Genomic DNA, 115343 nt, shown 5'->3' on the forward strand with positions numbered 1-115343 from the left:
GGCAATCCGCAGGGCGGAACGCCGTTCATGGAATGCGCGCAGACCGTCGGCATCGATTTGCCGCTCAAGGCGCTGATCTGGGAGGACGACAGCGCGCAGGTCTGGCTGGGTTACAACGACCCCCTCTTCCTTGCCCAACGCCATGGCGTCGGACAGTGCCCGGTCGCCGAAAAGCTGCGCCAGGCATTGGCTGGTCTGGCGGAAGCCGCTCTGGCGCCATAGCGAAGGGAGCGGGGTAGTGAGCCCGTGCCGACCCGCCAACTTCCTTACCATTCTCGATGGCCAGCGCGATCAGCGCGAAACGCCGGGGGTGCGTCGTTGCCTGCGTGTTGACGGTCGTTTCGCGCGCCTCTGATCGCGCACGCTGTAAGGAAATACCGCTTGCTCTCGACCAAGGCAGGACGATCAACCGGAGTAAAACCAAATGCATGCCACCCTGCCCCTTCTCGCGATCAGCACTTTTCCGGCCTTGAGCCGGCGCTCGGTCGAAACCCTGCAGGTCAACCTTGGCTATCGCTGCAATCAGAGCTGCATCCATTGCCACGTCAATGCCGGCCCGCAGCGCAAGGAGGAAATGACCGCCGAAACGGTCGACGCGCTGCTTGCCTTCATCGCCGCCAGCCCGGAAGTCAAGGCGCTCGACCTGACCGGCGGCGCCCCTGAATTGAACAGGCATTTCCGCCGCCTAGTGGTGGCCGGGCGGCAACGCGGTCTGCGCGTCATCGACCGCTGCAATCTGACCATTCTCGAAGAACCGGGTCACGAGGGCCTCGCCGAGTTCCTCGCCATGCACGGCGTCGAGGTCGTCGCCTCGCTGCCCTGCTATCTCGAAGAGAACGTCGACCGGCAACGCGGCAAGGGGACCTTCGACGGCAGCATCCGCGGCCTGCAGCGCCTCAATGCGCTGGGCTACGCGGCAGCCGACAGCGGCCTGATCCTGAATCTGGTCTTCAACCCGCAAGGGCCGACGCTGCCGCCGCCGCAGGAGGCGCTCGCCGCCGCGTACCGCGACCATCTCGGGCGCGAGTTCGGCATCGTTTTCAACGAACTGTACACACTCAGCAACATGCCGATCCAGCGCTTCGGGTCGATGCTGATCTCCAAGGGTCAGTTCAACAGCTACATGCAGCTGCTACGCGGCGCCCATCGCGACGAGAACGTCGAACACGTGATGTGCCGCAACCTCCTGTCGATCGACTGGCAGGGCTACCTCTACGATTGCGACTTCAACCAGCAACTCGGCCTCCCGCTCGGTGTCCCCTCCGGCGCGCTCGGCCAGCCGCGGCTGCACATCAGCGAGGTCAGCGCAACGGCGCTCGAAGGCCGAGCGATCCGCGTCGCCGAGCACTGCTATGGCTGCACGGCGGGACAGGGATCGAGTTGTGGCGGTGCGCTCGGCGACGAAGTCGCCGCGGCGCCGACCTGCAACGGCTGATCGCTTGCTGAGAGTCGCGTCGGAAATGCGCCGCCACTCCAGCCCGCGCACGTCATTGCGAGGAGGCTTAGCCGACGTGGCAATCCAGAGGTTCTGTTTTCCGCCTGGCTGATGTGGCGGACGGGTGGTCAGACAATGGAACTGGATTGCCGCGTCGGCTGCGCCTCCTCGCAATGACGGTGGCTGGGGATGGTTGCACGGTCTTGGTGACGTGGGCAGCGGTGTGGAGCCGGTCAAATCCCGCCACCCACCGGTTTCACGCTGCTCTCAGGGTTGCTGAAGGCCTCATCAGGAATGCAGCACCACTCTGGATCGGAAAGCCCATGAATATTCGACGACTGCTGCTGATTGCTGCACTGGCTGGCCTGCTGGTCGCCTATTTCGCCCTCGACCTCGGGCGCTTCCTGAGCATCGAGCACTTCAAGAGCCAGCAGGAGGCGATCGAGGCCTGGCGAAACGCGCAGCCGGTCAAGGCGGGCTTGCTGTTCTTTGTCGCGTACGTCGCCGTGACCGGCCTGTCGCTACCCGGTGCGGCGGTCATGACGCTAGCCGGCGGCGCCATTTTCGGCCTGTTCTGGGGCCTGCTGCTGGTTTCCTTTGCCTCGTCTCTGGGCGCCACCCTGGCCTTCCTGGCGTCGCGCTTCCTCCTGCGCGACTGGGTGCAGAAGCGCTTTTCCGACCGCATGCGGGCAATCAACGCCGGCATCGACAAGGAAGGCGGTTTCTATCTCTTCACCCTGCGCCTGGTGCCGCTCTTCCCTTTCTTCGTCATCAACCTGGTGATGGGGCTGACGCCGCTCAGGATGCGCACCTTCTACTGGGTCAGCCAGCTCGGCATGCTCGCCGGAACGCTGGTTTACGTGAACGCCGGAACGCAACTGGCCAGGATCGACTCGCTGGCCGGGATTCTCTCGCCGGCGCTGGTCGCTTCCTTCGTTCTGCTCGGGTTCTTCCCGCTGATCGCCAAGAAGATCGTCGACGCCCTCGCCGCGCGCAAGGTCTATGCGGGGTGGAAGAAGCCCGCACGCTTCAACCGCAACCTGATCGTCATCGGTGCCGGTTCCGCGGGACTGGTCACCGCCTACATCGCCGCGGCGGTCAAGGCGAAGGTGACGCTGATCGAGAAACACAAACTCGGTGGCGACTGCCTGAACACCGGCTGCGTGCCTTCGAAAGCCATCATCCGCTCGGCCAGGCTGCTCTCGCACATGCAACGCTCGCAGGAATTCGGCATCCGCGAAGCGAAGGCCGAATTCGATTTCGCCGAGGTGATGGAGCGCGTGCAGCGGGTCATCAGGACCGTCGAACCGCACGACTCGGCCGAGCGCTACTCCGAACTCGGCGTCGAGGTGATCGCCGGCAGCGCGAAGATCGTCTCGCCGTGGGAGGTCGAGTTGGTGCGCAACAGCGGCGAACACGAGCGGCTGACGACGCGCAGCATCGTCATCGCCACCGGCGGCCGCCCCTTCGTACCGTCGCTTCCCGGTCTCGAAGAAGTCGGCTACTACACCTCCGACACCATTTGGGAGCTGCGCCAACTGCCGCGCCGCCTGCTCGTCCTCGGCGGCGGCCCGATCGGTTGCGAACTGACGCAGGCCTTCTCCCGTTTCGGCGCGCAGGTGACGCAGGTTCAGCAGGGGCCACGGATCATGGTCCGCGAAGACCCCGAAGTCTCGGAAATGGTCACCCAGCGCTTCCGCGATGAAGGCATCGCCGTGCTGCTCAACCACCAGGCGAAAGCCTTTGTCGTCGAAGACGGCGAGAAAATACTGCTCACCGAGCACCAGGGCGAGGAAGTGCGTATTCCCTTCGACGCCCTGCTGGTCGCGGTCGGCCGGGCAGCCAACCTGAGCGGCTACGGCCTCGAAGAACTGGGCATTGCCGCGGATCGGACGATCGAGACCAACGACTTCCTGCAAACGAAATACCCGAACATCTACGCTGCCGGCGACGTCGCCGGGCCCTTCCAGTTCACCCACACGGCCGCCCATCAGGCCTGGTACGCGGCCGTCAATGCGCTCTTCGATCCCTTCAGGAAGTTTCGTGCCGATTACTCGGTGATCCCCTGGGCGACCTTTGTCGAGCCCGAGGTCGCGCGCGTCGGGCTCAACGAGACCGACGCCAGGGAACGCAACATCCCCTACGAAGTGACGCTCTACGGCATCGACGACCTCGACCGGGCGATCGCCGACGGCGAAGCGCACGGCTTCATCAAGGTGCTCACCGTCCCCGGCAAGGACCGGATTCTCGGCGTCACCATCGTCGGCGAGCACGGCGGCGACCTGATCGCCGAGTATGTCCTGGCCATGCGCCACGGCATCGGGCTGAACAAGATTCTCGGCACCATTCACATTTACCCGACACTCGCCGAAGCCAACAAGTACGTCGCCGGCAACTGGAAGAAAGCGCACGCACCGCAGAAGCTGCTCGCATGGGTCGCGCGCTTCCACGCCTGGCGTCGCGGCTAGCCAGCCGCGCCGTTCGTCCGCGCCTGCGCTTTGCCGATTGAACTGCTGATCGAGGAGTAATGACGATGCAAATTGCGATGCTGGGATTGGGCCGCATGGGCGCCAACATGGCGCGGCGACTGCTGCAGGGTGGACACGACTGCGTGGTCTACGACCCCAAGCCGGAAACCGTGGCGCAACTCGAACGGGAAGGAGCGACGGGCGTCGCCAGCCTGGTCGAGCTCGCGGAAAAGCTGACGCCGCCGCGCGTGGCATGGATCATGGTCCCGGCGGGCGAGATCACCGACGCGACGGTGATGGAACTGGCCCACCATTTCGCCGCTGGCGACGTCATCGTCGATGGTGGAAACAGCCATTTCAAGGACGACGTGCGCCGCGCGCGACTGCTCGCCGAACGGGGCATCATTTATCTCGACGCCGGCACCAGTGGCGGCGTCTGGGGCCTGGAACGAGGCTATTGCCTGATGGTGGGCGGCGACGCGGCGGCGGCGAAACGGCTCGAACCGGTTTTCCGGACGCTGGCGCCAGGTCCTTCCGGCATCCCGCCGTCGCCGGGGAGAACGCCCGGCAGCACTGCCGAGCAGGGCTATCTGCATTGCGGCCCGGCCGGTGCCGGACACTTCGTCAAGATGGTGCATAACGGCATCGAGTACGGCCTGATGCAGGCCTACGCCGAGGGTTTCGACGTTCTCAGGAACGCCGACAGCGACGCCCTGCCGAGCGATCAACGCTACGATTTCGACCTCGCCGAGATCGCCGAGCTGTGGCGGCGCGGCAGTGTGGTGACGTCCTGGTTGCTCGACCTTGCCGCGGCGGCGCTCGCCAGGCAGCCGGAGCTGTCCGGCTACAGCGGCTTCGTGCAGGACTCCGGCGAGGGGCGGTGGACCGTTCAGGCGGCGATCGACGAGGCGGTGCCCGCCGAAGTGCTCACCGCTGCGCTCTACGCCCGCTTCCGCTCGCGCCAGGAACATACCTTTGCCGAGAAGATGCTCTCGGCGATGCGCGAGGGCTTCGGCGGCCACGTCGAGCCGACACGCAGGTAGCTTCTCGTGCGCAACAACGCCGAACCGAGCTGAACGCCGTGCAGCGGCGCCGCTGGCACGAATTCGACGGCCGCAGCGACCTCGAGCAGGCCGCCGCCAGCGCCATCGTCACCAGCGCGCAGCGAGCCATTGCCGAGCGTGGCGCCTTTCACATTGTTCTTGCCGGGGGCACGACGCCGCGCAATGTTTACCGCGCACTGCGCACGGCCACGACAGACTGGTCGGCGTGGCATATCTATTTCGGCGACGAGCGCTGCCTGCCGCCTGCCGATCCGCAGCGCAACAGCGCGATGGCGAGCAGCGCATGGCTCGATCAGGTGGCCATCCCAGGCCGGCAAATCCACCCGATTCCAGCCCAGTTGGGGCCCGAAAAGGCAGCGCACCGCTACGCGCAGGAAGTCGCCCGGATGAACGGCGGAAGTGACTTCGATCTGGTACTCCTGGGCCTCGGCGAAGACGGTCATACCGCCAGCCTGTTTCCCGGACAGGCCTGGGAAAGCGCGATAACGCTGCCGCCCGTGATCGCCGTTCTGGACGCTCCCAAGCCACCACCGCAACGCGTCTCGCTGAGCCCCGAACGGCTGAGCAAGGCGAGGCAGGTGATCTTCTTGGTCAATGGCACAGGGAAGCACGAAGCACTGCGCGACTGGCGCAACGGCGAGCCTATTCCGGCAAGTCGGATCACGCCCGACGGCGGTGTCGATATCTTCGTCAATCCCTCGCCCAACTCCTGAAGCACCCGTTTCAGGACGCTTTCGACAGGAGAAAACGATGTCTACGATGTTACCCGCTTCGCCCATTCCGCCTCCGGGCGACTTGACCACTTCCCGCGCAGCGCCGGCGACGCCGCTGCCCGCGGCCGAACCGTGCACGGTAATCATTTTTGGTGCCACCGGCGACCTGACGCGGCGCAAGCTGATCCCGGCGCTTTTCCGGCTGGCTTGCGAGGGCTGCATGACCGAGCACTTCCAGGTCCTGGGAATCGGTCGCCAGCGCATGGCCGACGACCGCTTCGCCGAGCATCTGCGGGCGGGTGTCGCCGAATCGCCCGAGACGACCGAGGCGACCAAGAGCGCCGCTGGCAATTGGCCCACCTTCGCGGCGCGGCTGCATTATCTTCAAGGCGACTTCGCCGACCCCGGAACTCACCAGCGACTGGCAGCCTACCTCGATGCACAGCCCTCGCCCGCCGCCGCCAACCGTCTGTTCTATCTGGCCACCGCGCCCAGCGCCGCCCCGCTCATCATTCGCCAACTTGCCAGCGCGGAACTGAACCGGGCGCAGCGGGGCTGGGTGCGCATCGTCATCGAGAAACCTTTTGGCCGTGACCTGGCGTCGGCACGCGCTCTCAACGCCACGCTCGCCGAGGCCTTCGACGAAGAACAGGTCTATCGCATCGACCACTATCTGGGCAAGGAGACGGTGCAGAACATCCTCTTCTTCCGCTTTGCCAACGCGCTTTTCGAGCCGGTGTGGAACCGTCACCATGTCCGATACGTCGAGATAACGGCCGCCGAAGCGCTCGGTGTCGGACATCGCGCGGGCTACTACGAAGAATCGGGAGCGCTGCGCGACATGGTCGCCAACCACCTGCTGCAGCTCCTGGCATTAACCGCCATGGAAGCGCCCGCCTCGCTCGACGCCGACATCGTCCGCGACAAGAAGATCGAGGTTTGGCGTAGCATCCGCCCGATGACGCCCGACGAGGTCGGCAGACATACGGTGCGTGCGCGGTATGCCTCGGGGACCATCGATGGCCTGCCGGTCCCCGGCTACCTTGACGAAAACGGCGTTGCCCGCGATTCGCGGAGCGAGACCTACGCGGCGCTGGAACTGGCCATTGATAACTGGCGCTGGGCCGGTGTGCCCTTCTATCTGCGTACCGGAAAACGGCTCGCGCGTCCGCTCACCGAAATCACCGTTCACTTTCAGCAGCCGCCGGTTGGCCTTTTTCCCAACGCGGCGGCGGTCGACGCCAACAACATCGCCCTGCGCATCCAGCCCGACGAGGGGATCAGCCTCGCCTTCGGCGCCAAGCAACCGGGAATGGGGAAAGAAGCGACGCCGGTGAGCATGGACTTCTGCTACCACTCGGCTTTCGCCGGCCAGCCGCCCTCCGCCTACGCCGTCTTGCTGCTCGACGCGATGCACGGCGACCCGACGCTGTTTACCCGTCGCGACGGCGTCGAAGCGCAATGGCGGCTGATCGGCCCGATCGAAGACGCCTGGGCCGCGCAGCAGGACGAACCCCTGCCCGCCTACGCCGCCGGCAGCGATGGCCCCGCTGCAGCCGACGCCCTGTTGCGTCGCAACGGCCATCGCTGGCGCTCGATCGCCGACAACGTCGGCAGGTGTCACATCTGAGACGCGCGATTGACGACCCCTGTCGGCGCCGTGGATACTGCACGGAACAGCGAAGGAAACACCGAAGTCGCTGCCTCTCAGCCCTGCCCGGAGAATACCCCCCTTGACACCGAACACGCCCCCCTCCTTCCGCACCCTGACCGGCGTCTATGAGCCATCGGGTATTCAGCAACTCCCCGATGGGCGCTTCGTCGTCGTTGAAGATGATAGCCGGCAAGCGCTCAGCGTGATCGACATCGGCGCCGATGGTCGCGTCAGCGTCGCGCCCCTGGCAACCCACGACGCCCAGCGCGAGGTCAGCGTGTTCGACCAGATCCGCGACGCGCTCGGTCTGCTTGGCGACGACCCTGAGCGGGACGAAATCGGCGAGCTCGACGACCTCGAAGGCGTCGCCGTGGACCGCGCGGGGGTCGTCTATGCGATCACCTCGCACTCTCGCGACAACGACGGAAAGGTGTATCCAGCGCGAGAAAAACTGATCCGCTTTCGCATCGACGGCACGAGCGTCGTCGACGCCGGCGTGGCCACCGGCGTCAAGGGCGCCTTGACGGCAGCGCACCCGGCACTCGCCGCGGCCGCCGAAATCCGCGACGTCAAGGCCGACGGCGGGCTCAACATCGAGGGGCTGACCATGAGCCCCGACCAGCGCGCCCTGCTCATCGGATTTCGCGCGCCACTGCTCGGCGGGCGGGCCATCATTGCTTACCTCCAGGACCCGGAAACGCTGTTCGACCAAGGCGCCGAGCCACGAATCGCCGCCAGGCTGAGCACGCTCGATCTCGCCGGCAACGGCATTCGCGGCATGACGTACGTCCCGTTACTCAAGGGCTACCTGGTCATCGCCGGCCCAATCGCTCGCGCGCAGGTGCAATTCGAACTCTGGTTCTGGAGCGGTGATGATCAGGACCCGGCGCGCCGGGTGAGCGTCGCGGGCTTGCCCGGCTTCGAGCACGCCGAGGGGATCAGCGCGGCGGTGATCGACGGCCAGCCACGCATCGTCATCGTCAGCGACGACGGCAACAGAAAGCAGGAGCGCTTCGCCCGCTTCCTGCTGCTCGACCCGGCGCAACTGCAGATCGCACCGTGAGAAGGCGAGAGTCATGCGGGCCAGGGAAGCGATTGGCGTGAGCGGCGGATCGATAGCGCGAAACGCCTGCCGATGAACCGATTGACGCCAAGACTCCTGCTGGCAGGCGTGCTGCTCGTGGCAGCACTCACCAGTACCCTGGCCGAGGGGCCCTGGCACGCCGCTCGGCAGAACACCTACGGCTGGCAGTTCATGACCCCGGACGAGCGTGTCGAGCACCAGCGGCTGATGCGCAGCTTCGCGACTTACCCCGAGTGCAAGGCCTACCAGACGAAACGGCACGCCGAAATGTCCGCGCGCGCGCGCGCGGCCGGCGTCGTCCTCCAGCCCGCGAAGGAATCCGGCTGCGACAAGCTGCGCGCGCGCGGCCGCCTGCAATGAGCGCTGGGCCGACGAGCACGCCAACCCGCGCCGCGGCGCACCGCTTGGTTGCCCCTGCGGCGGCCCTGTCGATCACCGTGGCCAGCGTCTGGTGGGCGTTCCCGCAGGGCCTGACGGCCTGGCGCAGCGCGGCCATTGTCGCCGCCTGGGCGGGCACAGGACTGCTGGTGGCCAGTCTCCTGCTCATGGTCCGCGAGGCGCACCTGGCGCGCCTGCTCGGCGGCCTCGAGCTGAGCTACCGCTGGCATCACCGCTGCGGCGTGATCGCCTACCTGCTGCTGCTCTGCCACCCGCTGGCGCTGGCGCTCGACGGCTGGGCAGAAGCGCCCCATCTCGCCTGGCAAACGCTCGATCCGCGTGCGCAGTCCTGGCCACTGTGGCTCGGCTGGGCCGGTTTGCTCTCACTGATGCTCGGTCTGGCGACGACTTTCGCCGTGCACCTGCCTTACCGGCGCTGGCGCAGCTTTCATTTCGTGCTTGGCGGCGGCGTCGTGCTCGGCCTGGCGCACGTGTATGTGCTGCTGGGCAACGAGCGGCTGCTCCTCGCCTTGCTGCTCGTCGCCGCGCTGGCCCTCGGCTGGCGCCTGCTGGCCAGTGATCTCGGTCTGGCAGCGCACCCGTACCGGGTGACACAGGTCGAAAAACCGGCGGCTGGAATGATCGAAGCGTCTCTGGCGCCGTGTGCCGCAGCGCTGGCGGCGACCCCGGGCCAGTTTGTTCTCGCCGCCTTCGGCGACGGTGCAAGCTATCACGGCTGCGGCGAATACCACCCCTTCACGGTCAGCGGCATCGATCGGCAAGGCCGGCTTCGCGTCTGCATCAAGGCGCTGGGTCCCTGCTCGCAACGCCTCCAGGACGTCGAGGCGGGAGTTCTGGTACGCCTCGAAGGGCCCTTCGGCAGCTTTCTTGATGACCTGGGTTGCGCGCCACAACTATGGGTTGCCGGCGGCATCGGCATCACCCCGTTCATAGCCCAACTGCGTGCGCAAGGCTGCCGGCAAGCGACGACGCTGATCTACCTCTATCGACAGGCGAGCAACGCGGCGTTCCTCGAAGAACTCGCTGCTGTAGCCCGCGAAGACCCGCTCTTCGAGCTGCTCGCCGACGCCAGCGGCGAGGCGCTGCCCGACGTTGATCGCCTGCTCGCGAGCGTGTCGAGGCTGGGCGAGCGGCAGGTACACCTGTGTGGCCCGCAAGCGCTTCTGGCGGCGTTCACCACGGCCCTGCGTCAGCGCGGCGTCGCCGCCGCGGCCATCCATTTCGAAAGCTTCGATTTCCGCTGATGCGCCGGTTATTCCTCTTCGCCAGCGCAGCCTTCTGGCTCTTAGTACTCGCTTTCGCAACCAGCCAGCTGTGGCTGCCCGCCGCAGTGGAAACGCCGCAGCCGGTCGCCAGCGGCGAGTTCCAGGCGCTCAGCGAAGTGGCCAGGCACAAGACACCCGACGATTGCTGGATGGCGATCAATGACCAAGTGTACGACCTGAGCAATTATCTGCCCGACCACCCGAGCGAGCCGGAAGTCATCGTCGCCTGGTGCGGCCGGGAGGCGAGCGAGGCCTACCGAACCAAGATGAAGGGCCGTGCGCACTCGGCCCGCGCCGATCGCCTGCTCGCCGCCTACCGCATTGCCACCCTCACCCCCTGAAAGCGCCCGGCCACCGGCGCGCGCCTGAGCGATCGGCCGCAGCTTCCCAGGGTATACTTCGCGCTTCCTTCAATCCATCCTGACGCGCGTGTCGACCATGAAATATCAGATTATCCCGGTAACCCCCTTCGCCCAGAACTGCAGCCTGCTATGGTGCGAGCAAACGAGACGTGGCGCGGTGGTTGATCCGGGCGGCGACGTGACGCGCATTCTGCGGGCGGTCGAGGAGAACGGCGTGACCCTGGAAAAGATACTCGTCACCCACGGCCATGTCGATCACGCCGGCGCGGTTGCCGAATTGGCCGAGCGGCTGTCACTGCCGATCGAGGGGCCACAACGCGACGATCAGTTCTGGATCGACGGCATGCAGCAGCAGAGCAAGATGTTCGGCTTGCCGAACGTGCGTGCCTTCACTCCGGACCGCTGGCTCGAACAGGGCGATACGGTACGCTTCGGCGAGGTCGAAATGGACGTCCTCCATTGCCCGGGGCATACGCCAGGGCATATCGTCTTCTTCAGCAAGGCCGATCGCCTGGCGATCGTCGGCGACGTACTCTTCCAGGGTTCGATCGGGCGCACCGATTTTCCCAAGGGCGACTTCGACACGCTGATTTCGTCGATCCGCACCCGCCTCTGGCCACTCGGCAGCGATGTCGCCTTCCTTCCCGGACACGGACCGATGTCCACCTTCGGCGCCGAGCGCCGCAGCAACCCCTTCTGCGGCGACTAGACGAGGGAGATTGGCTGCGGCGACGGCGGGCGAGGTGCTCAGCCGGCACCCCGCCCGCAGCCCTTACGTCGTTACTTCCTGACTTCGTCGTCTCAAGCTGCGGCAAACCCGCTCAGAAATGCAGCGGCCGCTTGTCGCAGGCCAGCGCCGCCTCGTGAACCACTTCCGAGAGCGTCGGGTGCGCATGACAGATGCGCGCCAGGTCCTCCGCAGCGGCGCCGAACTCCATCGCCACGACGGCTTCGGAGATCAGTTCGGAAGCATTCGCACCAATGATGTGCACGCCGAGAATGCGGTCACTGGTGGCGCAGGCCAGCATCTTGACGAAGCCGCTCGCGTCGCCCATCCCCAGCGCCCGACCGTTGGCGGCGAAGGGAATCTTGCCGACCTTGAAGGCCACACCGTCCGCTTTCAGCTGCTGCTCGGTCCTGCCGACCCAGGCGATCTCCGGGCTGGTGTAGATCACCCAGGGGATGGTGTCGAAGTTGCAGTGGCCAGCCTGGCCGGCCATGATCTCGGCGACCATCACGCCCTCTTCCATCGCCTTGTGGGCGAGCATCGGGCCAGCGACCACGTCACCCACCGCCCACACGCCGGGAAGATTGGTACGACAATGCGCGTCGACCTCGATCTGGCCACGCTCGGTGAGCTTCAGGCCGACCTTGTCGGCGTCGAGGCCTTCGGTATTCGGAATGCGGCCGATCGAGACGATCAGTCGGTCTGCATCGAGCTTCTGTTCCTGGCCATCCTGGTCGGTATAGTCGATGGACACCCCTTTCTGCGAGACCTTCACGTCGCCGATCTCGATGCCGGTGACGATCTGCAGACCCTGCTTGGCAAACAGTTTGGCGGCCTCCCTGGCGACATCGACGTCGGCAAGCGAAAGAAACTCGGGAAGCGCTTCCAGGAGCGTCACTTCGGCACCGAGGCGGCGCCAGACGCTGCCCATTTCCAGGCCAATGACGCCAGCGCCGATGACCGCCAGCTTCTTCGGCACGCTAGCGATATCGAGCGCGCCGATATTGTCGCAAACGATCTCGTTATCGACCGGTACGCCGGGCAGGTGACGCGCCCGCGAACCGGTGGCGACGATCACCTGTTTGGCCTCGACGACGGCGTCACCGACCTTGAGCTGCCAGACTTCGCTTCCCGTCCCACCCTTGCGCCCGACGAAGGCGCCATGGCCATTGAGCAGGGTGACCTTGTTCTTCTTGAATAGTCCCTTGATGCCGGTGGTGAGCTGTTTGACGATCCCGTCCTTGCGCCCCACCATCTTTGCAACGTCGATGGTCGGCGTACCGACGCCGATCCCCTGGGCGGCAAATCCGTGCGCGGCTTCCTCGAATAGGTGCGAGGTATGCAACAAGGCTTTCGACGGAATGCAGCCGACGTTCAGGCAGGTGCCGCCGAGACGCGGTTCGCCCTTCGCATCGGCATAAGGATTGGATTCACAACAGGCGACACTGAAACCCAGTTGCGCCGCGCGGATGGCGGCAATATAGCCACCGGGACCACCACCGACAACGAGGACGTCAAATTGCTTGGACATGATAGTTTTCCCTTTCCAGCCGCAGAGAAACCAATGCACGGAGTGCGCACAGCGTAAAGCTCTGCGACTCCGTGCCTCGGTGGTGAGTGCTTATACGCCGAGGAGCAGGCGGGCCGGATCTTCCAGCGCCTCCTTCATCGTCACCAGGCCGAGTACCGCTTCGCGACCATCGACGATGCGGTGATCGTACGACATGGCCAGATAGTTGATCGGGCGGATGACGACCTGACCGTTTTCGACCACCGGGCGGTCCTTGGTGGCATGAATACCGAGGATCGCCGACTGCGGCGGATTGATGATCGGTGTCGACAGCATCGACCCGAAAACGCCGCCGTTGGAGATCGAGAAGGTACCGCCGGTGAGATCCTCCATCGACAGCTTGCCGTCCTTGGCCTTGGCTCCGAACTCGCCGATCTTCTTCTCGATGTCGGCGATCGACAGCTGGTCGGCATCGCGCAGGATCGGCACCACCAGGCCGCGCGGGCTGCCGACGGCGATACCGATGTCGATATAGCCGTGATAGACGATGTCGCTGCCATCAACCGACGAGTTGATGATCGGGAATTTCTGCAGCGCGGCGACGGCGGCCTTGACAAAGAAACCCATGAAACCGAGGCGAACGCCGTGCGCCTTTTCGAAGCGCTCGCCGTACTGCTTGCGCAGTGCCATGACCGGGCCCATGTTTACCTCGTTGAAGGTGGTCAGGATGGCGTTGTTGGCCTGCGACTGCAGCAGACGCTCGGCAACACGCGCACGCAAACGCGACATCGGGACACGCTGCTCCGGACGATCACCAAGCGCCACCGTCACCGCCGGCGCAGTCGCCAGTGCCGGAGCCGGAGCCCGCGCCTCGCTCGCCGCCGGAGCAGCAGCCAGCGGCGCGACAGCGGCCCCGGCGCTCGCGGCTACCGGTCGCACAGCCGGGATCTCGGCGGCCATCGCGTCGGCCTTGCTCACCCGCCCACCACGGCCGGTACCGACCACGTCGGCCGCAGCGATACCTTTCTCTTCGAGGATCTTGCGCGCAGCCGGCATGGCCGCGTCGGCTGCAGTTGCGGCCGCCGTCGCTTTCGCTGGCGCGGCTTTCGCCGCCCCTGCCTTGGCAGCGGGCGCAGCCACCGCACCGGCCTGCGCGGTGGTGTCGATACGCGCAATCACCTCACCTGCAACGACCGTGTCGCCGTCGCCCTTGACGATTTCAACCAATACACCGCCATCGGGTGCCGGCAGTTCGAGAACCACCTTGTCGGTCTCGATGTCGATCAGGTTCTCATCCCGGGCAACCGCTTCGCCGGCTTGCTTGTGCCACGAAACCAGCGTCGCTTCAGCGACCGATTCCGAAAGCTGTGGAACTTTGACGTCGATGATCATTTTCTCTCCGTTCTAGGCCAGTTTGTAGTACTCGATCTCACCAAGCGCGGAGTCGATCAGAGCCTTTTGTTGGGCGTTGTGCTTGCTTGCGTAGCCGACTGCTGGCGACGCGGCTGCCGGGCGGGAGACGAGCAGCAGATGCTGCTTGTCGCTGAGCTCGCGCGACAGATGCTGACGCGAGGCGATCCAGTACCAGGGTCCCTGATTGCGCGGCTCCTCCTGACACCAGACGATTTCCGTTGCCTTGGGATATTTCGCCACCTCCGCGTGGAACGACGCTTGCGGGAAGGGATAAAGCTGCTCGAGACGGGCGATCGCAATGTGGCCGATTTTCCGCTCGTGCCGCGCCGCGACCAGATCGTAGTAAACCTTGCCGGAACAGAAGATAACGCGGGTGACCTTCTTGGCGTTGATTGGCTCGACCTCGCCAATCACGCGCTGAAACTCACCGTCGCTGAGCTCGGCGAGCGTCGATGTGGCGTCCTTGTGGCGCAACAGGGATTTCGGCGAAAAGACGATCAGCGGCTTGCGTTGATTGCGCACCGCCTGGCGGCGCAGCAGATGGAAAATCTGCGCCGGCGTCGTCGGTTGGCAGACCTCCATGTTCATTTCGGCGGAGAGCTGCATGTAGCGTTCGATACGGGCCGACGAGTGCTCCGGCCCCTGCCCTTCATAGCCGTGCGGGAGCAGCAGCACCAAGCCGCTGGCGCGCCCCCACTTGGCTTCACCGGAAGCGAGGAACTGATCGATGACCACCTGCGCGCCGTTGGCAAAGTCACCAAACTGCGCTTCCCAGACCACCAGTTCGTAGGGGTTGGCGGTGGAGTAGCCGTACTCGAAGGCGAGAATGGCTTCCTCCGAAAGGACCGAGTCGAAGCACTGAAAGCTCGCCTGCTTTTCCTGCAAGAAGGCTAGCGGGTAGTAGGTTCCGCGATCCCAACTCTCGCGATTCTGGTCGTGCAGCGCCGCATGACGGTGGAAGAAGGTGCTACGGCCGACGTCTTCACCCGAAATACGAACGCCATAGCTGGAGACGAGCAATGACGCGTAGGCAAGGTTTTCAGCCATCCCCCAGTCTACCGGCAGCTCTCCTTCGCCCATCAGGCGACGGTCGTCGATGATCTTCTTGACCCGACTGTGCAAGGTGAAGTTGGCTGGCAAGGTGGTCAAGCGCTCGGACAGGCGCTGCAGCTCGCCGATTGGCACACGGGTGTCGCAGGTTTCGATGTAGTGCGGCGGGAGGAACGACGTCCAGTCGATGGTCATCGGATGCTTGTAGCCGGCGAGCACCGGGTTGTACAGGAGCTCACCGCGATCGAGATGGGCACGGTAGTCGGCGATGATCTCGTCCGGACCTTCGGGCGCGAGAATTCCCTCGCCAACCAGCTTTTCCGCGTAGAGCTTGCGTGTCCCCGGATGCTGCTGGATCTTCTTGTACATCAGCGGTTGCGTGACCATTGGCTCGTCCTGCTCGTTGTGGCCGAGCTTGCGATAGCAGACGATGTCGACGACGACATCCTTCTTGAAGGTCCTGCGGTACTCCATGGCGACGCTGGTGACCAGCGCCACGGCTTCCGGGTCGTCGCCATTGACGTGAAAGATCGGCGCTTCGGCCATCTTGAAGATGTCCGTGCAGTACAGCGACGAACGATAGTCGCGCGGGTCGGAGGTGGTGAAACCGATCTGGTTATTGACCACGATGTGCACCGTGCCGCCCACCCCATATCCGCGCGTTTGCGCGAAATTGAGCATTTCCTGGTTGACACCCTGGCCGGCCACGGCGGCATCGCCATGAATGAGAACTGCCAGCACCTTGTCCTTGCCGTCTTCGCCGCGACGACGCTGGCGCGAGTAAACCGAGCCCACGACCACCGGGTTCACAATTTCCAGATGCGAGGGGTTGAACGACAGCGTCAGGTGGCAGGGTCCGCCAGGGGTCGACACATCGGACGAGTAGCCCATGTGGTACTTGACGTCGCCGGCAGTCAAATCCTGCGCCTTCCGGCCCTCGAACTCGTCGAAGAGCATCGACGGCTCCTTGCCCAGCGTGTTCACCAGCACGTTGAGACGACCGCGGTGAGCCATGCCGACGACGATTTCGTCAACGCCGCCGGTGCCCGCAACGCGGATCAGTTCGTCGAGCGACACGATCAACGACTCGCCACCTTCGAGCGAGAAGCGCTTCTGACCGACGTAGCGCGTATGCAGGTAGCGTTCGAGCGTTTCGGCAGCGGTCAGGCGCTCCAGCATGCGCATGCGCTCGGCGGCGGTATAGCTGGGCTTGGAGTGAATGCGCTCAAGTCGATCCTGCACCCAGCGCTTTTCGGCAAGGGTGCTGAGGTACATGTACTCGACGCCGATCGAGCCGCAATAGGTCGCTTTCAGGGCGTCGAGGATCTGGCCGAAAGTGGCGCGTTCCGGGACCCCCTTGAACGAACCGACGGCAAACACGGTGTTGAGGTCAGCGTCGGAAAGCCCGTAGTGGGCCGGGTCAAGCTGTGGCAGATCCGGGCGCGGCGTACGCTTGAGCGGGTCGAGGTTGGCCCAGCGATCGCCCGCGAAACGATAGGCGGTGATCATCTGCAGAATGCCGACCTGTTTCTTGTCGTCGGCCGGAGCCACCGCAGCGGCGCGATAGCCGCCTTTTCTCGCCTGTTCGGCGAAAGCATTGACGACCGGCAAGTGCGGCACGTCGCGCGCGACATGACCCGGAAGCTGCGCCAGCTTGTCGAAATACTCGCGCCACTGCTCGGAGACGGAACCGGGATTGTCGAGGTAGTTTTCGTACAACTCCTCGACGAAGGGCGCGTTGCCGCCAAAGAGGAGGGAGTTACCAAAAAGCTGATTCATCATGGCAGTTACCTGTCGTCACGGTCCTGGTTCGGATTGCGAAAACCTGCAGCAAAAAGCCGCAGCATGAAAAAAGGGCGGCTACCGTCGCCGCCCCTCGAAGTCGCTCAGGTCTTAGCGCTGAGCGGCCGGGATCACGTCGCGCCTTGCTGCCCCCATGTAGAGCTGACGCGGGCGACCGATCTTGTACTCCGGGTCGTTGATCATCTCTTCCCACTGCGTCATCCAGCCCACGGTACGTGCCAGGGCAAAGATGCAGGTGAACATGGTGGTCGGAATACCGAGCGCCTTCTGGACGATACCTGAGTAGAAATCAACGTTCGGATAAAGTTTCTTCTCGATGAAATAACTATCTTCGAGAGCAATCCGTTCGAGTTCCATCGCCAGCTTGAACAGGCGGTCATTCTCCAGACCAAGCTCTTGCAGAACGTCCTTGCAGACCTCGCGCATCAGCTTGGCGCGCGGATCGAAGTTCTTGTAGACCCGGTGCCCGAAGCCCATCAGCTTGAAGGAGTCGTTCTTGTCCTTGGCGCGAGCGATGTACTCGCCAACGCGCGAAACGTCGTGGATTTCCTCGAGCATCTGCAGGCAGGCCTCGTTGGCACCCCCGTGCGCCGGGCCCCAGAGACACGCGATACCGGCCGAGATACAGGCATAGGGGTTGGCGCCGGACGACCCGGAGAGACGAACGGTCGACGTCGACGCGTTCTGTTCGTGATCGGCATGCAGAGTAAAGATGGTGTCCAGGGCATGCACCAATACCGGATTCGGCTTGTACTCTTCGCACGGCGTTCCGAACATCATGTGCATGAAGTTGGCGGTGTAGTCGAGATCATTGCGCGGGTACATGAACGGCTCGCCGACATGGTACTTGTAGGCCATGGCAACGATGGTCGGCAACTTGGCAACGATGCGGTTGAAGCTGATGTTCTGGTGCTCCAGATCGGAGAAATCCTCCGCTTCGTGGTAGAAAGCGGAGAGCGCGCCAACGACCCCGACGAGAATGGCCATCGGGTGAGCGTCGCGCCGGAAACCCTGGTAGAACTTGACCAGTTGCTCGTGCACCATGGTGTGATTCTTGATGTTCTTCTCGAAACTGACCTTTTCCGCCGGCGTTGGCAGCTCGCCGTTCCACAACAGATAGGCGACCTCGAGGAAGTTGCAGCTCTGCGCCAGTTGCTCGATCGGATAACCGCGATAGAGCAACTCACCCTTGTCGCCATCGATGAACGTGATCTTCGATCTGCAACTTGCCGTCGACAGATAGCCGGAGTCGTAGGTGAACAAGCCCGTCTTGGCGCCCAGGGTGCGAATGTCGATGCAATCATTGCCGTGGGTAGGCGTCATGATCGGAAACTCGACGGGGTCGCGCCCTTCGATGTTCAGAATTGCTTTACGTTCGGTCGTCATTGGTTTATCCCCGTTCAGGTATTGAAGGCACAGCATGGAACATAAAAAGGCGCAACATTATGGCACCTTTCTTACTTGACTCTTACAGTTCGCAATAGGGCAAGGACTTCGGCCTGCACGGGATCCGCGCAGTCGCGGCTGCCATTGATCAGCGGCCACAACTCCAGGTCTTCCATATCGGCCAGAATGACGAAGGCGTCCGCCTGCTCCGGACCAAGGGTCGGGAAAACGCGCTCGAGAAACTCCCCGAGCAACAGGTCCATTTCCAGCATCGCACGGCGCGTGCAACGCCAGCGCAGGCGGTTGATTCTCTCGCGCTCGTCCATCAGATGGCGCGACGAACCATCATTTCCTTGATCTTGCCTATCGCCTGCGTCGGATTCAGGTTCTTCGGACAGACATCGACGCAGTTCATGATCGAGTGGCAGCGGAACAGTCGATAGGGATCCTCAAGGTCGTCCAGGCGCTCGTTGGTCGCCTCGTCACGGGTATCGGCGATGAAGCGGTAAGCGTTGAGCAGGCCGGCAGGACCGACGAACTTGTCCGGATTCCACCAGAACGACGGGCACGAGGTCGAACAGCAGGCGCACAGGATGCACTCGTAGAGACCGTTGAGTTCGTCGCGCTCTTCGGGCGACTGCAGACGCTCGCGTTCCGGGCGCGGGCTGTCGTTGATCAGATAGGGCTTGACCGAGTGGTACTGCTTGAAAAACTGCGTCATATCGACGATCAGGTCGCGGATCACCGGCAGGCCGGGCAGCGGCCGCAGCACGACCGGCTGCTTGAGCTCCTGGATGTCGGTGAGACACGCCAGGCCGTTCTTGCCGTTGATGTTCATTGCATCCGATCCGCAAATACCTTCACGGCACGAGCGGCGATAGGACAGCGTATCGTCATTCGCCTTCAGACGGGTGAGCACGTCAAGCAGCTTGCGATCGATCGCGAAATCAACCTGGACCGACATGTCCTGCATGTAGGGCGCGTCGTCCTTGTCGGGATCGTAGCGGTAAATCTTGAACTCCATGGTACTGGTGGCCATAATCATTAACTCCGTGGCATACGATCAGTAGGAGCGCGTCTTCAGCGCGATGGTTTCGACGGTCAGCGGGGTCATGGTCACCGGCTTGTAACTGAGACTGCTGCCCTCGCGTTCCCAGAGCGTATGCTTGTGCCAGTTGACGTCGTCTCGCCCATTGGGGTTTTCCGGCGTGTCGGGTGCGTCGTCGCGAACGTGCGCACCGCGCGACTCCTTGCGCGCTTCGGCCGAGACCAGCGTCGCCTTGGCGACTTCAATCAGGTTGTCGAGTTCCAGCGCTTCGACGCGCGCCGTATTCCAGACCTGCGACTTGTCCTTGATCTCGGTCCTGGCGACCGCTTTCTCGATCTCGACGATCTTGGCGACGCCTTCGACGAGCATGTCCTTGAAGCGGAACACACCGCAGTGCTTCTGCATCGTGCGCTGCAACTCGAGACGGGTTTCGTTGACGTTGCTGCCGCCGGTCTGGGTATTCAGGCGATGCAGGCGCGCCAGCGTGCGCTCGGCGTAGGCGGCCGGCAGGTCCTTGTGCACGATGGCACCCGACGCCAGGTCCTCGATCACCGAATCCCCGGACGACTTGCCGAAGACCAGCAGGTCGAGCAGCGAATTGGTGCCCAGTCGATTGGCGCCATGCACCGAGGCGCAGGCCACTTCGCCAGCCGCGTAGAAACCCTTGACCGGCACCCCGTCGGCGGAGACCACCTGCCCTTTGAAGTTGGTCGGAATACCGCCCATCTGGTAGTGGCAGGTCGGCACCACCGGAATCGGCGCCTGGATGGGGTCGATGCCGGCAAACTGGATCGAAATCTCGCGAATTCCGGGCAGACGCTTCATGATCGTCGCCGGATCGAGATGGGTAATGTCCAGGAGGACGAAATCCTTGTTCGGCCCGCAACCGCGACCTTCGTTGATTTCAGTGACCATGGCGCGGGAAACCACGTCGCGAGACGCCAGATCCTTGGCGTTCGGTGCATAGCGCTCCATGAACCGCTCGTTGTCCGAGTTGCGCAGAATGCCACCCTCGCCGCGCACACCTTCGGTGATCAGCACTCCTGCACCGGCAACGCCGGTCGGGTGGAACTGCCAGAACTCCATGTCCTCAAGGGCAATGCCGGCACGCGCCGCCATGCCAAGGCCATCGCCGGTGTTGATGAAGGCATTGGTCGACGAGTAGTAGATACGGCCCGCACCACCGGTTGCAAAGATCGTCGCCTTGGCGTGGAAAGCGACGACTTCGCCGGTCTCCATTTCCAACGCGATCACTCCGAGCACCTGGCCCGACTCGTCGCGGATCAGGTCAAGCGCCATCCATTCGACGAAAAACTGGGTGTTGGCGCGCACGTTGCGCTGATAGAGCGCGTGCAGCATCGCGTGTCCGGTGCGGTCGGCAGCGGCGCATGCACGCCGCACCGGCTTCTCGCCGAAGTTCGACATATGCCCACCGAATGGCCGCTGATAGATCTTGCCCTCGTCAGTGCGGTCAAATGGCATGCCAAAGTGCTCGAGTTCGACGACCACCTCGGGCGCCTTGCGACACATGTACTCGATCGCATCCTGATCACCGAGCCAGTCGGAACCCTTGACCGTATCGTACATGTGCCAGTGCCAGTGATCTTCCTCTGAGTTTCCCAGCGAAGCCGAAACACCGCCCTGTGCCGCCACGGTGTGTGATCGCGTCGGGAAGACCTTCGACAGCACGGCCGTCTTCAATCCGCCCTCGGATAGCTGAATCGCCGCGCGCAGCCCAGAACCTCCTGCACCAACGATGACAGCGTCGAATTTACGTACCGGTATGCTTGAATTGCTCACTTACGTTCTCCACAGAATCCGAATCGCCCAGCCGGCGTAGCCGACCAGCACCGTAGCCGTCGCAATCATCAGCAGCAGGCGAATTCCATCCGGCTTGATGTAGTCCATCCAGATATCCCGGATGCCGATCCAGGCGTGGTAGAAAAGGCTGATGAAGAAAAGAAAGGTCGCGAAGCGCATGAAGCCGCCGGCAAAGACTCCCCGCCAGGTCTCCAGCGAGTCGGGCCCGACGGAACCGATAACCACCAGGAAGATCACCGTATAGACGGCCATGATGATGGCCGTCGCGCGCTGGATGATCCAGTCCTTGAGGCCGTAATGGGCCCCGACAAGAATACGATTTACCATAGCACTTTCACCCCCACGATCAGCGTCAGGGCGATGCTGACGCCGAAAACGATCTTGCTCGAAAGCACCGCGGACTTGAGGTCGATGCCCTTGTGCAGGTCAAGCAGCAGATAACGAATGCCGGCGCAGAAATGGTGCATGTAGAACCAGATCAAGCCGAGCAGAATGATCTTGACCAGGGCATTGTCGACCACGCCCTTGAAGCTGGCAAAGGTCTGCGCAGACGTCAGGCTGCTCTCGAATAGCCATAAGAGAAAAGGGAGCAGGAGGAAGAGTGCCGCCCCGCTGATCCGGTGAATGATCGACAGGATTCCCGGAAGCGGTAACCTGATCGTCGGCAAGTCCAGATTCTTTGGACGCTTTTTCTTGATTGCCATCTCTGCCATGGACGTCATCCCTCATGTGTGATACAGCAGCATGCCTAACGCATGCGTTCCCCTTCAAAACCACGCCCGATTATAAACCATCCAGGCGCGCCTTACTTACTCGAAAGGACCCTTACAAGCGTTCACCCGAGCTCATTGCGATAATGATGATTGCGTGTCGAATAGAACCCCCGCCGCCATTCGACCGGCTTCCGGCCATAGGTGAAGGTGACGCGCTCGACGACCAGCAGCGGGCTCCCCTCGGCGACTTGCAGCAGTTCGGCGCTGACTCGGTCAGCGGCCACGGCGCGCAGCCGCTCGTCAGCCCGGACCATGCAAACACCATAGCGACTTTCGAACAGGCCGTAGAGCGAATCGCCCGCTCGCACGACTTCCAGCGACAGGTCGGGGAACAATTCACTCGAAAGATAGATTTCGTCGAAAACCACCGGTTCGTCACCCAGCTTCAGAAGGCGGCGCAGAATGGTGATTGGCGCACCCGGTTCGAGGGCCAGCGTGCGCGCGACGTCGGGGCCAGCCTTGGCGCGCCAGCATTCGAGCGGTATGCTCTGCGACACCTGCGGCACGCCGTCGTTGGGAACCAGGCGGAGAAAGCGGAAGGCAGAACCGGGATCCTTGTGCGTGGCGACGAAGGTGCCTTTGCCCTGCTGCCTTACCAGGAGGTTCTCGGCAGCCATTTCGTCGATCGCCTTGCGCACCGTCCCCTGACTGACGCCGAAGCGGCCGGCAAGCTCCGACTCACTGGGAATGGCGTCGCCCGGGCCCCACTCACCGGATTCCAGATTGCCCATGATCAATTGCTTGATCTGCCGATAGAGCGGGCTGAAGGTAGGAGCGTGCAATGACGATGCGCGGTTCATGGACAGCTATTTCAGCACAATTCTGGACTCCCGTCCATCCCGTTCTTGTTACTGATATCATATATAAGACATAAAACAAACGACAGCGATTTGACAGTGCGCGTATCTGGGTCTTATGATTGACCCGATTCGGCACCCCGTGCAGCGACCATGCATGCGGGCATCGCCGATCGGTTTTTCGATCAATTTCCTTACTTGCTCGTCTGCTTTTTTTCCGTTCAATCCTTCTCGCTCACCATCAACGACAGGAGCCGTATCATGTCCAAAGCCCCCATGCGCGTCGCGGTCACCGGCGCCGCCGGCCAAATCGGTTACAGCCTTCTTTTCCGGATCGCCTCCGGCGAAATGCTCGGCAAGGATCAGCCGGTCATCCTTCAACTCCTCGACCTGCCGCAAGCGCAAAAAGCCTGCCAGGGCGTGATCATGGAACTCGACGACTGCGCGTTCCCGCTGCTCGCCGGGATGTTCGCCACCGACGACCCGAACGTCGCCTTCAAGGATGCCGATGTCTGCCTGCTGGTGGGCGCACGCCCGCGCGGCCCGGGTATGGAACGTGCCGACCTGCTGACCGCCAACGGCGCCATCTTCACCGTCCAGGGCAAGGCCATTGCCGAGAACGCCAAGGAAGACGTCCGCGTTCTGGTCGTCGGCAACCCCTGCAACACCAACGCCCTGATCGCCGGTTCCGCGGCGAAGAAGGTCGGCCGCACCAACCCGGCCAACTACCATGGCATGCTGCGCCTGGATCACAACCGCGCCCTCTCGCAACTCGCCGCAAAGACCAATCGGCCGGTGGCCAGCTTCAAGCAGCTAACCGTCTGGGGCAACCATTCGCCGACCATGTACGCCGATTACCGTAACTGCACGTCCAACGGCGACAACGTCAAGGATCTGATCAACGATCCGGTCTGGAACAACGATGTCTTCCTGCCGACGGTGGGCAAGCGCGGCGCGGCGATCATCGACGCCCGCGGCCTGTCCTCGGCAGCCTCGGCAGCCAACGCGGCCATCGACCACATGCGCGACTGGGTACTCGGTTCCGACGAGTGGGTGACCATGGGCGTCCCGTCCGACGGCTCCTACGACATCCCGGTGGGGATCGTTTTCGGTTTCCCCTGCGAGTGCAAGGGCGGCTCGTACAAAATCATCCAGGGTCTCGAAATCGACGGCTATTCGCGCGAGAAGATCAACAAGACGCTTAAGGAATTGACCGACGAAGCCGAGGCCGTGAAAGACATGCTCTGAGCACGCCTTGCTCAGCATCGAAAGCCGCGGCCAGCCCGCGGCTTTTTTTTGCTGGCGCCCTCTTTGCAGCAGCGCGGTAAAATGAGCCTCTCCCACCCACCGGACCGAAGCGACAAGCCCATGCGCCATCCCAGTCAAGTCCTTTTCGCCGGCGAAAAGCCGTTTCCGATGATCCCCGCCGTCGACCACTACGCGGGCTCCGAAAAACTGATCAACAAGGCCCTGCAGCTGCAGAACGAGCTGGGTCCGATCTTCGATATCACCTGCGACTGCGAAGACGGCGCGCCGGCTGGCGCCGACCGCGAGCACGCGACGATGGTCGCCGAACTGATCATGAGTGACGCCAATCGACACGGGCGGGTCGGCGTGCGCATCCACGACATTGCCCATCATGGCTGGCAGGAGGACATCGAGATCATCGTCGCCCGCGCCGGGCAGCGCCTGGCCTTCGTGACCCTGCCAAAGGTCAGTTGTGGCCAGGACGTGCGCATACAACTCGACGCCTTGCGGCGCGCGGCGGCGGCCGCCGGCCTCGAACGGCAGATCCCCGCGCACGTGCTCATCGAAACCTACGGCGCCCTGCGCGATGTCTGGGAGATCGCCGCCCTGGCCGAGGTTGAGTCGCTTGATTTCGGCCTGATGGATTTTGTCAGCGGCCACCATGGTGCCATCCCGGCGTCGGCAATGCGCAGCCCCGGACAGTTCGAGCACCCGCTGATCGTGCGCGCCAAGTGCGAAATCTCGGCGGCTGCGCTGGCTAACGGTGCCGTCCCGTCGCACAACGTGACCACCGAACTGCGCGATCTCGATTTCATCCGCAACGATGCCCGGCGGGCGCGCAACGAGTTCGGCTATCTGCGCATGTGGAGTATCCATCCCAACCAGATCCTGCCGATCGTCGAAATGATGCGCCCCGACTTCTCGGAGGTCGAAAGCGCGGTCGCGATCCTGATCGCCGCGCAAGACAGCGACTGGGGACCGATCCAGCACCAGGGCTTGCTGCACGACCGCGCTTCCTACCGCTACTACTGGGAGCTTCTCGGACGTGCCCAGGCCACCGGCATGGCGCTGCCCGGCGAGGCACAACGCCGTTTCTTTGCCTGAAACAACGCATGGACCTGTCCGCGCTGACCGCCAAGGTACTGGAGTTCCGTGATCAGAGGAACTGGGCGCAGTTCCACAGCCTGCGCAACCTGATCGTCTCGCTGAATCTCGAAGCCGGCGAACTGCTCGAGCTGACGCAATGGAAGAGCGACGCCGACATGGCTGCCCTGGTCGCCAGCGGCGACGCACATGAAGCACTGCGCGACGAATGCGCCGACGTTCTTATTTATCTGCTGCTGATCGCCGAGCAGGCAGGCATCGACCTCGAAGACGCCGCACACGCCAAACTGATCAAGAACGCGGCGAAATATCCGGTCGAAAGCAGTTACGGATCAAGCCGGAAATACCTGGCGGAGGCTGGCAAGCAGCGCTGATCGACGGGCAGCAGCTCGGCCGCAGGCAGCCACGCAGCACGCCCCGCGGTCACGACGTCTGGCTCTCGAGCGTATAGCCCGCGCCGGCGTCGAGCCCGAGCGCCGCGACCAGGCACGGCATCGCCTCCTGCAGGCTCGCCTGCAAGGTCCATGGCGGATTGAGCACGAAGACACCACTGCCGTGCATCCCGAAGCCGTCCGCAGCCGGTGTCCTGACGCGCAGCGTGACGTGCAGCCAGCTGCTCGCTGGCAGCCGTTTCAGACGTCCCGGCAGTTCGTGCGCATCGAGCCGCGTCAGCTGTGGATACCACAGCTGGTAGCTACCTCCCGGGAAACGCTGCAGGCAATCCTTGAGCGCATGCACGACCCGCTCGTAGTCGTGCTTTTCCTCGTAAGCCGGGTCGATGAGCGCCAGGGCGCGCCGCGGCGGTGGCGGCAGAACGGCTTTCAAGCCGGCAAAGCCGTCACTGTGCTCGACGATCACCCGTTTGCCCTCACCCTCGAAATGCTTGCGCAGGTGCAGAACATCACGGCTGTGCAGCTCAAAAAGGCGCAGGCGGTCCTGCGCGCGCATCGTTGCCAGGGCCAGATCGGGCGAACCCGGGTAAACCTTCAGAGCGCTGCCAGGGTTGCTCGAGCGCACCACATCGACATACTCGGCAAGCGCCGCCGGCAGATCCTTGCGCCCCCACAAGCGAGCGATTCCCGCACGGTGCTCGCCAAGCTTGGCCGCGTGCGCCGAATCCAAGGCATACGAGCCGGCCCCGGCGTGCGTATCCACGTACCAGAATGCTTTGTCCTTGCGCGCCAGGTAACGCGTCAGCTGCACCAGCACCAGATGCTTGAGAACGTCTGCGTGGTTACCGGCGTGAAAGGCGTGACGATAGCTGAGCATCGGCGAAGCCCTTAGGTGCGTGCGGCAGGAAGGGCGTGCATCGACAGCAGGCGCCTACTCGGGAGCCAGTATCTTGCCGTCGGTGCTGAACTGATAATCGCGGAAGATGTGCTCGGCGTTCAGCAGTTGGTAGCTGCCGTCCGGCAAGCGGCGGGACGTATCCTTGAGGCGATACGTGTAATGACCGCAGGTCCAGCAATCGAAGTTGCGCATCTGCGTACAAAGGCAGGTTTTGTCCCTGACCGATATCCGCTTGACCCCGGGATTCGCTGCCACTTCGCGATTGTAGGCGTTGATGTACGAACAATTGCCGGTGCTGTCGAGAAGGTAACCGTAGGCTTCGCAATTGGGTCGGATACCGTCGCCGATCGCCGGACTGTTGCTCAGCATGCGCATTGGATAGCCGGTCGGCGAGATCTGGTTGACCTCGATCTGCTCTTCGCTGGCCTCGAAATAACGTTGCTTGACGTCCTCGGGAAGGCCGCACTCGCGTGAGACGGTAAATCGCGTCGCCACCTGCACCGCCGCCGCGCCCTGCTCGAGAAAGGACACCGCATCGCTGCCGGTAAAGATGCCTCCCGCCGGAATCAGTGGAATGTCCAGCTGCTCGGCCTGCAGATGGCGATGAATCTCGGCGAAAATCGTCGCCAGATCGTACTCCGCCCAATCCATGCCGAAACCCAGGTGACCGCCGGCCAGGGGTCCTTCGACGACCACATAGTCAGGCAGACGCCCACAACGCGCCGTCTTGCGCAGAAACAACTGCAGCGCGCGCAGCGACGAGACGATGATCCCCAGCTTGGCGTCGCGGAATCGCCGATGATCCTCGATCAGCGCGAACGACCCGAGATGCAGTCCGGCGGCCAGGGTAATGCCATCGGCACCGGCATCGAGCGCGCCCTGCATGCGCACGCGCAGAGTTTCCCGCGGCGAGTTCATGGTCAGCTTTTCCATGCAATTGACGAAGATCAGGCCGTCGCCGCGCTTCGCTTCCATGGTCCTGCCGACGTGCATCCGGGTCGCCTCGGCGAGCTGATCGAGATCGAAGCGAACGACCGACTTGTCCGAATTGGCGACGTTGAATTTGTATTGCTTGAGCTTGTCCTTGACGAACTTGGCGTTGAAGCGCCGATCGGCAACGGTATTGACCATGGCATCGGAGATATGTCCAACGCCCCCCAGTCGGGCTGCTTCGAGGGCCAGTTCGGCCGTCGAAATATCGACGCCCATACCACCAATCACGATCGGCACCAGTTCCTTGTCGCCGAATTTAAGACGGAAATCATCAACGCTCTTCATGCATGTCCTTCTCGACTCGGCCAAGCGTCCTCGGCCTGCCCGACGGGTGATCACAGCAACTTCCACGAGCTGGCCATTATCGCTCATCCAACGCCTCGATGGCTTGATGGATGCAAGGAAATCGCAATCCGACACCACCCAGCGAAACGAATCGGCAAGCTGCGACCGGATACAAGCCGAAGCGAAGCGCGAGCGACCTGGCGGCGCGTGTATCATGCCCACTCCTGGAGACGTCAAGCGGAGCCTCGCCATGTCCGACTGCAGCAGCCACGAGCAAGCCCTCCCAGCCCCTGCCGACATCGGCATCGCCCGCGAGGGTGCTTTCGACGCCGCCGCCTTCGAGCGCGCCATCGCCGACCTGCTCAGTGCCTGCGGCCTGGCCGCCGCCGGTCCGCACATGGGGAAAACCCCGCAGCGCGTACGCGAACTCTGGCAGCGTCGCCTGCTCGGCGGCTACGACCTCGACCCGGCCGACGCGCTTGGCGAAGGCTTTGCCGATCCGCGTGGCGACATGGTCGTCGTGCGCGGGATCGCCGTCCATGGCGTCTGCCCGCACCATCTGGTCCCCTTCCGCGGCCTCGCCCATGTTGCCTACCTGCCCGGCGGCCGGCTGCACGGCTTTGGCCGCATTGCCCGCCTGGTCGACGCCATTGGCCACCGCTTCACCTACCAGGAATGGATGACCCGCGACATCGCCGAGGCGCTGATGCGGCACGGCCAGGCGCGCGGCGCCGCGTGCGTCGTCGAAGCCGAGCAGCTGTGCCTGTTGCTCGGCGAAGACCGCCGCGGTGACGAACGGGTGGTCACCCAGGCCTTCGTTGGCGAGTTTGAACATTTCGAGCAGGCGCGCAACGAATTCCTGCGCGCCATCGCCGGCAACCGCCGCGAGTAGGGAAACGCCGACGCCCCTTGTAGGAGCCCGATTCATCGGGCGATGTCGAGCTCGCGCGGACTCTCAGCGCTCGTAGGATTCGCTGCGCGCGGCCGCGCTCAGCGGCACCAGGAACGCGCTCGGATCAGGCAGCACCTTCTCCCGCAGCGCCGCCAGCGTGATCTCGCCGCCGTAGCTCACCGACGACTGCAGGTGGCCGCGGATGCGCTCCAGGATGCCGCTGACGCTGCCGCGGTAAGGCACCTGGATTTCCTGGCCTTCGGGCGGGGTTTCGAGCGCCGCGTCGAGCTCTTCGCTGCTGCTGTCGTAAAGCGTTTCCAGCACCGCCTCGGGCGAGGTCATGCCACGGTAAATTTTCTTCTTCAGATGGGTCGCCGGATCCTCTATCACGCGGCCCGGCGCCTCGTCGGTGCCCGACAGGGCGCTGCCGAGCATCACCGTCGACGCCCCGCAGATCAGCGCGAGAAAGATATCCTTGTCGGTTCTCACGCCGCCGTCGGCCATGATCGGGACGCTGCCACCGACGGCCAGATAGGCCTCGCGGATGGCCTGCAGCTGCGGCACGCCGGCCGCCGTTTCCAGCCGCGTGCGGCAGCCGCGGCCCGGCCCGACGCCGACCTTGACGGCATCGGCGCCGATATCGCGCAGGAAGCGCGCGCCGGCGCCGGTCGCGACGTTGCCGCAAACCAGCGGCACGCTGCCGAACTTGCCGCGCAGACCGGCCACCGCCTGCTCCATGACTACCGAGTGCCCGTGGGCGATGTCGATGAACAGCAGATCGGCGCCGGCCTCCAGCAGCGCGGCGGCCCGCTCCAGGTAATCGCCGCGCGCGCCGACCGCCGCGGCGCAGCGCAGGTGACCGGCGCTGTCCTTGCTGGCGCCGGGCTGTTCGCGCTTGAGATTGATGTCGCGGCGCGTGATCAAGCCACGGATGCGATTCGCGCCATCGACCAGCGGCAGGCGCTCGATGCGATGTTCGAACATCACCCGTTCGGCCTCGTCAGTGGAGATGTCCGGCGCGCCGGTCACCAGGCGGGACAGCGGGGTCATGAAATCGTCGACCGGTCGATCCTCGTCAGCGCCGTGCACCGGCGTGTCGCGGTTCGAGAGCAGCCCGGCGAGCAGGTTCGAGCCGCTGGCCGTCTCGATCAGGATGCCGGTGATTCCGTTCTGCCGCGCGAAACGCCTGGCCTGGCGGATAGTGGTGCCTGCCGGCAGGCACAGCGGACGAACGATCACGGCGCTCTGGCTGCGTTTCACCACGCCGACTTCGGACGCCTGGCGCTCGATGCTCATGCCACGATGCACGACCCCAATGCCGCCGTGCATGGCCATGGCCCGCGCCATGTGGGCGCCGGTCACGCTGTCCATGTTCGACGAAACGATCGGCAGATCCAGGGCCACGTCCGCGGTCAGCAGCGAGCTCACGCTGATGTTGCGGCGCGTCTGCGAATCGGACTTCTGCGGCCGGAAGAGAAAATCGTCGAAGGTCCTGCCGGTCCAGAAAGCCGCCTCGTCCGGCGCACCGGCGAAGGCGCCGTCTACGTTCTGCCACCTGCTCGTTGCCATGTATCAGCGTCCCGTTATGCTGCGGTTGGACTCGGGAATGGAGTCGATCTGGCCATCACGCTACAGAACCGCGGCCGGAGCCTGCAGCGAGAGGGGCCTCCTCGGAACTAGGATCTTCCGGGGTCGCCGCTGGCTGCCACGCCGTTGGTCCGCAGCACGTCAATGCCGAGCAGCTTGCGAAAGACGACCTCCGCCGTCAGACCGCCGACGGTAGCCACCACCGTGATCAGCGACACCAGCCGCAGGCCGGCATCGCCGGCGACCTCGATGTCGCCTGGCTGGGCCACGATGTAGAGCATGCCGGCCAATGCGCCGGCCATGAGGCCGAGCGCGACGGTGATCGCCATCGACGGCGGCACCAGTGGACCGCTGCCATAGCGGCGCTCGAACACCATGCGGATCGCGGCACCGGCCACCCCCGCCATCAGCGTCGCCGCGAACAGCATTGCCTTGGCCAGCGACGCGTCGAGACCAGGGAGCAGATGGCTACCAAAGCCCGCGGCCAGCGCTAGCACGAACAGGATCGAGGCCAACACTGCGTGCCAGACGATGGGCCCCGTTTCAACCGCGTAGCGACGCCGGCGCTGGCTCTCGAGGGCTTCCACCCAGCGCGTGGCTGCCGGCTCGCTGGGGTCGTCCGCCATGCGCGCATGCTCGTTGCCGTTGGGCAGGTCGATGCCCGGGGAGATGGTGCGCCAGACGGTCTCGGCCGCGCCCCCGGACTTCATCAGCGCCAGAACCGGCACCCGGGCGCCGATCGCGACCTGCCCGGCAATCGCAGTCGAGTTCGCACCGCCGATCAGGATCAGGCCGTCGGCGGCGGCCAGCGAGCGGTAGAACGACACCTCCCAGCGCCCGCTCGAGTCGGCGACGCGGTCGAACAGCGCTGGGTGGGTCTGCTCCTCCGGGAACGGCACGATCTGATCCGCATGCGGCTGGCGGATCACAATTGGCGGGCCCGAGTCTGAGGGCTGGGGATTCTCTGCCACGTAGGCTCTGACCACATCGGCCTCGATGAAGCGCGCGTCGTAGACGATCAGCCCGCAGCGCTTCTTCGCCAAGGCCACCCCGATCAGCCGCGCCGCCTCGCGCGACTTCGCGACATCCACCAGCGGTGAGAACGGGAACGGGTGCTTCGCGTCGTTGCGCTCCTCGCTTGCCGCACCGACGATGGCGAATCTCTGCATGGCCAACCTCCATCCGGTTTTCACAGCTCAGATTCTTAGAGTACCGTGCCGGCAGCAGATCCGTATTGCCCTCTGCTTCGACGCACCTTGCGGCACCGCGAAGCGACTCCCCTGCTCGGTTCCGGCTCGTCCAGCCTCGGTCATGGTACTGCAAAGCAGGAGTGGCACAAATTGGCCGTTACTTGCCGACCGGCCGTGGCAGGCGCGAAAGAACGGAACCGCCGCCTCGCCGAGCGCGGCCTTGGCCAGCGGCAGGCGGATCAGGCCTTGCCGTTCTTCATGTAATCTTCGTTCAGACGATTGGCCTGTCGGACGGCAGGGCGCGCTCCCAGCCGTTCGACATAGTCTTCGAATACCGGGCGCTTCTCGATCGTGCCGAACATCATGCCCCAGCCAAGCTGCGACCCGGCATACACATCGGCGGCGGTGAACTGCTCGCCACACAGGTAGGGTCCGGGCAGCAGCGCCTGCTCAAGGGCATCAAGCGTCTCGCCGTAGCTGCCGAAACCGACGAAACCGCTCTTCCCATCAGGCACTTGCCAGTCGAGTGCGCGGGCGGTCACCGCGAATTCGAGCGGTCCCGCGGCGAAAAACAGCCAGCGGAAATAGGCGGCACGCGCTGGCTCCTGCGTTGCAGGACTCAGCGCCTTCTCGGGGAAACGATCGGCGAGGTAGGCACAGATAGCTGCTGCTTCGGTGACCAGCGCGGCGCCGTGCCTGAGCGCGGGCACCTTGCCCATCGGGTTGATCGCGAGGTATTCGGCGCTCTTCATGGTCGGTCCGAATTCGAGCCAGACCGTCTCATAGGGCTGCCCGATCTCCTCCAGCATCCAGTGGGCGATGCGGCCGCGGGATTGCGGATTGGTGTAGAGAACCAGATCACTCATCTTCGCTTTTCTCCTTGGGTTGACGGCACGCGAGTTGGGCTCAGGCGTCCTTGGCAAGGCGCAGGCCCGAGAACTGCCAGCGCGCGGCCGGGGGAAAGAAGTTGCGGTAGCTCCCGCGGCTATGGCCGGCCGGCGTCGCGCTGCTGCCGCCACGCAGCACCAGCTGGCCGACCATGAACTTGCCGTTGTACTCGCTGGCCGCGCCGCACAAGGGCCGGAAGCCCGGATAGGGGTCGTAGGACGAGCGCGTCCACTGCCACTGCTCACCGATCATTTGTGTGATCGCTGACGTGCCGTACGCGGCCTCCCACTCGAACTCGGTGGGCAGGCGCGCGCCGGCCCACTCGGCGTAGGCGGCCGCCTCGTAGAAACTGAGATGGGACACCGGCGCGCGGGTGTCCAGGGACCGCACACCGCGCAGGCTGAATTCCTGCCATTCGGCAGCTGCTGCGCGCGTGTCACCGGGCGAGATCCAGTACGCAGGCGCCTGCCAACCCTGCGCCTGCACCATCGCCCAGCCATCCGAGAGCCACAGCGCCGGGCGCTGGTAGCCGCCATCGGCGACGAACAGTGCGTACTCGCCGCAAGTCACCAGGCGATCGGCAATCCGGAACGGCGGCAGCAGTACCTGATGCCGCGGCGTCTCGTTGTCGAAGGCGAAACCCTCTCCCGTATGACCGATCGGCGTAACACCGCCCGGCATCGGCAACCAGCGCATTGCGGGCAACTCTGCCGTCGGCGGCACGCTCGAAGGCCCGGCGCGCTGGTACGCCGGCAGCAGGGGGTTGCACGACAGCGCGTGCAGGATGTCGGTAAGCATCAGCTCCTGATGCTGCTGCTCGTGGTTCAGACCCAGCACCAGCAGCGGCGCGGCGCTTTCCCAGGCAGCGGCGTCGACATCGGCGATCAGCGACAGCACCGCGGCATCGACGTGCGCGCGAAAGGCATGAACTTCGCCAAGCGAAGGGCGGGTCAGCAGGCCGCGCTGTGGCCGCGGGTGGCGCGGACCCAGCGACTCGTAGTAGGAGTTGAAGAGATGCGCGAAGCGCTTGTCGAACGGCCTGTAGCCGACCACAAATGGCTGCAGGACGATGGCTTCGAAGAACCAGCTGCTATGCGCGAGATGCCACTTCGTCGGGCTGGCGTCAGGCATCGACTGGATGCACTGGTCTTCGGGTGACAGCGGTGCGGCCAGCGCCAGGCTATGCGCGCGGACTTCGCGGTAGCGCTGCGCGAGCCGCTCGCGCAGCGAATCATCGGCGAAATATGCTGCCTTTGTGGATGGCGCTGACGGGGGCATCGGGCAAGTCTCCCAAGTATGGCCACAACATGCGCAGCGCGCGTGGCCTGCTCGCATGTCGGACGTGGAGGTTCTCGATTCATTACAGCACAAAAGCGGAATCCCTGCCCCGCACGGGGTGCCGAACAACCGCCGTCACCGGTCGCCGGGCCGCCGTCCGTACGCTTTGTCGCTTCGAGCGGACATTCGGCGGCCACGGGTGACGGGCTGCTCGTCGGCCAAAGCAGGTCATTGGCGCCAGATGACGGGGACGGCAGGTATGGATCCCTTACCGGCCGTAGGGAAGGAGATTACGCCGAGCAACCCGGCCACCCGAGCGGCCGGCCGGCGCCGCTGACAGAGACGGAAAAGACCAACCGCTGAAAGCAGAAGCACCATCCACGACAAGAACCGGGAGCAGTAGAAAAACGACAACCTTGCCGCTTCTTGCGATGGGTGACCGACAACTGTGGTTCATCCACGGTTAGCCAGTGTGGCCTCAAGGTTCAGCGCCTGATCACCGCCACCTCCGACACCTTGCGAGCGAGCCTTCCACAAAATCTACGCGATTGCCCTGGCATTGCCACTGCGCCAGAAAAGGAGCTGTCATAATCTTGAAACTGAGCCCGGACGCAGGAGGTACCCCGGGTGCATGATGGCTGCGGGTGAACCGGCAACGGTTGGCGGGACGATAGAGAGAGGAGCGAACAGCATGGCATTCAAGAACGAGAAGATATCGGAGCAGGACCTGGAGTGGGCGTCGAACCTGGTCAATTACGAGAGCATCCGTGCGATTTCCCAGTGGGTGCACTGGTTCAGCACGCCGCTTTGGTGATCGGCTGACCGGGAGAACAATGCCTTCTTGCTTCAACTCGGCGGCGGGGGTAATCCCAACGACATCGGGCGCATGGCTTACGCGGCATTGATTCTGGATGGGCAGGTCATCGTGTTCAATATCGTCGAGGATCGAAAGCGAAATCACGCCGACGGCATGGAATTGACCGTGGGAGCCCATAGCTTGATCGTCCCGCCGGTACTTGAGCTCCGAGGCGCGGAAATCAAGCGACTCTTGCGCGAAGCGCTCGAGGAAAGCGCCTATTGCCGGCCCACGGCCGATGGCGGCACGGCCACCAATCCCAACATGGTGGCGCGCTGGAACATCACCTACTTCAACGTCGAATTCAGGTAAGCGGGTACGATCATGGTGTTCACCTACGAAGATGCATTCGCCCGGATCGGAACCGAAGGCTATACCGACGTCGAGGGCCTCCGCCGTCTGGTCAGCGAAACCGCGGTGATTCCGTGATGTATGTGGATGCCGTCGTGATGAGGGCGGGCAGGCGAAAGCCTACTCCCTACTCGATCAACTATCGCGTGACCCCGCGTTCGCACTTAAATTTGCGAATAAGGAATGGAGAGCTGCGGCGTGAACGAGAGGCGTTCCTCACTTCAGGCCGCTTCTAAGGGGCTAGCGCTTGACCAGGCCAACCGGCGTATGAACCAGTTCATGTTCCGGTTCGCATCCATCATGGTCGCTTACGGGCTTCTGTTACCGACAAACTGGCAGGAAATGTTCGGGATCTTCGGGTTTCTGATCAATTGGGCGGGACAAACCGCTCCAGTAACCGTTAAAGTCGCCAGCGTGTCCCCGATACCCGAATTGGTCAGTGGCTTTTTTGGCTTCGGCGCATGGGGCGTTGTTTGTTTTGCAGTGCTGCTCGCCTGGAAAGACCCATTGGCGGAGCGTATTCGTTATGCGTTTACTCGACCCGGGAAATCGCCTTGGAAGACGGGCGTAGCCCTCTATTTTCTGGGAGTTCCGGTGTTGTTGCTCTGCCTGTGGGTGGTCTTTTTTATGCCGATAGATGTCAATCCGAACGGGGTTACATGGGGCTCCAAGGTTCTCTTCACGATGATTTCCGGGCGGCTGGCGCTTGCGCTTCTTGGATCGCTGGCTCTCGTTGGTGTCGGGCTATTTTTCTTTTTGTTTCTTGCTCTCGTTATTGGACCAGTCTGCCTAGTGATTAAAGGGGGTAAATGATGGAAGCGACCGCCGTTTCGGAATTTAACCAGGCTCTTAGCGACCAATCCAATGGATTCGGCAGCGCATGGAGCACCGCGGCTGACAAGTTCACACAGGCGGTAGCTACAGACGGTGGGGCCGCTGTCGTGACGGAACACCAGCAATTTGAGTTGCTCCCTCAAAAAGTAGGGCAGGAACTCAGCAGTCTGGCCGTCTGCAGTGCCAATGGCTTTTATCCGAGGGATGCAGCGTGAAAAACGAGCGTACTCTGTGTTTTGGTGTTGCCCTAGGACTAAGTGCTCTCAGCTATGGCTGTGGAGGCTATGCTCATATGAATGGCCAAAAAGTCGCTGAATTCATAAAAGAAGACCTTGTCCGCTTCGGCTATTGCGCATCGAGTGCTGATTGCTCTCAGAAAAAAATGATTGTTTATGATGAAGGCGTGAATGTTCTTGATGTTAGGATTTACGCTGAAGTTGATTACAACGAGCTTTCTGCGATCGTCGCCAGCGTAATTCGAAGATCTGCCCCCGGGAAGATAAATATGCAGTTTTTAAGTGCGACCAAATCGCCTCGCGCAATAATTGTTATTGACAAGAGGGATTGATAGTGGGCTATTTTGTTGAGGTCCGCATGGCAATTCTCCCAGATCATTTACCTCATACGTTCTTGGTCGTTACGGATTCCGACGGCGTTTCTCGTGCATGGGGCTTTGCACCTGAGAAAACCGGGTTTTGGGGGAATGGGGCCGTTACACGAAATGACGATCACGGCTGGCAAAGCACAACCGGCCAATTCGAAATATCAGAGCAATCGTACGAAAAACTTACGTCTTTAATTGAGCGAGACCACATCAATCCTCCGTACTACAATTTGCTGGCAGGTATTCAGTGTGCCACTTGGGGGGGTCTATGACGTTTTGTGTGGAGGCACCGGCTACGCTCGACTGCCCCGCACACACGCCAACCAACAGCGGGAGCATCGTGAGCGCGGAGGGCTCTGCCAAGGGCGGGCGAAGCCCGGCGTCGCGCACTCTTGACCGCGTCGGAAACGCTAAGATGCTAAATGGCTCTGGGCTGGTTGCGGCGTTTTGCGGCCAGCGTCCGAGCCCGTCCGGCGGCGAGGATTTTTGCCGCCCTTGAGGGCGGGCTTCGTTGAAGGCAGGATGGAATGATGCAGCAGCGCGTGTGCTTCGAGTCGCATCCCGCCTTTCCCGGCGGGCTTCGGGGTCATCCACAGCCTGATCGCCACCTGTCGGTTGCACCGGATCGATCCGTACGACTATCTGGTCGACGTGTTACCGCGCGTCGGCCACCATCCCGCAGAGCGTGTCCGGGAACTCACCCCTCGACTCTGGAAGCAGCTCTTCGCTGCCCATCCGCCTTGCGCGCCTTTGCACCGCCGCGGCACGTAAGGCCTGACGCCGCAGAGGTACCGGTTACGCAGTCGGAACATCTGCGCTTTGGTTGGGTGCGCGAGCGGTTTAATCGGTTGTTGCAGCAAGACTGAATAAAGACTATATTAAGTCTCCATCGTATCGAGGAGGCAGGCCGTGCGCTACTCGTCGCAAATCAAACCCATCAGTTACCTCAAGGCAAACGCCGCCGAAGTCTTGGCTCAGCTGACGGAGGGGCGAGAGCCGCTCGTCATCACCCAGAATGGTGAAGCCAAGGCGGTCATTCAGGATGTCGCTTCCTACGAAGAAACACAGGAAACCTTGGCGCTGCTGAAAATTCTCGCCCTGGGCAACGCGGAGATTGAAGCTGGGAAAGTGAAGCCCGTGGGTGATGTTGTCGCAAGGTTGCGGGCCAAACCGGCAGCCAAGTAATGGCTGGGCCCAAGTACGAGGTAGTGCTGACCGAGGGTGCCGAGCAGGATCTCGAATCGATTTACGACTACATCGCTGAATTCGACTGCAAAGCCAATTCCGATTACGTCCTTGATCGTTTGTTGGAGGTTGTAGAGAGCCTGACTGCCTTCCCGGAGCGTGGTGCCTACCCCAAGGAACTGATTGCCCTCGGCATCCGGGATTATAGGCAGACCGCCTTCAAGCCCTATCGAGTGATCTACCGCGTCATGGGTCAGAAGGTCTTCGTTTATGTGATCGCCGATGGTCGGCGGGACATGCAATCGTTACTTGCGCGCCGTCTGCTCGGGGCCTGACGGCCGAACGCAGTTTTCCGCAGGCACCCGCACCAGCACTCACATGCCCCGATAGCGAGTTTGTTTCCAGGGAACTACGCACCACCAGACAAGAAGACCAACCCCTCATCGGGTTGGTCTTTTTTTGCGCACTCCCGCGTGTTTGCGCGGGTTCGTGCGGAAGCCTGTGGACTTCGGCGTTTCGCACAGGCGCCCGGATTTGGCCGTTTTCACTCTCTCCGGGGCATTCTTCTCTCCGGCCTCGCTGTCCGCTGGAGGCCGAAGTCCACGAGTGCCCCGAATAGCCGCGTTACGAATCAACAGCTTACACGTGGTCCAATCAAGCGGTTGATTCGTGGCATTGGCAGGCGGTGGAAACAGCGGCGCCATGCCGGCGAGTTCGAGAATGCTGGATCTCTGGCTGGCTGGCGGGTCCCTTTCAGCCCGCTGCCTGCCTCGGTCGTAGCCAGTGCGAGAGGTTGCTCACCCGCCGGAGCTATGCTGTCTTGTGAACTGGTCACATTCGCCGGTCGGATTTCTTTACACCTCTTCGCAAGACCCTGTTGCCAGAATTTATGTAGCTTTCAGCGCTATTGGCGCCGTAGTAAGTGTCTGTGGACCGCTCTTAAGTGTCGGAATACTTTACACTCGTCTAATGGTGTTGATAATCACTAATACAAGAAAAAATGTGTCGTAAGCGCTTGATTTATTGCGTAACTATTCAAAGCGAGCAAGCGTTCGTGCGGAGTAGAGAGAATCACCGCGTTCGGGAAGGCGTCGGATTACTTTACATGTCAACGTAGTTATTGAGAATTGTTACTATCGAGAGTCGCATAAGGCAAGGAAATATATCACATTCTTGTTTTTGGAATGATTTTTGCTTTCTTCTTCGCTGATTTCAAGGAACTGCTTGCTACAGTCGGTTGTGGAGGTGGGGCCGGCGTGGCAGATGTCTGCAGACAGTCGAAACCTTGGCGTCGCGAGTTGTACGCGTCAATGCGAGACTTGAACCGCCTTCTTCTTCCAAAGCAAGGAGATCGCCATGTCACAGGTCACAAGTCACAGGTCACAGGTCACAGGACTGATAGCAGCGGGGTTGATCGTATGCCCTGTGCTTGCCAGTGCAAGCGTACTCTTCACAGAAGACTTTGAAGATGGGTCGCTTGACAGCAGAATTTCCGTGTCGACGGTTGGCGGGTTTAATTCCCAACCGGGAATAAAAAACCTTAGTAACTTCGGCAGCACAAAAGCCTTTGGATTCGGCCTTTCGTCGTGCAGTGTAAACTGCTTCAGCAACTACGTTACGCTCTTCACTATTGATTTTGGATCGCCAACCTTTGTCAGTACTCTCCATTTCAACGAAATGGAGCTCTATGATAATTGGGGATCAAATGGAGAGGTTTATCTTGATGGGGTGGCGCTGTCCCCTGCACACTCAGACTTCGGACGATTGCCGTACAATGATCGACGAGCAGACGCCACTTTTCGACAACATAACTTTGCAATCGGTACGCAGGTAACAAGGTTGGAACTTATTGTTTACGATATCACTCGACTTAGCGAGATCTATATTGATGATGTCGTTGTATCCGGCTCACCCGTTTCCGCTATCCCGGAGCCAGCCACGGCGCTTTCCCTACTCCTTGGCCTGCTCGGGATATTCGCCACGGGGAAAGGGTACAGAGCAAAATAGGGCTCTATGTCGTTTCGTGTGGAACCGGCGGTGGGTTTCGCGTTTTGAGGGAGCGGCGATGTCAAGGGCGGACGTAGTCCGGGCGCAGCCGAACCCTTTACATCGCTGCCCGCTCGCTTACGCTTGCTCAGGGCCGAGGAAGGCAGTCTGCCGCCCTCGGCATGGAGGACAATGGCGGCCTTTCCTCTCGCGGCTGCTTCCTCATGATTGAAACGCTGTTCACCCAGGCTCTGGGTCTCGTTGCTCCTTGGCAGGTCAATGAAGTCATCTTCAAGCCAGAGAACGGGCGGATCGATTTCCAGGTCGGATTTGGCGCCGCCATTCACGCTTGCCCAGCTTGCGGTGCAGCGGCGCAGCCGCTGCACGACCGCTTGGCGCGCTCTTGGCGCCATCTGGATTTCTTCCAGTACGAAGCCCATCTGCATGCCGAGGTGCCACGAGTGGCCTGTGCGGGTTGCGGCAAGGTGACGCAGATCGCCGTGCCCTGGGCGCGTGAAGGCAGTCGCTTCACCCTGCTGTTCGAGGCCTTGACGCTGATGCTGGCGCCGACCATGTCGGTCCTGGCGGCCGGCCGACTGCTGCGTGTGCGCAGTCGCCGACTGTGGCGCGTGATCGAACATCATGTGAGTCGGGCGCGCGCCCGGGAAAGTCATGCGCGGGTTCGCGCGATCGGCGTCGATGAGACCGCGAGCAAGCGTGGCCAGACGTACCTCTCTGTTTTTTATGACCTCGACGCACAGCGTCTGCTGTTTGCGACGCCGGGCCGGGACAAGGCCACGCTCGGGAAGTTCGCCAGCGACCTCACCGAGCATGATGGCCAGCCCACCGCGATCACCCATGTCAGCATGGACATGAGCGGCTCGTTTCAGGCCGGCGCCGCCGAGCACTTTCCAGCCGCCGAGGTCTGCTTTGACCGCTTTCACGTCGTTGCTCTGAGCAGCACGGCGCTGGACGAGGTGCGCCGCGCCGAGGTCAAGACCGCGCCCGAACTGAAGGGCACCCGCTGGGGCCTGCACAAGAAACCCGCCGACTGGACCGTCAAGCAAACCGACACCATGTACTGGTTGCAGCGCTCGAACCTCAAGACCGCACGGGCCTGGCGGATCAAGCAGGCGCTGCGCTCCATCTACGCCACCGCCACGACACCTGACGAGGCCAACCCCCTGCTCAAGCGCTGGCTCAGTTGGGCCAGCCGCTGCCGACTCGAACCCTTCAAGCGCCTCGGTCGGACCATCAGCAAGCATCTTCCTGGCGTCCTCAACGGTTTTCACCCCGGCAAGCACAATGGCCGGGTCGAAGCGATGAATCGAGCGCTCCAGGAGGCGCGCGCAAGGGCACGTGGCTATCGCCGCGTCGAAAACTTCATCGCCATGGCCTATCTCATCGCTGGAAAGCTCACTCATTTGCCCGCCTCGCCCTTCGCCCCATTCTTGCCCGTTCCACACGAAACGACCTAAACCCCACTTGGGTCTCTATGGTTCTAAATGAGGCTGGAATTATTGATAGTTTGAATTCTCCGCAACCAATTAATGGCTACTACTCGATATTTCATACTCTTGTTTGGAATCCTTATATGCAGGCACTTGGCGATTTTATATATCAAGAGTTACCGAGGTTGCTGACGGCATCTGGCGCAGTAACATCGCTTACCTACCAGCAGGTCATCAACACCGCCTTCCTCTCCTCCAAAACCGCCACCCCTCTCCGCGTCGACCCTCTCATCCTGGACCTCGACAACGACGGCCTAGAAACCATCGGCATCAACACCAGCAACCCCATCCTCTTCGACCACAACGGCAACGGTGTCAGGACCGCCACCGGTTGGGTCAAGAGCGACGACGCCTTCCTCGTCCTCGATCGCAACGGCAACGGCAGCATCGACAACGGCCGCGAACTCTTCGGCGATAGTACCCCGCTGACCGCCGGCGGCGTTGCCGCCGACGGCTTCGCCGCGCTCGCCCAGGAAGACACCAATGGCGACGGCAAGGTCGACAGCCTCGACGCCCGCTTCGCCAGTTTGCGCCTCTGGCGTGACCTCAACCAAGACGGTGCCAGCCAGGTCGGTGAACTGTTCACCCTCTCCTCGCAAGGCATCATCGCCCTCAACCTCGCCAAGACCGCCAATAGCCAGATCCTCGCCAACGGCAACCAGATCGCCGACCTCGGCGGCTACGTGCGCAGCGACGGCAGCACCGGCACGCTCGGCGAGGTGACCGCCCAACTGGGCGACATCAATCTCACCAACAACCCCTTCTACAGCCAGTTCACCGACCCCATCCCGCTCAGCGAACAAGCCCGCAACCTGCCGGACATGCAAGGCGCTGGCCTCGTCCGCAGCCTGCGCGAAGCCGCCAGCCTGCCTACCGCCGCAGGTAGCGCACTCGCCACCCAGCTTGCCGCCTACGCCGCAGAAACCACCCGCAGCGGTCAGCTCGCCCGGCTCGATGATCTGCTCAAGGCCTGGGCCAACACCAGCAGCATGGCCACCACGGCGACGGGCGCCTTTGCTGGCGTCAACCTCACCGTGAACTTCGCCGGCGTCACCACTGGCAGTCCGGCCTGGCAAGCCTGGCTCGACAAGCTCAGCGTGCTCGAACGCTTCAACGGCCAGACCTTCCTCCCCGTTCCCGCCGCCGGAACCACCCTGACCATCGACGTCTTCAACACCCGCGAAGCGCTGCTTGATGCCTCCTACGCCGCCCTGAAAGCGTCGGTCTATGGCGGGCTGCTCCTGCAGACGCGGCTCAAGCCCTACCTCGACGACATCACGCTAACCGTCGACGAGAATGGTCTCAAAGTCGATTTCAGCACTATGGAAAGCCGGCTCGACGCCGCCTACCAGGCCGACTCGCCGAACGCCTTCATTGATCGGCTCGAATTGATCAGGCACGCGGGGCGAAGTCTGGAGCCGATGGGGTGGCGCGGAGAACAGAAGCTCGCCACCTGGATCTCGGCTGCTGAGGCGAGCGGCACCTGGGCAACGACTCGTGCCGCAATAGGTGCCGAATTCACGACGACACCAGCAGCCGGCGACGACATCTATCTCGGTACTAGCGGCAACGATATCGTCAATGGCTCAGGGGGCAATGATTATCTCCTTGGGGCGGATGGCAACGACAACCTGAAGGGTGGCACCGGTGACGACACCCTGGACGGGGGCAGCGGCAACGACACCCTCAATGGGGGTTCCGGCAACGCCAACGACGGTCTGGGCAACGACACCTACCTCTTCGGTCGCGGTGACGGCAACGACACCATCTACGACCAGGACGTCACGGCCGGCAACATGGACACCATCCGTTTCAAGGATGGCGTCTTACCAAGTGACGTCACCCTGAGCCGGCCGGCCTCGGGGTCCGAAGACCTGTTGCTGTCGATCAACGGCACGACCGACAGCCTGCGGGTCTTCGCCTGGTTCGGGAGCGTCAGCAATCGCGTCGAGCGGGTCGAGTTCCCGGACGGCAGCGTGTGGGACACGACTGTCTTGATCAAGGCGCCGATCCAGGGTACCTCCGGTGCGGACTACCTGGTGGGCCGGGACGACCTGGCCGACACCATCATGGGCAACGCGGGCAACGACATCCTGATCGGCGGTGGCGGCAACGACAGGCTTGAGGGCGGAGCCGGCGACGACACGCTCAACGGCGGCAGCGGCGAAGACACCGCCTCCTACAACGATGCCCCTTCCGGAGTAACCGTCAGTCTTGCCACTGGCGCAGCGCAGGCGACCGGCGGTGCCGGCACCGACACCCTGATCGGCATCGAGAACCTCACCGGCAGCAGCCACAACGACAGCCTCACCGGCAACAGCGCCGCCAACCGCCTGGACGGCGGTGCCGGAGCCGATACCCTGATCGGCGGCGACGGCTCCGACACCTACTATGTCGACAACGTCGGCGATCTGGTCATTGAAACCAACGCTGTCCTTGCGACCGGTGGCGACGACACCGTCTACAGCAGCCTCGCGGCCTACACCCTGACCGCCAACGTCGAGACCCTGCGCCTCGTGGCCACCGGCGCTGCCGACGGTAGTGGCAACAGCCTCAACAACACGCTCTACGCGGGGGCGGGCAACAACGTGCTAAACGGCGGAGCGGGTATCGACACGGTTTCCTACTCCCTTGCCGCTGCCGCAGTCACTGTCAGCCTCGCCAGCAGCGCGGCCCAGGCCACCGGCGGTTCCGGGTCCGACATCCTGGTCAACATCGAGAATCTCGTCGGTAGCGCGTATAACGACCGCCTCACCGGCGATGGTCTCGCCAATCGGCTAGACGGTGGCGGCGGTAACGATACGCTCAACGGTGGTGCCGGTGCCGACACCCTGATTGGCGGCGACGGTTCGGACATCTACTACGTCGATAACGTCGGTGACAGCGTTGTCGAACTCGCGGACCAGGGCAACGACATCATCTACAGCAGCGTCTCCTGGGCCCTCGGCGAGCACGTCGAGCGTCTCTACTTGACCGGGAGCGCCACCACCACGGCCACCGGCAATACACTGGCCAACACACTCTACGGTCACGCCAACAGTGCCGCCAACGTGCTCGCCGGGGGCTTGGGTAACGACATCTATTACCTCGGTGCGGGCGACAGCGCCGTCGAAGACGACGACGGGGGTACCGACAGCGTCTATACCTACGCCGACTACACCCTGGCTGCCAATGTCGAGCATCTGTATCTCAATGTCGCCACCGCGGCCACCCTGACCGGCAACGCGCTGGCCAACAGCCTGCGCGGCAACGCCGGCGACGACACGCTCATCGGCCTCACCGGCAACGACACGCTCAATGGGGATTTGGGTGCCGACACGATGATCGGGGGGCTGGGCAACGACAGCTACTACGTCGACAACGCCGCCGACAGCGTCGTCGAGGAACTCAACGAGGGCAACGACATCATCTACAGCAGCGTCTCCTGGACCCTCGGCGAGCACGTCGAGCGTCTCTACCTGACCGGGAGTGACCCCACCACTGCTATTGGCAATGCGCTGGCCAACACGCTCTACGGGCACGCCAACAGCGCCGCCAATGTGCTCACCGGGGGCTTGGGTAACGACGTCTATTACCTCGGTGCGGGCGACAGCGCCGTCGAAGACGAAGGCGGGGGCACCGACAGCGTCTATACCTACGCCGACTACACTCTGGCCGCCAATATCGAGCATCTGTATCTCAATGTCGCCACAGCGGCCACCCTGACCGGCAACGCGCTGGCCAACAGCCTGCGCGGCAACGCCGGCGACGACACGCTCATCGGCCTCTCCGGCAACGACACGCTCAATGGCGGCTTGGGCAACGACACGTTGACCGGTGGTGACGGCAAAGACATCATTCGCTTCGATAGCCTGCTCAACGCGCTCACGAATGTCGACACGATCACCGACTACAACGTCGCCGACGACACGATTCACTTGGAAAATGCCATCTTCACCGCACTGACGACGACTGGCATGCTGGCGGCCGAGTCGTTCCGGAGGGGTGCCGTCGCGGTCGATGCGGACGACTACGTGATCTACGACGACGTCACCGGAGCGCTGTACTACGACGCTGATGGCAACGGTGTGGCGGCGGCCGTGCAATTCGCTGCCCTTAGTGGTGCTCCCGCACTGACCAACGCTGACTTTCTGGTGACCTGACCCGCTAACCGTACCGGCATCGCGGACACGTCTCTCGCTGGCAAGCAAGCCAACACCAATGGCCACCCAACAAAACGCCGCTGCCCTCCTGCTGGCAGCGGCGACGAACACCGTCCGGCGTTTCCGGGCCTTGGCCTGAACCAAATCTGACCAGGGATCCTCTCGATCGATAGGTCCGGTAACCAATTCATACCGGCCGTCCACGCAGTGTGGCGCCAATGACCGCTTTGGCCGAGACCTGGACCGACGGCGAACAGAGCCTGGCGGCGGGTTTCGGATCGGTTAGCCGACGTTCTCGCCGGGCGATTCTTCGCCGCCTCGACGTTTCCTGATGGCCGATTTTACGCGACAGGAACAGCGCCGAAAGCCGCCGCCGTCCGGACCGGAGAACTCGGAGTTCGTCAACGGGTAGTCGGTCATGTTGAAAAGTGTGGCTATAGGCGAGCGGGTTCGCGGCGGACATTCTGCTCTTTGAGCCGCCACTTGACGGGCCGGCTTCTGGCATAGCGCTCGCGAATGTTGGTCTCTCCATCCTGGAGATGCTGGTGCAGGCCCCGGATTCGCGCCTGCGCCGGGCGGTGCTCCTTGGCACCCCCTGTCCGGGCAGCTGCCGCGCGCGACGATTGACTGCGGTGCCGAGAATGCCGGTACTGCTCGGGCAGTCGATCATGCAATGGCTGTCGCGAACACTTGGCGCCCCCTCCCCCGCGGTCCGCGACTGCGGCAGCAACTGGCGGAGGCGCAGGCCAAACGCGACTTCACCGTACAGCGCGTGCGCCGGGCTGCTTTCACGGTGCGACGGAGAGTGTCCTCAGGCTTGCGGATCGGGCATCGAGTGGCTGTCCGCAGTGACCGCCCTGCGCAGCCAGCGCTGACCGTCAGCCGCCAGCCACCGTCTGCCGTACGGGCAGCGGTTCTGCGGCGCTCAGCCGTCCGTCGGGTCAGCGCTTCCTGCGCGCTTCGATTTCGCGCCGGATACGCTCGATCTCGAGGCGTTTGGCCTGCGGATGACCCCATCTGACGGGCCTCTGCGCCGCGGCTGCCTGCTCTGCCTCGCGCTGCGCCTGCAGCGCTCGCGCTTCGGCCAGGCGTTCTTCCTCGAGCGCCTGCGCACGGGCCACGGCGCGCTCGGCAGCGATCGGCACTCGCCATCCGGGCAGACCCGCGTCGAGAAGCAAGCGGTCGATGACTTTCGGAATCGGCTCCGGCCATTCCCAGTCGTTCAGCCGGGAAAACTCGTTGATCAGCGGCAGGTTGAGCGCCGCACAGACTGGCGTCCACACTTCCTCGTCGCCCTGGCGGCGCCGGACGGCGAGTTTGGGATTGAGCTGGTACCAGCCCTGACTGACGCGCCTGAACAGCGCCCGGTTGTACGCGTAGTCGCGGTCGATTTCGTTGCGCGCCAGGACGCCGGAAAGATGCTGGCGCCGGTTGCGTTCCGGACGGACGATATTGGCCGGCAGATGCTGCCAGGCGTCGAGAATGGCCTGCGCCTCGAAAGTGCCGTTGCTGCGGCGCTGGCGGTGACTGAAGCGGGACTTGAAAAGAACCCATAGCGTCTGGAAGAGGAAGTACTCCGACAGGTGCCGGTCGAGGCGAACCAGCCGTTCGCCGGTATTGACGTCGATGCTCGCCGGGGCGAGCCGTTCGTAAAGCGCAGCCAGCGGGCCGCGGGCGAACTTCGCATCGCGGAATCCCTCGCGCAACGCCCAGTGCAGCGCGTTGTAGCCATAGTGGTCAACGGCGTCGCGGTCGGCGCCACGCTCGAGCAGCGCTTCGACCAGCGGTACGTTGCCGGCCGCAGCCGCGGCCATCAGCGGCGTCAGGTTCATCGGCAGTCGATGCTCGACCCCGTACTGCTGGCATTGCTTCAGGATGTCCTTGAAATGGTTGGCGAAGTAGGGAAGGTAGGTCTTTCGTGCGAAGTTCGCCCGTTGCTGCGCGAAGTTCGTCGCCTGCTCGAACTTCGCCTCCGCGACCAGCCATTCGGCGAGTTGCGCTTCGTCGTGACAGGCCGCGTATTCATAGAGCTGCTGCTTCATCTTGGCGCCGGGAAGCTGTTCGCGGAAGACCTTGACCAGCAGCTCGACGACTTTCGCTTCGCCGAAAACCGGCCAGGGAACCGGCGTTTGCTTGAGGATCGTCCGACGGATCGTCTCGGCCTGTTCCTGCTTGCCCTGCAGTTCGAGCTTGCGCGCTTCCTTCTGCCAGTCTTCGAGGCTCGATTGCCTGGCCTCGACCTTGACCTGCCCGAGATTCATTTCGAGCAGCCCGAACAGCGCATGGCCGGTATCCGACTCGATCACGTAAACATTCCTGATCGCGCGTGTCAGCGCCACGTAGAGGGCATTGACGAAGAACTTGTAGACCTCGAGCGACTTGTCGCTCTTGTCTTTCGCCCGCCGGTAGTCAAGCGTATCTGCGGCCAGGTCGGCCGGCTCCACGCCGTCGACGATCTCGCTGAACTCGGCGCGGTGGTCGGAGATGAAGCGGTAGAGGACGATGTTGTCGTATTCGAGCCCCTTCGCTTCATGGATCGAGAAGAGCAGCGGCGTTGCGAAGTGCTTCCTGGCTTCGGCCTTGTCCTCGTCGCGCATCACCAGCACGGCGAACTGCGTCGATTGGCGGATCTTCTGGTCGAGCTCGCGCTTGCTGGCGTCCTTGTCGGGCATCAGCGCGACCTGTCCGGCTTCGCCGCCGACCGCCTGCACGAGGAAGTTGCTCTCGCGGTCGATCGAGCCGAAGCGCCGGTGCTTGATCTTCAGCAACTGGTTGGCGACACGGGTGGCCTCGAGCCCGTTGCGGAAGTTGGCGGTGAGCACACGCAGTTCCTGCCGCTCGGCCAGCTTCGGGTCTTCCCAGAACAGGCTCTTGACCTGGCTCCAGGAAAAGAAGTTGGGATGGACGATCTGGTTCGAATCGCCGCAGAGCAGGAAGTCGCCCGGCCTCTTCAGGGTCCTGAGGACCAGCGCGAGTTGCACGGTGGTGATGTCCTGCACCTCGTCGACGACGACGAAATCGTAGCGCGGTGCCGCCAGCGCCTGCCAGTCCTGGGCGACCAGATTGAGGTCGTAGAGCCTCGCTTCGGCGAGCCAGCCACGGTACTTCTCGAACAGGTCGTAGAGCCGGTCGCGCAGATCGACCGGAAAGATCGACTGGCGCACGCCGAGCGCCAAATAGTCGTCGCGCGCGAGGACGCCACCGGCCCTGGCCGCAAGCACGCCGCGGATCTCCTCAAATACCTGATGGCCGTCGAACTCCCGGAACGTCTGCCGCATGCGTCCGAACCAGCCGGCGAAGTCGCGCCAGCTCGCCTCGCGACCCGCTGGCACGTGGATCGACTCGACGAATTCGCGGTAGGAGAGGAAAACGGCGTCCTGGCCGCTGCGCTCGAAGCCGTTGGCGTAATAGAGGTCGCGGGCACTTTGCGCGAGGTAGCTGGAGTGCGTGACGTAGAGCACCTCGCCTTCGGCGTGCTTGAGTTTCTCGAGGGTCAGCGCGGTCTTGCCGCTGCCGGCGCTGCCGACGACGATCAGCGGTGCTGGCTGGTGATAGATCGCCTCCTGCGTGTCGTCGAAGGAGATCGGCTTGTCGAGCAGGTGAATCGCCGTCCGCTCCGGGTGCAGGTAGCGCACCGGCAAGGCTTCACCGATCGCCTCGTCGGCGTCGATGTCCATGATCCGGCTCTCGTCGATCGCCGCGCCGCGCAGGAAGCGCGACTTGTCGTAGTCGTGATTGGCGATCACTTCCAGCATCAGCGCGCAGACCTCGTCGCCGTGGCGAACCAGCGAGAACAGCAGCCGGTCGGCGTCGTCGAGCCGGGCGCGGTAGAACCTGCCGTGGCTGAGATTGACCAGCTTCTTGACCTGTGCGGCACGAAAGTCGTTGCGGGCGATGGCATCAGCCACCTTGCGGCAGCTGGCCTTGACGCGGGCGGTGTCAAGGCCGGTGTATTCGAGAATCTTCACGGTGAGTTTCGGCGCGGAGGGTGTGACAACGAAGCCGGATCCTACCTTGCCGCGGTCGGCGCTGGCCATTTATGCAATGACAGCGACTCTTCGGGCATGGGCGCCGAAGTCGAACACATTCGGGTCAGAATCGTCGTTCAGCATAGACAACTATCTGTCCTTCGACGGCGAGGCCTCGGTATCGCGGCTGATAACGGACAGGAAGTCCAACCCGCACCAGATGTCTGCGGCGGCAGCGTAACACGGCTTGACGCCGGCGGTGGAGTGGCTGTGCGTCGCCGCAGGGGTGTTTTTCCGCGTTGCGCGGGTGGCCCGATCCCGCCGACCTGCGCGCCGACGACAGGCAGCCGCGGTTGACTAACAGGCGACGCGCTGATCGAGCTCGTAGTCCGGTGCCGGCCGGGCCTGGGGATCGATCTCGCACGGTCGGGCCGTCGGTGATCAAGGTGATAATTCGCATCGCGCCGCCACAGTGGGGACACACCAGCGGGGAATCCTGTACATACGGCTTCAAAACAGAAGCAGGCTTCTGAACGGCCGCTTGGCTCTGAAAACTGCCGGAAAGCCGACGCCAGAAACTCGGCCCGAGCGGTCGTTGGCGGGATGCGCCTTGAGCGTCAGCTGTAAGCCACATCGCCGCCGCTCGCGCAGGTCCGGCGGAGAAGTCCGGGCAGAGCAATCCGAGCGGCCGCTTGTTGTACGGTAGCGATCTTGGTTACGGTGGCGGATGCTTCAAGTTTGGATCGGTGGGTGTGTGGAGGTTGGCGTCAGTCGGCTCACGATCAATTCAGGGCATTGTCCCTGAAGCTGGAACACGGAAGACCATCAACTCGCTGCGATGCTGAGGGCCAGCTTGTCATTCGTCACCACCCTGCAAGCAGGATCTGACGAGTCGGGGAGCGAGGGTGCCGATGGAATGCCAAGAGTGAGCCCCCGTGACCGCACTGCGAGCTGAATCGTCGCCATAGCCGCGACGCTCCTGCTCCCTGCTCCCTGCTCCCTGCTCCCTGCTCCCTGCTCCCTGCCCAGCTTGGGCTTGTCGTCGTCACTCCAGCCGCCTGTCAGTTGATAGCACCGACAGCTGCAAGCGCTCGACCAACACCCAGCCGCCTTTGTTGGTAATTCCTGAACTTTTTGTCTATACTTTGTCCTAGACACTTAGAGTGCGGCTTTCTAATTCCAATCATGGCCGCACCGATTTTCGTGGCGGTGGTTCGAGTATCTCAGTTCGAGCACGCGCGTAAAAAAACAACCGTACAGGAGTAAAGACCGTGCAAGACCTCTTGCAAAAGCACTGGCACCACCTGCCGGCAAGCGAGGTGATCGACCTCCTCGATACCCGTGGCGAAGGCGGGCTCGATCAATTCGAAGTCGCCGGGCGCCAGGAACGATTCGGTGCCAATGCCCTGACCCCCGCCAAGGGCAAGAGCCCTCTGCAGCGCTTTGTCCAACAGTTCAACCAAGCGCTGGTGTATATCCTGGTGGCTGCGATCGTGGTCAAGCTGGCCCTGGGTGGCTATGTCGATGCGGCTGTGATTTTCGCCGTGGTCCTGCTCAACGCTGTTCTTGGCTTCGCACAGGAAAACAAGGCCTTGAACGCCCTCGCTGCGCTGTCGCGCGCGCTGACCACCGAGGCAACGGTCGTGCGCGCCGGGAACAAACAGCGGATCAACGCCCGCGACCTGGTTCCGGGCGATCTGGTCATGCTGGCTTCTGGCGACAAGGTTCCGGCGGACCTGCGCCTGCTGCAGGTCCGCGACCTGCAGGTCGACGAGTCCGCCCTGACCGGTGAATCGGTTCCGGTCGCCAAACAGGCCGGTGAACTGGCCCACGACGCGGCGCTCGCCGATCGCCGCAACATGGCCTATACCTCGACCTTGGTGACCTATGGCACGGCGACCGGAGTGGTCACCGCCATTGGTGACGGCACCGAGATCGGCAACATCTCGGGCCTGATCGCCGGCACGCAGCAACTCGATACTCCGCTGACGCGACAGGTCGGGCACTTCAGCCATTATCTGCTCTACCTCATCCTGGCCCTGGCAGCCTTAACCTTCGTCGTCGGACTTGCGCACGGGGAATCGTGGGTGGCGATGTTCATGGCGACTGTCGCACTGGCGGTGGCGATGATCCCGGAGGGTCTGCCGGCGGTGCTCACCATCACCCTGGCCATCGGCGTCGGGCGCATGGCGCAACGTCACGCGATCATCCGCCGCCTGCCGGCGGTCGAGACATTGGGCAGCACGACCGTGATCTGCTCGGACAAGACCGGCACCCTGACGCGCAACGAGATGACCGTGCAGAAGCTGTCCGCGGGCGGCGCTCACTTCGACCTCAGCGGCGTCGGTTACGGCCCTGAAGGTAGCCTGCAGCAGCAAGGGCTGGCCGTCGACCCCGGAAATCATCCCGCCCTGGTGGCGCTGCTGCGCGCCGGCATGCTGTGCAACGACTCGCTGCTGCGCGAAAAAGATGGCCACTGGCAGGTCGAGGGCGACCCCACCGAGGGTGCGCTGCTGGCCGCGGCGCGCAAGGCCGGTCTGGATTCACAGGAGGCCCTCGCCGGCGCGCCGCGCCTCGATGCGGTGCCCTTCGAATCGCAGCATCAGTACATGGCGACCCTGCATGCCGGCGAGTCGCGAATGGTTTTTGTGAAGGGCTCGGTGGAGAGCGTGCTGGCGCGCTGCAGCGGCGCGCTGGACGCCGGAGCGCAGACGGTGACGCTCGAGCCCGAGGTGGTGCTCGCACAGGTGGACGGAATGGCCGCGGCAGGGCTGCGCGTGCTCGCTTTCGCCCAGCGTCCCGCGAGCAACGATCAGGAGACGCTCGGCCATCAGGACCTGGCCGAGGGAATGACCTTCGTCGGCCTGCAGGGAATGATCGACCCGCCACGCGAGGAAGCGATCAGGGCGGTCTCGGCGTGTCGCGACGCCGGCATTCGCGTAAAGATGATCACCGGCGACCATGCCGTCACCGCAGCCGCCATCGCCGGCCAGATCGGCCTCGATCAGCGCGCCGGTCCGGGCGTGGCTCCGGCGGCGCTGACCGGCACGCAACTGGCCACGCTTTCCGACAGCGAATTGACCGCCGCGGCGAACGATACGGCGGTGTTTGCGCGCGTCACTCCCGAGCAAAAGCTGCGCCTGGTGCAGGCTCTGCAAGCGCGCGGCGAGGTGGTGGCGATGACCGGCGACGGGGTCAACGACGCACCCGCCTTGCGTCGGGCAGATATCGGCGTGGCAATGGGAATAACCGGCACCGAGGTGGCCAAGGAAGCCGCAGACATGGTGCTCACCGACGACAACTTCGCCACCATCGCCGCCGCCGTCGAAGAGGGACGAGGGGTCTTCGACAATCTGACCAAGTTCATCACCTGGATCCTGGCGACCAACGCCGGCCAGGGACTGGTGATCGTCGTCGCGGTAATGCTCGCCCAACCGCTGCCGGTCCTGCCCGTGCAGGCGCTGTGGATCAACATGACCACGGCGGTCTTCCTCGGGCTAGCGCTGGCCTTCGAACCCAAGGAACCGAATCTCATGAGCCGTCCGCCACGCGCTCCCGGCTCGCCGATCGTGAACGGCGAGCTGGCGCTGCGTATCGCGATGGTCGGTGTGATGCTCCTGGTCGGCGCCTTCGGGCTGTTCGAGTGGGCACTGCTGCGCGGCGCCAGTGAAGAGCAGGCGCGTACCATCGCGGTCAATGTGTTTGCGGTCGGACAGTCCTTCTACCTGCTCAACTGTCGCTCGCTGCGCTGGTCGATGTTCCACCTCGGTTTGCTGAGCAACCCTTGGATCTGGGCCGGCATCGGCACCATGATGCTCGCCCAGCTCGCATTCACCTACCTGCCACTGTTCAACCACCTCTTCCACACTGCACCAATTGCCGCCTTCGACTGGTTGCCGATCATTGCCGTCGGACTGACGATCTACCTGGTGATGGAGTTCGAGAAGGCCTACCGGCGTCGCGGCAGGGCTCCGTCACGATCCGCGCGAGCGTTGCGATGAAGTGCAAGGCGGCGTACCCACCATCAATCAACGCGGCGTGTTCCGGGTCAGCCGCTCGGCGCCCGGTCGCTGCCCCTACTGGACGGACTCCAATGCGCAAGTTCTTGCTTTCCCTGGCCATCGCAGCCGCACCAAGCCTGTCGAGCGCCATCGAGGAACCCTCCTATGAAGTCGAGCGACGGATCGGCGAAGTCGAGGTCCGGCGCTACGCGCCGTACGTTGTAGCCGAGGTGATCGTCAACGCCCCGGCCGAGGAGGCAGGCAGTCAAGCGTTCCCGATCCTTGCCGGCTACATCTTCGGCAAGAACAAGGGCTCGACGAAGTTCGCCATGACCGCACCGGTGACCCAGGCGCCAGCGCCGATGCGACTCGAAATGACCGCGCCGGTGACCCAGGTCGCCGCCCCGGGGGGCTATCGCGTGCAGTTCGTGTTGCCCGGCGAGGTGACGCTCGACCTGGCGCCCGAACCGGACGACGCGCGGGTGCAACTGCGCGAAGTGCCAGCAAGCACCGTCGCGGTGATCCGCTACTCTGGGTTCTGGACCCAGGCCAATTACGATGAGCACCTCGCCGAACTCGAAACCGCCTTGCGTACGGCCGACGTGAGCTGGTTTGGAGAGCCGGTCCTGGCGCGCTACAACCCTCCTTTCATGCCGTGGTTCCTGCGCCGCAACGAGATCTGGTTGAAGCTCCGGTGAGGTTTGTCGCAACGGCCTGGAGGCCTTCATGACGATTTGACGCCATGTCTGCCAGCCAGCCGCCGCCGGTTGCGCCGTGGCGCGCGCCGCCGTCACGCACGCCGGAACTTCGTTCTGGCCAAGGGGATCCCTGGCGTGCTCAGAAGGAATTTTTAACCGTTCCAACAAGGAGAGAAAAATGCGGAAATATCCCATCGATAGCCCGGAAGCCATGGCACGGATCGTCGCCCTGGCCCTGCTCGCTGACGGCGCGCTCGACCACAGCGAAGTCGAGGCACTCGAAAAGCATGAACTTCGCGGGGATCTGGGCATCCCCCCCGAGACGCTTGAGCGAGTCATACATGAATTCTGTAATGACCTGATGCAAACGGCCCGCGCGCCAAATATCGGACAGATCGAGCTCGATCTGCAATTGGTCGATCACCTGCTGGATGACATTCAGTCGCCTGAGCTGCAGAAAAAGGCCTTGACCGCGATCGTCGACATCGTCGATGCGGACGGCAGCCTCAACTCTGGAGAGGCCATTCTGATATCGCAGGCCATGAGCCGCTGGGGGCTTGAACTGCAGCGGGTGACACACATCGAGGTGCGCGAGGCGAAGCACTTGTCGCCGATCGTTCCAGGGCAGGTTCAGGTCGCGGAAGCCTGATTGACTGAACAGCAAGATGGGCAAGAAACACGCCCGCCACCGTTTCGATCAAGCGCTCCGTGGCAGGACGGCGGAGTGCTGATCTCGATGCGCTTTCGACTCCATGACCTGACCATCGAGCAATGCCTACAGCCTTCATCCAGTGGTTCGGCACCTCCAGCGGCAGTCCGTTATCCGTCGCGAAGCTCTTGACCCGGCTCTCTCACTTCTTGGGCTGCGAAGAGACCAGCCAGTAGGTAACACCGAGCGCCAGCAGGATAGCTGCCATGCCGTAGAGATATTCGGCTTGCAGGGTGCTCAGGTCGAGCACGATCACCTTACGGGCGATGGCCATCAGTGCGGTCGCTACGACAAGTTGGACGTGGATGACATCGTCGCGCAGATAGAGGGTGATATTGACCAGGATTTCGATGGCGATCAGCACTGCCAGAAAGGCCGCGAAGACGACAAAAATATCGTTGAGGTCAAGAAGCAGTACGGGCGGTTTTGACAACGCGTTGTAGAGAACCAGCACCACGTCGGCAACGCACCACAGGATGACCATCGTCATCAGGACGGCCAGCAGGCGAATGGCTTGACGGATGACTCGATGCAATCCGCGTACCAATGGATCGTCGTGTTTCTCCGAAAGATGATCGTCGTGAAGCGCCGACCCGTTTTCCTCTGACATATTCATGGCCTCTTGACCGTTGGTTGAACGCTGATCTGAGAATGGGTGCTCCAAAGTCACATCCACAAGTATCCTTAACCGCCATAGCCGAAGTCAATCAAGAAGTTCTCGTTGCCGCCCCTGGAGACGATCAGCAGCCAATCCTGAAGCAGGTCACGCACCAAGCGGTGCCTCGTGGTATCCGATACTGGCCTCCCAGCGAACACGCGTCGTTGCCTCTCCGCCACCTCGTATTGAAAGGCACAATACGGCGTATTGGAGCTGCAGCGAGCCGCTGCCGCGTTCGACGCCGCCATGTCACTGCTGAAACGCCGTCCCCATTGCAGGGGTTTGGGGGGAAACAATGGAGCAGCGAAGCGAGTTAAAGGCCGAGCAGATGCGTCGAATGGAGGTCATGCTCATGAACCTTCTCGTGCTTCGACGGGAATGACACCAAGCCATACCGGCATCGGGGTTCCATTGACCTGAAAAACACTGCCGCCGCCGGCAGGCGGCGTTGCCTCGGTGAAGGCGTTCACCACCACTTGATGGGTGACCAGGATCACCGGCCGGCCATCAACGGGCAAGCTGGCGAGAAACGATCGCAAGGCGTCGAGAGTTTCTTCCCGATCGTCCGCCCGCCCGAAGAAGGAATTCAGCGCCGGCAAGGACTCTACCGGGCCAAGGTCCAGTAGGCGGGCCGTTTCGAGCGCACGGCACCACTGGCTGGAAAAGACTCGTCCATTGGTCAGGCCGACCGCACGCAGACGGGTGCCCAACTGTCGTGCCTGAGCCCGGCCGCTGGCGTCAAGATTCCGCTGCGTGGAACAATCGCCGATGACGAAATTCGGCGGGTCGCCGAACCCCGGCGCGCGGGCATGCCGCAGCATCAGCACACGGCCCGGTTTTGCGAGTTCGCCGAGCGACAAAGCCGGATCATCGGCCCACGCCGGAAACGACCATGACATGACTACCAGTACAAGGATGAGCCGCTTGCGCATTCTTCTCCTTCCTTCAGCCGACAAGTTCGATCGCGCGCAGATCGAGCTTGAACGGACCCACTTGTCGATCGGCGATCAGAAGGCCCACTTGTCTTGCCGATGAGACGGCCAGCGGTGGCAGGTGGTCGAGGACGCGCCCTCGCCAGGTCGGGATAAAATCGGCGACGGCCAGTTCTATCCTGGTCCACTCCCCAGCCGGTGGCTGAAAAGCCGCCTGGTAACTGACACCGTCGAGCTCGGCGCCAGTCCGAATGCTGAACTTGTAGCGCTTGCCGTCGCCGCGCACGGTGAGCAAACAGGCTGAGCCGCCCACGCTAGCGGACGCTATCACCGGTGAGCGAACGGACGCAAAGCCGCCGTTGTTGGTGAGGGAAAGCGATCCCGAGAAGGTGGCATGCCCTTCCGTATGAAAAGCCATCCGGCTGGCCGAGACCCCCCCCATCACGCGATCGTCAATGGCGTACCAGCCGGCGACGGCCTCGGGGGTGTCGAATCGGCAAATCGGAGTCGTCATGCCTGCTGCCCTGGTCTATCGAAAGCAGGTAGCCATCCGCCCCTGCCAACCCCGGCCCGGAACGACGCACGGCGACGATTGGACGGCGGGCCCGGCCATTCAGCATCTCGCTTCCGGCTCATGACGGCGCCTGCCTCGACGCGTAAGGCTGGAACAAGGCGCCGATGTCCACCCGCGCCTTGAGCTTTGCCGCCAGCAGATAAAGACCGCCTGCCTTGCGGTGCAAGAACAGGGCATCCGCCGGTGGCGTATGCCAAGAATCCCTTTCGCTGCTCAATGCCAGGCCGGCGTCGCGGATTCGCGCTGGCAGATCCGAATTTCCGAAATCGTAGGCGCCGGCGTAGCGCAAGGGTTCGCAGGCGTGCAGAAATACGTCAAGGACGAGTTGCCGCTGCCTCTCCCCGATGTCAGCCCGAAAGTAGCCGATAGCGCTGGCGGCCATGCTCATTTCCTGCCGGTCTCCGACGACGGTACTCGCCATCAGCCGGCGATAGGCCTCGACGACAACTGCCGGGTAGGGGCGGGTGGCGCCAAAGTCGAGCAGTATTAGTTTGCGGCTGGCTTTGTCGTAGCGGTAGTTGGCGAAATTGGGGTCGGTCTGGACCAATCGGAATTCGAAAATCTCCCGAAAAAGCAGCCGGAACAGCAGTCCTGCCACGCGGTCCCGCTCGGCTTGCGGGGCATGCAGCAAGGATTCGACCGGCACGCCTCCCATGCAGGACATCGCCAGGACGCTCTCCGTCGTCAGGTCGGCGTGCACCCCGGGCAGAATGAACTCGGGCGCGTCGGCAAGAAGTCCGGCGTAGCGGCTGAGCCAGGCGCCCTCACCGAGATAATCCGCTTCGGCGTGCAACTGACGTTTCGATTCCCGCAGCAGCGGTCCGACATCCAGTCCTCTGGGCAGCAGTCCAGAGACACGCAGCAGGGTGGCGACATTATCGACGTCGCTGTCGATACTCTGGCGGACACCCGGGTACTGGACTTTTATGGCCAGGCGCCGCCCGTCCCTCGTCTGCGCCAGATGGACCTGGCCCACCGACGCTGCCGCCTTCGGCGTGAAGGAGAACTGCCGGAAATGACGGTCCCAACCATGCCCCCAGTTGGCGTCGAGCACATTCACCAATTGGCTCATTGGCATGGCTTTGGCGTCGGCGCGCAAGCGTGCCAGGATAACGCCAAACTCCGGAGGCAACAGATCGCCTGCATCCATGGACAACAGTTGCCCGAACTTCATCGCTGCCCCGCGTAATCGGGCAAGCTGATCGGCAACCCGGTACGCGTTCTCAGGCGTCAGCAGCAAGTCGGCAATTCGCGGACGCTTGCCTTGGGTCAACTGTCGTGTGCCTTGTGCCAGCATACTGCCGGCAACACCGCTGGCGAGAACACCCAGCCGGGCAAGCCTGGACCACCGTCCGCCGGGAACGGCCGCGGTGCTTGCGTCGCGTTTGCTGCTCTCATCGTCGAGCATGCGGCCTCGCTTTTCGTCTGATCCGACAGTAGCCCGGAACACTTGGCGACGATTCTTCAATACGAAGCCGGCTGCCGGCAATCGGGAGAATCCGGGACTTCCGAATCCTCGAGCGGATAGGCGTCGGCCACGTAAGCGGGACCTTTCATCACCATGACGATGAACGCAGCAATCGCCACCGTCAGCACCACCGTCCAGTGCAGGACGGCGATACTGAGCGCAAGAATGTCGACCATCTGGAGGTGAGTCGAGGCGTCCACTGCATCCCCTCCGCCGAGAAAAATTCTCGCCGCCAGCGACGGCAGGGCCAGAAGCAGCGTGCCGAAAACGAGCACACGGGGTAACAGACGGAGCACGTCGCGCTCGCGACCAGCCGGCGTCTGCACGAATCCCGGAAGTCTGTTGAAGGCGTTCATTGGGGCTCCTTTGCTCGACGGGTTTTGGACGATTACCAGGTTTCAGCGAAAGCACCTGCTGTCAGGCAAATACAGGCCACCGTAGTCAGCCGGAAGCGCAGCGGCAGGTACCACGCCGGCAGATGGCTGGCGGCGATCAGAAATCTATCCTGCCAGTAGTGGGCAAGAAACCCGGTCACCAAAAGGACACTCGCCAGCATCGGCGAGAACAGAAATGCCGACCAGGCGATAAGTGCGGGGACGACACTCCAGACGAAGCACCACGTCCGCTGACTTGCGCTCAGATCCGTCAAAGTCATGGCGAACCCCCAATGCAGGGCGCCGACGAAGGTCAGGATCACCGCACCGTAGGCAAACAGCGCATCGCTCCAGAGCTTAGCGTGGTGCGGGTCGACGAGGCTGGCGGGGGCGAGGACGAGAAACGGCAGCAGTCCTCCGTAACCGAGCCAGGCAACGCTGCGCGGAATGCGTGCAACGGGAGTGGGCAGAGAGTGGTCCATCGCGCCCTACCTGACCAACGGTCGAACGGTGGAAAAGCCGGCGTCCATCGACCACACCTGGCCGGTCACCCGGGCCGCCTTGTCCGAGAGCAGCCAGACCATCAGTTCGGCCAGTTCGTCGGGTGAGCCAATGCCCGGCAAGGGGTACTGGCGAGCCGCCGCCTCGCGGCCCATCGCGGTGCCGAGAATGGCGGTGGAGGCAGGCGTGTCCATGATGCCGGGGGCGACGGCGTTGATCCGGATGCCATTGCTCGCGTAGGTCGCCGCGGCGCTGCGTACCAGCCCTTCGACACCGGCTTTCGCTGCCGCTACTGCTTCGTGATTGGGAGTGCCGATCCGTGCAGCCGCCGACGAGACCAGCACCGCCGATCCCGGGCACTTGGCGTCGCGCAAGGCGCCGACGAAAGCCGCCAGAGTATGGAAGGCGCTGACCAGATTGGCGCTGAGGCAGGCCGCAAAGTCGGCGTCGGACATGCGATGCAGAGCGCCCAGGCGAATGTTGCCGACGCAGTGCGCGAAGGCCGTGGGCAGCAACTGGTGCGCCTTGGCGACCTCAAGAACGTGGCGTGCCCCGGCAACGGTGGAGCAGTCAGCGACCACCTGTACGTGGCTGTCCCCGTAGCTGTGGGTCAAGCGCTCACCGTCCCGGCTGGTCAGCAGTAGTTCCCAGCCGGCCTCTGCCAGCCTGGCCGCCACCGCTTGACCCAGCCCGCCTGCTGCTCCAGTGACCAGGGCTACTTTCTCCATGACATCTCTTCTCCGGCTCAGCTGTTCTTAAGGAAGGGACTCCCCGGGCGCCAATGAAATCATCAGACTTACCGATCTGGAGCCTTGTTTGTGATAGACATCCTTGAGGCGCATGACCACGTAAAGGTCATTTGTGCGTTATACTACGCGCCAAACTATAGTTTGTCCAGGACAATGATGAGTGAAGCCGTGAAATCATCTTCCGCACCCGGATCCGAATCACAGGCCTTCGGCTTACCGGCTGCTCGCCGTCTGAACCCGAAGAAGCTGTTGCTCAGCAAGTGGACGGCGGCCACCCCGCATGACAAGGAGAAACACTTCATCGTTACCGGGGTGATTCAGCCGGAGTCCCCGGCCACTCGAATCGAGAGCATCGAACTGGAATCGGTGTACTCTCGGCGGTTGTTTTCGCTGCCCTGGCGTGATCTAACCGACGGCCAGCAGTGGCTGCAAGGCTGGCAATGACTTGTGCCGGGAAGAATTCGCGCGCAGGCTCGTCGGATTGATGATTGACAAGGAAGCCATGAATTACCCTCCGCATATTGCGCTGATCGGTGCCGGCATCGCCGGCCTGTCCTGCGCCACGGCGCTGCAACGGGCTGGCCTCGAAGTCAGTCTGTTCGACAAGAGTCGCAGCCCCGGCGGACGTATGAGCACCCGTCGCGGCGACGACTGGCAATGCGACCACGGCGCCCAGTATTTCACCGCTCGCCACCCCGCCTTCCGCGCCGAAGTGGAGCGCTGGCAGCAGGCCGGGGTCGCGGGCGTTTGGGCTCCCAGGCTATCGATGTTTGATGGCGATTCGCCGGAAGAACGCGAGCCGACGGTCGAGCGCTTTGTCGGTATGCCGACGATGACCGCGCCTGCCCGGTATCTGGCCAGCACTCTGGCCGTGCACGCGCGAACGAACATCCAGCAGTTCAGGCCTCAGGCGCACGGCTGGCAGGTTTTTTCGGCTGAACAGGGCTGGCTGGAAACGCGCTTTGCGGCCGTCCTGCTGGCCGTACCTTCGCCGCAGGCGGTACCACTATTGCAGCAAGCGGCCCCCGATTTGGCGGCACTGGCAAGCAGCGCCGTGATGCGCGGCTGTTGGGCGCTTATGCTGCGCTTTGCTGCGCCGGTCGACCTGCCGTTCGATGCCGCCTTCGTCAATCGGGGCCCACTGCGCTGGCTCGCCCGCAACAGCAGCAAGCCGGGCCGCAGCGGCGAGGAAACCTGGCTGCTGCACGCCTGTGCAGACTGGAGCGAGGCGCATCTGGAAGAAGATTCCGAGAGCGTCGCCGTCGCCCTGCTATCCGCCTTTGGCCAACTCGGCGGTCCAGCCCCACAGGAATGGACTGTCCACCGCTGGCGTTACGCCGACACCGAACCGGCCCTCCACGAGGGTTGTGCCTGGCGTCCAGACATTGGCCTGGGCCTTTGCGGAGACTGGCTCAACGGCGGCAAGGTAGAGGGTGCCTGGCGCAGCGGCCGGACGCTGGCCGAACAGGTGTTGCAGTCGTTCGCGCGATGCTGATGGCCGGACTGAGTGAATCGCGGCCCTGCCACGAACCTTTCCCTCTGACGCACCGCTTGCCCGGTCTGGAGCGGAAGCGCGGCTTGCCGCAACGCCAGCGCCGGGGGCTTTACCAGAAAACCGCATGAGTCCCGGCACAACTCTTCGGCTGATTCTCGGGGACCAGCTCAATCCACGGCACACCTGGTTCGAGCAGCGGCGCGACGATGTGCTGTACGTCTTGATGGAAATGCGCCAGGAAACCGACTACGTGCTGCACCACGCGCAGAAAGTCCTCGCCATCTTTGCCGCGATGCGCGAGTTGGCCCGTCAGTTGCGTGCGGCCGGACACCGCGTTCTCTACCTGACGATCGATGATCCGGACAACCGGCAGTCGCTCCCGGACAACCTCGATGCGCTGCTGCTTCGGTTCAACGTCCGGGCCTTCGAATACCAGGCACCCGACGAATGGCGACTCGACGCGCAACTGGCCGCCTATGCTCGGCGGCAATCCATCCCCTGCCGAATGGTGGAAAGCGAGCACTTCTATACCTTGCGCGACGACGCTGCGCGGCTGTTTTCGGCCCGTAAGCAATGGGTGATGGAGCACTTTTACCGCCACATGCGGGTGCAACATCGAGTACTGATCGATGGCGCTGGCCGACCCGTGGGCGGCCAATGGAACTTCGACCACGACAACCGCAAGCCCTGGCCAGGGCTACCGTCCGAACCCGCAGACTTCCGGACCTCTCACGATCATTCAGCGCTCTGGCAGACGATCGTCTCCGCGGGCGTTAACAGCTTCGGCGAGGCCAACGCGGCACAGTTGGCCTGGCCGCTCAATCGCGCCGAAGCCTTGCAGCAACTCGACGCCTTCATCGAGAAAGCGCTGCCGCACTTCGGCGACTTCCAGGACGCGATGAGCCATGGCGCCTGGCGAATATTCCACTCGCTCCTGTCATTTGCACTCAACACCAAGATGCTCGATCCGCGCGAGGTCGTTGCCAAGGCCAACGCCGCCTGGCGCGCGGGGCGGGTATCGCTGGCGACTGCCGAGGGCTTCATCCGGCAGATCGTCGGCTGGCGCGAGTACATCCGCGGTTTCTACTGGGCGCACATGCCGGAGTATGTCGAGCAGAACGTGTTTGGCCACGCCCGGGCGCTGCCGGGATGGTTCTGGAACGGTCAGACCAGGATGCGCTGTCTCGCCCACGCCATCGGCCAGTCTCTCGAGCACGCCTACGCCCACCACATCCAGCGACTGATGGTGATCGGCAACTTCGCGCTGCTGGCGGGACTGGACCCCGCCGGGGTGCATCGCTGGTATCTCGGTGTCTATGTCGACGCTTTCGAATGGGTCGAACTGCCCAACACCCTCGGCATGAGCCAGTTCGCCGACGGCGGACTGCTGGCCACCAAGCCGTACGTATCCAGCGCCGCCTACATCGATCGCATGAGTGACTACTGCAAGGGCTGTCATTACGACAAGAAGCTGCGCACCGGCGAGCGAGCCTGCCCCTACAATTCCCTCTACTGGGACTTCTTTGCGCGCCACGCCGGAAGGATCTCGCCCAATCCGCGTCTCGGCATGGTCTATCGACAGTTGGCGAAGATGGATGAAGCGACGCGGCGTTCGTTACAGGAGCGGGCAGACGAACTACGCAATTCGCTGGATCGCCTATGATCCTCTTGTGGATGATCCGCTGCCAGGGCAAGAAGATCGCTCAACGCTTGGATCTGCCGGGGACCGGGTTTGTCCTCGTGACTCACGCGCGGCTTGTCTCCGCCTTTGCCGCGAGCGCGAACGAGGTGGCCGATCGCCGCCTGTGGTTCGATGCTGGCCGGAGCACCCTCGTCACGCCGTACCGTACTCGCCCACTTCTGACTTGAGGAAGGTCTTGCGAATCGTTCCGAAAAACACCAGCTTTGGCGTTATGACACTGGCGATCGTGCTCGGTGGCTGTGCCTCGGATGCGCCGAAGCCCCACGCTAGCGATGCTTACGACAGCATCTCCTCGCACCTCGCCTGCACCCTTGCCAGCAACTGTGCCAACTCGCTGGGCACCGGCAGTCTGTTGCCGCTGCGATACACAGGCACACCCGCGCAGGCCATGACCATGCTGCAAGCCACGCTGAAAACCTTCCCCGAGGCAACAGTCGTGCGCAGCGAAGATCTGGCGCTGGAAGTGATCTTCACCACGCCCGTTGGCTTCAGGGACCAGGTCGATTTCAGAATCGACGCGCAGACGCAGCGCATCGAATTTCGATCACGGTCGTTGTTCGGCTTTTTCGACTGGGGCAAAAATCGCTCGCGAATGCAGGAATTTGCAGCGCGCTTCGAGCAGCAGAGCCAGCGTTGATGGCACTGTCTTCGAAACACGCGTCAAACGCGGCTTCCTTTACGGAATGGACGAGATGAGCACGGATATCGAGACAGCGAGGATTCTGAGTGATCTTTTTCGTTCGCAACGTTTCGCGGTGCTGGCGACCGACGACCGCGGCCAGCCTTTCACCAGCCTAATGGCATTCGTGGCCTCCGCCGACCTGCGGCAACTGGTCGTTCTGACTGATAGGACGACGCGCAAGTTCGCCAACCTTGCGGCCAATTGCCGGGTCGCCCTGCTGATCGATAACCGCGAGAACAAAGGCTCTGACACAAAGGATTCCATCGCGGTAACCGCCATCGGGAAGGCACAGGAAGTGGCTTCTGGTGAAGCCGCTCTCCTGCTCGAGCGGTTCCTCGCCTGCCACCCCTATCTGGCCGAATTTGCAGCTTCGCCGACCTGTGCCGTTGTCAGGGTGACGATCGATTCGTACCTCCTTGTTTCCAGTTTTCAGAAGGTCCTCGAATGGCGCACCGGAGGCTGACTGTAGTGGTCAAGTTTTTTCGGACACCGGGATGGGTTGTCTTTCTGCCACTTGCTGTTCATAGATATTCGCCGGCAGGTAACCGAGTCTCGAGTGCAGACGGGCGCTGTTGCAGAAGCCGACGATGTAACCGGTCACGTCGCGGGAGGCTTCGGCATGGTTGGCGCTGGGTAATGGCCATCTGCAAGTCTGTACAGACCCGTTCGGCAGGGCTGTGGGGGGCCATCGCCCAGCCCACGATCTTGCGCGAGAACAGGTCCATCACGGCGGCCAGATACAACCAGCCGCTCCCCGTGCGGAGCTAGGTGATGTCCGAAACCCTGGCGGCATTGGCCTTGCCCGGGTCGAACTGCCGCTTGAGCAGGTTGTCGGCGATCGGAAGGGCATGACGGCCAATGAACTCGCCATCACCAACGAGGCACTCACGCCCAACGCGAACCCTGCGGAATATCGGCACGGGCTCTCAGCGGCCGGTCAGCGTCATCAGCAGCGGTGTGCTCAAGGCCGCGAGAAGCGTCGACAACACCAGGCTGCTGGCCACCGGCCCTTCGAGGGTGTTGAACTGGCGCGACATCAAATAGACGTTCGCGCCGACGGCCAGCGAAGCGAGCAGAACGACCACCTGCGTCTCCATCGCCGGCAGGCCGATCAGCAACGCCAGCGCCCAGACCACCAGCGGCTGCACGATCAACTTCAGGAAACAGATGGCAACGCTGATTTGCCAGCCGGTGCGCACGCCGTACTCGGCCAGCCCCATGCCGAGAACGATCAGCGCCAGTGGCGCCGCCGCCTGCGCCAGCATGCCCAGTGGCTGCGCGATCAGAGCCGGCAGCGGCCAGCCGCCAAGACCGAACAGCGCTCCCGAAAGGATGCCGGCGACGATCGGATTGGTCAGCACGCCACGCGCCGTCCTGGCAAAGCCGCGCGCCGAGAAGTTGCCATGCTGCGCCCACTCGACCGACACGCTGACCAGGGTCCACAGGATCAAGGCGTTGAACACCAGCACCAGGGCCACCGACGGAACCGCCGCCTCGCCGAGTGCGACCTTGGCCAGCGGCAGGCCGAGCAGGACGTTGTTCGAGAACACGCCACCCAGCGCGAACACCGACTGCCCGACTCCGTCGAGCGCAAACAGCCACCAGCCAAGCAGACGGCCGATCGCAAAGACAATCAGGCAGCCGCCGAAGAAAGCGACCAGCAGGCGCGCGTCGACCGCTGGCAGCTTCGAGAAGTCGCTCATCATGCGGAACAGCATCGCCGGCAGAGCCACCGAGAACACGAAACGCGAGAGGTTCTCGGACATTGCCTTCGGCCAGCCGCAACCGCGCATCAGCAGGTAGCCGACCAGCACGAGAACGAACAGCGGTGCGGCCAGCCCGACATGATGCGCAAAGGTGTTCACGACGCTCACTGCGGCTGTCCGTGCAGGCGCCTCAATCGCTGAAGGTGGGCGGCCGTTTCTCGCGCATGGCGGTCATCGCTTCCTCGAGATCGCTCGAAGTCAGCATCGACGCGTTCCAGGTCGCCACGTAGTTCAGGCCGTCGGCGACCGAATGATCACGCCCGTAGTTGAGCATCTCCTTGCTGCCGCGTATCGCCAGCGGCGACTTCGCGGCGATCGTCCGGGCGATCTCGCGAACGCCGTCGAGCAGCGTCTCCGGGGTCTCGAAAAGCTGATTGATCAAGCCGATGAGCTTGGCCTCGAAGCCATCGACCTTGCGCCCGGTATAGGCCATCTCGCGCGCGATGCCGTCCGCGACGAGGCGCGGCAGGCGCTGCAGCGTGCCGACGTCGGCGGTCATTCCGACGTCGATTTCACGCACTGCAAAGTGCACGTCAGCGGCCGCGTAGCGCATGTCGCAACAGCTCACCAGGTCGATCGCACCGCCGATGCAGGCGCCGTGGATCGCCGCCAGCACCGGCTTGCGACAACGCTCGATGGTTGACAGGCAATCCTGCAGATCGAGGATCACGCGGCGTAGCGCTTCGCGTCCGCGCGCCGGGTCGCGATGCGCTACGCGCTCGGCGACACCGGCGAGCATCGCCAGGTCGATGCCGGCGCAGAAGTTCCGGCCGGCACCACTGAGCATCACCACCCGCACCTCATCGTGTTCGTCGGCCCAGGAGAAGGCCATGCGCAGCTCCTGCCACATGGCCTGGTTGATGGCGTTCGACCGCTCCGGACGATTCAGGGTGATCTCGGCAAGGCCCTCGTTCAGTACGATGGCCATCGTCGTCAACTCTGGAATGGCAGTGCTCAAGCTCTTCTCCTGGAAGTGATTTGTCATTGGCGGAAGCCCGTCCCGATCGGCTGCCGGCAGCGCGTCGCAGCGCCCGTGCAGTGTAATGGATTTGCCGGCTCTCGCCGCGACCGGCCAATTGGCGCGACAATTGGCCGCTTTCGGCAAATTCCATCAGTGCCTTTCCCCCACTCCGCTCGCGCATGAACGCCGTCAAAACCGCATTCCCCACCATCCCCGCCATCCCTGCCAGCGCCGATCCGCTCCGCGGCACGCCGGAAATCCTCTATCGCGACGCGGCGCTGCTGGTGGTCGACAAGCCAGCCGGCCTGCTCACCGTACCCGGTCGCGGCGAAGACAAGCAGGATTGCCTGAGCGCGCGCCTGCAGGCCGAATTCGCCGACGCGCTGATCGTGCACCGGCTCGACATGCACACCTCCGGGGTGGTGGTACTGGCACGCGGCAAGGAGATGCAGCGGCGGCTGAGCAGCCAGTTCGCCAATCGCCAGGTCGAAAAACGCTATGTGGCGGTCGTCGCCGGCGAACTGCTCGTCGCCAGCGGCGAAATCGACCTGCCACTGAGTGCCGACTGGCCCCGGCGACCGCGGCAGAAAGTCGACCCGCTCGCCGGCAAGCCCTCGCTCACCCGCTACCGGGTGCTCGCGCACGACCCGACCGCCAATCGCTCGCGCCTGCTGCTCATTCCCCTGACCGGGCGTACGCACCAGTTGCGCGTGCACCTGCTGGCCATCGGCCACCCGATCATCGGTGACGCGCTCTACGGCGGCACCGACCTCGCGCCCGAGGACACGCGGCTCCTGCTGCACGCCGAAACGCTGGCCTTTGCCCACCCCGAGAGCAGGCAGCCGCTGCAGTTTTTCTGCCCGGCGCCGTTCTAGATCAAAGCCAGCCACTGGCCACTACGCGAAAATCAGCCCCTGCCAACCCGACGACGCAACAACGCACCAGCGCGCTCGCGCGCTCGCGCGTCGCGCCTCTCCCGCGAACCCCTCATCGAGGCCTCCGGACCATGCGATTTTCCGAACAAGCTCTCTGGCTGGTCGGTTTCAGACCTTTCTTTGCCCTCGCCTGCCTGTCGGGACTTGCCCTGCCGGTTCTCTGGGCACTGTTCTTCGCGGGGACCCTGACCGCGCCGCCGGCACCTTTCTCGCCCGTCCAGTGGCACGCGCATGAAATGTTCTTCGGCTTCGGCTGGGCGGTGATGGGCGGCTTCCTGCTCACGTCGACCAAGAACTGGGTAAAGATTCGCGGCTACCATGGCATGGCGTTGATCCTGCTGGTCGGCGCGTGGCTGCTTGAACGCGCCGGAATGTGGTACGCCGGCGCACTGCCGCCACTCGCCTTCCGCCTCGCCAGCAATCTCTTTCTGGCGTCGATCGTCGCCATGCTGCTGTGGTCGCTGATCCGCCACCGCGAGAGTGATTCCTTCCGCGACAACTACTTCTTCCTGATCATCCTGCCGCTCTTCCTGGTCGCCAAGAACCTGCTGCTCAGCGAAGCGCATTTTCAGGCGGGCGCGAGCATGACCGTGGCGCTTTTCCGGGTCGCGTTTCTGGTCATGCTCGAAAGGACGCTGACCCAGTTCATGAAAAACGCCATGCACGCCGAAATCCTGCGCAACGTGGTCCTCGACACGGGCATCAAGATGCTCGCCGTGCTGCTGGTCTTTGCCAGCCTGCTGCCGGCACCCGTCGCGGGGTGGACCGGCCTCCTGCTGGCGCTGCTGCTGCTCGTCCGCTTCGCGTTCTGGAAGCCGCAGCTGGCGCTGCGCCGGCTGGACATCGGCATCATGTATCTCGGCTACCTGGCCATCGTCGCGCAGCTGCTGCTCGACTTCGTCGCGCAGGTCGCGCAGCCGGCGTGGGTCGGCTCGCTGCCGATGCACGTCTTCACCTTCGGCGCCATGGGCCTGATCATTCCGGCGATGCTGATCCGCATCGCCAACGGTCACACCGGCAGAAAAGTGGTTTTCGACGGTCTCGACAAGGCCGTGCTGTGGATCATGATCGCCGGCTTCGTGCTCCGCAACGTCATCCCGCAAATCGACCCGGCCGGCTACCTGCGCTGGATCGAGCTCGCCGCAGCGTGCTGGTTCTGCAGCTTCGCCATCCTCGCCTGGCGTTATATCCCGTACCTGCTACAGCCGCGCGTCGACGGCAGGGAACACTGATGGCCGCGAGTGCAGCAAGCGCCGCGACCCGCCGCCTAACGCATGCGCCGCACGATAAGCGCGACCACACACCACAAGGCCACCGGCAACCAGTCGAGCACCTGGGCACCCACCGCGGCAGCACCACCAGACGCCGCCAGCCCGATACGTGAAAACGCCGCCACCGCCAGAGTCGCCATCAAGGCGCCGGTATGGCGCCCGGTGTGCAGCGGATGGCCGCTCTCGGCAGCCAGACCGATCGCAGCACAGAGGATGGCGGCCCAGAAAATCCCGGCCGCAAACTGGCTCAACAGCAAGGCCTCCAGCGAAACGGCAAGCACCGTTCCGGTCAGCGCCAGGGCGCCCAGCGCGCACGCCCCCTGCAGAACCTGCAGCACGCCACGCGCCCGCACCAGGCGGCCAGCGCCGAGCAGACCAAAGCTGAAGCCGATCCAGAAGACCGGCAGCAACCAGGGCAGCAGCGCCGGGTCCGCCAGCCGCTTGTACTGCGCCGCCGAGTTGATCAGCGAATGCACCTGCTGGCCAATGGCGAGGAGCAGGGCGAGCAGCAGCAGGAAGGCCCACGAGCCTTTCGCCCGGCCGCCCGCTGTCTGCGGCACGGTTCCGGCGGCCGGCGCCACGGCAGCCGGCAAGCGCCGCTCGACATGAACCAGCGCCAGCGCCGAAGCCGCCACGGCGAGTGCGCTGAGCAGGAAAGGCAGCGCCGGGTCGACCCCCTTGAGGACGATTGCCAGGTAAGGCGCGAGCGCCGACGCCACCGCCAGCCCGAGCAACTGGATGCCAGCCAGGCGCGGCAGCGTCGCCCGCCCGGCGTAGCGCGAAAGCAATACGTACGGCGGTGCCCGCAAGGCCGACGACGTCGCCACCCAGACGCCGATGGCCAACAGGAACAGAGCCGGCGTCGCTGCCAGCCACGGCATCAGCAGCATCGCCAGCGCCGAAACCGCCGAGAGCAGCACCAGCATCGGCCCGATCATGCGCAGCGCCGCGCGCGCCCGATCGACGGCGACCCCCATCCACCAGTCGGCCAGGGCGAAGATCAACTGGTCGGCGGCAATGATCCACGGCAGGTAGCGCCTGTCGATGCCACCGCGCGCCAGCAGTTCGGGAAGAAAGATGACGTACACCACCCAGCTCAGCGCGAAGAAGAACTCCACCCCGGCCAGCAACCAGGCAGCGCGGGTATCGCCAAGGGGAGATGAGGCAGTCATGGCCGCAATCGTGGCATGAAATCCCATGCAGCGAAACGTCGTTTTCTATCCCCGGACCCTGCCCGCCCGCATGCGCAGCTCCGCACCACGAAGCCGGCGAACGACGGGCGGCGATGAACGTGCGCCGCGACAGATCCGGAAGCGCAGGCGCGCTCCACCGCCCCGCCGCCTCACCGCTGGCGCAGCGGCGCGAGCAGTCCGGAGAGGCCGTTGTGGTCGAGTTCGTGCATCAGCGCCAGGAGCTGGCCGAGCTTGCCCGGCGGAAACCCTTCGCGCGCGAACCAGTTCAGATAGTTGCCCGGCAGGTCGGCAATCAGACGGCCCTTGTACCTGCCGTAGGGCATGCTCCAGGTCACCAGCCGTTGCAGATCGTCCGCCTCCATCGGCGCGTCAGCTCGTTCCCTCAGCCGCGTGCGCCAGAGGCGGTTCGGCGCTCGCGCCGCCTTCACCGACAGCGGCCAGAATCGCCGTCAGGAGTTGCCACGCGCGTCCTACGGAAGCGATCTCGACGCGCTCGCCGGGCGCGTGTGCGCCGCGGATCGTCGGCCCGAAGGAGACCATGTCCAGGCCCGGATAGCGGGCGGCGATGAGGCCGCACTCGAGTCCGGCGTGGATCACCTGGACGCTCGATTCGGCGCCGAACTTCCGCCGGTAGACCGACTGGCAAAGCGCCAGCAGCGGCGAAGCGGGATTCGGGGCCCAGCCCGGATAGTGGCCGGCCTGCTCGGCGACCGTTCCCGACAACGCAAAGAGCGCGCCGATCTCGTCGGCGAGCGCCTTGCTGCCGCTGTCGACGAGTGAGCGAACCATGAAGTTGCAGAAGCCACCGCTCGGCGTGATCCCGACCATACCAAGGTTGTTCGACGTCTCGACCACCCCAGCAACGCTCAGACTATGGCGGCGCACGCCGTGCGGTGCAGCAGACAGCGACGCCAGCCAGATGAACTGATCGTCGACGGACATCAGCTCGTCGACCGAGGCCGGCACGAGATCGATGTGCAGCGCCCCATCGACGCCCGGCAATTCCTCGCGCAGCGACGACTGCCACGACGCCAGGCGAGCCGCCAGAGCGTCAACGCTCCCCGACGGCACGGCCAGCGTCGCCGACGCCTCCCTCGGTAGCGCATTTCGCGCCGAGCCGCCGCTCAGTTGCGCCAGACGAAGCGGCAGCTGGCTCTCCAGATCACGCAGCACGCGGACCAGCAATTTGATCGCGTTGCCGCGCTGCTCGTGAATGTCGATGCCCGAATGTCCGCCGCACAAGCCGCGCAGATCGACGCGCCAGGCCGACAGATCGCCCGGGACGGGTTCCGCGCGACCCTCGCGATGCACGTTGACGTCCAGACCTCCCGCGCACCCCAGGTAGAACTCGCCCCACTCCTCGGTATCGAGGTTGAGCAACAGCCGACCCTGCAGCAAGCCGCGCTGCAGACCGTGCGCGCCGCCCATGCCGGCTTCCTCGTCGACCGTCAGCAAGGCTTCAAGCGGACCATGCCGCAGCGAGTCGTCGTCGAGCGCGGCCAGGATCAGGGCCACTCCGATGCCGTTGTCGGCGCCGAGCGTCGTCTCCTCGGCGAGCAACCAGCCGTCGCGCGCCAGCGGCCGAATGGGATCGCACGAAAAGTCATGCGCGGTGCCCGCGTTCTTCTCGCAGACCATGTCCAGATGCGCCTGCAGAATGACGCCGGGCGCATCGTCCATGCCGCTGCTGGCGACCTTGCAAAGCAGGAGATTTCCCGCCGCATCGACCGTCGCCGACAGTCCCCTGGCCAGCGCCCAGCGCCGAATCTCGTCGCGCAAGCGCCCTTCCGCCTTGGATTGGCGTGGAATGCGGCAAAGCGTCGCGAAATGCGCCCAGACGGCTGCCGGTTCGAGCGTGGAAAGGACGGGGTCGATACCTGCTTGTCGCGTGTTATTCATGGGCGATGCGTGCGGAGTGACGATGGATGATCCAAGGCGTGCACGATACCCGCTACCCGCCCGCGCTTCCATACCCCCGACTCCGGCATGCAATGCCCGCTCGCGGCGGGCGCCATACTCGCTGCGCAACGACGCGGCGCCGACGAAGCCGTAGAATTGACGGCAGCAACGCCCTACAGGAGCAGGCATTGGACGACAGCACGCCGTCTCGACATCGACACCCGAAGCCCGCCGTCATCCTGGTGCACGGCCTGTGGACGCCGGCGGCCGTTTTCGCGCTGCACAGCCACTGGCTGCAGCGCCGTGGTTACCGACCGCGGCGTTTCGGCTACCCCAGCGTGCGCGCCACGCTGGCGCAGAATGCGCAGGCGCTCAAGGCCTTTATCGAGGCGACGGGCGCCAGCGACATCCATCTCGTCGGCCACAGCATGGGCGGGCTGATCATCCTCGACCTGCTGGCCCAGTCCGTCGATCCACGTCTGCGCCGGGCGATCCTTCTCGGCACGCCCTGCCTAGACAGCCACTGCGCACGACGGCTGGCCAGGGTCGCGGGACTGTCGACGCTGCTCGGCCGCTCGATCATGGAATGGTTGTCGCGTCCGGCGCCGACAAGAACCTTGCTCGCGTCAGCGCCACCGGTCGGCGTGCTCGCCGGCACGCGCAGCTTCGGCCTCGGCCGCGTCGTCCCCGGCTTGCCGCATCCCAACGACGGCGTCGTGGCCGTGGCGGAAACGCGCTTGCCCGGCGCCGCCGATTTCATCGCCCTCCCCGTCGCCCACTCGCAAATGCTCGCCTCACCTGCGTGTGCGGCGCAAATCGTAGCCTTCCTCGAGACGGGTCACTTTCGCCATGATCAAGAGCCGGCTTAGGGACTCGCTCGTGCTGCTGCTGGCGGCCCTGCTGAGCGGCTGCAGCAACGCCGGCTACTACGCACAGGCGATCGGCGGGCACCTCGCCGTAATGCGCGCCGCCACGCCCATCGACAGGCTGATGAGCGATCCGGCCAGCGATCCGCGGCTGAAGAGCAAGCTGCACGAGGTGCAGGCGATACGCGACTTCGCCAGCCGCGATCTGGCCCTGCCGGACAACGGCAGCTATCGTGCCTACGCCGACCTCGGCAGACCCTACGTGGTGTGGAACGTATTCGCAGCGCCCGAACTGTCGCTGAAAGCCAGGAACTGGTGCCTGCTGATGGTCGGCTGCGTGAGCTACCGCGGCTACTACGACCAGCGCGACGCCGAGGCGCTCGCCGCCGAGCTGCGCGAGCAGGGTTACGACACCTACGTCGCTGGCGTCCCCGCCTATTCCACGCTCGGCTATTTCGACGACCCGGTGCTCAACACTTTCCTGCGCTTCGGTACGCCGGAAGTGGCGCGCATCGTCTTTCACGAACTGGCCCACCAGGTGGTCTTCGTGAACGACGATTCGCTGTTCAACGAGTCCTTCGCCACGGCGCTGGAAAACGAAGGCATGCGGCGCTGGCTGGCGAGCAACGCCGCACCCGGGCAGCGCGCCATCTTCGAGACGCAGCGCCTGCGCAAGGCCGGCTTTGCGGCCTTGATGCACGCCTATCGCGACAGGTTTCGCGCGCTCTACGACAACGACCGGGCCGACGGCGCCGGCCCGGCCGCTGCGCAACGCGACGCCAAGGCCGCCCTGTTCGCCGCCCTGCGCAGCGATTACGCCGAACTGAAGGCGAGCTGGGACGGCTACGCCGGTTACGACGCGTTCTTTGGCGACGACCTGAACAACGCCAAACTGGCATCGCTCGCGCTCTACAACGAGCTGGTGCCGGCGTTCGAAGCCCTGCTCGCCCGACTGGATTACGACCTGCCGCAGTTCTACCGCAGCGTCTCCCAGCTCGCTGCGCTGGACAAGGACGCCCGGCGCCAGGCGCTGACCCGGCTCATGCCGGCCGCAGAGGAGAACCGGCAGGCGCAAGGCAGCGTGGCGCTCGGTGCCGCGGAGGTCCGTTGACACCTGCCGGGATTGCGGACGCCGCAGAAAGCTTCGTCGTCGCCACCGCCACCCACAGGCAGCCGGCTGGTGTCGTGTTGCCCGCAGCAGGAAACCCAAGAATGCCGGCGACGACAGGGTTTCAAGCGGCTGTCCGGCGGGCTGAACGTCGCGGCGAAAATGACGCGCCACGGCCGCCCGCACGTCATTGCGAGGAGGCGCAGCCGACGTGGCAATCCAGAGGTCTTGTTTTTCGCCTGGCTGGTGTGACGGACAAGGAGTCAGAGACTGGAACTGGATTGCCGCGTCGGCTGCGCCTCCTCGCAATGACGGTGCCTGGGGAATGGTTGCACGGTCTTGGTGACGTGGGCAGCACCAGCGACGCCACGGGTTTCACCTTGCCGTCAGGGGCGCTGAAATTCCCATCAACAATCCAGCACTGCACTAGCTCTTCAGCCGATACCCGGTCTTGAAGATCCACGCCACGACGGCCAGAAACACCGCCAGGAACAATAGCGTCATGACCAGGCTGACGCCGACACCGACGTCGGCGACGTCGTAGAAGCTCCAGCGGAAACCGCTGACCAGATAGACCACCGGGTTGAACAGGGTGATCGTCTGCCAGACCGGCGGCAGCATGTTGATCGAGTAGAAGCTGCCGCCGAGGAAAGTCAGCGGGGTGATGATCAGCAGCGGCACGAGCTGCAGTTTCTCGAAATTGTCGGCCCAGATGCCGATGATGAAACCGAAGAGGCTGAAAGTCACCGCCGTCAGGACCAGGAAAAGCAGCATCCAGAGCGGATGCGCGACCTGCAGCGGGACGAAAAGGCCCGCCGTGGCCAGGATGATCAGCCCGAGGATGATCGACTTGGTCGCCGCGGCGCCGACATAGGCAGCCGCGATTTCGATGTACGAGATCGGTGCCGACAGCAGCTCGTAGATCGTTCCGGTGAACTTCGGGAAGTAGATGCCGAACGAGGCGTTGGCAACGCTCTGCGTCAACAGCGACAACATGATCAGCCCGGGCACGATGAAAGCGCCATAGCTGATGCCCTCGATCTCGTCGATGCGCGAGCCGATCGCCGCGCCGAAGACGACAAAGTACAGGGACGTCGAAATCACCGGCGAAATGACGCTCTGCAACAGCGTGCGGCGCGTACGCGCCATCTCGAAGAGGTAAATCGCGCGCATCGCATGCCAGTTCATTTCTCTTCCTTCACCAGGCTGACGAAGATATCTTCGAGCGAACTTTGCGTGGTGTGCAGGTCCTTGAAAACGATGGCCGCGTCGTTGAGCTCCTTGAGCAGCGCGACGATGCCGGTTCGCTCGCCCTGCGCGTCGAAGGTATAGATCAGCTCGTTGCCATCGCTCGCCAGTTCGAGTTGATAGGCGGCCAGCGCAGGCGGGATGTGCTCCAGGGCGGTCTGCAGTTGCAGCGTCATCTGCTTCTTGCCGAGCTTGCGCATCAGCTCGGCCTTGTCGTCAACGAGAATGATCTCGCCCTTGCTGATCACCCCGATGCGGTCGGCCATCTCTTCGGCCTCGTCGATGTAATGCGTGGTCAGAATGATGGTCACCCCGGTGGCCTGCAGCGAGCGCACCAGTTGCCACATGTCGCGGCGCAGGTTGACGTCAACGCCGGCGGTCGGCTCGTCGAGGAAGAGAATCTCCGGCTCGTGCGACAGCGCCTTGGCAATCAGCAGGCGACGCTTCATGCCGCCCGAAAGCGTGATGATCTTGCTGTCCTTCTTGTTCCACAGCGAAAGCTCGCGGAGGATCTTTTCGATGTAGGCGGGATTCGCCGCCTTGCCGAACAGGCCACGGCTGAACGACACCGTCGCCCACACCGACTCGAAGGCATCGGTGGTCAGTTCCTGCGGCACCAGACCGATCATCGCGCGGGCAGCACGGTAGTCGGCGACGATGTCGTGGCCATCGACCCGAACGCTGCCTTCGCTGGCCTTGACGATCCCGCAGATGATGCTGATCAGCGTCGTTTTTCCCGCGCCGTTGGGGCCCAGCAACGCAAATATCTCGCCACGGCGAATGTCCAGATTGATGCGCTTTAACGCCTGGAAGCGCGAGTCGTAGGTCTTCGAGAGTTCGGATACGGAGAGGATGTTGTGCATCGGTGCGACCATAACAGATAGCGGCGATTCAGCCAAAAACGCCGCCGCGGGCGCATGGCGAGGAAGGAACTACTTGCTGAGCAGCAAAGCCAGGGTGTCGACCAGCTCCGCCCAGTCGGCGTCATCGCTCATTTCCTCGGCCAGAAACTGCGCCTGGCTCGGCGTCCAGAACGACGCATCGGCGACACGAACCCCTGGCGGCAGCGGCCGATGACGGGCGATGAAGTCCTCGATGCTCGCCGCGTCATCCGGCAAGCCGAGTTGGCGGAACAAATCGCTCAGCGTGTGAATCGCGTTTTCCATGATCATTCTCCTCGTAGTCAGAACGTCGCAGGCGCTGCGGAAGGCTCCGACCCTTGCGCCTACCCCTGGCTGGCTGCGCCATGATCGTCCAATACGCCAGCCGCTGGACCGGAGCGTCTCGGCATCATCGCGCCATTGGGCGATTTGAACAACCACGGCGACTGTTGCCGTCGTGACGGGGCTGTAAAAAAGCGTGAAGGCCGCGGGTAATCCAGCGCCCATCCCCCACCCAACGTCATTGCGAGGAGGCGCAGCCGACGCGGCAATCCACTTCGACCTTCGCACGACTTTCCCGCCCCATCGACGGCGCGAAGCGCAGAGCCTCAGTGCAACGCTATCCTTGCCACTGCGAAAATCAAAGTCGGCGTCCGCAGCGACGTTCGGCCTGCTCGCCTACTTCCCGGGTCTGCGCCGTCGCCGCGGCTCGCCCTGGCGCTACTGCATGGGCAAGTTGCTTGCGGTGACTGTCACTCGGGATAGACTTGTATGCTCTCGGCAACGGAATCGGCAACGTGTTCCTTGGTGATCACGCCCAGCACGCCGGCCGGTCGCGGCACGCGGCCCTGGACCACCAGGGCCATCAGGGCGCGCTTGCGCGAAAGGCGGCGGATGACCGCAAGGCCGGTGTCGTCTTCGCGGACAACGGTAAAATTGCGGTGAGCGACGTCGCCGAGAGTGATGCCCGCGTGCGTGTGCGCCAGGCCGCGCCTCAGCCCGGCGTTGATGCGCAGCACTCCCTGGATGCGATTGCCGCGCGTCACGACGACGTGCAACATCCTCCCGTGGTGTTCGGGCTTGCGGAGGAAATCCTCGAAGTCGGTCGCGGCGGGCGCGACGACAAAAGCCCGGTCCATGAGGTCGCGTGCTCGCCGCACCAGAAAGATGTTGGCATGCAAGGCCTTGGGAACCGGGTGTCCCCGGCGCACCAGCTTGAGCGTGTAGATGCTCTCCGGCGAGACCAGGCGGCGCACGCCGACGCTGAGGGCGACGGCCAGGATCATGGGCATAACGATGGAATAGTCGCGCGTCATCTCGAAGATCATGGTCACGGCGGTCATCACTGCGCCGGTTGCGCCACCGACCATGGCGCCCATCCCGACCATGGCGAATGACCCGACGCTGATCGGCACCGGCAGGTGCAGCGCGGCCATGACCGTCGCAAACGCCCCGCCTATGGTTGCCCCCATGAACAACGAAGGCGAGAAGACTCCGCCGGAGGAGCCCGAGCCGAGGCTGAGCGAGGTGGCGACCAGCTTGCAGACGAACAACACGGCCAGCAGCTGGAAGGCACCGAGTTGTCCTCCGAGTATCGCCTGTATGGTCGCGTAGCCGACGCCCTCGACGTAGTAGTGACCGAGCGTCTCGTGCAGAACATAGAAGAGCACGCCGACCAGCAGCATTCCCAAGGTGTGGCGCAGGTAGCGATGCCTGATCCGATCGAAGACGTCCTCCATCAGGTGCAGGCCGCGGACAAACCCGGCCGCGGCCAGGCCGGTGATCACGCCGAGCAGCGCGAAAAGACACAGGCTGATAACCGCCGACGCGTTGACCTCCAGCGGTGCCAGCGCAGGCACGGCAAACGCCGGCTGCTGGCCGAAAAAGAACTGGCCAACGAAGGTTGCGGTTCCGGTCGCCAGCGCCACCGGCAGGAAGCTCTGCACGCTGACTTCGGGCAACAGCAGTTCAATGGCAAAAAGGACGCCGCCGATCGGCGTATTGAAGGTCGCGGCGATGCCTGCGGCCGCGCCGGCGGCAACGAGGATGATGCGCTCTGCCGACACGACCCGGACGAGTTGCCCCAGCGACGAGCCGAGCGCCGAGCCGATCTGAATGATCGGCCCTTCGCGCCCGACGGCCGCACCACTGCCAATGGCAACCGCCGACGCCAGCGATTTCACAACCGCGACGACGGGCCGAATTTCGCCATCCTTGTAGTGGATGGCGTCAATCACCTCCGGGACGCCGTGCCCGCGCGCTTCGGGGGCGAATCTTTCCACCAGAAAGGTAACGACCAAGGCGCCGAGAACCGGCACCAGAATGACGAACGGCCCCCAGGGACTTGCCGGCGTGAACTCATTGGCGTCGTAGGCGACGTTTGCCTGGCCCAGGAACAGCAGGTTGTGGATGAAACCGATGAGGTCGCGAAACACGACCGCGCCAAAGCCGGTCACCACGCCGATCACCACCGCCAGCACGCACAGGAGCACCGTCCCGACACGCCGCCGAGGCTGTTCCGACTGCGCTGGAGTCGGCGTCGGCAGGTCCCTGCAAACGCCCTCGGCAAGGGGGGCGGCGTCGATTCGCGTGGGTATTCCCGGCATGACAGATAGCCCCCCAAGACTGTAACGAGATTCCTGCATCGCGCCCGCGCTCATCGCCCTTTTCCAGCCGACCGCCGCGGAAACTGCCGAGGGGGCCAAAGCGATGACCTGCACATGCCCGCGCGTCGGCACGTCAGAACGCGTGGGTCACCGCCATTATCGTCGAGATCCGGGCGGCGCCGCGAGGTTCCACAATCCCCACATTCCCTACCCGTCAGCCGTCCGGCCCGCGCGGCCCCTGCTCGCCCCGCCCACCGCCGCGCTCCTCGCGTTGCCCACCGCCGCGCTCCTCGCGTTGCCCACCGCCGCGCTCGTCGCGCTGCCCACCCGCCTCGCGACGGCGATCAGACCGCGACTGGCGTTCATCAGGCGACGGCGCGCTGGCTCCTCCGGGAGGAGCCGCCGGGCGCTGCGGCATCGCCGCGGGCGGCGCAGCGGCTGGCGCGTCTGGTCGCTTCTGCCGGGCGAACGCTTCGTCTTGACGCGAAGCCTCATCGGCTCGACGCGGCTCGCCACGCGCGCCAAACCTTTCCATACCCGGTGCTTGCGGTTGCGGTTGCGGTTGTTGCCGTTGCACTTGCACTTGCGGCTGCGGCTGCGCTTGCGGCTGCGGCTGCGGCTGCGGCTGCGGCTGCGGTTGCGCCAGTGCAGGCGGCGCGGTCACGGCGGGCCGCTCGGGAAACCGCGAAGGTAGCGGCGACGCCGCCGGGGCCTGTGTTGACGGAGCGGGTGGCATGGCGCGTTCTTCGGGTCTTCCCGACGCGGCGCCGCTGAGCGGCCGCTCAACTGCCGTGACCGGTCGCTCAGCACCCTGCGCTCCGCGACCTGCAGCCGCCGTTGGCAAGCGATCAGGCCGCTCTGCCGTGCCTGCCGGGCCGGCCGACGCGGGTGACGGCGTCGGTGCACCGACCTGACTGGCTGCCGGTGCGTTGAGCCCCCTGCCCTGGCTTGCCGGCAGCGGCGGCGCGGCGGCGGCTGGCGCAACCGGTACCGCCGATGACCCGGCATCGACGGGCGTGGCGACGCCCGACGCGGGGCTCTGGCGCCGCTGCTCGCCGCGCCCGCCCCACTGTTCGTTGCGCGGACCGCGCCCCGCTTCCCGCTCGAGTCGCGCACGCTCCGCGGCCGGCGCGACTTCGGGTCGCTGCCCGGCAGCAGGCAGCGACGAGGGAGATCCGGCCGCTGGCACTGCGTCCAGCGGCCGTGCCGGAGCACCCGCCGGCGCGGGTGCGGGTGCGGGTGCGGGTGCGGGTGCCGGTGCGGGTGCCGGCGCGGGCTGCGGCTGGCCGATTGCCACGCCTGCCGGACTCGCCGCCGGAGGCTGCTGCGGCGGCCCGGCGCGCCCGCCCATAGGCGCATCGCCTCTCGCCGCTGTGGCATCGCGCTCACGCCCCCGCTCACGGACCTCCTCCGCGAACGGCCGACGCCCTTCGCGGCCACGCCCGACTCCTGCCGGCGGCGCCGCAACCGGTGCCTGCGCCTGCACCGACCGAGCACCAAGCGGCCTGCCGTCGCGCGGCAGCAGCGCAGCACGATCGATCGGCCGCTGCTCGGCGACGACGTCGGCCGGAACCATGGTCACCGCCCGCGACATTTGCCGATGCGCGTACGGCATGCGCTCGACCGCCGCCTGCGGATTGCTGGTGATCGTCGTGATGTTGTTGATCTGCGTGACATGGGTGACGTTGACCTGGCGGACGTAGTTTGCGCTGGAGCGGTAGGGCGGCACATAGACTTCGCGGGGCGCGAGGGGGAACCAGCCGACGGCGGGGCGCGCGCCGACCTGTACCGAGACGCCGACGCCGGGCGACCCGACCCAGGCGACCAGCGCCGGCGCGTACACCGGGCGCGCGACACGCGTGCCGGGAACCCAGCCCCAGGCGCCGCCGTAGAACACCCAGCGACCGTAGTGGAACGGAGCGAAACCCCAGGGCTCGTCGCCGACCCAGGTCCAGCCCCAGGGGGCGACCCACACCCAGCGACCGTTGCGATAGGGGGCCCAGTCGGCGGCGACCGCTTGCGGGAACCAGACGGCACCGTACTCGGCGCTGTCGTACCAGCGCCCATGCGCGTCGAGATCGGCAGCGCCGGTCATTTCGGGAGACACGTAGCGGTCGTACGCGGCACGGGCGAGCCGCGGCTCGCGCGCGCCACTCCAGGCGAGGAATTCGTCTTCCACCGGCGCCGCGACCTGGTAGGGCGTCCTGCCGTCGTTCGCCAGCCGGATACGCTGGCCGGCGCGCAGATCGAGCCGGCGGTCGCTGCCTGCGAAGCGCAGGCTGCCGTCATAAACAGTGGCCGCGGTGGCCGCGGGCTCGACATCGAAACGATAGCTGCCCGCTGCGAGAAAGCTGAAGCTGCCGTCGTAGCTGCTCAGCTCGAAATCGGCGGCCGCGTCCGCTGAGCGAAGGCGAAGCAGGACGCTGCCCGCGAGCAGGCGCAGGCGAACGCGCTGATCGTCGACGGTAACGAACTCCACGATGCTGCTCGAATCAAGCTGCACGGAAGTCGACCCGAGCTGGATTTCGCTGCGTGCGCCGGCCGCGGTAGACAGAGTATCGCCACTGGAAACGGGCCAGTTGAGCAAGGCCCTGGTCGATTCGCCACTGTCCGCGCGGTGCAGATGAACCGAGCCCGACAACCAGGCGATACGCCCGACACGGCCTGCGGGGTCGGCCGACACCGGCGCCGCCAGGAGCAGCGAGAGCAGCACGAAAAACACGAGAAGCGCGCGGCGCAGGGCCGGGAGCAGGCGGTGGCACGACGGGGCAAGCGGCAGGGACATGGCTTAGGGTCTCGAAAAAGGCTCGCCATCGACAAGGACGAATGGGCAAGGATGGGCACTTAACGCGCGAGAAGGCGCTTGGCCGGACAGGCGAGACAGTCTGTTACACGATTCCCTGCCGTGACTCGCGTGGCAGCGCTTGCAGGTGGCGCTTGCAGGTGGCCTTTTTCTGCCTGCGACCGGCATGGCGGGGCGGCTTGCCGCCAAGCTTGTCGGCGCCCTTCCTGCGACCGTCAAACCCGCCCTGCCGAATTGTTGAGCCCCCCCGCGGCGCCGTCACTCCGCCATCAGCCCGCTCGCGCGCAGCACCTGCCTCTGTGCCGCTTCTTCGAGCAGCCTCCCGCTGCCCGCCATGGCCACGGTCAGGAAGGCGCGGGCGCGGGTAATGCCGGTGTACAGCAGCTCGCGGGTCAGGATCGGGCTCAGCGTTTCGGGCAGGAGCAGCGCGGCGTGGGTGAATTCCGAACCCTGCGACTTGTGGACGGTGAGCGCGTAGGCCGTTTCCACGGCTTGCAGCCGGCTCGGCAGCACCCACTTGATGCCCTGGCTGGCGTCGCCGGCGGGGAAAGCGACGCGCAGAATCCACTCCTCATCGCCGGCGCCGGCGATGGGCAAGGCCAGGGTGATGCCGATATCGCCATTCATCAGCCCCAGGCCGTAGTCGTTGCGGGTAATCAGCACCGGGCGGCCAAGGTACCAACCATCGCTGGCCGGGAGCAGACCGACTTCGCGCAAGGCACGCGCGATGCGCTGGTTGAGGCCGGCGACGCCCCAGGGCCCGCGCCGCAGCGCGCACAGGACCTGGAACTCTCCGTGCGCTCGCAGCACCGCGCGCGCCCAGTTGTCGAAGGCGTCCTGGTCGCCGCCGGGCGCCGGCTGCTGCTCGCGCAGCACTTCGAGGTAATGACTATAGCCCTTGCGCTGCGGCAGCGGTGAAGCCGTCGCGGTGGGGTCGCGCTCGCGGTGACGATCGAGTGCGCTTGCGGCGGCCGTCGTCGCAACGCCGCCATCGATGATCAAGGACTTGAAGGCAGGCTCGTCGCCACCGACCAGCGGCAGCAGCGCCAGGTCCGCGTGCGCCTGCCGCCAGATCCCGCCGACCCTCGCCGTATCGCCGGCGTTCACCGCCTCGGCCAGTTGCCCGATGCCACTGCCTGCGGCAAAACGGTGGCTGCGTCGAAGCATGACCAGCGACTGGTCGAGCGCGCTGCCCGCGGCATCGACCAGCGCCGGCGCCACGCGTTCCCCGCAGGCCTGCTCGAGCCAGTCGCCGGTGGCCGGCGTGTAGTGGCCGTCGCGGGCGCGCTGGCACAACTCGCCGAGCACTGCGCCGGCCTCGACCGACGCCAGCTGGTCCTTGTCGCCGAGCAGGATCAAGCGCGCCGAGGTCGGCAGGGCGGCAAGGACGGCGGCCATCATTTCCAGGTCGACCATCGACGCCTCGTCGATCACCAGGACATCGAGCGCCAGCGGATTGCCGGCATGGTGACGAAAGCGGCGGCTGTCGGGACGGCTACCGAGCAGGCGATGCAGGGTGCTCACCGTCACCGGAATCGCCGCGCGCACCGCTTCGCCTTGCGGCAGGGCCGCAAGCGGCAGACGTGCAACGGCGTTGGCGATCGACTCGTTGAGGCGGGCGGCGGCCTTGCCGGTCGGCGCGGCCAGACGGATGCGCAAGGGTCGTGCCGCCGGCTCGGGCGATGGCGTGCTCAGCGCCAGAGCCTGCAGCAGCGCCAGCAAGCTGACCACGGTCGTCGTCTTGCCCGTACCCGGGCCGCCGGTGATGATGCTGAAGCCACTGCGCGCGGCGAGTGCGCAGGCGATCTTTTGCCAGTCGGCGACGGCGTCCGCAGGCGCAGCCACCGCCGCCGGAAAAAGCGCATCGAGCGTCCGGCGCAGCGCGGCGATCGGCAGCGCAAGCTGCAAACGTGTCGTCATCGCCAGGCGGCGCTCGATGGCGCCACGCACGTCCTGCTCGTATTGCCAGTAGCGGCGCAGATACAGGCGGGCGCCGACGCACACCAGCGGTGTGTTGCCTGCGCCGGCACCGACCAGCAGCGGCTGCGCGAGCGCCTGCTGCCACTGGCTCAGGGTCAAGCCGGCGAACACTTCGGCGGGCAACGCTGGCGGGTCGAGCGCGTCGACCGCGCTGCTTCCGGCGCCGGCCCCTTCGGGCGGCAGCGACAGGGCGAAAGCCGGTGCTTTCAGCGTCGCCTGCAGATCGAGACAGACGTGACCACGCCCAAGCTGATGGCTGGCGAGGGCGGCGGCGAGGATAAGAAATGGCGGCGCGTCGGGAACTTCACGCCACAGGAAATCGGCAAACGCGATATCGAGCCGGCGCAGCCATTGCCGCTCCGCCCAGCCGAGCAGCAACTCGTGCATCCGCTCGCGGGTGTCGAAGTCGCGCGCGCTCATGCCTGCCCTCCCCTGCGTGCACCGGCGCTGCGGCGCGCAAACAAGGCATCGAGCGCTTCGATCAAGGCGCGCGGCGGGCGCTCGCAATGCAAGCCCTGGCTGGGCGCATACACGCCACGCAGGAAAATGTAGACGGCCCCGCCGACGTGGCGCTCGTAGTCATAGTCGGCCAGGCGCGACTTGAGCAGGCGATGCAGCGCGAGCAGGTAGAGCACGTACTGCAGCTCGTAACGCGCGTGCAGGATCGCGGCGCGCATCGCTGCCGGCGTGTAGGCAGCATCGTCGGCACCCAGCCAGTTCGACTTGTAATCGGCAACGTAGTAGCGGCCCTGATGCTCGAAGACCAGGTCCATGAAACCCTTGAGCATGCCGTTCAGCTGCGCCGGCTGCAGCGCCGGACGCGCGGCGCCGTCAAGCGTGTGCCGGCAAACCAGGGCATCGATGCCGGTCGTGGGGACACTGTGCGCAGCCAGCCAGAACTCCATCTCGGCCATCAAGGCCTTGAGTTCGCACAAACGGATCGCGGTCTCCGGCGAGCCCGGCATGGCGGGCAACGGCAGCGGCGTACTCAGGAAGTGCTGCAGCCAGGAGGTCAGCGGCTCGATCCAGTGCACCCAGCCGCGAGCCTTGCAGCGACGCGCGATCATGTCGCGCTGCAGCGCCTGATTGCCGGCGTCCGTGGCGAAGCCCTGCCTGGCGACCGCTTCGAGCAGATCGTGCAGGAAAGTGCCCGCCTCGGCGCCGCGCGGGAAGTCGTGCAGCGCGCCACTGGCGGTCGCCGCCGCCACCGCCGCTGGCGCCCCCGCTTGCGCCACTTTCCGCGCGCCAGGCGGCGGCAGGAAGTCTGCTTCCGCCATCGCGTCCTTCGCCGCCAACGCCTCCTGGAAAACCGCTTCGTTCGGCGTCTCGGCAGCGCTCACGGCGGCCGCTCCAGCGCGCGCGCCCTCGCTTCTGAGCGCCGAATAGCTGGCGATCCACCAGTACTCGCCGGCAACGCGCCGCGACCGCCTTGCCGCGCCAGCAGCCGGCATCACCGCGCGCAGCGCGAAGCGCTCGCGGCCGGCTTCAGGCGCCGGTTCGACGACGATTTCCGGACAGCCATCGCGCCAGGTCTCCAGCGTCTGCGCCAGCGCGGCGGGTTCGATCGCCTGCCCGCCAGCGAACAAGGTGCCAATCGCGCTGCGCTGCAGCTCGTTCAAGGGCGCGATACCGAGCCAGGAGGCGTAGCGGGCACGGGTCAGCGCGACATAGAGCTTGCGCAGGTCCTCGCCGAGGCGCTCGCCGTCGGCGCGGTCGAGGATGTCGGGAGCGGCGGCGAGCGAGAGCTGCAGCTGGCCGTCTTCGTCGTGCCATTTCAACGGCAGATCGCTGCCCTTGGCCAGCCGATAGCTGGCGGCAAAGGGCACGAAGACCAGCGGGTATTCGAGCCCTTTGGATTTGTGCACGGTGACCACCTGCACCAGGTCGGCATCGCTTTCCAGGCGCAGTTGGCGCGCGTCGCCGCCACTGCTCGCCCCGTCCTGCTGTTGCTCGGCCAGATGGCGAATCAGCGCATGCTCGCCGTCGAGCAGCGTGCTCGCCTGCTGCAGCAATTCGGCGAGATGCAGCAGGTTGGTCAGGATGCGCTCGCCGTTGATCGCGCTGTTGCCATCGGTCGCCTCGTACACCTCCCCGGAGCCCTCGTCGCCCGCCCCACTCTGCCCGAGCAGCCGCGCCGGCAGCTGAAAATCGTTGAGCAGCCGGCGCAGCATCGGCAGCACGCCCTGGCGGCTCCAGCAATCGCGGTAGCCGCGAAACTGCAGCACGCGCGCCTCCCAGGCGAGCTCGTCATGTTGCAAGCGATCGAGTTCGGACCAGCTCAGGCCGAGCGTGGCCGTCGCCAGCGCGGCGCGCAGCAGGCGCGCGTCGTCGGGTTCGGCACAGGCGGCGAGCCAGTGCTGCAACTCGGCGGCCTGCGGACTCTGGAAGACCGAATCCCTGTCCGACAGATAGACGCTGCGCACGCCGCGTTGCGCCAGCGCGCCACGGATGGCATCGGCCTCGCTGCGGTTGTTGACCAGCACCGCCATGTCCGCCGGGCGCAGCCATTTCGACCCCGCCTGGCCCACAAAGCCGGCCTGCCCGGCCTGGCCGAGATTGAGCAGGCGCAGCATCTCGCTGGCGCAGGCGGCGCCCATCTGCTCGAGATAGTCGGCCTTGCTCAATGCCTTGCCGTCCGCGTTCGCCGGCAGCCACCAGGTGGTGAGTGCCGGCACAGGCTGGCCGGCGACCTGCCATTCGTCCTCGCGCCCCTTGGCCTCGGCGGCGATGAAGGGCACCGGATTGTCGTCTGCGCCGCGGAAGAGGAAAGCGCCGCCGCCCGTCGTGCGCGCCTCGGCGACGGCAAAGCAGTGGTTGGTCGCGGCGACCATGGCGCTGGTCGAGCGAAAATTCCTTTTCAGCGTATGCAAGCGATCCGCACACGCACGCCGGGCCGCCAGATAGGTGTGGATATCGGCGCCGCGGAAGGCATAGATCGCCTGCTTGGGGTCGCCGATCAGGATCAGCGCGGTCTCGGGAACGTTCAGCGCGACGCGATAGACGGCGTCGAAAATGCGGTACTGCACCGGGTCGGTGTCCTGGAACTCGTCGATCAGCGCCACCGGGAACTGGCGGCGGATGATCTCGGCGAGTCGCGCGCCGTTGGCGCCGCGCAAGGCCGCGTCGAGGCGGGTCAACAGGTCGTTGAAGCCCATCTGTGCGCGGCGCCCCTGCTCGACGGCAAAACGTTCGGCGACCCAGCGCGCGGCGTGGCAGAGCAGGTCTTCGCGCGCATTGGGGAGCGCAGCCAGCTGCGCCGCAAGCGCCGCGATGGCGTCGAGTGCCGGGTGTTGCGGCGGCTCGCCGAGCTTCCACGCTTCGGCCACACCGGCGGGCGTCAGGCGAGTCCAACCGGTCTTGAGGTCGGGCCGCAGCATCGACGGCTCGTCGCGCCAGTCGCCCAGCGCCTGCAGCCACGGCTTGTAGAAGCGCGCCTGCAGTTTGCGCCCATCGACGCTCTTCCCGGCAACGGAGCCATCGAGCAGCGTCTGCAGTTCATCGAGCCATTGCCGCCAGGGCGCCTTGAGCTCGGCCAGCCGCTGCCGCCTCGCGCCGAGGGCCTTGTCTACGGCCTCTGCCGGCTTGAGCGGCCGTTCATCGAGCCGGTCGGCGTAGTCGACGAGACTGCGGAGAGCACCCTGCAAGGCTTCCGGGCTCGACCACCATTGCCTTACCTCGGCCACCGCCTCGGCGTCCAGCGCAAGCATGAAGGTTCGCCAGTAGTCGCGCACGACCTCGGCGAGCAGCTCGCGCTGGTCGGTCTCCAGGGTCTGCGTGAACAGGCTGTCGCTGTCGAAAGCGTGTTCGCGCAGCATGCGGTTGCACCAGCTGTGAATCGTCGACACCGCGGCCTCGTCCATCGCCTCCGCGGCCAGTTGCAGTCTGCGGGCACAGGCCGGCCATTCTTCCGGCGGGTAGTCTGCGCGCAACGCGTGCAAAAGGTCCTGGCCGGCGGCGGGGCTGCCGACGCTGCCCGGATCGACGCGGAACGAGCCGGCCGCTTCGGCCAGCCGGTGGCGAATACGGTCGCGCAACTCCTGCGTCGCGGCTTCCGTAAAAGTAACGACGAGGATTTCGCCCGGAGTCAAGGCACGCGGGTAGGCATTCCCACCGCCATGGCCAAGCACCAGGCGAACGTACAACGCGGCGATGGTGAAAGTCTTGCCGGTGCCGGCGCTGGCCTCGATCAGGCGGCTGCCGCGCAACGGAAAACGCAGCGTGTCCAGCGGCGCCGGCATCAAAGTGCTGGCGGCGGCGGTTCCTCCCGGCGACGCCTGCTTCATGCCGCCTCTCCTGCCGCCTTGCCGGCTCTTCCCTTGTTGCTCGCCGGAATCGCGTCGAGGAGCGGCCGCAGGAGGCTGTCGGCGAGATCGGAGAACTGGCCGCTGGCCGTCAGCGCGGCGAAGTCGGGGTAGGCACGCCGCAGATAGGCGTCGGTCTCTACCTCGCCCGCTTGCTGGAAAGCGCCTTCGTAGGTCTTGCGGGCGGCATCGCCACCGCCCTTGAGGAAGTCGAAGCCCGTCCGCGCCGCCAGCGGCAAGGGTTCGCGCATTCCCCGTTGCCACGCCGCCAGCAGGGCGTTCAGATGCGACTCGGCCAGCCCCCGTTCGAGCGCCGGCAGCTCGACGTCGCCGACCTTGCTCAGCACCCTCGTCGTCAGCGGCCCGCCGGCAAGCTGCAGCGCCAGGTGCCGTACCCAGTGGCGGATCAGCCGGTCGCCCCGGTAATGGCCGTTCTTGACCAGCTCGCTGCTCTCCAGCACCACCCGGCCGCGCAACCCGGCGTCATCGATGCGGACATTGCCCAGCCAGTCGGCGATCTCCAGCACCTGCCCGTCGACGAGCGCCGCGAAGCGGATTTCTTCCTCGCCTTCGAGCGCCTGCGGCCAACACGCCAGCGCGGCCTGATAGCGCTCGAAGAGCGCGTCCATTGGCGCCAGCAGATCGTCGACCAGGGCCTCGCCGAAGCCGCCGCCGGGCAGATCGCCGCGGCGCGCCATGCTCGCCAGTCGCCCCTCGCGTGCGGCGACCAGGTCCTCGCCCTGCTCCACGGCGGTCGCCTGCGCGCCGATCAACTCGTCCTGCAGCTGCCAGCGGCCAAGGCCGTCGAGATCGAAGGGCTCCTGATCCTCGCTGGCCACGTCGTCACGCTCGAAGGAAACGCCGAGGCGCTGGCGAAAAAATGCCCGCACCGGTTGCTTCAGGAAATCGCCGAGATCCTGCAGCGTCAGCGGCTCGTCGCGCAGCAACGGCGGCAGCAGGCCGCCCGCATCGGGCCGGCTCTCGCCAGGGCGAGCGATCACGCTACTCACGCTACTCGTGCTGCTCGCACCACCCGGCCGCCACTCCTGCGCGTAGGTGAACAGCGCCGAGGCCTGTGCGTGCGACGAAAAATAGTCGGCACTGAAAGGCTGCAGTCGATGCTCGACGGTCAGCGCGTCGACCAGTGCCTCTCCGCCCGCGCTTTCGGCCCCGTTTTCGGCCAGCGTCCAGCCGGCGGCGAGGTGATCGCGCAACTGCCCGACCAGCACCGACGGCGGGCGCACGCTGTTGTCGTGGATGCTGCGGCCGACCCACGACAGGTGCAGGCATTCGCGCGCCGAAAACAGCGCTTCGAGGAACAGGTAGCGATCGTCCTCGCGCCGCGAACGGTCTCCCGGGCGATAGTCGTGGGCCATCAGGTCGAAATCCATCGGGATGCGGCTGCGCGGGTAGTCGCCGTCGTTCATGCCCAGCAGGCAGACGCGGCGGAAGGGAATGGCGCGCATCGGCATCAGCGTCGCGAAGGTGACGACACCGCCGAAGAAGCGTTGCGACAGGCCGCCCTCGTCGAGTCGGCTCAGCCAGTATTCGCCGACCACCGACAGGGGCAAGGCTTCGACCAGCGCCGCCTCGTCGCAGGCTTCCTGCCAGCGCTCCAGGGCGCTGTCGAGCTGCAGCAGGGTGTAGGCGTCGCCACTCTCGCCGCCGCCCCGGCCACCCCGGTCACCCACTCCGCCACTTTCGTCGCTGGCAAAGAAATCGGCCATCAGCCGACGCAGGCGCAGGCACCAGCCAGCGACCGTCGCCGGCTCGCGCAGCGCCCGCCAACTCGCCTCCAGCGTGTCGAGCAACTGCACCAGCGGGCCGAGCAGGGCGGCGTCGATACCGCCGATCTCGTCGTACGGCTCGATCTCCTGCCAGGCCGCAGCGTCGGCACCGACGGCGTAGCCGAGCAGCATGCGCCGCAAGCCGAACAGCCAGGTATTCGGCGCCGCGGCATCCGCCTGCCGCGGCAGGTCGAGGCTGGCGCGATGTTCGGCGTGCAGGCCCCAGCGGATATTGGCGCCGCGTATCCAGCGGTGCAGTTGCGGCAGGTCGTCTTCGGCGATGGCGAAGCGCCGGCGCAGCGCCGGCACGTCGAGCAGGTCGAGCAGGTCGCTGACCGCCAGCCGCGACTGTGGCAGGTCGAGCAGTTTCTCCAGCGCATTGAGCAGCGGGTCGAAATGACGCCGGCCCTGGTCGGCGACGCTGAACGGCAGGTAGCGCGGATCGCTGGCGTCGAGCAGACCGAAAACCGCCTGGATATGCGGCGCATAGCTGTCGATATCCGGGACCATGACGATGATGTCGCGCGGGCGCAGGCTGGCGTCGGCATTGCACGCGGCGAGCAGCTGATCGTGGAGAATCTCGACCTCGCGCTGCGGGCTGTGCGCGACGTGGAAGCGGATCGACGCGTCGCGCGCCGGATCGACCGGCGGCCAGAGATCGATGCTCTCCTGCAGCGGGCGCAACTCGAGGATGTCGTCCTGCAGTTGCTGCAGCAGCGTCCTGCCGCCGAAGGCCTTGAAGAGATCGATGCGTTGCTCGATGGCCGCGAACTGCGCCAGCGCACGCTGGCGTGCGTGCGCATCGTCGTGCTCGTCGAGCAGGCCGATGAAATCGCGGCCCTGCTTGCCCCAGGCGGCAAGCAGCGGCTGCGCGTGCAGGTGCAGCAGTTCCTCGGAGATCTCCCTCGGCGCACCCTGCCGCCGCTGCTGACGCGCCTGCGCGCTGCGCAGCAGGTCGCGGTCGGCGACGATGTCCGCCCAATAGTGCTGGCAGGGGTTGTGCACGCACATCAGCACCTGCGTCCACCGCCCGAGCACCGCCAGCACTTCCAGCGACTGCCGCGGCAGGCTGGAAATGCCGAAGACCATCACCCGTCCGCGGCAAGCCGGGCGGCGCCTCGCCCGCCGGCCAGTTCCCGGCGCAAGCGAGAAAAGCGTCATGCACCGCCGCCCGGCCGGCGTTCGAGCGCTCTTCCGCTCGCTCGCCCTGCCCGCCCGCAGCGCCCTGCACGTCGGCCAGCAGCGCCCGCCACAGCGCCGCCTGCCAACGCTGCTCGTCCGGGAGCGGCGTCTGCTGCCCGCGCGCGTCGATCAGCACGTCGTCGCCCGCGGCCCACGCCGCCAGCCAGTCGGCGCGGTACACCTGGTACTGGTCGAAGAGGTCGGCCAGGCGCTCGGCGAGCTGGAAGCGCTTGCGGCGGTCGCTGTCCGCCACCAGAAAACCCAGCAGCGGCGCGTATTCCGGCGCACTCATCACCTGCGGCAACAAACGCATCAGGCGCCACAGCAGCCGCGCCTTGTCGAACGGCGAATTCTCCGGCACCGCTTGCCGCCCAAGCAGCGCCCGATAGACCTGCCACAGGAAACGCGCCGGCAGCGAAATCTCCAGCGCCGCGGCGATGCCGCAACCGCCATGCTCGCCCGGCCCATCGCCGTCCTGATCGCCGTCCTGAGCGCCGTCCTGAGCGCCGTCCTGATCGAAGTCCTTCGCGTCGGCCGCCAGCGCCAGCTTCAGCCACTGCGCGATGCCGTTGCTCTGCACCAGGATGATCTCGTTCTCCAGCGGCGCCAGCGGATAGCGCTTCATCCATTCGACGACCAGATCGCGCAACATCTCGGGTTGATTGCCATGCACGAGCATCAGGCCGGGGGTCAAGGCGGGCAAGGTCAAGTCGGACTCCGGGGACGGGGTGTCGAGGAAGGTCAGGCAAGGCCCGAACGATAACTTGGAACGGCAGTGGAAGCTATGCCGATGGCCACCCTCGGGCACGGTGCCTGGCCCTGGATTGCTTCGCTTCGCTCGCAATGACGGCTCGCGCCGTAGCCGTGCCACCCGTTCGCCCACCCCACGTCGCAGCCCACTTCGAGGAGCACCTGTCGGCCGACGAAGGCAAAGCCCGCGCCGAGTTCAATCAGAAAACGGGTGATGTGTCCGACGATGGCGTCCTCGATGGCACGCTCGCCGGCTTCGTCTCCTGCCCCGAGAAAATCGAACAGATAGGGATCCTTGAGCGATTCGCGAGCCAGGTCGGATTGAGGCTTGGCCAACTGCAAGCCGAAGTTGGTGATGGCCTGCCCCTGTCGTTCCAGCAGGCGCCGCTCGATATGAATCGCCAGCACATTGCGTGACCAGCCGTGTTCGATCGCACCGTGTGCATAGGCGAGGCGCTGCGCTGGGGCCTTCAGCTTGGTGAGCAGCACGAGGTTGTGGCCCGAGGGCAAGTGTCCAACAGCCTGTTGGACAATTGCCGCATCCGGCCAGGCCTCGGCAAAGGCACGCATGTACATCAGGTTGGCGCGCGAAAAACCCTTGATTTCGGGGAATGCATTGCGCAGGTCCTGCGCCAGGCGCTCGATCACCTTCGCGCCCCAACCCTCACGGCCCTGGCGCTCCAGAATGTCCTGCCCGATCTGCCAGTAGAGCAGCACCAGCTCGCGATTGACCGCCAGCGCCGCGCGCTGCTGGGCCTGGTGGATTCGCGTCTTGAGTTCGGTGAGCCAGGCGGCGTAGTCAGCGGGCAGCGGGGCGATCTCGGGCATGAATCAGTGCTCCAGCGAATTTTCTGTCCAGCTTTTCAACCGGACGTTTTCCACTCAAACAAGAAGTATTGGCAAGACATACACTTGCGGCGTGGCGCCGGCATCAGCGCGGTTTCTTGCGCGCTTCGACCTTGGCCAGGGCTTCCCTGCGGATCGAGCTCCAGTCCGCCGGGGTCAGTTCACTCTCGGCGCCACTCAGCCCTTCCAACAGCTTCGCTTCAAGCTGTTCTTCGGCTTTGCGTTTCTCGTCGGCGCGGATCAGCGCGCGCATATATGCGCTCACGCAACAGGTCACTGATGCGCGGTTGGGTAGCGTAACGCCACAATGGGCTGCAGCGGGAAGAGATCGCCGGTGACCTTGAGCGTGAAGGCAGCGGGAGCCTGGCCAAAACTCGGGCATTGCCCTCGCTTTGCGTATCGTGATGCGTATAGACTATGCGCATGCTCACGAACAGGACGCCCGACATGCACGCCGCCTACAACACCCAGGCTCCCAAGAAGGCAACAAATCTCAGCATCAACGCGGACCTGCTGAGCAAAGCGAGGGAAATGGACATCAATCTCTCCGCCACCCTGGAACAGGCTTTGCTCGAAGCGCTAAGGAAACGACTGCGTGAACAATGGCTGCTCGAAAACAGGGCAGCCATCGCCGCCTACAACGATCACGTCGAGAAACATGGGGTGTTCAGCGATGGGCTGCGGTCCTTCTGATGCCTCAGTTCGCCGTCTACCGGAATCCGAACCCGGAGACCACCGCCGATTACCCGCTGCTACTGGATGTGCAGAGCGACCTGATTGCCGAACTCGGAACCCGCGTGGTAGTACCCCTCTGCCCGGCTGAGGCAACGAAGGGCAAGCTGCTCAGGACGCTCACTCCCGTCTTCGAAGTCGCGGGAGAACAATACGCCATGCTCACTCCGCAACTCGCGGGAATTCCGGTAAGGCGCCTCGGCACAAAGGTCGCCGACCTCACACAGCATCGCGACGAGATCGTCGCCGCCCTCGATTTGCTGATCACCGGGATCTAGTAGGGTGCGGCATTCTGGATATACGCACGCGGGTCCAACAATGCTCAAGGACGCGCGGCCCTGCGTTGGGGGGTAGTCGGCGTCGCGTGGAACAAAGAAACGTTTGTGGAACAGCCGCTGCTCTGCCTGACTCCCTGGTAATGGCGCAAGCGGACGGCGATTGACACGCCTTCGGCGACAGGATAAAAACAGTAGTTACTAACTATTAGTTGGAGGTCTACCATGCCAACCAGTGTCGCGCTCGGTTCGCATTTCGAAGAGTTCGTCAAGGCACAACTCTCGTCGGGGCGGTACAACAACGCCAGCGAGGTCATCCGCGAAGGACTGCGCATGCTCGAAGACCAGGAAAAGCTGCAAGCCCTCAAGCTTGAGGCGCTGCGAGCCGAAGTGCAGAGAGGCATGGAAGGTGGCCCGGGCATTCCTGCCGGCCAGGTATTCGAGAACCTGCGGCGGCGGATCGACGAGATCGCCGCCGGTGAGGGGGAGTAACGCGGAGTGACGCGTCTGGAGTTCTCGCCCGAAAGCCAGCTCGACCTGATCGAAATCGCCGCCTTCATTGCGCAGGACAATCCGGCTCGTGCGAAATCGTTCGTGGATGAGCTTGAAGCGGACTGCGGCAGGCTCGTCACTCAGCCGGGCATCGGTGCGCCGCGCCCCGAGCTGGGCGATGGGGTGCGAGTTCTGCCGCACGGGCGGTACCTCATTTTCTACCGCCCAGACGAGAACCTTGTCCGCATCGCGCGCGTCCTGCACAGCGCTCGTGACGTGGAGACAGCGTTTCAGCAGTGACATTACGGCGTCGGGAATTACCTGAACGCGACACGACTCCCCGACTGATTCCACCGCAGCCGTTGGCACGGCGACCAACGAGGCGCCCTGCCGGGAGCGAACACGTGGGCATTTGCTGGCGCAGCTGTCGGCGACCACTGTAGCCTGATAACGGCCTTCTCCTGGCCAGGCGTTTGACTGGCATGCCACGGCCACCGATACGACACCGCTGGTATGGGATTGCGGGCAGCACTACGGCGCACAGACGCCGGTCCCCAAAATCAAGGACCGGTTTTCCACCAAACCCGACGGGAGGGGTTTCGATGGGCAGCGCTTACGTGTCGTATGCGTGCGAAGAGAAAGAAGATAACCTGCGGCCCTTCGAATCTTGGCCCACAATGGCATGCCTTGTGCTGCCCAAAAGCGATTCTCTTGGCGAGACGGACCTATTCGAGGGTAGGCGAAGAAAACTCGTCATGGTCACCCATTCCGGCAAGCTACACACCATCAAACCGACCTACCCGTTCCACAGGTGTACTCATGGTCGCTGTTTTCTAGAAATGAGGTCGCATGAACCGCTCTGAACGCTTGTACATCATCGACCAACTGCTTCGCTCACGACGCGCCGTTCCAATGCACGAGTTCCTCTGCCGACTGGAAGTTTCATCTGCGACTTTCAAACGTGATCTCGACTACATGCGCGATCGTTTGCACGCACCAATCCTCTGGGATCGCGCCGCCGGCGGATATATTTTTGACGAAACCAGTGCCACCGGGCCGCATTATGAGCTACCCGGGCTGTGGTTCTCCGCCAACGAGCTATTTGCGTTGCTGGCAGCGCAAAAACTGCTCGCCGATATCGAACCCGGGGTCCTCGCGGCTCGCGTCGCTCCGATACAGGCTCGCCTCTCGTCACTATTGGAAACCGCGGGTCATTCATCGAGCGAGGTGAGTCAGCGCGTTCGCTTGCTTTCGGTTGCCAAGCGACAACTCGAACCGCGCCACTTTGCAGACATGGCATCGGCACTACTGTCGCGGCGGCAGCTCAAGGTAGACCACTGGAGCCGCCGGCATGACGAAGTCACCACGCGTACGCTATCACCGCAGCGCTTGGTCCACTATCGAGACAACTGGTACCTCGATGCCTGGTGTCACTTGCGTGCGGATCTGCGCAGCTTCGCTGCCGAAACGCTGCTCCGAGTTGCCGTACTGCCACAAGCCGCACAAGAAATCGCCGACGAAACCATGGACGCGCACTACGCAGCCGCTTACGGGATCTTCGCTGGCGTTCCTACCGAGAGAGCCAGCCTGCTCTTTTCAGCTGAGCGCGCGCGCTGGGTACGCTCCGAGACCTGGCATTCCGACCAGCGCGGCGAAGATCTTCCTGACGGCCGTTACCGGCTGAGCGTGCCCTATTCGGACGAACGCGAACTGCTGATGGATATCATGCGGCACGGTGCCCATGTCCTTATCGAAAAGCCTCTCGCTCTGCGTCGCCGATTGAGAGAAGAGCTCGATGCCATGGCGCAAAAATATTCCGAAGGGTAGCTCACGCTGTGAGCTACCGAAGGGCGCAAACTGTGAAGCGTCTAAAGTTTTCGCCAAAAGGAATAATCGAGTTCACAACCTGTGCCGCAAGAACTCGCCTGTCCTTGAAACCAGCAGCCAGCGAACCTTTTTTTGTAGCTCTCATTAACCACGATCTGTTCAGGTCCATGTCGTCAAAATCATATTTTCGCTACTGGGGCAAGGCCCGGCCGCAAGACTGCGGAGGCGTGCAGCTTCATTTGTTGCCGTATCACTGCCTGGATGTTGCGGCGGTTGGACTGCAATACTTGCGCAGGGCACCGGCCTTTCGTGATTTTCTCGGTTCGCGGATGCATGCCAACGATAAGCTTGCGCAAGAGCAATGGATAGCGTTCTGGCTGGCCATGCATGATCTTGGAAAATTCTCGGAAAGTTTTCAAAGCCAGCGCCCTGATCTGTTTGAAGAACTGAGAGGTCGCCGTCCAGACGCGAGCAAGGTGTATACGCTTCGCCATGACGGTCTCGGCATGCTGTTCTGGAACGACAAGCTCGAACGGTACGCCGTTGACAACACATGGTTTGGCCTTCCAACCAAAGCCTCTGCGCGCGGAATCAACTACTGGGTAAGCGCCGTGACCGGCCATCATGGCCAACCGCCAGAACCGCAACCATGTGGACGGTGGAAAAATCACTTCCATTGGCAAGATGACCCGCCGGCAATTTTCCAGTTCGCTGACGACCTTCGAGAACTGATCTTTGAGGGTCGGGAGGCGAGCATCCCCACGACGCTTGACCCGGACGCTTTTGAGCACGCCAGCCAGGAGTTGTCGTGGTGGATGGCGGGCTTGGCCGTCCTCGCTGACTGGCTAGGGTCCAATACGGACTACTTCGCGTATCGCGCCGAGCCTGACGACCCACTGCCCTTGCGAGAATATTGGGCGCATGCCAAGAAGCAAGCGGCTATTGCACTTGATCATACCGGGGTCTTGCCGCTGCACCCTGGCGGTGCGCTGCCATTCGAGTCCCTTTTCCCGAGAATCACCACGCCATCCCCACTGCAATCCTGGGCTGCAACGACAGTGCTTTCGCGCGGCCCGCAGATTTACCTCCTGGAGGATGTGACCGGCGCGGGAAAGACCGAAGCGGCAGTCTTGCTGGCTCATCGCTTGATCGCGGCAGGCCAGGCCGATGGTTTCTTTATTGGCTTGCCGACCATGGCCACGGCCAATGCGATGTACGGCCGCATCGCACAAGTCTATGCGCGGCTGTTTGCGGGCAATGCAAGCCTCGTTTTGGCGCACGGCCAACGCAACCTGGTGGAAGCATTCGCCGAATCCGTGATTCCGAGCGGCCCAACTGCCGACGACGACCAGCAGTTGGATGAAAGCGCAAGCATCCGCTGCAACGCATGGTTGGCCGACCACAACAAGCGTGCGCTGATGGCCCCGGCCGGCGTAGGCACAATCGACCAGGCGCTGCTCGCCGTGCTGCACAGCAGACATCAGTCGCTGCGCTTGCTTGGACTTTTCCGTAAGGTTCTGGTCGTCGATGAGGTGCACGCCTGCGACGCGTACATGCAAGGCATTCTCGAAAACCTGCTTGCCTTCCACGCGGCTGCGGGCGGCAGCGCAATCTTGCTCTCGGCAACGCTGCCACAAGCCATGAAGGAGGCGCTGCTACGAGCCTTCGCTGTCGGTTGCCAACGCGACGCGCCGGTTTTGGCGAGCCAATCGGCGTTCCCACTGGTGACGTCCTGGCACAGCGCTCGTCCCGATGACACGGAGGAGACGCCCATTGCCACACGCAAAGACGTTCAGCGTACGGTCGCCGTCGACTACTTGACTGAAGAATCGCGCGTCGAGGCCGTCATCGACGCAGCGCTTGCAGCCGGACAGTGCGTATGCTGGATGCGCAATACCGTCGCTGACGCGCTCGACGCTTTTGCCCTTTTCCGGGGCAGAGTGCCTGCCGACAAGCTCACCCTTTTTCACGCCCGTTTTTCCCTGCGTGATCGCTTGCTGACCGAGCGTAGAATCCTCGATCTGTTCGGCCAGGACAGCACGCCGAGCCAACGGCAGGGCCAGTTGGTCATCGCCACGCAAGTGGTCGAGCAAAGCCTGGATGCGGACTGGGACGTTGTTGTCAGTGACCTCGCGCCCATCGATCGCCTCATCCAGCGCGCAGGGCGCTTGCAACGTCATGTGCGAGATCGGCATGGCGAGCGTTTGCAGGACCCAACGGCAGGCGATCAGCGCGGTGAAGCTCGTCTATACGTGTTCGGCCCACGGTGGACCGCTTCGCCTGAGGCCGACTGGTTCAAGGCGGCTTTTCCGAAGGCGGCCAATGTCTACGCGCACCACAGCCAACTCTGGTTGACCGCCAAAGCGCTGCAAGCTGGCTGCTTTGCCATGCCTGCCGATGCCCGAAGCCTGATCGAACGCGTGTTTGCTGGTGACTCAGAGATTCCGGAAAAGCTTGAACACAACGCCAACCAGGCGGAAGGGAAGTCCTACAGTGACGCCAGCGAGGCACAGCAGAACACGGTGAAACTGGGGTCGGGATATGTGCGTGGCGGTATCGACTGGTGGAGCGAAGCCAAGACGCCTTCCCGCTTGGGCGAGGCGAGCATCAACGTGGTCCTGGCGCGCTGGGATCTGGAGCGCTTGCTGCCCTGGTGTGAGCACGAAGATCTACGGCATGCCTGGGCCTACAGCACGGTTCGCGTCGCTGAGCGACTGATCGCCAAGAGCGCAGAGCCTGAGGGCGCGGCGCGGAAAGCAGCGCTGGAGCAGGCGCTGCTGACATTGCCCGGCGGGGGAAAGTGGTGCGTACTACTACCGCTCGAGAAAGGTCATCAAGGGTGGACCGGGGCTGCCTGGAGCAAGACGACGGCGCAAAGGCCAGAGCAGAGGCTCTCGTGGGTCTACGATTCGCTCAGCGGCTTGTGCCAGATTGAGCAGGACGGGGAGGATAACGAATGAATCTATTGCATGAACCCTGGATGCCAGTGCGGCGCCGTGACGGCAGTCGGGCGTGGATTGCGCCGAACCAGTTGTCGGATCCCGACATTCTGGCCTTCGACGCTGATCGGCCCGATTTCAACGGCGCGCTGGCTCAGTTTTCTGTGGGACTGCTTCAGACCAGCACGCCGGTGGACAGCGGGGTGGCATGGGACGAGCGGTTTGAGAACCCCCCTTCGGCGGTTGTTCTGAGCGAGTGGTTTGCTCCATTTGCAGAAGCGTTCGAGTTGGATGCCAAGGGAGCCCGCTTCATGCAGGATTTCAGCCTGACCGCTGACGAAGGTTCGTTCAACGAGATCGGTGCCTTATTGATCGACGCGCCCGGCGAGAACGCGCTCAAGAACAATAGCGACCATTTCGTCAAGCGTGGCCGCGTGTCGGGGATGTGCGCACATTGCGCGGCGAGCGCCGTGTTGACCCTGCAGATCAACGCGCCAGCGGGCGGAGTTGGAAATCGCACAGGCCTGCGCGGGGGCGGGCCATTGACCACATTGCTGCTAAGCATGCCGCTCGACGGGCAGCCTCGCTCCTTGTGGGACGATTTGTGGCTCAACGTACGCGATCAGCGCGGGTTTCTGGCCTTGTGCGGCGACGCCGGGAAGTCAGCTCTTCACTTCCGCTTCCCGTGGATGAGTGACATAGCCGCAATCCAGCGCGCTGGTGGCGAGACCGCGCCGGTGCAGGTGCACCCGCATCATGTCTTCTGGGCAATGCCACGGCGAATCCGTCTGGACTTTGAAACGGTTGCCAGCGGTGACTGTGATGTTTGCGGTCGATCTTCCGAGCGACTCGTTCAGCGCTATGTCAGCAAGAACTACGGTTTCAACTACAAGGGGCCCTGGAATCACCCGCTGTCGCCGTACTACGAGGCCACGCAGGGATGGCTGCCGATGCATCCGCAGCCTGGTGGCTTCGCTTTTCGCCACTGGTTGGGCTGGGCGCTCGGCCAAGTGGCGGACAAAAAGAAACAGCGTTGCGCCAGCGTTGTGCAACATGCGCTTGCCGACCGTCGCGGGCAGTTGCGCCTGTGGGCTTTCGGCTACGACATGGACAATATGAAAGCGCGCTGCTGGTACGAAGCGACCTTGCCGCTTTACGGACTGGCTGACTGCGATGCGGATGCCCAGGGCTGGGTTGGATCACAAGTGGACATCTGGATTGCGGGCGCAGACCTGGCGGCGTCGTACCTGCGCTCGGCAGTCAAAGATGCCTGGTTCAGCTCAGAAGCGCGCGGGAATTTCAGCGCGATCGATGCGACTTTCTGGAGCAGCACCGAAGCGGCGTTCTATGACCAATTGCGCGACCTTATCGATCTCGCTCGTCAGAATCTCGAAGGCGATATGCTCGCCGTTCGTGAAAGTTGGCACCGGGTTCTGATCATCACAGTCGACAAGTTGTTCGACACCATCTTCGTTGGTGCCGGCCAGGTCGAACGGCAAAGGCCGCAACGCGTGGCCAAAGCGTTCCGACAATTGAAGAAAAACATGCGCGGGCCGAAGGTGCGGCAGGCACTTTCCTTGCCGGCACTGGCTACCGAAAAACCAACGTCACGAAACCCGGCCGCAGAAGCGGCTGCCATCTAAGGAGAACGGCATGGCTATCTACTTCACGGTAGGCGAAGGACTCGGGCAGGCCTTGTTCGAATGGTGGCAAGGCTTGGAGAAAGACCGCGCGAGCCGAGCGGTACTGAGGCGGGCATCCTCGCTAACCGAGATCTCGCTTACCCCTGCGTACCAGCGGTTGTGCGGGCGGCTTGGCGCGCTGAACTGGAAGGACTGGGAGAGGGATCGCTTTGCCCTCGTCGTTGGCGTACTGGCGCATGTCAAGACGCACGACGTTCGGCCGCCAGCCCTGGCCATGAGCCAGCGTGCTCCGGGCGAGGATCGTCCGCCCGTCAGTGAGCTGCGCTTCCTGCGACTGCTGGAGTCGCCTGATCCTGATTCGCTATTTTCGGGCGTTCGCCGCGTGCTGCCTCTGATGGGCGGCGTCGACGTCATCGTACTGGCCAACGACCTGATCCACTGGGGTGATGCGGTCAAAAAAAAGTGGGCCTACGGCTATGACTGGCCCGAAAAAACCGTTCGCTGATTTCGTCCTCAACTCTTTCCAGGAAACCACATCATGTCTCGCTTTGTTCAGCTTCACGTACTGACCAGCTACCCACCGTCCAACCTGAATCGCGACGACACCGGTCGCCCTAAAACCGCTCTGATGGGCGGCGCGATGCGCTTGCGCCTCTCGTCGCAAAGTCAGAAGCGAGCGTGGCGAACATCCGATATCTTCGAAACTTCTCTCGCCGGAAATCTGGGTACGCGCACCAAATGGATGGGCAAGGAAGTCTTTCAAGAACTCAAGAAATCCGGCATTGCTGAAAAACCGGCGCGGGAATGGACGAAGGCCATCGCCGCTCGCTTCGGGAAGCTCAAGTCGGACAAGAAGACGGAGAAGGACGAGGATCTGGAAATCGAACAACTCGCCCATTTCAGCCCTGAAGAAATAGCCGCGATAAACGCTCTTGCTGCGACGTGTGCCGCGCGTGGAAGCGCCCCTGCCGAAAGCGAGTTGGCCCTGCTGAGCAAACCCCGGCATGCTGTCGACATCGCCATGTTTGGCCGCATGCTGGCCGATTCGCCAGCATTCAACGTCGAGGCAGCCGTGCAGGTTTCGCATGCGATTACGGTACACAAAGCCGCTGTCGAGGACGACTACTTCGTCGCTGTCGATGACCTGAACGACGGGCAGGAGGACAGTGGCGCTTCGCATATTGGTGAGCGCGGCTATGGCGCTGGCCTCTTCTACCTCTATCTGTGCGTCAACCGGGAGTTGCTGCAAGAGAACCTTGGCGGCGACGAGGCGCTGACAAACAAAGCGCTGGACGCCCTGCTCAACGCGGTGACCAGAGTATCGCCAACGGGGATGCAGAACAGCTTTGCGTCACGCGCCTATGCCAGTTACGTTCTGGCCGAAAAAGGTGATCAGCAACCGCGCTCACTCGCGCAAGCCTTCCTCAAGCCAATCACTCCGTACGGCGACCAGAACATGCTGGGAGTGGCGGTGGAAGCCATCAGGACGCGCTATAAGAACTTCGACAAGGTGTATGGCGAATGCGCGGAGCTGCGCTACGAGATTGACGTCGAGGCCGGAGAAGGTACGTTGCCAGAACTAATTGCTTTTGTTCAGAGTTGACGGCCGTGGAGTTCCTGATCTTTCAATTGCAGGCACCGCTGGCGTCCTGGGGTGGCACTGCGGTGGGCGAGCATCGTGGCAGTCATGAGTACCCCGGCGAGTCGGCCTTGCTCGGCCTGCTCGCGGCCGCACTCGGCATCCGGCGCGAGGACGAGTCGACCCTGACGGCACTCAAGCAGGCTTATGGCTTCGCTGTCGGCGTGCAAGACGGGGGCAGCTTGCTCCGGGACTATCACACCGCGCAGGTACCGGGGCGCAGCACGCTGAAGGGTCGGCCGCAGGCGACGAGACGTGAGGAATTGGCTGTGCCAAAGCATGAGTTGAATACCATCCTGTCAACGCGCGACTACCGGCAAGATGCCGCGTGCCTGGTAGCGGTTCAAGCGCTGCTTGATGCACCATATACCCTGGGTGCCTTGGCCGACGCTTTGCGATCACCGCGCTACGTCCTTTATCTGGGGCGAAAATCCTGCCCGCCAGCCGCTCCACTACATCCGCAAGCCATCAATGCCGACTCGGCGCGGGCTGCTTTCGACGCATATCTGGCGCGGCTTGAACAGGAGCGGGTGGCACATTCTGATAAGCGCGGCCGCCCGCCTTTCGAGGACATCGCTCCGGTAGTGCGAATCGCATGGTCAGAGGGCGTCACTACCGGTGTAAGTCCAGATCTAAGCGCAACACGTAAAGACCGTGTGATCCGTCGCAAGGGCTGGCAATTTGGCGATCGCACCGAGCATGTCTGGCTGCGGAAGGAAGGGGGCTGACCATGTATTTCTCGATGATTTCGCCTTCGGCCGGCCAAGAGCGCGAGGCAGCACAGCAGTGGGCTGCCGGTCCGTACTCGGAGCATCAATGGTTGTGGCGCTTTTTCCCGGCCGAGAAAGGCTCGCCAAGAGACTTTCTATTTCGCCGGATGAATACAAATGGCTTCCCACGTTTCTACGTTGTATCGAAACGTGCTCCCCAACTCCTGAACGACGCATGGCTTGTCCAAACTCGGGAATATGCACCCCGACCCGCTACCGGCACGCATTGGCGCTTTGAGTTGCGTGCCAATCCGGTCGTAACGATCAGTTCGGATGGCAAGTCTGCCCGTCATGATGTAGTGATGCAGCGGAAGAAAATCTTGCTTGCCGAACGTGGCCTTGCCCGTTGGCAAGAGTGGCGAGGCCAAGATAAGCCGGCGCTCTATGAGCTGGTTAGCGATTGCTGTCGGCAATGGCTGCTCGCCAGGGGGCCACGTTCGGGTTTCGAAATCGCGATGGAGAGCCTGTTGGTGGAGAGTTATGCGCAACACTCCGAGAAGCGCGGGCGCCTACGGTTCAGTACCGTAGATTTCTCTGGCGAGTTGCGAGTGACTGATCCCGAGGCGTTCTCGGCTACCTTGTGCGCGGGGATCGGGCATGCGAAGGCGTTTGGCTGCGGCCTCTTGCTGGTACGCGGTGCATGACGGTTTGGTTCTCCGACCAAACGCGCTTGGGCCACGGGACGTGACCGACGCTAACGATCTGCGGTCGGCTGGCTGCTCGTGCTTGAGGAACTCGCCAGCTGACTTTACGGTGCGCCGGCATGTCGCGCCTGCGAACAGCCAAGGCCCAGTGGTGCGCTCCCGAACCCCGGCAACGGCTATGTCGACTCGTCGCGGGTAGTGTCGAATTTCCGCCATGCTGCCACCCCTTAAGCCCATCCCCATCAAGGAGCGCTTGTCAGTCGTTTTCGTTGAACGGGGCGAGATCGACGTTGTTGATGGAGCATTCGTGCGAGTGGATCAGCAAGGATTGCGTGTACGACCTGTGCTGACGCATATCCCGATTGGCGGCGTCGCCTGCATCATGCTGGAGCCAGGCACGCGTGTGTCGCACGCGGCCGCCGCCTTGGCAGCGCGGGTTGGTACATTGTTGGTGTGGGTAGGCGAAGCGGGGGTGCGCCTCTATTCGGCGGGACAACCCGGCGGCGCCCGCGCTGACCGCCTGCTGTATCAGGCCAAGCTTGCGCTTGACGAGGTCCTTCGGCTAAAGGTAGTTCGCAAGATGTACGCGATTCGTTTTGGCGAGGAGCCGCCAGCTCGGCGCAGCGTCGAACAGCTGCGCGGTATTGAAGGCGCGCGCGTACGGCGCAGCTATCAGTTGCTGGCGCAGAAGTTTGGCGTCAAGTGGAGCGGACGAGACTACAACCCGGAGAACTGGGATGTGTCCGATTTACCGAACCGCTGTTTGTCATCCGCAACTGCCGCACTCTACGGTGTGACCGAAGCCGCTGTCCTGGCTGCCGGCTACGCGCCTGCCGTCGGCTTCATCCATACCGGCAAACCCTTATCGTTTGTCTACGACGTCGCCGACATCTACAAGTTTGAGACCGTAGTGCCCGCTGCCTTCCAGGTAGCCGCCCACCCGCCGCCGAATGCCGAGCGTGCCGTGCGGTTGGCGTGCCGCGACATGTTCCGGCAGACAAAGTTGTTGGACCGCATCATTCCGGATATTGAGATGATCCTCGCTGCCGGCGAGATTCCGCGGCCGGCAGCGCCAGCCGACGCGGTTGCTCCCGCTATTCCCAACCCCGAGAGCCTGGGCGATGCTGGTCATCGTTCTTGAAAACGCGCCACCACGCCTGCGCGGCCGATTGGCAATCTGGCTGCTCGAAGTGCGGGCGGGTGTCTATGTAGGCAACTATTCCAGACGAGTGCGGGAGGTCATCTGGGAGCAAGTCGGGCAAGGGCTCGAAGACGGGAATGCGGTAATGGTTTGGCGCGCCAACACCGAATCAGGATTCGAGTTTGAAACGCTCGGAGCGAATCGTCGGGTACCAGCGGAGATTGATGGCGTGCGCTTGGTTAGCTTTTTTCCCGAAGCCACGGAAGGTGATCTTTAACAACTCGGGAAATGGCGTTTGCATGCCGTTTCGTTGGTGGATTTTGAAGGGCTGATATTTCCATGGAAAATCATGGGGATGGAAGAAGTGCGTTCCCCGCAGGCGCGGGGATGAACCGCGGGCGACTAGCGCCGCTGTAGTGTCGATCAGCGTTCCCCGCAGGCGCGGGGATGAACCGCGCGATGTGCGGCGCCGCCCCATGCGACAACCGCGTTCCCCGCAGGCGCGGGGATGAACCGTGCGCAGCGTCTACGTGCCCGAGAACAACCGCGCGTTCCCCGCAGGCGCGGGGATGAACCGGTTGGAACATTCTCAGTGTTAAGAATACAGAAGCGTTCCCCGCAGGCGCGGGGATGAACCGGCGGCTTTCCTTTTTTTGCGCGACTCTCGTTGGCGTTCCCCGCAGGCGCGGGGATGAACCGCGGCCAGGGCGCTGGGGTGCTATCCGTCGACGGCGTTCCCCGCAGGCGCGGGGATGAACCGCTGCACCGGCAAGGCGGCGATGTGCAGCACTTGCGTTCCCCGCAGGCGCGGGGATGAACCGTTGCCAGCGTTCCTGCACACGGTTACGAACGAGCGTTCCCCGCAGGCGCGGGGATGAACCGCCAGTTCTGTTCTGGCGCCGTAATCGCGCCGAGCGTTCCCCGCAGGCGCGGGGATGAACCGGAAAGAACGTTGCTTGATTTTGCGCATGGAAAGGCGTTCCCCGCAGGCGCGGGGATGAACCGCCCCGATGTAGTTGATGCTACTATATTATGCAGCGTTCCCCGCAGGCGCGGGGATGAACCGTATACTTACAAACAGCGCTAACGGCTTCACGGGCGTTCCCCGCAGGCGCGGGGATGAACCGACAGCCCGCACAAACAAGCGCCAATCTCGCAGGCGTTCCCCGCAGGCGCGGGGATGAACCGACCTGGTATCCACGACGACATGAAGTTGCCGCGCGTTCCCCGCAGGCGCGGGGATGAACCGGCCCGTCAGTGATGTACGACTACTGGATGACCGCGTTCCCCGCAGGCGCGGGGATGAACCGATACCGCCCACTATCCGCGCTGTCCCAGTGTCGCGTTCCCCGCAGGCGCGGGGATGAACCGCCGGACTGTACGCATAGCGAGCAGCATAGAGCGCGTTCCCCGCAGGCGCGGGGATGAACCGTACAAAGTGCCGGTCAAGTACCGCGGGCCGAAGCGTTCCCCGCAGGCGCGGGGATGAACCGCTGGCACGAGGCTTGCGCGGCAACTTCATGTCGCGTTCCCCGCAGGCGCGGGGATGAACCGCGGCATTCAGGAGCGCGAGCAAAAGCGCCAGGGCGTTCCCCGCAGGCGCGGGGATGAACCGCGAAGTGGAACGAGATTCTGCAGAAATCGCAGGCGTTCCCCGCAGGCGCGGGGATGAACCGAAATGCTGTTCGCTTCGTACATGCCGTTTCAGGCGTTCCCCGCAGGCGCGGGGATGAACCGCGAACAGGAGGAAATGCACCGCATGTTGACGGGCGTTCCCCGCAGGCGCGGGGATGAACCGGTTGCCCTGGCGGCAAGCGTCCGGTCACAGCTGCGTTCCCCGCAGGCGCGGGGATGAACCGCTTGAACTAGATGATTGGGCGAAAGCGGTGTGGCGTTCCCCGCAGGCGCGGGGATGAACCGTGCTCGAAAAACTCTTCATTGCTTCGGCAGTTGCGTTCCCCGCAGGCGCGGGGATGAACCGCCTTCCGCCGAGGGCTGCGAGTGAGTGTTGAGGCGTTCCCCGCAGGCGCGGGGATGAACCGAGGGTGCGCGGATAGGCGTGTCGGTGAATCACGCGTTCCCCGCAGGCGCGGGGATGAACCGCCATCAGCTTCGCCGAGCCTGAAGTAGGCCAGGCGTTCCCCGCAGGCGCGGGGATGAACCGGTCATCAATGCGACCTACGACCTTGCTGTTTCGCGTTCCCCGCAGGCGCGGGGATGAACCGCGGCCGGCCGGTCGCGCGAATCGCTCCTGGCAGCGTTCCCCGCAGGCGCGGGGATGAACCGCGCCCGGGTCGCCGCTCTCATGTTGCGCGCCAGCGTTCCCCGCAGGCGCGGGGATGAACCGCTGCGGGCTTTGGACACCTGCGCCGCCCTGCGGCGTTCCCCGCAGGCGCGGGGATGAACCGGGAATGCTCGGCAGCGGCAACACTCTGGCCGCGCGTTCCCCGCAGGCGCGGGGATGAACCGCGGCGGCGCTCTGTTCCAGGGCGGAGACGGAGGCGTTCCCCGCAGGCGCGGGGATGAACCGCCGAAAGCGCGCCGGTGCCGGAAGTACAAGGCGCGTTCCCCGCAGGCGCGGGGATGAACCGTCATCAGGATGCACGCCAAACAGCCTTGCGATGCGTTCCCCGCAGGCGCGGGGATGAACCGGAAAACAAGATCGTAACGCACCTCCTAGATCAGCGTTCCCCGCAGGCGCGGGGATGAACCGAACCGCCGCCTGACGTCTATGAGGAGTGCTTGGCGTTCCCCGCAGGCGCGGGGATGAACCGCGTCTGTTGCGGCTTGCGGAGCATGACCACAAGCGTTCCCCGCAGGCGCGGGGATGAACCGCAGCGCAGCAAGGGCGGGCGGAGAATGAAGCCGCGTTCCCCGCAGGCGCGGGGATGAACCGTGCAGATTGCCGCTTGCAGGATCGACGCGAGCGCGTTCCCCGCAGGCGCGGGGATGAACCGAATCCACCCAGGAAGAGACCCACGCTAAACCAGCGTTCCCCGCAGGCGCGGGGATGAACCGTACATGCGGCGCGGCGTTTAACGTCTTGCGGGGCGTTCCCCGCAGGCGCGGGGATGAACCGTCTTACTCCGACCAGTAATTACAACGATGGCGGCGTTCCCCGCAGGCGCGGGGATGAACCGGACCTGCGCATGCTGCAGGTGTATTTCAATCCGCGTTCCCCGCAGGCGCGGGGATGAACCGCCGCCGGCCCCTTCGACCGCCCGGACGACACCGCGTTCCCCGCAGGCGCGGGGATGAACCGACGGCCTGCTACTCGTCGCCCCCGATTGCAGCGCGTTCCCCGCAGGCGCGGGGATGAACCGCTATTCGACCCCTACACGATGACCGTGATCGAGCGTTCCCCGCAGGCGCGGGGATGAACCGCCTATGGCGGAAGCGGAACCGGGACTCTCACGGGCGTTCCCCGCAGGCGCGGGGATGAACCGGAATCAAAGGTCGATCCGCGCTTCAAGGAAATGCGTTCCCCGCAGGCGCGGGGATGAACCGTATCAGGGTTCCGGGGAGACGCCTTCGCGCGGGCGTTCCCCGCAGGCGCGGGGATGAACCGCCAGCATCTCTGCTGGCTCTCTTTGGGCGCACGCGTTCCCCGCAGGCGCGGGGATGAACCGACGATTTCCAGAAGCTCGCCGGCAATCACTGGGCGTTCCCCGCAGGCGCGGGGATGAACCGCTCGCCGGCAATCACTGGCCCGCAGACGCGGCGGCGTTCCCCGCAGGCGCGGGGATGAACCGCAACAGCAAGGCCAGCGCGCAGCGTTTCATCGGCGTTCCCCGCAGGCGCGGGGATGAACCGACGACAGATTCGCTGGCAGACATCGGGACGCTGCGTTCCCCGCAGGCGCGGGGATGAACCGCGGAAAGACGGCCGCGGCGCGGCGGGATGTGCGCGTTCCCCGCAGGCGCGGGGATGAACCGATCGAGCAATGTTCGTGTTCGGATGCGTCGCCGCGTTCCCCGCAGGCGCGGGGATGAACCGGAGCAACGAACCGTTGCGAAACCGAACGATAAGCGTTCCCCGCAGGCGCGGGGATGAACCGACCACCGTTTCATCACCGAACACACCCTTGGCGCGTTCCCCGCAGGCGCGGGGATGAACCGCGGGGTTGTCGGCCGCGCAGTCGAATTTTTCGGCGTTCCCCGCAGGCGCGGGGATGAACCGTATACGAACCCGCTGAACCTGCCAGAGTGCCAGCGTTCCCCGCAGGCGCGGGGATGAACCGTTGTCCTTGCCCTTCCCATGTGTGTCGATCACGCGTTCCCCGCAGGCGCGGGGATGAACCGGCGCAAGCTGTGGCGCTTGGCGCTATCAATTTGCGTTCCCCGCAGGCGCGGGGATGAACCGCCTTAATGCGATCGGCGAGAGTCTGCATGCCGGCGTTCCCCGCAGGCGCGGGGATGAACCGCGGATGTCCTCGTACTTGCCGATTTCACCGGAGCGTTCCCCGCAGGCGCGGGGATGAACCCGCTGCGCGTGCTGCGACAGATGGAGGAGGTGCGCGTTCCCCGCAGGCGCGGGGATGAACCGGGCACGATCCAGGCCGAAGAGCTGCGCGGCCAGCGTTCCCCGCAGGCGCGGGGATGAACCGGTGCTCGATCTCTATCACCGCTGTTACGGCAGGCGTTCCCCGCAGGCGCGGGGATGAACCGGCACGGTCGCGTTCATGGGGTTGACGCTGGTGGCGTTCCCCGCAGGCGCGGGGATGAACCGATGAACGCACCGCCCGTTGATGTCCATGTCGGGCGTTCCCCGCAGGCGCGGGGATGAACCGCCCGGTAAGCGCTCCGTGATCCGTCAAGCCTCGCGTTCCCCGCAGGCGCGGGGATGAACCGCACGCCACAGGGGGCGATTTCGAGATCGATAAGCGTTCCCCGCAGGCGCGGGGATGAACCGCACAGTGGTCGTCACCGTTCCCAACCAGGAGAAGCGTTCCCCGCAGGCGCGGGGATGAACCGGCTTCTCGACGGCTACCGGCACAAGATGGGCTGCGTTCCCCGCAGGCGCGGGGATGAACCGAACGCCAAACGCTGCATCAGGACCCGGCTACCGCGTTCCCCGCAGGCGCGGGGATGAACCGACGGGGGCATTGTCGTCCGTCGCAAGGCCAACGCGTTCCCCGCAGGCGCGGGGATGAACCGTCCCGGCGAGACAGCAGCGCCAGGTTGTCGAGGCGTTCCCCGCAGGCGCGGGGATGAACCGACGCAGGAGAGCACCCGCATGCCCCGGGAACAGCGTTCCCCGCAGGCGCGGGGATGAACCGTTTCACCCGGGAACCCTCGCAGCCGGCCCTGGGCGTTCCCCGCAGGCGCGGGGATGAACCGCCTGATCGCTTCCGTCAGGCTCTTTTGCATCCGCGTTCCCCGCAGGCGCGGGGATGAACCGGCCGGGCCAATGATCTTATGCGCGAGAAATCCGCGTTCCCCGCAGGCGCGGGGATGAACCGCCACCAAGCAAGCCGAACGCGCGGCGCGCCTGGCGTTCCCCGCAGGCGCGGGGATGAACCGCTGAACGACCTTGCCGAAGGATTGCCGCCAGTGCGTTCCCCGCAGGCGCGGGGATGAACCGAGTGAATGGGCGAATGCTCTTTCTACGTGGTGGCGTTCCCCGCAGGCGCGGGGATGAACCGCTGGTGCAGACCACCTCACGGCTCGCGGTCTTGCGTTCCCCGCAGGCGCGGGGATGAACCGTCAGCGGAGATGGCGGGAAAGCGCCGGGGCAGGCGTTCCCCGCAGGCGCGGGGATGAACCGACCCGAACTTGCTTACCGCTTCTGCAATGATCGCGTTCCCCGCAGGCGCGGGGATGAACCGTATGCGCTTGCAGGCTGTTAAAAAATGCTCAGGCGTTCCCCGCAGGCGCGGGGATGAACCGCAGCACCGTTGCTGATACGCCGATGCACGCGGGCGTTCCCCGCAGGCGCGGGGATGAACCGCCTTTGCTGGAATATTGATTGCGCAGCGCGATGCGTTCCCCGCAGGCGCGGGGATGAACCGAGCTGCGCCTGGCTGTGGGCGGCTTCGATGCGGCGTTCCCCGCAGGCGCGGGGATGAACCGGGGGTTTATGGCGATCAGACGGTCATGTTCGGGCGTTCCCCGCAGGCGCGGGGATGAACCGTGATCAACAGCACCACGCGCAACCCCGGCCAAGCGTTCCCCGCAGGCGCGGGGATGAACCGGAATCTCGGATCAGCACAGCCGTGCTGAGCGAGCGTTCCCCGCAGGCGCGGGGATGAACCGCCCTGGTTCGAGGTTGCGCCGGATGTGTTTGCGCGTTCCCCGCAGGCGCGGGGATGAACCGAGTGAACCGATGCCGGCAGATTACAGGCAGTCGCGTTCCCCGCAGGCGCGGGGATGAACCGGTCAATGCCCTGGCTCGCCGGGCGCTGGACTTGCGTTCCCCGCAGGCGCGGGGATGAACCGTAACCTCGCCGTAGGGGGAGAAAACCCGCAGGGCGTTCCCCGCAGGCGCGGGGATGAACCGCGATCTCCGCCTGTGGTCGGAGGACCCCTTCAGCGTTCCCCGCAGGCGCGGGGATGAACCGCCAACTGGCGAGACAACCCGCATTTTCCAGCAGCGTTCCCCGCAGGCGCGGGGATGAACCGCTGAAATAATCCTGCCGCATGACGGCGAAACGGCGTTCCCCGCAGGCGCGGGGATGAACCGTAGAACTGGCTCAGCATCGCCTTGTCGGCACCGCGTTCCCCGCAGGCGCGGGGATGAACCGGCTGACTTATGCGCCACTTCTGCCCCGGACACGCGTTCCCCGCAGGCGCGGGGATGAACCGCCGGCGGATATTTTTCACGCGATTTGAGGGGCGCGTTCCCCGCAGGCGCGGGGATGAACCGCAGAAAGCGCGTTCTTGCTCGGCGCAAGTCCGGCGTTCCCCGCAGGCGCGGGGATGAACCGTGGTGGACGGGGTTCGCGGTGATGTGGTTAACGCGTTCCCCGCAGGCGCGGGGATGAACCGCCTTTTTGTTTCTTCGGCGACGGTGCGCATAAGCGTTCCCCGCAGGCGCGGGGATGAACCGCCGCCGCGAAAATGCCCATCGAGGGCACCAGAGCGTTCCCCGCAGGCGCGGGGATGAACCGTGCTACCCGCAGGACAATACGGCCCCATGGCCGCGTTCCCCGCAGGCGCGGGGATGAACCGCGGGCGCGGGTGCGGGAGGCTTTGCGACGCAGGCGTTCCCCGCAGGCGCGGGGATGAACCGAGCACGGTCAACGCAGGAGGCACCGAGTACCGGCGTTCCCCGCAGGCGCGGGGATGAACCGTCTTTATCGGTAGCTGAGGCTCTTGCGCAAAGGCGTTCCCCGCAGGCGCGGGGATGAACCGAGCATTCAGGCTAAACACTGAGCACTAATGATGCGTTCCCCGCAGGCGCGGGGATGAACCGCCGGAGTAGAGGCAGAAGACGAGACGCCACAAGCGTTCCCCGCAGGCGCGGGGATGAACCGGGTGATAGAGCTTGCGTTAAATCTGCGCCCTGGCGTTCCCCGCAGGCGCGGGGATGAACCGTGGGGTAGTCATTTCCTGAGAGATAACGGCCTGGCGTTCCCCGCAGGCGCGGGGATGAACCGCGGTCGATCTGGCAGGCGTGGCTACCTGGGTGGCGTTCCCCGCAGGCGCGGGGATGAACCGCAGATTCATCAGGAGAGATTCCAACGTCGTCAGCGTTCCCCGCAGGCGCGGGGATGAACCGGAGCGCGACGTTCCCCCGTACGAGGCCGACGAGCGTTCCCCGCAGGCGCGGGGATGAACCGCGCGCGACGTGGGCCAAATGCCTCGCGCGAAAGCGTTCCCCGCAGGCGCGGGGATGAACCGAATACGTAGACGCTCCGCTGCACGTGTAGGCCGCGTTCCCCGCAGGCGCGGGGATGAACCGCGATTGCGACTGGGTTGTCCTGGAACCGCAGCGGAAACCATGCCGATGGCCACCTCGAGCGCCTTGCCTCGCCCTGGATTGCTGCGCTGCGCGCGCAATGACGGCGCGTGCCGCCGTGGCGGCGCTGGCCGTTCGTGCACTGCGTCGCTAAAATGCCGGGAGCTTGAAATCGACTGTCCCCGCTGCCGCACGCCCTGATTTCTGCGCGACGCGCAAGAAACGCCACGAGAAGAATTCCACCATGGACAAAGCCCGCGCCTCCCTTCCTGCCGCACCGACGCCGGCGCCAAGCCCGTGGTAAGCCGCGCAGCCTTTGGCCAGACCTGGTGGGGCGAGCAGTGGCTCGACGCGCTGACCCATATCGACTACGACAACCGCTTGCCGCGCGGGCGCAGTTACGTCAACAAGGGGGCGGTGAAGAACCTGACGGTGAGCGGCGGCACGATCGCCGCGAGCGTCAAGGGTTCGCGCGTGCGGCCGTACCGGGTAAGCATCGCGGTGCCGCCGATGGCCGCGCGCGACGTCACTCGCCTGCTGGAGCGGATTGCCGCCGACCCGGCGCTGATCGCCGGCATGCTCAACGGCAAGCTCGATCCGGCGCTGCTGGCGCTGGCCGGCGAACTGGGCGTCGCCGTTTTTCCGACGCGCTGGCAGGATCTGGCGATGGACTGCTCGTGCCCGGACTGGGCGGTGCCGTGCAAGCACCTGGCGGCGGCGATCTACCTGCTCAGCCGGGAGATCGACGGCAATCCCTTCCTGGTCTTTTCGCTGCGCGGCGTCGACCTCACCGCTGCGCTGAAGGCACACGGCATTCACCTCGACGACGATGCCGGCGCCGCGCTGCCGACGCTGAGCGAGCTGCTGCCGACCGGCGACGAGCGAACCGAAGCCGATACCGGGCTGCTCGACGGGCTCGATTTCTCCCTCGTGCCGGAGCTTTCCGAAGCGCTGCTGCGCGTCCTGCCGGAGCGGCCGCCGTTCTTCGCTGCCGGCGATTTCCGCGCGACGCTGGGTCGTGCGCTGGCGCGCGTCGCGAAAGCGGCGCGCAAGGCGCTCGACGTCGTGCCGGGCGACGGAGCGGACTACCAAAAGGGCGACCAAAAGGGCGACCAAACCGGCGACCAAACCGGCGACGCCGCCGTCCTGCTCTCACCGGACGACCGACCCGTCGTGCTGCTCGACGCGAATAACGCCGCGACACTGAGCGGCGTCGCCGGGATCGGCGACTGGCCGCAGCTGGTCGCGGCGCTGGGCGAGCTGGCGCCGGCCCGCCTGCCCGACTTCCAGCCCGAACTGGCGGCCTTGCAGCCGCTGCGATTGCTGGCCCTGCACCTGCTCGCCCGCGGCGCGGTGGTGCCGCAGATTCTTGCGCTGAAGGGCCAGGAAGTGGCACTGCGCTGGCTGCCGGCGACCCTCGACCCGGCCGTGCGCGCGCTGTTGCAGCGCGTGCAGGCGGCCCTTCCGCCGGGCCGGGTGACGGTGCGCGAAGGCCGCAGGACGCTGCCGCTGAGCGCCGAGGCGCAGGCGACCGTACTCTGTTCGCTGTTTCTCGATCACTTCATCCACGCGTGGAGCACGGCCGAGGGCGACAAGGCTGCCGGCGACAAGACGCTGGCGCTGTTCTTCCTCGGCGGCCGGGCGCTCTACGACGGCCCTGGCGAAGGATCGGTCGCCGCCGGTATCCACGCCTGGCTGGCGCGCTTTCACCTCGCCCGTCGCGAGCACGCGCCGGTGCTGTGCCTCGCCGACGGAGCGGCGCAAGAGGGCGAGCATGGTGAGCGCGATGAGCACGATGAGCGCGCTGGGCACAACGACGACCCCTTCGAGTTGACCCTGGCCGCGGAAAGCGGCGCGGCGCTGCAGCCGCCGGTGGCGCTGGCGACCGTGCTCGCCGACCCGGCCTGGGCGCAGTCGCGCTTCGGAATTCTGCAAACGGTTTCGCTGCTCGCCGAGTTCTACCCGCCGCTCAACGCCTACGTCAGCGCCGGCGCGCGCACGCCGCTGCGCATTGCCGCCGACGCGCTGCCGGCTTTCCTCTTCGACACGCTGCCGGTCGTTCGCCTGCTCGGCATCCGCGCGCTGCTGCCCAAGGCGCTGGAGCGCCTGCTGCGACCGCGCCTGTCGCTGCAGGTCAAGGGCCAGGCGGCTGATGGCGGCGGCTTCCTCAACGCCGACGACGTTTTCGGTTTCGACTGGCGGGTGGCGGTCGGCGACCGGCTGCTGACGCAGGAAGCGTTCGAGGAACTGGTGCGCGACGCCACCGGCGTGATCCGCTTCAAGGGCGGCTACGTCTATCTCGACCCGGCCGAGATCGAGCGCCTGCGCGCGCAACTGGCGCGGCCGCCGGCGCTGTCGAACAGCGAGCTGCTGCGCGCCGCGCTCGCCGGCGAATATGCCGGCGCGGCGATCGGCCTCGACGACGCCGCACAACGCCTCCTGCAACAGCTGCGGGAAGCCGGCGACGTCGAACTGCCGGACGCCGTGCTGGCGACGCTGCGTCCGTACCAGCAGCGCGGCTACGCCTGGCTCTACCGCAACGCCTGCCTCGGTTTCGGCAGCGTCATCGCCGACGACATGGGGCTCGGCAAGACGCTGCAGGTGATCGCCACGCTGCAGAAGCTGCGCGACGACGGCGCGCTGGAAGGCGGCAAGGCGCTGGTCATCGTCCCGACCAGCCTGCTCACCAACTGGCAGAAGGAGATCGCGCGCTTCGCGCCGACGCTGAGCGTCGCCGTTTTTCACGGCACACGGCGCGAACTGGCGACCCGCCAGGGAGCACAGCGCCCGGACGTACTGCTCACCACCTACGGCATCGCGCGCAGCGAGGCCGCGGCGCTCAAGGCGCTCGCCTGGCGGGTGCTGGTGATCGACGAGGCGCAGAACATCAAGAACCCGGCGACCGCGCAGACGCGGGCGGTGAAGGCGATCCCGGCGAGCAGCTTCATCGCCATGAGCGGCACGCCGGTGGAGAACCGCCTCTCCGAGTACTGGAGCATCATGGACTTCGCCAACCGCGGCTACCTCGGCAGGCTGCCGCAGTTCGTCAAGGAGTATGCCGTTCCAATCCAGACGCATCGCGACCAGCAGGCGGTCGAGCGCTTCCGGCGGGTCACCGCACCCTTCCTGCTGCGCCGGCTGAAGTCCGACAGGACGATCATCGACGACCTGCCGGACAAGATCGAGCAGGACCAGTACTGCAGCCTGTCCGCCGCGCAGAGCGCGCTCTACGAGTCGGTGGTCCAGGAAGGCTTGCGCGTCATCGCCGGCGAGTCGGACACCTTCCGGCGCCAGGGCCTGGTGCTGCAGATGATTCTGGCACTGAAGCAGATCTGCAACCATCCGGCGCAGTACCTGAAGCAGGGGCAAGCCGACGCCGCGCTCTCCGGCAAGGCGGAACGCTTCCTCGAACTGATCGACGAGATTCACGCCAGCCACGGCAAGGTGCTGGT

At 64.4% G+C, this 115343-nt stretch carries 91 protein-coding genes, 3 pseudogenes and 1 CRISPR repeat array (2 of these 95 cut by a window edge); of the genes and pseudogenes, 53 read left to right on the forward strand and 41 right to left on the reverse strand.

Going from position 1 to position 115343, the window contains the following annotated elements; all coding sequences use genetic code 11:
- The 11 genes from QZ613_RS07980 to QZ613_RS08030 all read left to right on the forward strand — a co-directional run.
- On the forward strand, positions 1-222 hold the final stretch of the coding sequence (locus QZ613_RS07980; protein WP_043569877.1) for a DUF302 domain-containing protein. 231 nt of this gene lie to the left of the window's left edge; 222 of the gene's 453 nt are visible here — the last part of the coding sequence; the start codon falls outside the window, past its left edge; it ends in the stop codon at positions 220-222.
- Between the two features lie 202 nt (positions 223-424).
- On the forward strand, positions 425-1435 hold the full coding sequence (arsS, locus tag QZ613_RS07985; protein ID WP_043569875.1) for an arsenosugar biosynthesis radical SAM (seleno)protein ArsS: 1011 nt from the start codon (positions 425-427) through the stop codon (positions 1433-1435).
- Between the two features lie 323 nt (positions 1436-1758).
- Entirely contained in the window at positions 1759-3903 is a 2145-nt protein-coding gene (locus QZ613_RS07990; protein ID WP_291867052.1) for a bifunctional TVP38/TMEM64 family protein/FAD-dependent oxidoreductase, read from the forward strand.
- A gap of 65 nt (positions 3904-3968) precedes the next feature.
- Complete coding sequence (gnd, locus tag QZ613_RS07995) at positions 3969-4946, forward strand: phosphogluconate dehydrogenase (NAD(+)-dependent, decarboxylating) (protein ID WP_043569918.1); 978 nt, start codon at positions 3969-3971, stop codon at positions 4944-4946.
- Positions 4947-4984: 38 nt separating this feature from the next.
- Positions 4985-5680, forward strand: a complete 696-nt coding sequence (pgl, locus tag QZ613_RS08000) for a 6-phosphogluconolactonase (RefSeq protein WP_291867055.1) — start codon at positions 4985-4987, stop codon at positions 5678-5680.
- Between the two features lie 37 nt (positions 5681-5717).
- Positions 5718-7310 (forward strand): glucose-6-phosphate dehydrogenase, encoded by a 1593-nt coding sequence (gene zwf / locus QZ613_RS08005; protein WP_291867058.1) that lies wholly within the window; start codon positions 5718-5720, stop codon positions 7308-7310.
- A gap of 103 nt (positions 7311-7413) precedes the next feature.
- Positions 7414-8397: a DUF3616 domain-containing protein gene (locus tag QZ613_RS08010; RefSeq protein WP_043569871.1), complete on the forward strand. Its 984-nt coding sequence runs from the start codon at positions 7414-7416 to the stop codon at positions 8395-8397.
- 72 nt (positions 8398-8469) lie between these two features.
- Positions 8470-8778: a hypothetical protein gene (locus tag QZ613_RS08015; RefSeq protein ID WP_043569869.1), complete on the forward strand. Its 309-nt coding sequence runs from the start codon at positions 8470-8472 to the stop codon at positions 8776-8778.
- Positions 8775-10061, forward strand: coding sequence for a ferric reductase-like transmembrane domain-containing protein (locus QZ613_RS08020; RefSeq protein ID WP_291867064.1), 1287 nt, complete (start codon positions 8775-8777; stop codon positions 10059-10061). Before QZ613_RS08015 ends, QZ613_RS08020 begins: the two co-directional genes overlap by 4 nt.
- On the forward strand, positions 10061-10423 hold the full coding sequence (locus tag QZ613_RS08025; RefSeq protein WP_324593431.1) for a cytochrome b5 domain-containing protein: 363 nt from the start codon (positions 10061-10063) through the stop codon (positions 10421-10423). Before QZ613_RS08020 ends, QZ613_RS08025 begins: the two co-directional genes overlap by 1 nt.
- A gap of 97 nt (positions 10424-10520) precedes the next feature.
- Positions 10521-11153 carry an MBL fold metallo-hydrolase gene (locus QZ613_RS08030; protein ID WP_043569867.1) on the forward strand — a complete coding sequence of 211 codons (633 nt, stop codon included), beginning with the start codon at positions 10521-10523 and terminating at the stop codon, positions 11151-11153.
- A gap of 112 nt (positions 11154-11265) precedes the next feature.
- Here the strand turns inward: QZ613_RS08030 and lpdA are convergent, their stop codons facing one another.
- The 10 genes from lpdA to QZ613_RS08080 all read right to left on the reverse strand — a co-directional run bounded on the left by lpdA (position 11266) and on the right by QZ613_RS08080 (position 22775).
- Complete coding sequence (gene lpdA / locus QZ613_RS08035) at positions 11266-12702, reverse strand: dihydrolipoyl dehydrogenase (RefSeq protein ID WP_291867070.1); 1437 nt, start codon at positions 12700-12702, stop codon at positions 11266-11268.
- A 90-nt stretch (positions 12703-12792) separates the two neighbouring features.
- Positions 12793-14073, reverse strand: a complete 1281-nt coding sequence (gene odhB, locus QZ613_RS08040; RefSeq protein WP_291867073.1) for a 2-oxoglutarate dehydrogenase complex dihydrolipoyllysine-residue succinyltransferase — start codon at positions 14071-14073, stop codon at positions 12793-12795.
- 12 nt (positions 14074-14085) lie between these two features.
- Entirely contained in the window at positions 14086-16926 is a 2841-nt protein-coding gene (locus QZ613_RS08045) for a 2-oxoglutarate dehydrogenase E1 component (protein WP_291903749.1), read from the reverse strand.
- A 111-nt stretch (positions 16927-17037) separates the two neighbouring features.
- The gene (gltA, locus tag QZ613_RS08050) at positions 17038-18333 is read right to left on the reverse strand and encodes a citrate synthase (protein ID WP_043570124.1); all 1296 of its coding nucleotides are present in this window, start codon (positions 18331-18333) and stop codon (positions 17038-17040) included.
- Positions 18334-18404: 71 nt separating this feature from the next.
- A complete protein-coding gene (locus tag QZ613_RS08055) occupies positions 18405-18659 on the reverse strand; it encodes a succinate dehydrogenase assembly factor 2 (protein ID WP_291867748.1) in 255 nt (84 codons plus the stop codon).
- Positions 18659-19372, reverse strand: a complete 714-nt coding sequence (locus QZ613_RS08060) for a succinate dehydrogenase iron-sulfur subunit (protein ID WP_043570136.1) — start codon at positions 19370-19372, stop codon at positions 18659-18661. The genes QZ613_RS08055 and QZ613_RS08060 overlap by 1 nt, the downstream gene beginning before the upstream one ends.
- Before the next feature lie 24 nt (positions 19373-19396).
- On the reverse strand, positions 19397-21181 hold the full coding sequence (gene sdhA, locus QZ613_RS08065; protein ID WP_291867753.1) for a succinate dehydrogenase flavoprotein subunit: 1785 nt from the start codon (positions 21179-21181) through the stop codon (positions 19397-19399).
- Entirely contained in the window at positions 21182-21529 is a 348-nt protein-coding gene (gene sdhD, locus QZ613_RS08070; RefSeq protein ID WP_291867756.1) for a succinate dehydrogenase, hydrophobic membrane anchor protein, read from the reverse strand.
- On the reverse strand, positions 21523-21915 hold the full coding sequence (gene sdhC / locus QZ613_RS08075) for a succinate dehydrogenase, cytochrome b556 subunit (protein WP_043570114.1): 393 nt from the start codon (positions 21913-21915) through the stop codon (positions 21523-21525). Before sdhC ends, sdhD begins: the two co-directional genes overlap by 7 nt.
- A 122-nt stretch (positions 21916-22037) precedes the next feature.
- Positions 22038-22775 (reverse strand): GntR family transcriptional regulator, encoded by a 738-nt coding sequence (locus tag QZ613_RS08080; protein ID WP_043570110.1) that lies wholly within the window; start codon positions 22773-22775, stop codon positions 22038-22040.
- A 258-nt stretch (positions 22776-23033) separates the two neighbouring features.
- Between QZ613_RS08080 and QZ613_RS08085 the strand changes: the two genes are divergently transcribed.
- The 3 genes from QZ613_RS08085 (at position 23034) to QZ613_RS08095 (ending at position 25498) form a co-directional block, all read left to right on the forward strand.
- The gene (locus QZ613_RS08085; RefSeq protein WP_291903748.1) at positions 23034-24020 is read left to right on the forward strand and encodes a malate dehydrogenase; all 987 of its coding nucleotides are present in this window, start codon (positions 23034-23036) and stop codon (positions 24018-24020) included.
- Positions 24021-24140: 120 nt separating this feature from the next.
- A complete protein-coding gene (locus QZ613_RS08090) occupies positions 24141-25124 on the forward strand; it encodes an aldolase/citrate lyase family protein (RefSeq protein WP_291867764.1) in 984 nt (327 codons plus the stop codon).
- A gap of 8 nt (positions 25125-25132) precedes the next feature.
- Positions 25133-25498 carry a nucleotide pyrophosphohydrolase gene (locus QZ613_RS08095; protein WP_043570103.1) on the forward strand — a complete coding sequence of 122 codons (366 nt, stop codon included), beginning with the start codon at positions 25133-25135 and terminating at the stop codon, positions 25496-25498.
- 49 nt (positions 25499-25547) lie between these two features.
- Here the strand turns inward: QZ613_RS08095 and rlmJ are convergent, their stop codons facing one another.
- Complete coding sequence (gene rlmJ, locus QZ613_RS08100; RefSeq protein WP_291867769.1) at positions 25548-26393, reverse strand: 23S rRNA (adenine(2030)-N(6))-methyltransferase RlmJ; 846 nt, start codon at positions 26391-26393, stop codon at positions 25548-25550.
- A gap of 54 nt (positions 26394-26447) precedes the next feature.
- Positions 26448-27692 (reverse strand): nitronate monooxygenase, encoded by a 1245-nt coding sequence (locus QZ613_RS08105; protein WP_043570098.1) that lies wholly within the window; start codon positions 27690-27692, stop codon positions 26448-26450.
- A 250-nt stretch (positions 27693-27942) separates the two neighbouring features.
- Between QZ613_RS08105 and folE the strand changes: the two genes are divergently transcribed.
- On the forward strand, positions 27943-28584 hold the full coding sequence (gene folE / locus QZ613_RS08110) for a GTP cyclohydrolase I FolE (protein ID WP_043570081.1): 642 nt from the start codon (positions 27943-27945) through the stop codon (positions 28582-28584).
- Positions 28585-28647: 63 nt separating this feature from the next.
- Here the strand turns inward: folE and QZ613_RS08115 are convergent, their stop codons facing one another.
- The 4 genes from QZ613_RS08115 to egtB all read right to left on the reverse strand — a co-directional run bounded on the left by QZ613_RS08115 (position 28648) and on the right by egtB (position 33527).
- Positions 28648-30153, reverse strand: a complete 1506-nt coding sequence (locus QZ613_RS08115) for an IMP dehydrogenase (RefSeq protein ID WP_291867775.1) — start codon at positions 30151-30153, stop codon at positions 28648-28650.
- 107 nt (positions 30154-30260) lie between these two features.
- Positions 30261-31340, reverse strand: coding sequence for a hypothetical protein (locus tag QZ613_RS08120; protein ID WP_291867778.1), 1080 nt, complete (start codon positions 31338-31340; stop codon positions 30261-30263).
- Between the two features lie 260 nt (positions 31341-31600).
- Complete coding sequence (locus tag QZ613_RS08125; protein ID WP_291867781.1) at positions 31601-32227, reverse strand: glutathione S-transferase family protein; 627 nt, start codon at positions 32225-32227, stop codon at positions 31601-31603.
- A 40-nt stretch (positions 32228-32267) separates the two neighbouring features.
- A complete protein-coding gene (gene egtB / locus QZ613_RS08130; protein ID WP_291867784.1) occupies positions 32268-33527 on the reverse strand; it encodes an ergothioneine biosynthesis protein EgtB in 1260 nt (419 codons plus the stop codon).
- A 691-nt stretch (positions 33528-34218) separates the two neighbouring features.
- Here egtB and QZ613_RS08135 point away from each other — a divergent pair.
- From QZ613_RS08135 to QZ613_RS08185, 11 genes and pseudogenes are all read left to right on the forward strand, one after another.
- Positions 34219-34341, forward strand: a complete 123-nt coding sequence (locus QZ613_RS08135; protein ID WP_291867787.1) for a hypothetical protein — start codon at positions 34219-34221, stop codon at positions 34339-34341.
- Positions 34342-34368: 27 nt separating this feature from the next.
- Positions 34369-34695, forward strand: coding sequence for a hypothetical protein (locus QZ613_RS08140; protein ID WP_291867790.1), 327 nt, complete (start codon positions 34369-34371; stop codon positions 34693-34695).
- Positions 34696-34932: 237 nt separating this feature from the next.
- Complete coding sequence (locus QZ613_RS08145; protein WP_291867793.1) at positions 34933-35547, forward strand: hypothetical protein; 615 nt, start codon at positions 34933-34935, stop codon at positions 35545-35547.
- Positions 35544-35783 (forward strand): hypothetical protein, encoded by a 240-nt coding sequence (locus QZ613_RS08150; RefSeq protein ID WP_291981990.1) that lies wholly within the window; start codon positions 35544-35546, stop codon positions 35781-35783. Before QZ613_RS08145 ends, QZ613_RS08150 begins: the two co-directional genes overlap by 4 nt.
- Entirely contained in the window at positions 35780-36136 is a 357-nt protein-coding gene (locus QZ613_RS08155; RefSeq protein WP_291981992.1) for a hypothetical protein, read from the forward strand. Before QZ613_RS08150 ends, QZ613_RS08155 begins: the two co-directional genes overlap by 4 nt.
- Positions 36137-36754: 618 nt before the next feature.
- Positions 36755-36943: pseudogene (locus QZ613_RS08160) on the forward strand (transposase domain-containing protein); the annotation flags it as partial.
- A 138-nt stretch (positions 36944-37081) separates the two neighbouring features.
- Positions 37082-37357, forward strand: a complete 276-nt coding sequence (locus tag QZ613_RS08165) for a type II toxin-antitoxin system Phd/YefM family antitoxin (RefSeq protein ID WP_291981994.1) — start codon at positions 37082-37084, stop codon at positions 37355-37357.
- Entirely contained in the window at positions 37357-37692 is a 336-nt protein-coding gene (locus QZ613_RS08170; RefSeq protein ID WP_291981996.1) for a type II toxin-antitoxin system RelE/ParE family toxin, read from the forward strand. The genes QZ613_RS08165 and QZ613_RS08170 overlap by 1 nt, the downstream gene beginning before the upstream one ends.
- Before the next feature lie 1021 nt (positions 37693-38713).
- Positions 38714-39364: a hypothetical protein gene (locus tag QZ613_RS08175; protein WP_291981998.1), complete on the forward strand. Its 651-nt coding sequence runs from the start codon at positions 38714-38716 to the stop codon at positions 39362-39364.
- 203 nt (positions 39365-39567) lie between these two features.
- Complete coding sequence (locus QZ613_RS08180) at positions 39568-40821, forward strand: ISL3 family transposase (protein ID WP_291982000.1); 1254 nt, start codon at positions 39568-39570, stop codon at positions 40819-40821.
- A gap of 158 nt (positions 40822-40979) precedes the next feature.
- Entirely contained in the window at positions 40980-44996 is a 4017-nt protein-coding gene (locus tag QZ613_RS08185) for a calcium-binding protein (protein ID WP_291982001.1), read from the forward strand.
- 941 nt (positions 44997-45937) lie between these two features.
- On the opposite strand, the gene QZ613_RS08190 is transcribed toward QZ613_RS08185, so the two are convergent.
- Complete coding sequence (locus QZ613_RS08190) at positions 45938-48964, reverse strand: ankyrin repeat domain-containing protein (RefSeq protein WP_291903914.1); 3027 nt, start codon at positions 48962-48964, stop codon at positions 45938-45940.
- Positions 48965-50235: 1271 nt separating this feature from the next.
- Here QZ613_RS08190 and QZ613_RS08195 point away from each other — a divergent pair.
- From QZ613_RS08195 to QZ613_RS08205, 3 genes are all read left to right on the forward strand, one after another.
- The gene (locus tag QZ613_RS08195; RefSeq protein WP_291868759.1) at positions 50236-52965 is read left to right on the forward strand and encodes a cation-transporting P-type ATPase; all 2730 of its coding nucleotides are present in this window, start codon (positions 50236-50238) and stop codon (positions 52963-52965) included.
- A gap of 92 nt (positions 52966-53057) precedes the next feature.
- Complete coding sequence (locus tag QZ613_RS08200) at positions 53058-53663, forward strand: heme-binding protein (protein ID WP_291868762.1); 606 nt, start codon at positions 53058-53060, stop codon at positions 53661-53663.
- Between the two features lie 76 nt (positions 53664-53739).
- On the forward strand, positions 53740-54312 hold the full coding sequence (locus QZ613_RS08205) for a TerB family tellurite resistance protein (RefSeq protein ID WP_291868766.1): 573 nt from the start codon (positions 53740-53742) through the stop codon (positions 54310-54312).
- Between the two features lie 202 nt (positions 54313-54514).
- Here QZ613_RS08205 and QZ613_RS08210 read toward each other — a convergent pair whose 3' ends face one another.
- From QZ613_RS08210 to QZ613_RS08240, 7 genes are all read right to left on the reverse strand, one after another.
- Entirely contained in the window at positions 54515-54982 is a 468-nt protein-coding gene (locus tag QZ613_RS08210; protein WP_291868823.1) for a phosphate-starvation-inducible PsiE family protein, read from the reverse strand.
- 398 nt (positions 54983-55380) lie between these two features.
- Positions 55381-55962 (reverse strand): histidine phosphatase family protein, encoded by a 582-nt coding sequence (locus QZ613_RS08215; protein ID WP_291868769.1) that lies wholly within the window; start codon positions 55960-55962, stop codon positions 55381-55383.
- A gap of 13 nt (positions 55963-55975) precedes the next feature.
- Positions 55976-56476: a CIA30 family protein gene (locus QZ613_RS08220; RefSeq protein WP_291868772.1), complete on the reverse strand. Its 501-nt coding sequence runs from the start codon at positions 56474-56476 to the stop codon at positions 55976-55978.
- Between the two features lie 118 nt (positions 56477-56594).
- Positions 56595-57944 (reverse strand): AarF/ABC1/UbiB kinase family protein, encoded by a 1350-nt coding sequence (locus QZ613_RS08225; RefSeq protein WP_291868775.1) that lies wholly within the window; start codon positions 57942-57944, stop codon positions 56595-56597.
- A gap of 56 nt (positions 57945-58000) precedes the next feature.
- Positions 58001-58360 (reverse strand): hypothetical protein, encoded by a 360-nt coding sequence (locus tag QZ613_RS08230; RefSeq protein ID WP_291868778.1) that lies wholly within the window; start codon positions 58358-58360, stop codon positions 58001-58003.
- Between the two features lie 32 nt (positions 58361-58392).
- Positions 58393-58860, reverse strand: coding sequence for a DUF3429 domain-containing protein (locus QZ613_RS08235; RefSeq protein ID WP_291868781.1), 468 nt, complete (start codon positions 58858-58860; stop codon positions 58393-58395).
- Positions 58861-58866: 6 nt separating this feature from the next.
- Positions 58867-59607, reverse strand: a complete 741-nt coding sequence (locus QZ613_RS08240; protein ID WP_291868784.1) for an SDR family oxidoreductase — start codon at positions 59605-59607, stop codon at positions 58867-58869.
- A gap of 189 nt (positions 59608-59796) precedes the next feature.
- On the opposite strand from QZ613_RS08240, the gene QZ613_RS08245 reads away from it, so the two are divergent.
- From QZ613_RS08245 to QZ613_RS08270, 6 genes are all read left to right on the forward strand, one after another.
- Positions 59797-60072, forward strand: a complete 276-nt coding sequence (locus QZ613_RS08245) for a TIGR02450 family Trp-rich protein (RefSeq protein WP_291868787.1) — start codon at positions 59797-59799, stop codon at positions 60070-60072.
- Positions 60073-60130: 58 nt separating this feature from the next.
- Positions 60131-61123, forward strand: a complete 993-nt coding sequence (locus QZ613_RS08250; protein WP_043567691.1) for an FAD-dependent oxidoreductase — start codon at positions 60131-60133, stop codon at positions 61121-61123.
- A 124-nt stretch (positions 61124-61247) separates the two neighbouring features.
- Positions 61248-62786, forward strand: a complete 1539-nt coding sequence (locus tag QZ613_RS08255) for a cryptochrome/photolyase family protein (protein WP_291868790.1) — start codon at positions 61248-61250, stop codon at positions 62784-62786.
- The gene (locus QZ613_RS08260) at positions 62783-62992 is read left to right on the forward strand and encodes a hypothetical protein (RefSeq protein WP_291868793.1); all 210 of its coding nucleotides are present in this window, start codon (positions 62783-62785) and stop codon (positions 62990-62992) included. The genes QZ613_RS08255 and QZ613_RS08260 overlap by 4 nt, the downstream gene beginning before the upstream one ends.
- Before the next feature lie 8 nt (positions 62993-63000).
- Positions 63001-63462: a DUF1499 domain-containing protein gene (locus QZ613_RS08265; RefSeq protein WP_291868796.1), complete on the forward strand. Its 462-nt coding sequence runs from the start codon at positions 63001-63003 to the stop codon at positions 63460-63462.
- Between the two features lie 55 nt (positions 63463-63517).
- Complete coding sequence (locus QZ613_RS08270; RefSeq protein ID WP_291868799.1) at positions 63518-63970, forward strand: pyridoxamine 5'-phosphate oxidase family protein; 453 nt, start codon at positions 63518-63520, stop codon at positions 63968-63970.
- A gap of 9 nt (positions 63971-63979) precedes the next feature.
- Here the strand turns inward: QZ613_RS08270 and QZ613_RS08275 are convergent.
- The 3 genes and pseudogenes from QZ613_RS08275 to QZ613_RS08285 form a co-directional block, all read right to left on the reverse strand.
- Positions 63980-64361: pseudogene (locus QZ613_RS08275) on the reverse strand (DDE-type integrase/transposase/recombinase); the annotation flags it as partial.
- A 72-nt stretch (positions 64362-64433) separates the two neighbouring features.
- Positions 64434-65372: an AEC family transporter gene (locus QZ613_RS08280; RefSeq protein WP_291868828.1), complete on the reverse strand. Its 939-nt coding sequence runs from the start codon at positions 65370-65372 to the stop codon at positions 64434-64436.
- Positions 65373-65403: 31 nt separating this feature from the next.
- A complete protein-coding gene (locus QZ613_RS08285) occupies positions 65404-66231 on the reverse strand; it encodes a crotonase/enoyl-CoA hydratase family protein (RefSeq protein ID WP_291868802.1) in 828 nt (275 codons plus the stop codon).
- A 182-nt stretch (positions 66232-66413) separates the two neighbouring features.
- Here QZ613_RS08285 and QZ613_RS08290 point away from each other — a divergent pair, with 182 nt between their 5' ends.
- Together QZ613_RS08290 and QZ613_RS08295 are read left to right on the forward strand one after the other, a co-directional pair.
- Positions 66414-67109: an RluA family pseudouridine synthase gene (locus QZ613_RS08290; protein WP_291868805.1), complete on the forward strand. Its 696-nt coding sequence runs from the start codon at positions 66414-66416 to the stop codon at positions 67107-67109.
- A 131-nt stretch (positions 67110-67240) separates the two neighbouring features.
- A complete protein-coding gene (locus QZ613_RS08295) occupies positions 67241-68401 on the forward strand; it encodes an NnrS family protein (RefSeq protein WP_291868808.1) in 1161 nt (386 codons plus the stop codon).
- Positions 68402-68436: 35 nt separating this feature from the next.
- Here QZ613_RS08295 and QZ613_RS08300 read toward each other — a convergent pair whose 3' ends face one another.
- The 3 genes from QZ613_RS08300 to QZ613_RS08310 all read right to left on the reverse strand — a co-directional run bounded on the left by QZ613_RS08300 (position 68437) and on the right by QZ613_RS08310 (position 71532).
- Positions 68437-69612, reverse strand: a complete 1176-nt coding sequence (locus tag QZ613_RS08300) for an MFS transporter (protein ID WP_291868811.1) — start codon at positions 69610-69612, stop codon at positions 68437-68439.
- Positions 69613-69782: 170 nt separating this feature from the next.
- A complete protein-coding gene (locus tag QZ613_RS08305) occupies positions 69783-69995 on the reverse strand; it encodes a DUF3820 family protein (protein ID WP_043567673.1) in 213 nt (70 codons plus the stop codon).
- 7 nt (positions 69996-70002) lie between these two features.
- A complete protein-coding gene (locus QZ613_RS08310) occupies positions 70003-71532 on the reverse strand; it encodes an aminoacyl-histidine dipeptidase (RefSeq protein ID WP_291903912.1) in 1530 nt (509 codons plus the stop codon).
- Between the two features lie 188 nt (positions 71533-71720).
- On the opposite strand from QZ613_RS08310, the gene QZ613_RS08315 reads away from it, so the two are divergent.
- The gene (locus QZ613_RS08315) at positions 71721-72401 is read left to right on the forward strand and encodes an alpha/beta fold hydrolase (protein WP_291903911.1); all 681 of its coding nucleotides are present in this window, start codon (positions 71721-71723) and stop codon (positions 72399-72401) included.
- Positions 72382-73509 (forward strand): aminopeptidase, encoded by a 1128-nt coding sequence (locus QZ613_RS08320; RefSeq protein ID WP_291903910.1) that lies wholly within the window; start codon positions 72382-72384, stop codon positions 73507-73509. Before QZ613_RS08315 ends, QZ613_RS08320 begins: the two co-directional genes overlap by 20 nt.
- Positions 73510-73932: 423 nt before the next feature.
- On the opposite strand, the gene QZ613_RS08325 is transcribed toward QZ613_RS08320, so the two are convergent.
- The 11 genes and pseudogenes from QZ613_RS08325 to QZ613_RS08375 all read right to left on the reverse strand — a co-directional run bounded on the left by QZ613_RS08325 (position 73933) and on the right by QZ613_RS08375 (position 92143).
- Positions 73933-74694: an ABC transporter permease gene (locus QZ613_RS08325; RefSeq protein ID WP_291863775.1), complete on the reverse strand. Its 762-nt coding sequence runs from the start codon at positions 74692-74694 to the stop codon at positions 73933-73935.
- Positions 74691-75617 carry an ABC transporter ATP-binding protein gene (locus QZ613_RS08330; protein ID WP_291903909.1) on the reverse strand — a complete coding sequence of 309 codons (927 nt, stop codon included), beginning with the start codon at positions 75615-75617 and terminating at the stop codon, positions 74691-74693. Before QZ613_RS08330 ends, QZ613_RS08325 begins: the two co-directional genes overlap by 4 nt.
- A gap of 69 nt (positions 75618-75686) precedes the next feature.
- Complete coding sequence (locus QZ613_RS08335) at positions 75687-75920, reverse strand: DUF2789 domain-containing protein (protein ID WP_043567684.1); 234 nt, start codon at positions 75918-75920, stop codon at positions 75687-75689.
- Positions 75921-76387: 467 nt separating this feature from the next.
- Complete coding sequence (locus tag QZ613_RS08340) at positions 76388-78241, reverse strand: chloride channel protein (protein WP_291863781.1); 1854 nt, start codon at positions 78239-78241, stop codon at positions 76388-76390.
- Between the two features lie 214 nt (positions 78242-78455).
- Complete coding sequence (locus QZ613_RS08345) at positions 78456-81026, reverse strand: DUF6600 domain-containing protein (protein ID WP_291982003.1); 2571 nt, start codon at positions 81024-81026, stop codon at positions 78456-78458.
- Positions 81027-81302: 276 nt separating this feature from the next.
- Positions 81303-83444 carry an exodeoxyribonuclease V subunit alpha gene (recD, locus tag QZ613_RS08350; RefSeq protein ID WP_291922856.1) on the reverse strand — a complete coding sequence of 714 codons (2142 nt, stop codon included), beginning with the start codon at positions 83442-83444 and terminating at the stop codon, positions 81303-81305.
- Positions 83441-87307, reverse strand: coding sequence for an exodeoxyribonuclease V subunit beta (recB, locus tag QZ613_RS08355; protein WP_291982005.1), 3867 nt, complete (start codon positions 87305-87307; stop codon positions 83441-83443). Before recB ends, recD begins: the two co-directional genes overlap by 4 nt.
- The gene (gene recC / locus QZ613_RS08360) at positions 87304-90273 is read right to left on the reverse strand and encodes an exodeoxyribonuclease V subunit gamma (RefSeq protein WP_291982007.1); all 2970 of its coding nucleotides are present in this window, start codon (positions 90271-90273) and stop codon (positions 87304-87306) included. The genes recB and recC overlap by 4 nt, the downstream gene beginning before the upstream one ends.
- Before the next feature lie 37 nt (positions 90274-90310).
- A pseudogene (locus QZ613_RS08365) lies at positions 90311-90973 on the reverse strand (exodeoxyribonuclease V subunit gamma); the annotation flags it as partial.
- Between the two features lie 62 nt (positions 90974-91035).
- Positions 91036-91872 (reverse strand): PDDEXK nuclease domain-containing protein, encoded by an 837-nt coding sequence (locus tag QZ613_RS08370; RefSeq protein ID WP_291922542.1) that lies wholly within the window; start codon positions 91870-91872, stop codon positions 91036-91038.
- 103 nt (positions 91873-91975) lie between these two features.
- Complete coding sequence (locus tag QZ613_RS08375; RefSeq protein WP_291922543.1) at positions 91976-92143, reverse strand: hypothetical protein; 168 nt, start codon at positions 92141-92143, stop codon at positions 91976-91978.
- Between the two features lie 194 nt (positions 92144-92337).
- On the opposite strand from QZ613_RS08375, the gene QZ613_RS08380 reads away from it, so the two are divergent.
- From QZ613_RS08380 to QZ613_RS08445, 14 genes are all read left to right on the forward strand, one after another.
- Positions 92338-92583, forward strand: coding sequence for a type II toxin-antitoxin system CcdA family antitoxin (locus tag QZ613_RS08380; RefSeq protein ID WP_043564257.1), 246 nt, complete (start codon positions 92338-92340; stop codon positions 92581-92583).
- Positions 92583-92900, forward strand: a complete 318-nt coding sequence (locus tag QZ613_RS08385) for a CcdB family protein (RefSeq protein WP_043564217.1) — start codon at positions 92583-92585, stop codon at positions 92898-92900. The genes QZ613_RS08380 and QZ613_RS08385 overlap by 1 nt, the downstream gene beginning before the upstream one ends.
- Before the next feature lie 222 nt (positions 92901-93122).
- The gene (locus tag QZ613_RS08390; protein WP_043564220.1) at positions 93123-93389 is read left to right on the forward strand and encodes a type II toxin-antitoxin system ParD family antitoxin; all 267 of its coding nucleotides are present in this window, start codon (positions 93123-93125) and stop codon (positions 93387-93389) included.
- A gap of 6 nt (positions 93390-93395) precedes the next feature.
- A complete protein-coding gene (locus QZ613_RS08395) occupies positions 93396-93689 on the forward strand; it encodes a type II toxin-antitoxin system RelE/ParE family toxin (protein ID WP_043564222.1) in 294 nt (97 codons plus the stop codon).
- Between the two features lie 549 nt (positions 93690-94238).
- The gene (locus QZ613_RS08400; protein WP_043564224.1) at positions 94239-95216 is read left to right on the forward strand and encodes a WYL domain-containing protein; all 978 of its coding nucleotides are present in this window, start codon (positions 94239-94241) and stop codon (positions 95214-95216) included.
- Between the two features lie 104 nt (positions 95217-95320).
- On the forward strand, positions 95321-98176 hold the full coding sequence (cas3, locus tag QZ613_RS08405; protein ID WP_291982010.1) for a CRISPR-associated helicase Cas3': 2856 nt from the start codon (positions 95321-95323) through the stop codon (positions 98174-98176).
- Positions 98173-99798: a type I-E CRISPR-associated protein Cse1/CasA gene (gene casA / locus QZ613_RS08410; protein ID WP_043564230.1), complete on the forward strand. Its 1626-nt coding sequence runs from the start codon at positions 98173-98175 to the stop codon at positions 99796-99798. Before cas3 ends, casA begins: the two co-directional genes overlap by 4 nt.
- A gap of 10 nt (positions 99799-99808) precedes the next feature.
- Complete coding sequence (casB, locus tag QZ613_RS08415; protein WP_043564236.1) at positions 99809-100303, forward strand: type I-E CRISPR-associated protein Cse2/CasB; 495 nt, start codon at positions 99809-99811, stop codon at positions 100301-100303.
- Between the two features lie 33 nt (positions 100304-100336).
- The gene (gene cas7e, locus QZ613_RS08420; RefSeq protein WP_043564239.1) at positions 100337-101401 is read left to right on the forward strand and encodes a type I-E CRISPR-associated protein Cas7/Cse4/CasC; all 1065 of its coding nucleotides are present in this window, start codon (positions 100337-100339) and stop codon (positions 101399-101401) included.
- 5 nt (positions 101402-101406) lie between these two features.
- A complete protein-coding gene (cas5e, locus tag QZ613_RS08425) occupies positions 101407-102165 on the forward strand; it encodes a type I-E CRISPR-associated protein Cas5/CasD (RefSeq protein ID WP_043564241.1) in 759 nt (252 codons plus the stop codon).
- Positions 102166-102167: 2 nt separating this feature from the next.
- Complete coding sequence (gene cas6e / locus QZ613_RS08430) at positions 102168-102851, forward strand: type I-E CRISPR-associated protein Cas6/Cse3/CasE (RefSeq protein WP_291982015.1); 684 nt, start codon at positions 102168-102170, stop codon at positions 102849-102851.
- 214 nt (positions 102852-103065) lie between these two features.
- Positions 103066-103992, forward strand: a complete 927-nt coding sequence (gene cas1e / locus QZ613_RS08435; RefSeq protein WP_043564247.1) for a type I-E CRISPR-associated endonuclease Cas1e — start codon at positions 103066-103068, stop codon at positions 103990-103992.
- Complete coding sequence (gene cas2e / locus QZ613_RS08440) at positions 103973-104269, forward strand: type I-E CRISPR-associated endoribonuclease Cas2e (protein ID WP_043564248.1); 297 nt, start codon at positions 103973-103975, stop codon at positions 104267-104269. The genes cas1e and cas2e overlap by 20 nt, the downstream gene beginning before the upstream one ends.
- Positions 104270-104358: 89 nt before the next feature.
- Positions 104359-111894: a CRISPR direct-repeat array (repeat unit 29 nt; unit sequence GCGTTCCCCGCAGGCGCGGGGATGAACCG).
- A gap of 294 nt (positions 111895-112188) precedes the next feature.
- Positions 112189-115343, forward strand: partial view of a DEAD/DEAH box helicase gene (locus QZ613_RS08445; protein ID WP_291982019.1) — the 5' portion only. It continues 454 nt past the right edge of the window; 3155 of the gene's 3609 nt are visible here — the first part of the coding sequence; the start codon lies at positions 112189-112191; its stop codon lies beyond the right edge, outside the window.

This window comes from Candidatus Accumulibacter sp. ACC005 (genome assembly GCF_907163215.1).
Classification (GTDB): domain Bacteria; phylum Pseudomonadota; class Gammaproteobacteria; order Burkholderiales; family Rhodocyclaceae; genus Accumulibacter; species Accumulibacter regalis.

Coding starts and splice junctions, on each gene's coding strand:
- arsS (WP_043569875.1), top strand. CDS start 425: ATGCATGCCACCCTGCCCCTTCTCGCGATCAGCACTTTTCCGGCCTTG.
- QZ613_RS07990 (WP_291867052.1), top strand. CDS start 1,759: ATGAATATTCGACGACTGCTGCTGATTGCTGCACTGGCTGGCCTGCTG.
- gnd (WP_043569918.1), top strand. CDS start 3,969: ATGCAAATTGCGATGCTGGGATTGGGCCGCATGGGCGCCAACATGGCG.
- zwf (WP_291867058.1), top strand. CDS start 5,718: ATGTCTACGATGTTACCCGCTTCGCCCATTCCGCCTCCGGGCGACTTG.
- QZ613_RS08015 (WP_043569869.1), top strand. CDS start 8,470: ATGAACCGATTGACGCCAAGACTCCTGCTGGCAGGCGTGCTGCTCGTG.
- QZ613_RS08020 (WP_291867064.1), top strand. CDS start 8,775: ATGAGCGCTGGGCCGACGAGCACGCCAACCCGCGCCGCGGCGCACCGC.
- QZ613_RS08025 (WP_324593431.1), top strand. CDS start 10,061: ATGCGCCGGTTATTCCTCTTCGCCAGCGCAGCCTTCTGGCTCTTAGTA.
- QZ613_RS08030 (WP_043569867.1), top strand. CDS start 10,521: ATGAAATATCAGATTATCCCGGTAACCCCCTTCGCCCAGAACTGCAGC.
- lpdA (WP_291867070.1), bottom strand. CDS start 12,702: ATGTCCAAGCAATTTGACGTCCTCGTTGTCGGTGGTGGTCCCGGTGGC.
- odhB (WP_291867073.1), bottom strand. CDS start 14,073: ATGATCATCGACGTCAAAGTTCCACAGCTTTCGGAATCGGTCGCTGAA.
- QZ613_RS08045 (WP_291903749.1), bottom strand. CDS start 16,926: ATGATGAATCAGCTTTTTGGTAACTCCCTCCTCTTTGGCGGCAACGCG.
- gltA (WP_043570124.1), bottom strand. CDS start 18,333: ATGACGACCGAACGTAAAGCAATTCTGAACATCGAAGGGCGCGACCCC.
- QZ613_RS08055 (WP_291867748.1), bottom strand. CDS start 18,659: ATGGACGAGCGCGAGAGAATCAACCGCCTGCGCTGGCGTTGCACGCGC.
- QZ613_RS08060 (WP_043570136.1), bottom strand. CDS start 19,372: ATGGCCACCAGTACCATGGAGTTCAAGATTTACCGCTACGATCCCGAC.
- sdhD (WP_291867756.1), bottom strand. CDS start 21,529: ATGGTAAATCGTATTCTTGTCGGGGCCCATTACGGCCTCAAGGACTGG.
- sdhC (WP_043570114.1), bottom strand. CDS start 21,915: ATGGCAGAGATGGCAATCAAGAAAAAGCGTCCAAAGAATCTGGACTTG.
- QZ613_RS08080 (WP_043570110.1), bottom strand. CDS start 22,775: ATGAACCGCGCATCGTCATTGCACGCTCCTACCTTCAGCCCGCTCTAT.
- QZ613_RS08085 (WP_291903748.1), top strand. CDS start 23,034: ATGTCCAAAGCCCCCATGCGCGTCGCGGTCACCGGCGCCGCCGGCCAA.
- QZ613_RS08090 (WP_291867764.1), top strand. CDS start 24,141: ATGCGCCATCCCAGTCAAGTCCTTTTCGCCGGCGAAAAGCCGTTTCCG.
- QZ613_RS08095 (WP_043570103.1), top strand. CDS start 25,133: ATGGACCTGTCCGCGCTGACCGCCAAGGTACTGGAGTTCCGTGATCAG.
- rlmJ (WP_291867769.1), bottom strand. CDS start 26,393: ATGCTCAGCTATCGTCACGCCTTTCACGCCGGTAACCACGCAGACGTT.
- QZ613_RS08105 (WP_043570098.1), bottom strand. CDS start 27,692: ATGAAGAGCGTTGATGATTTCCGTCTTAAATTCGGCGACAAGGAACTG.
- folE (WP_043570081.1), top strand. CDS start 27,943: ATGTCCGACTGCAGCAGCCACGAGCAAGCCCTCCCAGCCCCTGCCGAC.
- QZ613_RS08115 (WP_291867775.1), bottom strand. CDS start 30,153: ATGGCAACGAGCAGGTGGCAGAACGTAGACGGCGCCTTCGCCGGTGCG.
- QZ613_RS08120 (WP_291867778.1), bottom strand. CDS start 31,340: ATGCAGAGATTCGCCATCGTCGGTGCGGCAAGCGAGGAGCGCAACGAC.
- QZ613_RS08125 (WP_291867781.1), bottom strand. CDS start 32,227: ATGAGTGATCTGGTTCTCTACACCAATCCGCAATCCCGCGGCCGCATC.
- egtB (WP_291867784.1), bottom strand. CDS start 33,527: ATGCCCCCGTCAGCGCCATCCACAAAGGCAGCATATTTCGCCGATGAT.
- QZ613_RS08135 (WP_291867787.1), top strand. CDS start 34,219: ATGGCATTCAAGAACGAGAAGATATCGGAGCAGGACCTGGAGTGGGCG.
- QZ613_RS08150 (WP_291981990.1), top strand. CDS start 35,544: ATGATGGAAGCGACCGCCGTTTCGGAATTTAACCAGGCTCTTAGCGAC.
- QZ613_RS08170 (WP_291981996.1), top strand. CDS start 37,357: ATGGCTGGGCCCAAGTACGAGGTAGTGCTGACCGAGGGTGCCGAGCAG.
- QZ613_RS08175 (WP_291981998.1), top strand. CDS start 38,714: ATGTCACAGGTCACAAGTCACAGGTCACAGGTCACAGGACTGATAGCA.
- QZ613_RS08180 (WP_291982000.1), top strand. CDS start 39,568: ATGATTGAAACGCTGTTCACCCAGGCTCTGGGTCTCGTTGCTCCTTGG.
- QZ613_RS08200 (WP_291868762.1), top strand. CDS start 53,058: ATGCGCAAGTTCTTGCTTTCCCTGGCCATCGCAGCCGCACCAAGCCTG.
- QZ613_RS08210 (WP_291868823.1), bottom strand. CDS start 54,982: ATGTCAGAGGAAAACGGGTCGGCGCTTCACGACGATCATCTTTCGGAG.
- QZ613_RS08215 (WP_291868769.1), bottom strand. CDS start 55,962: ATGCGCAAGCGGCTCATCCTTGTACTGGTAGTCATGTCATGGTCGTTT.
- QZ613_RS08220 (WP_291868772.1), bottom strand. CDS start 56,476: ATGACGACTCCGATTTGCCGATTCGACACCCCCGAGGCCGTCGCCGGC.
- QZ613_RS08225 (WP_291868775.1), bottom strand. CDS start 57,944: ATGCTCGACGATGAGAGCAGCAAACGCGACGCAAGCACCGCGGCCGTT.
- QZ613_RS08230 (WP_291868778.1), bottom strand. CDS start 58,360: ATGAACGCCTTCAACAGACTTCCGGGATTCGTGCAGACGCCGGCTGGT.
- QZ613_RS08235 (WP_291868781.1), bottom strand. CDS start 58,860: ATGGACCACTCTCTGCCCACTCCCGTTGCACGCATTCCGCGCAGCGTT.
- QZ613_RS08240 (WP_291868784.1), bottom strand. CDS start 59,607: ATGGAGAAAGTAGCCCTGGTCACTGGAGCAGCAGGCGGGCTGGGTCAA.
- QZ613_RS08250 (WP_043567691.1), top strand. CDS start 60,131: ATGAATTACCCTCCGCATATTGCGCTGATCGGTGCCGGCATCGCCGGC.
- QZ613_RS08255 (WP_291868790.1), top strand. CDS start 61,248: ATGAGTCCCGGCACAACTCTTCGGCTGATTCTCGGGGACCAGCTCAAT.
- QZ613_RS08260 (WP_291868793.1), top strand. CDS start 62,783: ATGATCCTCTTGTGGATGATCCGCTGCCAGGGCAAGAAGATCGCTCAA.
- QZ613_RS08270 (WP_291868799.1), top strand. CDS start 63,518: ATGAGCACGGATATCGAGACAGCGAGGATTCTGAGTGATCTTTTTCGT.
- QZ613_RS08290 (WP_291868805.1), top strand. CDS start 66,414: ATGAACGCCGTCAAAACCGCATTCCCCACCATCCCCGCCATCCCTGCC.
- QZ613_RS08295 (WP_291868808.1), top strand. CDS start 67,241: ATGCGATTTTCCGAACAAGCTCTCTGGCTGGTCGGTTTCAGACCTTTC.
- QZ613_RS08300 (WP_291868811.1), bottom strand. CDS start 69,612: ATGACTGCCTCATCTCCCCTTGGCGATACCCGCGCTGCCTGGTTGCTG.
- QZ613_RS08305 (WP_043567673.1), bottom strand. CDS start 69,995: ATGGAGGCGGACGATCTGCAACGGCTGGTGACCTGGAGCATGCCCTAC.
- QZ613_RS08310 (WP_291903912.1), bottom strand. CDS start 71,532: ATGAATAACACGCGACAAGCAGGTATCGACCCCGTCCTTTCCACGCTC.
- QZ613_RS08320 (WP_291903910.1), top strand. CDS start 72,382: ATGATCAAGAGCCGGCTTAGGGACTCGCTCGTGCTGCTGCTGGCGGCC.
- QZ613_RS08325 (WP_291863775.1), bottom strand. CDS start 74,694: ATGAACTGGCATGCGATGCGCGCGATTTACCTCTTCGAGATGGCGCGT.
- QZ613_RS08330 (WP_291903909.1), bottom strand. CDS start 75,617: ATGCACAACATCCTCTCCGTATCCGAACTCTCGAAGACCTACGACTCG.
- QZ613_RS08335 (WP_043567684.1), bottom strand. CDS start 75,920: ATGGAAAACGCGATTCACACGCTGAGCGATTTGTTCCGCCAACTCGGC.
- QZ613_RS08340 (WP_291863781.1), bottom strand. CDS start 78,241: ATGCCGGGAATACCCACGCGAATCGACGCCGCCCCCCTTGCCGAGGGC.
- QZ613_RS08345 (WP_291982003.1), bottom strand. CDS start 81,026: ATGTCCCTGCCGCTTGCCCCGTCGTGCCACCGCCTGCTCCCGGCCCTG.
- recD (WP_291922856.1), bottom strand. CDS start 83,444: ATGAGCGCGCGCGACTTCGACACCCGCGAGCGGATGCACGAGTTGCTG.
- recB (WP_291982005.1), bottom strand. CDS start 87,307: ATGAAGCAGGCGTCGCCGGGAGGAACCGCCGCCGCCAGCACTTTGATG.
- recC (WP_291982007.1), bottom strand. CDS start 90,273: ATGACGCTTTTCTCGCTTGCGCCGGGAACTGGCCGGCGGGCGAGGCGC.
- QZ613_RS08370 (WP_291922542.1), bottom strand. CDS start 91,872: ATGCCCGAGATCGCCCCGCTGCCCGCTGACTACGCCGCCTGGCTCACC.
- QZ613_RS08375 (WP_291922543.1), bottom strand. CDS start 92,143: ATGCGCGCGCTGATCCGCGCCGACGAGAAACGCAAAGCCGAAGAACAG.
- QZ613_RS08380 (WP_043564257.1), top strand. CDS start 92,338: ATGCACGCCGCCTACAACACCCAGGCTCCCAAGAAGGCAACAAATCTC.
- QZ613_RS08385 (WP_043564217.1), top strand. CDS start 92,583: ATGCCTCAGTTCGCCGTCTACCGGAATCCGAACCCGGAGACCACCGCC.
- QZ613_RS08390 (WP_043564220.1), top strand. CDS start 93,123: ATGCCAACCAGTGTCGCGCTCGGTTCGCATTTCGAAGAGTTCGTCAAG.
- QZ613_RS08400 (WP_043564224.1), top strand. CDS start 94,239: ATGAACCGCTCTGAACGCTTGTACATCATCGACCAACTGCTTCGCTCA.
- casA (WP_043564230.1), top strand. CDS start 98,173: ATGAATCTATTGCATGAACCCTGGATGCCAGTGCGGCGCCGTGACGGC.
- casB (WP_043564236.1), top strand. CDS start 99,809: ATGGCTATCTACTTCACGGTAGGCGAAGGACTCGGGCAGGCCTTGTTC.
- cas7e (WP_043564239.1), top strand. CDS start 100,337: ATGTCTCGCTTTGTTCAGCTTCACGTACTGACCAGCTACCCACCGTCC.
- cas6e (WP_291982015.1), top strand. CDS start 102,168: ATGTATTTCTCGATGATTTCGCCTTCGGCCGGCCAAGAGCGCGAGGCA.
- cas1e (WP_043564247.1), top strand. CDS start 103,066: ATGCTGCCACCCCTTAAGCCCATCCCCATCAAGGAGCGCTTGTCAGTC.
- cas2e (WP_043564248.1), top strand. CDS start 103,973: ATGCTGGTCATCGTTCTTGAAAACGCGCCACCACGCCTGCGCGGCCGA.